Below are 115,343 nucleotides of genomic sequence, written 5' to 3' on the forward strand. Positions count from 1 at the left end.
CTATGCGGCGTGGCAGGCGGCCGGCGTCACCCGCGCCGACGGCCAGCCGTTCCCGCAGCCCAATGCGTCAGCGCAGCTCTGGATCCCGGTCGCAGGCGGCCCCGCCTTCCTGCTCGGCCCGAACTTCTACTCGGTGAAGTCCTACAATCCGGCCATGAGCTACGCGCTCGCGATCTGCCATCTCGGCGACCGCATCCTGGGGGCACCGCCGTTCCTGCAGCCCTTCCCCGGCTCCGAGCGCGCGCTGACCTTGGCCGAGGTGCAGGAGATGCAGAAGCGCCTGACCGCAGCCGGCTTCGACACCGGCGGCACCGACGGCCGCGTCGGCAACGACACCATGAAAGCGATCCGCGACTTCCAGGCCAAGGCCGGCCTCCAGCCGGCCGACGGCTATGGCGGGCTCAAGGTGCTGGCGAAGCTGCGGCAAGGCGGCTGACGGCCGTCCGCGCGGGTCGGATCGCGCATACGTGCTTACCGCTCGCCGCACGAATTCATCGGGATCAGGAACCTATCGACCGGAGTGAGCAATGACGATGATCGTGGCCGAGCGCACCTACCGGAATGTGGCGACAGGCAACGATGTCGCCGCGCGGGTGTTCGCGCCCGAACGGGTCGACGACTTCGAGTGGCGCTGCAGGATTGCCATCGAGGGGCTGGAGAGCCCCGTCGACAAGTGGATCAGCGGTGTCGACTCGTTTCAGTCGCTGTGTCTGGGGCTGAAACTCCTCTGCAGGCTGCTTACGGAGGACGAGGGGAGCCTCGCCTTCCTCAATGGAGACCCCGGTGACGTCGATGTCCCGCTGATCGCAGACTGCTGCTTTCCGCAAACGCGGACCGAGGCTTTGCGCTTCATCACCGAGCGCGACCGCGAGCTGCTCGACGCCCTGCCTGGTCCGATCCCGTCGGTGCCGCCGGAAAATGTACCCGAGACGAAATTGACCGAGGTCGTCGCCGAGCGTGTGCTGCGCGATGTGACGACGGACACCGCCGTCGTCGCCAGACTGTCCGCGCCCAGACGGGCCGGACCGAGATCCTGGTACTGTGACATTGAAATTCGCGGCTTGGGCAACCCGTTCGAAATGGCCATCTCCGGCGTGGATTCGTTCCAGGCCTTGTATCTGGGCCTTTACCGGACCTGCGTCCATCTGGAGAAGCACGAGCATCACCTGGCCGATGCCGTGGACGGCGCACCGGCGGGAGACGCCAATCTTCCCTTCATCTCGTTCTGTCCGCCCGAGGCGAAGCAAGAGGTCCATCGCTACATGCACGACAAGCTCACGACGGAGGCCCGGCCGTAGCGACGGCGCGGAGTACGACGACCACTGGTCATTGTTCGCGATGACGGAGGGCTGAGGGCCTCCTCGATTGCGGCCACGGTCACACCTTGGCCGCCCACACGCCGGCTAGACTTCAGTGCCCTAGCTCTGGGCGGCGAATACGAATTGCGGGGATTGTTTGTAGGTTCCCTGAACTACACCATGGGAACTCAAACTTCATAGGACAGTCGTATTGTCCAACTGGACACAATTTACCCATTCTTTTGATCTGATTTCGAGCATCTGACGGCATGTTTATCAGTATGCGTGTGTACATCAACTAACAACGGAGCGACGCCATGCGTGTCGCGTTGATCCTCATCGTCATGGCAACCATGACGTCTCCATCGCAAGCGTCTCCTTCGTGTATGAACAAGAGCGAGGCGCGTCATCACTTCGGTTCGGTGCATATTTACTGGCATGGCTCAAACCACTGTTGGGACGCCACACCAATGACGAGGCGCCGCCACATAGCGAGAGTTGAACGCCAAACTGCCGAGCGCAAGCTGCAGAAGGAGCAGCCGCCGCATTGGCGCGACGCGCGATCGGAAATGTTGGCCGCCGCCCGGCCGTTTGAGCCGAGCACTGAATCAGACGACCCGCCCGAGACGACGATGACCAGATCCAACTGGTCAGCGCGGTGGATCGATGTCGCGCAAGTTGGTCCAGTGTCTCTCCCCCAGAGCCTCCCCGCCTCCATACCCGCAGCGTCAAATTCCAAACATCAGGCCGAATCCGGCGCGGAGTCTTATGGCGTCGCCCTGATCGTTGTAGGCTCAATGTTGCTGCTTATCGTTGTCGTCGGATTCATGTTCCGACCTGGCGATACGCGCATAGGAGTGATGTTCGCGGCCGTGCACCGCCGAATGTACTCTTGAGTTCGTGGCCGCTCGCAAGTTCTCTCCGACCACGACACGCTGCCACCGCACCGACTGGATCACGATTTGGCCGTCGCCTCGCGGTGGCCGGACCTCGACGCCCGCGCCTTGGGCTGCGACGCGCTCGCCGCCTTCACGCGGATGCGCACCGAGCCGCCGCCCTTGGACTGTTCCTCGATCTCGAAACCGCCCGTCTTGCGCACGAGGTCGCTGAGCTTGCGGCAGCCATAGGTGCGTGGATCGAAGTCGGAGACCAGGTTGGAGAGCTGCTTGCCGACCTCGCCGAGCGCGACCCAGCCGTCCTCGCTCTCCATCTGCGTGATGACCTTCTTGATCATCGGCGTCGCCGCGCTGATCGGCAGCAGCGACTTCGGCGCCGCAGCGCTGTCCGCGTCCTTGCTGCTCGCCGCGTCGCTGCGCAAATTCTCCGTGTAGATGAACCTGCGGCAGGCCTGCCGAAAGCTCTCCGGCGTCTTCTGCTCGCCGAAGCCGAACACGTCGATGCCCTGCTCGCGGATGCGCGCCGCCAGCCGGGTGAAGTCGCTGTCGGACGACACCAGGCAGAAGCCGTCGAAGCGTCCGCTATGCAACAGGTCCATCGCATCGATCACCAGCGTGATGTCGGAGGCGTTCTTGCCGGTCGTGTAGGCGAACTGCTGCTGCGGCACGATCGCGTGGCGCGCCAGCGTATCGGCCCACGGCCTCGAGCGCGGGCTGGAGAAGTCGCCATAGATCCGGCGCACGCTCGCCTCGCCGATCTTGGCGATCTCCTCGAACAGCCCGTCGACGATCTTGGCGGAGGCATTGTCGGCGTCGATCAGGACGGCCAGACGCGGCGAGCGGGGTTCGGACGGCATCAGATGGTCCTTGAGTAGGCCTTGGTCTCATTCCTTATACGCGGGCCGACGTCCATTCGAATGATTTTCTTGAAGCGAATGACGAGACTCGCGATGCGCGACAGGGCGCGGCCACGCAAGGCGCGGCGTGCAGGCCACAGAGATATGCGCTGCTGCGCCCCCCACCATTCGTATACGAACAAATTCCGGGTTCCCGGCCCGTTCTGACGATCGTTTTCACCTTCTCTTAATTGGCGTCGCACAACGATGCTCGCGATCCAACAATGGGATCTGCGGCAAATGATCAAGGAAGGCACCTATTCGGCCTGGTTCAGGACCCCCAAGGGCCAGGGAACCGGGATCGTCGAGCTGGTGGGTGGCAAGGTGTGCGGCGGCGACACCGTGCTGAGCTATGCCGGAAGCTACGAGGCCCATGGCGATCGTTTCACCGCCATCATCAAGACGAAGCGCCATGCCCCGGGACAGCCGTCGTTGTTCGGCCCCGACGAGCTGACGCTCAGCCTCGAAGGATGCTGCAGAGGCACGCCCGTCACGTGCACCGGTTATGCCGCGGAAGCACCCGACGTGCCGTTCGAGGCGTTGCTGCTGTTCTCGGCGTCCGACGACGCCCCATCTCCGCCCGCGCCCCGGCCGACGGCAAAATTCAGTCCCGATCATCTGCCGAAGCCGTCCTGGCGCTAGCATCCGACGCGATTGACGTCATCCTTTCCCCTGGGAACCGAACGCCTACGCGGTCGCCAGCGGCAGCTTGCGTTCGGCCACGATCCGCACCGGCGGAAACACGACGCAATCAATCGCATCGAACACGACCTCAAAGCGGCCGACGAACGAGCGCGCAAACGCCATCGCATCGTCGCGCCGGTCATTCGAGATCCGCGTGCCCAGCGTGCAGTGAGGCACCCACGCGCCGGGACGATAGTGCGGCCGGCAAAGCAGCGGATCGATCGCTGCCGAGATCGATGCATGCCATCGCAACAGCGTCGCGTTCATCTCAGGCTCGGCCCACAGCACGCAACGAGGGTGCAAGAACCAGCGGACCCGATTGAAAGCGATCCGCAGCGCCGTGTCGCCTTGAACGGCCACGCGCATTACGCGCGAAGCCGTCTCGACGTCGATCTCAGGCGCGTCATAGATCGCGAAGGTGAAGTGCGGCCGGTAGCGCAGCTCGCGCATCGACGGCGCGTCCTCGAAAGCCGCGACCTGCTTCCACAGGTGCTCGATCTCGCATGAAGAGGCGTCGTCGGATCGGAGGTTGATCGCCAGGGCCATCGACGTCCTGCTCAAGGAACCGACGCGGTGATCTTGCCGACGAGATCGAGGAAGCGCTGCGTTCGGACGCCTGTCCGATTCACGGCCAGATCGACCAGCTCGACGACCACCAGGTGCTTCGAGGGAACGACCACGATCTGCTGTCCGCCGTAGCCGGAGGCAAAATAGCCGCTGATGCCGGATCGGACGCTGCTGAAGGTCCACCAGAGATAGCCGTAACCCCGTCCGGGCTGCTCGGTGTCCGAGAGACGGCTGGTCGATTCCGTCACCCATGTCGGCGGGATCAGTTGAGCCCCATTCCAGCGTCCGCCGTTCAGGAACAGCAGGCCAAACCTCGCCAGGTCTCGCGCGCTCATCCGAAACACATAGGCCGGATGCGACGAGGAGGCTTCCTTCACGTACACGCCGTCTGCGGCGGAGAAATCCTCCATCCCGATCGGCCGGCCGATCCGTCTGTCGAAGCTTGCGAACACGTCGTCGACGGACTGCCGATAGATCGTGCCGAGCGCGTTGAAATCCCAGTTGTTGTAGTACCAGAAACTGCCCGGCGGATGGCTCTCGCGCGCCGGCCGCCTCTGCTTCATCTGCCCCGTCTCATAGGACGCGAGATGATAGACCCCGGAGCGCGCCATCAGTAGCTGACGCACCGTCGCGGTCTGCTCGGCCGGCGAAAGCCCCGGCGGAACGTCGTCGATCTCGAGCGCGGCAAGCGTGCTGTCGAGGTTGATCCGGCCGGCTTCGACGGCGATGCCATACAACGCGCTGAGCAGACTCTTGCGCACGGACCGGACATTGACCTTCGCACCGAGATCGCCGAACGAGGCAACAATGTCGTCGTCCCTCACGACCATGATCGCTGTCGGCTTCTGTTCGACCGCAAACTCCTGCACCTCGCGTGCGATCGGTGCAGACCAGGGCGTCTCGTCCGGGCTTGCCGTCCGCCAATGCAGTCCCGGCTCGGCCTGAGCCCAGGACCAACCCATCGCAAGGATTGCCAGCACGGCAAGCGGACGTCGCATTGGCACGTTCATTCCCGTCTCGACAAAACCGATGTCGAGAATGCTAGAGCAAGACCGACGGACGGTACAGAGGTCACCGGCCATCGATGTCTCTGTCTGCATGGCCGCGGATCTCCACTGCTCGTGACGCAACATGCCCCGTTGCAATTTTTTTTATTTTCACCCGCAGCATCAGCCAGATGGCCGCCGCAGCCAGCCCCGCCCTCAAACTTTCCGCTTGCTTTTATTCCGAAAATCGGAAATAACATCCGCATCCCGTCCTCATGAGAGGGACGTTTCGCGATCGTCATGAACGTGGAGGGCGGGATGCGGTGGCCGCGATCGTGTTGCAGCGTGCTCGATGTACGCGGACGAACGGCAGGTTGCGGACGTGAAATCGCGTGGTCCTGGCGCCCCGATGCTGGCGCCAAGTCTTTGGGTGATGATGATCCCGGAGACGACGGTGGCTATCAAGCCGGACACCGGGGAGATCGCGTATAAGCGTTAAGACCTCCGCGCAGGGAATGCCGGTTGAAACGGCTTTGCCTGTGGTGACTGCCGCCTGCTTTTTGTTTGCAGGCGGGCCATGGGTGAGGCCTTCACCCGGCATTCCCTGCGCCCTCTCTTCTGTGATGAGGGTCTTGATCCAGCATCACTCGGGCGCAGATGCGCGGCGAGATTGCAAAGACTTGCCCTGCAATGAGACACGCGACGGCCACCCCACGCTCCGCTGTCGTCCCGGCCTCCGCGCCGGGACCCATACCCACAGGGAGCAGTTTGAGGCAAGATCGGAGTGGGCATCTCGTCCTCACAACATCTGCTGCTGCGTATGGGTCCCTGTGTCTGGAAAGTCTGCCATGATGATGGTGGGCGGGAAGCCGTTGGGTCCTTGGCGCTAGACGCCGTGAGCCGGCTCGGTCTCCCGCCCGTTCCATTTATCAACCTGAACAGTTGCACGAGGCTGCGCCAACAGACCTCGCATCACAGGGACAGGCACCGTGATCGTACCTTTTCGTTGCGTCGGAATCGACGTTTGCAAACCCTATCTCGATATTTTTGATGAAGCCGTGGGGGCGCCGGAGCGCATCGCCAACGGGCCACAGGCCATCACACAGCTGGTGGCGCGTTGGGGATGCGATGTTCTGGTGGTCTTTGAGGCCACGGGTGTCTACGACCTCGAACTGCGCGAGGCCCTGCGTCGGGCGGGCATCCGCTTTGCGCGGATCAACCCGGCTCGAGCTCGCGATTTCGCCCGCGCCAGCGGCCAACTCGCCAAGACCGATCCGATCGACGCGCGAACGCTGGCAGCCTTTGGGCGCGCCATGCAGCCAGCCACCGAGCAGGCCATGACGCCTGCCCAAAGCGCCCTCGCCAGGCTTGCAAAACGGCGGGATCAACTGGTTGCCATGCGCGCCCAGGAAAAGAACCGCCGCAGCGAGGCCGAGGACCGCGCCATGGCCGAACGCATCAGCCGCCTGATCGAGGTCCTCAATGACGAGATCGTCGAGATCGAGGCCGAGATCAACGCGCTCATCAAAGCCGAGCCGGTGCTTGCGGAGCAGGCACAGCTGATGCGCTCCGTGCCCGGTGTGGGACCCGTCGCCTGCATGCAACTCATCACCCAGATGCCGGAACTCGGCCATCTCGGGCCAAAGGAGGTAGCCGCTCTTGCGGGCCTGGCTCCCTTCAATCGCGATAGCGGGGCGTATCGTGGCAAGCGCAAGATCGGCGGCGGCCGGAAGCGTGTCCGCGACGCCCTCTACATGGCCGCCCTCAACGCCGTCCGCCGCGCCGATCGCTTCAAGATCTTTTACAACCGTCTGCGCCAAGCCGGTAAACCCGCCAAGCTCGCCCTCATCGCCGTCGCCAGGAAGCTTCTAACCATCCTGAATGCCATGATGCGCGACCGAAAACCTTATGCGATCACTCCATCAACATAACAGTTGCCGGATCGGCGCTTCGCCGACGCGAGCGTCGTCGAAGCTTGTCCGGGACGACAGCGGTGTTGGGGCTGCTACCTGATCATCGCCGGCCCATGGTCCGGCACGGCGACATCGAGCACGCGCAGCTGCACGCGTTCGACGCCCTGGTAGCGGTCGACGGTGAGCGTGCCGGCGACGTGCAGGATCTGGCCGCGATGCTGAACCAGGGCGTTGCCGAGCTTCTGGCCCACGCTGCGGAATGCGATCGCATTCACGGCGGCGCCGTCGCCGGACTTGAAGCGCAGCTTGAGATGCGCCTGCCCGACCTCGTCGGCGTAAACCAGCTGATGCGACGGCAGCGCCACGATGGGCTCGGGATTGCCGCTGCCGAAGGGACCGGCGCGATTGAGCGTCGCGACCAGCTCGGGTGTCGCGGCGCGCGCGCTGATGGCGCCGTCGATCAGGATCTCGTTGACGTGACGTGCGTCGGCGACGTCGGCGGCGAGCGCGCTTTCGAGAAAGGCGCGAAACTCGGCCAACCGCTCCTTGCGCAAGGTGACGCCGGCGGCCATCGCGTGCCCGCCGCCCTTCATCAGGATGCCCTGCTCCACGGCGTGGCGGACGGCCTTGCCAAGATCGACGCCGGGAATCGAGCGGCCCGACCCGGTGCCGATGCCGCCCGGCTCGAGCGCGATCGCAAACGCCGGCCGGGCAAACTTTTCCTTGAGCCTGGACGCGACCAGCCCGACCACGCCGGGATGCCAGCCTTCGGATGCGGTCACGATGACGGCGCCCTTGTCCTCCAGCCCGAGCGAGGCCAGCGCCTCCGCTTCGGCCTGCGCTTCGGCCTGCTGCTCAATGATCCGGCGCTCGCTGTTGAGCCGGTCGAGCTCGGCGGCGATGCGCGCGGCTTCGGAGATATCGCTTTCCAGGAGCAGGCGCACGCCGAGGTCGGCGCGGCCGATGCGCCCGCCGGCATTGATGCGCGGTCCCAGCATGAAGCCGAGATGCCAGGCTTCGGGCGGACCGTTGAGCCGGGCGACATCCATCAGCGCGGTGTGCCCGACATGGTCGCGCCGGCGCATCGCGATCAGGCCCTTGGCGACGAAGGCGCGGTTGAGCGCGATCAGCGGCGCGACGTCGGCGACGGTGCCGAGCGCGACGTGATGCAGCATGCTGAGCAGATCCGGCTCCGGGCGCGTGCTGCTCCAGAAGCCGCGGCCGCGCAGCTCGCGATTGACCGCAACCAGCGTGACCAGCGTCAGCCCGACCGCGGCGAGATAGCCGAGGCCGGAAAGATCATCCGGCCGGTTCGGATTGACCAGCGCCTCGACCTCCGGCAGCTCCTCGCCGCATTGATGGTGATCGATCACCACCACGGACATGCCGAGCCGCCGCGCCTCCGCCAGCGGCTCGAGGCTGGTGGTGCCGCAGTCGACCGTCACGAGCAGCGTCGCGCCTTTGCTTGCCAGCGCGCGGATCGCCTCGACGTTCGGGCCATAGCCTTCGAAGATGCGGTCGGGAATGTGGATCAGCGGATCGAGCCCGCAATGGCGCAGATGCCAGGCGAGCAGTGCCGCCGAGGTCGCGCCGTCGACATCGTAGTCGCCGAAGATCGCGACCGTCTCGCCCTTGACCGCGGCGTCGGCAATGCGCTGCGCCGCCGCCTCCATCTGCGTCACCGTGAACGGATCCGGCATCAGCTTGCGGATGGTCGGATCGAGGAAGTCGTTGACCGCGTCGATCTCGACGTCGCGCCCGGCGAGCACGCGCGCCAACATCTCGGGCAACTGATATCGCTGCACCATCGCAAGCGCGCGCGCCGCGCCGCGCGCATCCAGCCGGTCGCGCCACAATTTGTTGGTCAGCGACAGCCGCACGCCCAGGAACGCCTGCGGGGCGCTCAGGGGCAGTGCAAGGGCGGATGGTGCCATGATGCGCGGGGCCTCGCTTGCAGCGCAGCGATTCGAAATGGACGCAGTCGAATCTACAGCAACTGGCTTGCCTCAGCAGGTTCCATCCATGAAACCCACCAGAATCGCCCCAGAACTTGGCGGAACTCACAAGAAATCAGGGAAATGCCGCCATATACGGCTGGCTGCCTAAAATTAGAGCTGCGTTCGATGGAGTGCATTAAACAGCCATTAGGCGAACTCCGTAACATTTCAATCAATTATTACGTCCGATTTGTCCGCCCTCTTCGTGCCGACCAGGAGGCGCGGCAACATGGAGTTCATTGCCGATGCTGACCGCGCCCGAGTTGAAGACGCAGCCCTCCGCCGCTCCGGCACAAACGACTCCCAAGGATGACGAGACCGACGTCTCGGCGCTGATCGCGCGGCTCACCGGCGAGGTCAATCAGATCGCCTGCGAGAAGACCAAATCGATCCAGCAGATCACCAACCAGATGAAGATGCTGGCGCTGAACGCGCTGATCGAGAGCTCGCGGGTCGGCGCGCAAGGCGCAGGCTTCGCCGTGGTGGCCCAGGAGGTGCGCGCCGTCGGCCAACTCGTCGAGACCATCGCGCGCGAGCTGGAGGGCCAGCTCACGACGCGCACCGGCAATCTGAAGAGCTCGATCGAACGCATGACCGAGCGCGCCCGCGGCGAGCGCATGGTCGATCTGGCGCTGAATGCGATCGAGCTGATCGACCGCAATCTCTATGAGCGGACCTGCGACGTGCGCTGGTGGGCGACCGACTCCGCCGTGGTCGATTGCGCAGCCGCGCCCGATGCGGCCCGCGTCACGCATGTCTCCGAACGGCTCGCGGTGATTCTCTCGGCCTACACCGTCTATCTCGATCTGTGGCTGTGCGATCCGAGCGGCAACGTGATCGCCAACGGCCGGGCGGACCGCTTCAACGTCGTCGGTCAGAGCGTGGCTGATACCAAATGGTTTCGTGAGGCGCGCGGCCTGCGCTCGGGCGACGACTATGTCGCCGGTGATGTCGAATGCCAGCCGCTGCTCGGCAACGCCCAGGTCGCGACCTATTGCGCCTCGGTGCGCGAGGACGGCAAGGCCCATGGCAAGCCGCTCGGCGTGCTCGCGATCCATTTCGATTGGGAAGCGCAGGCGCGCGCCATCGTTCAGGGCGTGCGCGTCAGCGAGAGCGACAAGGCCCGCGTGCTGCTGGTGGATTCCAATCTGCGCGTGATCGCATCCTCGGACGGTCAGGGCATTCTCAGCGAGCGCGTTTCACTGAAGCTCGATGGCAAGCGCAGTGGCTTCTATCAGGACATCTCCGGGCGCATGGTCGCGTTCCACGCCACGCCCGGTTACGAGACCTACAAGGGGCTCGGCTGGTATGGCGTGATCGTGTCGGGCGCGTGAGGCAGGACGATCAGCAGCCGAGCCGGTCGGCGATGCCGTTGAAATCATCGGCGACGATGTCCCAGGCGCCGGTGGCGTCGAAGTCGCGGCTCTGCAGCGGGCCGTATTCGGTGGGGCGGGCGACGAAGGCGGTCTTCAGTCCGTAGCGTTGCGCCGCCTCGAGATCATTGTTGTGCGCGGCGACCATCATCACCTCGTCGGGCGCAAGACCAAGCAGACGCGCGGCGCCGAGATAGGTCTCGGGGTCGGGCTTGTAGTGCTGGAACAGCTCGGCGGAGAGCACGAGGTCCCACGGCAGACCCGCGAACTTCGCCATGTTGGTGAGCAGCGCAACGTTGCCGTTGGAGAGCGGCGCGATGATGTATTTGGACTTCAGCCGGGTCAGCCCGGCGACACTGTCGGCCCACGGATGCAGCCGGTGCCAGCCGCGGGTGAGATGATCGAGATCGGCCTCGGTCAAGCCGGTGATGCCGAGCTGGGCAACGAGCGTCTCCAGCGAGCGCCGGTGCAGCACGTCGAGGATGACGTAGCCGCGCTCCGGGTGCCTGCGGACCTCGTCCATCGAGCCGACATAGAGCCCGCGCCAGCCATCGACCAGCGCGGTCCAGTCGCCCTGGATGCCGCGGGTCTTCGACCACGCGGTGAAGTCGTTGATCAGGCTGGTGCGCCAGTCGACGACGGTGCCGAACACATCGAACACCAGCGCCTTGACCATGGACAGGTCGGACATGCTGAGCCGCTCTCCAATTTCGTCATTCCGGGATGCGCGCACGGCGCGCAGACCCGGAATCTCGCGCCACGATCTCGAGATTCCGGGGTCACGCCCCGCGTGCCCCGGAACGACTGTGCTGGATCAGTCGAGGTGGAACTTCGCCAACTGGCGGTGCTCCGCGCGGATGTAGCGCACCGTGCCGGTGACCGAGCGCATCACGACGGTCTCGGTCTCGATCACGCCGTCCTTGCGGAACTTGACGCCGGAGAGCAGCGAGCCGGTGGTGACGCCGGTGGCCGCGAACAGACAGTCGCCGCGGGCCATGTCCTCGATGCCGTAGATCATCTTGGGATCACCGACGCCCATCTTGTGGGCGCGCTCGCGCTTCTCCTCGGTGTCGAGGATCAGGCGGCACTGCATCTGGCCGCCAATGCAGCGCAGCGCCACCGCGGCCAGCACGCCTTCCGGCGCGCCGCCGGTGCCGAGATACATGTCGACGCCGGTGTTGTCGGGATCGGCGCAGTGGATCACGCCGGCGACGTCGCCGTCAGTGATCAGGCGCACCGCGGCGCCGGTCGAGCGGACGCCCTGAATGATGTCAGCGTGGCGCGGACGGTCGAGCACCAGCACCGTGATCGCGCCGGGCTCGACGCCCTTGGCCTTGGCGAGCCGTCGCACGTTGTCGGCCGGCGTCGCGTCGATGTCGACGACGCCCTTGGCGTAGCCGGGGCCGACCGCGATCTTCTGCATGTAGACGTCGGGGGCATGCAGCAGCGTGCCGCCATCGGCCATCGCCATGGTCGCGATCGCGCCCGGCATGTTCTTGGCGCACAGGGTCGTCCCCTCGAGCGGGTCGACCGCGATGTCGACCTTGGGCCCGGCATTGAGGCCGACCTTCTCGCCGATATAGAGCATGGGCGCCTCGTCACGCTCGCCCTCGCCGATCACGACCGTGCCCTCGATCGGCAGCTTGTTGAGCTCGCGGCGCATCGCATCCACGGCCGCCTGGTCGGCCGGCTTTTCCTGGCCGTGGCCGCGCAACCGCGCCGCCGACACCGCCGCCCGTTCGGTCACGCGCACCAGCTCCAGCGTCAGGATGCGCTCGAGCAGCAATTGTTGCGGGACAGAAATCTGCGTCGACATCGATCAACTCCTCAAGACGTCAAGGCGGACATCCGCCATCAAAATCTACCGCTCGCACGCCGCCCCCCTGGGCGGCATCCGGGTCAGGCGGTCGGCACGAACGGCCGCTCCCCGCCTGTCTATTCTCCCGGTTTGAGCATGAACCTATACCAAACGCCACGCGTTTGTTTGAGCAGGGACAAGTGGTTCCCTGGGCATCATGCGCTAGTTCTTCTCGATCCGGATCACCTGCGGCTTGCCGCTGATGACCTTGTCGCGCTGCACCGCCTGGAGCGCACGATGCACGGCGTCCTCGTGTGTCGCATAGGTGATCAGGATGACCGGCACCGGCGCAGACTTGCCGGCCGTCTTCGCCGGCTCGCTGCCATTGGGATGGCGCTGCACGATCGATTCGATCGAGATCTTCTGCTCGGCGAGCCGGGTGGCGATGGTCGCGGCCGTGCCGGCGTGGTCACGCGCCATCAGGCGGATGTAATAGCCACCCTCGTGCCGCTCCATGGGCGCCTTCTCGGTCGCCTGCAGCCTGTCGACCGGACGCCCGAACGGCGCGGCGCGGATGCCGCGCGCGACGTCGGCAATGTCGGCGACGACGGCGGACGCCGTCGCGGCGCCCCCTGCTCCCGGACCGACCAGCGTGATCGGCGGGATACCGTCGCCGTCGATCGTGACCGCGTTGGTGACGCCCATCACCTGGGCGATCGAGGAGGATTTCGGCACCATCGTCGGGTGCACCCGCTGCTCGATGCCCTTGGCGGTGCGCACGGCAACGCCAAGCAGCTTGACGCGGTAGCCGAGCTCCGCCGCCGCGCGCAGGTCCTCCGGCGCGATCGAGGAGATGCCTTCGACATAGACCGAGTTCTGCGCCACCTGGGTGCCGAAGGCGAGGCTCGCCAGGATCGCGAGCTTCTGCGCGGTGTCGTGGCCATGGATGTCGAACGACGGATCGGCCTCGGCATAGCCGAGACGCTGGGCGTCCTTCAGACATTCGTCGAACGACAGCCCCTCCTGCTCCATCCGAGTCAGGATGTAGTTGCAGGTGCCGTTGAGGATGCCATAGACGCGGCTGATGCCGGTGCCGGTGAGCCCTTCGCGCAGGGTCTTGACCACCGGAATGGCCGCGCCGACGGCGGCTTCGAAGTTCAGCGCACCGCCATGCTTCTCGGCCGCCTTGGCGAGCTTCAGGCCATGCTTGGCGATCAGCGCCTTGTTGGCCGTCACCACCGACTTGCCGGCCTTGAGAGCGGTGTCGATCGCCGACAGCGCGGGATCGCCGGCACCGCCCATCAGCTCGACCAGGCAGTCGATTTCGGGATCGCTCGCCAGCGCGATCGGATCCTTGGCCCATTTGATCCCGGACAGATCGATGCCGCGCTTCTTGGCCTTCGACCGCGCCGTCACGGCGACGACCTTCACCGGGCGCCCCGTGCGTTCGGTGAGCACGCGTCCCTCACGCTCGATGAGACGAACGACCTCGACACCCACGGTGCCGAGGCCCGCGATGCCCACTCTCAGGGGTGCGACCATGGAATCAAAGAACCTGTCGAAAGGAAAGTACGGGAGGGCTCAGCGCCGGTTGGCGATGGGAACGACGTTGTGCAACGTTTCGATCCCGCTTTCAAGGAAGCGGCGGACGCCGCGCGCGGCCTGCCGGATGCGCTGCTCGTTCTCGACCATCGCGATGCGGACATAGCCTTCGCCATGTTCGCCGAAGCCGACGCCCGGCGACACCGCGACGCCGGACTTCTCGACCATGAGCGTCGCGAACTGCATGCTGCCGAGGCTCTTGAACTTCTCCGGCAAAGGCGCCCAGGCGAACATCGACGCCTCCGGCGACGGGATCTCCCAGCCGGCCCGGCCGAACGCCTCGACCAGTGTGTCGCGGCGCTTGCGGTAGACGTCGCGCATCTCGCGAATGCAGTCGTCGGGACCGTTCAGAGCAGCCGTGGCCGCGACCTGCACCGGCGTGAACGCGCCGTAGTCGAGATAGGATTTCACGCGCGCGAGCGCCGCGATGATGCGCTCGTTGCCGACGGCAAAGCCCATGCGCCAACCGGCCATCGAATAGGTCTTCGACATCGAGGTGAACTCGACCGCGACATCCATCGCGCCAGGCACCTGCAGCACCGACGGCGGCGGGTTCTTGTCGTCGAAATACACCTCGGCATAAGCGAGGTCCGACAGGATCAGGATCTCGTGCTTCTTCGCGAATGCGACGAGGTCGCGATAGAAGTCGAGGCTCGCGACATAGGCGGTCGGGTTGCTCGGATAGCAGACGATCAGCGCAAGCGGCTTCGGGATGGAATGAATGATCGCGCGCTCGGCCGCCTCGAAGAACTGCGGCGTCGGCTCGGAAGGCACCGACCGGATCACGCCGCCCGCCATCAGGAAGCCGAAGGCGTGGATCGGATAGCTCGGATTCGGGCAGAGAATGACGTCGCCCGGCGCGGTGATCGCCTGCGCGACGTTGGCAAAGCCTTCCTTGGAGCCGAGCGTCGCCACGATCTGGGTGTCGGGATTGAGCTTCACCCCGAAACGGCGATCGTAATAGGCTGCTTGCGCCCGGCGCAGTCCGACGATGCCGCGCGAGGCCGAATAGCGGTCGGTCCGCGGCTTGCCCAGGGTCTCCCTGAGCTTCTCCAGCACGTGCGGCGGCGCCGGCAGATCCGGATTGCCCATGCCGAGATCGATGATGTCGGCCCCGGCGTTCCGCGCGGCCGCCTTGGCCCGGTTGACCTGCTCGAACACGTAAGGCGGCAGACGGCGGATGCGATAGAAATCTTCCATGGGTCTCTCGGCTCCGGCAACCGGGGGCGGATTCGCCAGCAGAGCTGGCGCTGCGGCGGCGCACGCCATGCCTTGAAACCGGTGCTGGATCAGGAGCTTAGCACGGGCTCGCGGCTTGGCTGGCAACGACACGCGGAGGTGTTGATTCCGGTTGTTTTATCATGGCCGCCGCGCCGCGCCAGACAATTACGCCGCTCCGGGCGGCCGATCGCCCAGCCCTTGTCCCTGGCCGATCATTTGGGCCTGGTGCTGGTGCCCGCCGAGGCTTGGCGGTCGCGCGCCGCGAGCAGCTCCTTTTCGATCTTGTCGCGCTCCTGCGGCGAGATGATCGGCGCATCGCGGTCGCGCGGCACGTCGTTGACGGGCAGATACCCGCCCGGCTCCTTGGGCCGGGCGATCGCATCCGCGTCGAGCGAAGGCATGTCCGCTATTGGACTGGAGCACCCGGCAAGCGCGAGCGCGCCGAACACAACGAGCCCCGCAACAGGGGCGCGCCGTCCCGAACTCCAGCCTCGCCCCTGCGTCCCCACGCGCACGTCCCTCAGCCCCCAACTTCCAGTCGACGGTCCCCGGCCCGACCGCAACGCGGCGCATTTTGCCGCAGCACAACCAATTGTCACTCGAAACGTGACCGGCTTGAACAGGAATTTCATCCAGCTACGTGATCATGATGTCGGAAGCGAGAGATTTTTTCGCAACGCAACAATCAGAAATCGAATTTGCCGCAAACTCGCGGATTATTGATCTCGCTCGGTGACGAAACGGTCCCGACGCGATAGTGTGATCCAGCCATGACCGACGTTCAGAACAGCAGCAATCCAGAAAAAACATTCGATGCGGAAGCGTTCGCGATGAACATCGCGAAAGCCATGGAAAGCAGCGGCAAGGCGCTCTCGGCCTACCTGAAGCCGCGCGAGACGGGCGAAGTTCAGGACCGGCCACCAACCGAATTGACCGAAGTCGTCAAATCCTTCACCGCCGTCGCCGACTACTGGCTGTCGGACAAGGATCGCGCCAGCGACATCCAGACCAAGATCGCCAAGGGCTATCTCGATTTGTGGGGCTCGGCCGCGCGCCGTCTCGCCGGCGAAGACGTACCCCCGGCCATTTCGCCCTCCCCGCGCGACAAGCGCTTCGCCGATCCGGAATGGAAGTCGAACCAGTTCTTCGATTTCGTGATGCAGGCCTATCTGCTGACGACGCAGTGGGCGCAGGACCTTGTCCACAATGCCGAGGGCCTCGATCCGCACACGCGCAAGAAGGCCGAGTTCTACGTCAACCAGATCACCAATGCGCTGGCGCCCTCGAATTTCGTCCTGACCAATCCGGAGGTGCTGCGGCAGACGGTAGCGTCGAGCGGCGATAATCTTGTGCGTGGCATGCAGATGCTCGCGGAGGACATCGAGGCCGGCAAGGGCTCGCTGAAGATCCGCCAGTCCGACCCGGCCAATCTCGAGGTCGGCGTCAACATGGCGACGACGCCGGGCAAGGTGATCTTCCAGAACGAGATGATGCAGCTGATCCAGTACGCGCCGTCGACGGAGAGCGTGCTGCGGACGCCGCTCCTGATCGTGCCGCCCTGGATCAACAAGTTCTACATCCTCGATCTGCGCCCGGAGAAATCCTTCATCAAATGGTGCGTCGATCAGGGCCTGACGGTGTTCGTGATCTCCTGGGTCAATCCCGACAAGTCGCTCGGGACCAAGACCTGGGAGGACTACATGAAGGAAGGCCCGCTCACCGCGATGGACGTCATCGAGAAGGTGACGGGCGAGATGAAGGTGCACACGCTCGGCTATTGCGTCGGCGGCACCATGCTGGCGACGACGCTCGCCTGGCTGGCCGACAAGCGCCGCCAGCGCGTGACCTCGGCGACCTTCCTCGCCGCACAGGTCGACTTCACCCATGCCGGTGATCTCCTGGTGTTCGTCGACGAGACCCAGATCTCGGCGCTGGAGCGCGACATGCAGGCCTCGGGCGTGCTCGAGGGCAGCAAGATGGCGATGGCCTTCAACATGCTGCGCTCGAACGACCTGATCTGGTCCTATGTCGTCAACAACTACCTGAAGGGCCAGCCGCCGCAGGCATTCGACCTGCTGCACTGGAACTCGGACGCCACGCGGATGTCGGCGGCGAACCATTCCTACTACCTGCGCAACTGCTATCTGGAGAACCGGCTGACGCAGGGCACGATGGTGCTGGACAACACGCTGCTGGATCTCTCCAAGGTGAAGGTGCCGGTCTACAACCTCGCCACCCGCGAGGACCACATCGCGCCGGCCGACTCCGTGCTGTACGGATCGCAATTTTTCGGCGGTCCGGTGAAGTACGTGCTTTCGGGCTCGGGCCACATCGCCGGCGTCGTCAATCCCCCCTCCTCCGGCAAGTATCAGTACTGGACCAATGACCAGATCCACGACATCTCGCTGAAGGACTGGATGAAGGGCGCACAGGAGCACAAGGGCTCGTGGTGGCCGGACTGGCGCGAATGGCTGAGCCAGCTCGATCCGGAAGAGGTGCCCGCGCGCGGCGTCGGCAGCGAGGCCTATCCACCGCTCGAGGATGCGCCGGGCTCCTATGTCCGCGTCCGCGCATAGCGCGATCCGCCGCGATTGACTATAAACGCTCCGTCCCGCCGGGACGGGACGGGAATCAGTTGAGGGGATCTCGATGACGCGCGAACTGTTCTGGCTGACGCTCACGGTCATTCTGACCGGCCTGCTGTGGGTTCCCTACATCCTGAACCGCTGCCAGGTCCGCGGCCTGACGGGCGCGATGGCCAACCCCTCCCGCAACGACAAGCCGCACGCGCCGTGGGCGACCCGGCTGATGTTCGCGCACGACAACGCGGTCGAGAACCTCGTGATCTTCGCGCCGCTGGTGCTGATCCTCAACGCGATCGACTATTCGACCAAATGGACCGTGCTCGCCTGCGCCGTCTATTTCTGGTCGCGCGTCGCCCACGTCATCGTCTACGCGATCGGCCTGCCCGTATTTCGCACCCTTGCGTTCGTCGTCGGCTTCATCGCCCAGGCCGTCCTGGCGCTCGCGATCTTCGGCTGGCTCTAGGCCTGTCGGCTAGGGAAGATTGTCCCGCAGGAAGATGTCGATGCGGATGCGCTCCTGATCGGGGCTGATCGGCTCGCCCGAGCAATGCGCGAGCAGGACGCGCGCAGCCGAGCGCGCCTCGTGGCCGGGATCCTGGTTGATGATGGCGTCGCACGTGCCGCGGACCAGGAACCGCCTGGTGTGCTGGGTCAGCTCATGAGTGATCCAGACCACCTCCCGGGCGCGGCCGGATGCCTCGAGCGCATCGGCGATGCCACGGTTGCCGGCGCCACAACAGTAGATGCCGCGCAGATCCGGATGGCGCGCGAGCAGCGCGGCGGTCAGCTCCCGCGTGCGCTCGCTCTCATCGCGGCCTTCGATGGCCGGAAGCGCGAGCAGGTTCGGGTACTCGCTGGACAGGATCTGGTGAAAGCCGAATTGCCGCTCGGCGTGATCGCGCAGCGACAATGATCCCGCGATCACGGCAACCGTCCCCTCGCGACCGCCGAGATAGCGCCCCATCAGCGTGGCCGCCGTCCGCCCCGCGGCAGGGTTGTCGATGCCGACGTAGTGCAGGCGGCGCGAGCTCGGGGCGTCCGAGACCAGGGTCACCACCGCGACGCCGCGCGCGGTGAGTTCGTCGATCGCGGCGCGCACTCTGGGGTGATCCAGCGCGATGACCGCAACGCCCTGATAGGCCGGCGACAGGTTCTCCAGCGCACCGGCCAGCACGTCAGGATCGAACACGTCGACGTGGAGGATATCGATGAAGCCGCGCTGACCGGCCAGCCACTCTGCCGTGCGCTGGACCTGCTCGGTCAGGATGGTCATGAAGCTGTTGCCACCGGTCGGCAGCACGAAGGCAAAGCGGAAGCTCTGGCCGCGCGCGAGCCGTGCCGCTGCGACGTCGGCGCGATAACCCAGCTTGGCAACAGCGGCCTCCACCCGGGCAACGGTCTTGGCACGCACGCCCTCGCGTCGGTTGATGACGCGGTCGACGGTGGCGAGCGACACGCCCGCCGTCCGCGCGACGTCCTCCAGCGTGGCCCGGACCGGTAACGGGTTCGCGTCAGCCGTCACTCGCGCGCCGCCCATAGCATGCCGCGGGTCATCAACGTCCGGATCTCCGGCACGTCGAGCTCGTAGGCACGGTGGCCGAGGGAGGAATAGAACACCCTGCCCGCGCCGTAACGCTTCTTCCAGACCACCGGCATCACCACCCCCTCGATCCATGGGGCGTGCTCTCCGGTGAAGGTCGTGGTCGCCAACACCTCGTTGGCCGGATCGACGTGCATGTAATACTGCTCGGAACGGTGCTCGAAACTTGTCAGGCCCTTCATGATGGGATCGTCCGGCCTGGTCAAGTCGACCCGGTAGTCGATGATGTTGCCGGGATGGGTGACCCATTGCCCGCCGCACAGGAACTGGTAGTCGACCGAATCGCGGAAGGCATCGCACATGCCGCCATGATGGCCGGCGAGCCCAACGCCGCTGCGCACCGCCGCGCAGAGGTTGAGCGCTTCCGCCTTCTCGATCTTGGACATCGTGTAGATCGGGATGATCAGCGACAGATCGTGGATCGCAGGATCTGCGAACGCGGCCGTCGTGGTCTCGATCCGCACCTCGAAGCCTTCCGCCTTGAGCCAGCCGCGGATCATCGAGGCACAGAGATCGGGGTCATGTCCTGGCCAGCCGCCCCATACAATCATTGCCTTGCGCATGTCTCTGTCCTCAGTCGATCTGTCCGGTGTCGCGTCCAACAGGCAAAATCGCCGGCCGCTCCACGCCGCTCTCGATCTTGACCCGCCGCCCTTCGCTTGCGGAGGTCTGGAACGCCTCCATGACCTCCAGCACGTGGAAGGCGAGCGCACCGCTGGCCCGATGCGGCCGGTCGTTCAGGATCGCGGTCGCCATATCGGCCACGCCGATGGAGCGGAACTCGCCGTCGACGTGACCATGCGTCAACGGCATCGTCTGCCAGTCGCCGCCGGTCTTGGCGACCTGCACCTCGCCGCCGAAGCGGTTGGGGTCCGGCACCAGCATGCTGCCCTCGGCGCCATAGATCTCGATGGGCGCGTGCCGGTGCTTCGGAACGTCGAAACTCATGGTGACCGAGACCACCGCCCCGCTCTCGAACTCGAGCGTGCCCGCGACGTGGGTCGCGACCTCGACCGGGATCAGCGTGCCGTTCATCGGCTGGCTGGTGACCAGGCGTTCGGATCTCGGGCGCGCGGTCGAGCCCATCACGCTCGCGACCGGGCCAAGCAACTGCACCAGATCGGTGATGTAGTATGGGCCCATGTCGAGCATCGGGCCGCCGCCGCGCAGGTAATAGAAGCCCGGCGCCGGATGCCAGCGCTCATGGCCGGGACAGCCGAAGAACGCGCTGCCCGCGACAGGCGTGCCGATCGCGCCGTCGTCGATCAGCTTGCGCGCGGTCTGGTGGCCGCCGCCGAGGAACGTGTCGGGCGCGCAGCCGACCCGCAGGTTCTTCTGCGCGGCAAGCTCGATCACCTTGCGGGCTTCCGCGACGTCGATTCCGAGCGGCTTCTCGGAATGAACGTGCTTGCCGGCATTTAGCACGGCGAGACTGACGTCGGTATGGGCGAGCGGCACGGTGAGATTGATGACGATCTCGACGTCATCGCGCTTCAGCAATTGATCGACCCGCATCGCCGGCAGGCCGAAGGCTGCGCCCTGTCGCTCGGCTGCGTCGCTGCGCATGTCGGCGAGCGCCTTGATGTCCAGAACGGGGAAGCGCTGGGCCGCCTTCAGATAGGCGGTGCTGATGTTGCCGCAGCCGATGATGCCGATGCCGACTTTTCTCATTGGGGTCTCCGTGAGGTCCGGTTCATCCCTTGACCGCGCCCGACGTCAGGCCGGCAACGATGTGCTTCTGCGCCAGGAGGAAGAGGATGATCGTTGGCAGGATGGTCAGGGTGATGAAGGCGAGGATCAGGTGCCACTCGGACGAATACTCGCCCTGATAGACCATGATGCCGAGCGGCCATGGATACAGCGCATCGGTGTTGAGCATCACCAGCGGCAGCAGATAGGCGTTCCAGCTGTTGACGAAGGTAATGGTGCCGACCGTCGCCAGGATCGGGCGCGACAATGGCAACGTCACGTAGCGGAAGAATTTGATATAGCTGCAGCCGTCGACCAGCGCGGCCTCGAGCAGCTCGTAGGGGATGTCCTTGAAGAAGCGGCGCAGCAACAGCACGCTCATGGCGAGGCTGAAGGCGACCTGCGGCAGCGCGACGCCGAAATAGGTGTCGAGCAGCCCGAGATCGCGCACCTTGATGAACAGCGGCAACACCGCGGTCGCCGCCGGAAACAGCAGGCCGAGCGTCAAATAGCTCAGCAGCATCGAGCTGCCGTAGAATCGGACATGGGCAAAGGTGAAGGCCGCCATCGACGCGACGATGAGAGTCAGAACGACCGTCAGCGTGGAGATGATCAGCGAATTGCGCAGGAGCTGCCAGTAGCGCCCGGAGAACAGGATATCGGCATAGTTCTGCCACGCCCAGTGCTGCGGCAGGCCGAACGGATTCACGCGCAATTCCCCGAGCGACTTGAAGCCACCGAGCAGCGTCGCAAGCAGCGGCACCAGCACGAAGATGGCGACGATCGCGAGGAACACCGTCTTGAACAGCACGGCGGGATCGAATGGTGCCCGGAACGTCTCCACCTTATTCATCGCGCATGAACCATCGCTTGTAGGTGAAGGCAAAGGTCACGCAGATCACGAACAGGATGACGCCGATGGCGCTGCCATAGCCGACCCGCATCCGGGAGATGCCGTTGTTGTAGAGAAAGCTCACCATTGTATTCGAGGAGTCGGCGGGCCCTCCGCGCGTCAGCGGCATCACCAGGTCGAACAGCTGCAGCGAGCCGACGATGGCGAAGAACACCGAGAGCCGAATCGTCGGGTAGAGCAAGGGAATGACGATGTGGCGCAGGCTCTGCGACCGCGTCGCACCGTCGATCCGGGCGGCCTCGATCAGGCTCTTGTCGATGCTCTGCAGCGCGGCGATGAACAGCATCATGTGGAAGCCGAAATACTTCCAGACGATCACGATCAGCACCGCCAGCATCGCCGTGTCGGTCGAGGCCAGCAGATGCGGCGGCTCGGCGCCGAAGCTGCGCCAGATCGACGCGACCAGGCCATAATCGCCGTCATAGACGAAGCTGAAGATCAGCCCGGTCGCGATCTCGGCGAGGATATAGGGCATGAAGAACAGCATCCGCAGCGCCACCGCGCCGCGGAACCGCTCCGCGAGCATCAGGGCCAGCGTCAGCGCCAGCGGCAACTGGACACACAGCGAGACCGCAATGATCAGGCCGTTGTTGCGCAGCGCGAGCCAGAACGCGCGCGTCTCCAGCACGAAACGATAGTTGTCAAAGCCGATCCAATGGGTCGGCCTGCCGAACCCATTCCAGTTGAAGCCCGAGTACCAGGCGGCCTCGCCGATCGGCAGCACCACGAAGAGCGTGAACAGCAGCAGCGCAGGCGGCAGGAACAGGATCAGGACGGTGAAGCGGCCGTCCCAGCTCGGGCCGCCCACCGCGCGCGTGGAGAGCGATGCCGGCGATACACCCATCGCCGGCGAACTCGCGATCGGACGTGCCACGTCAGTTGCCCTGCTTCCGCGCTGCCTCGATCGCCTTGGCAGCCTCCTGCGGACTCATGCTGCCGCCGGCTATCTCCGCGGAGACATCGTTGACGACGCGACCGACGGAGGGGCCGAGGCTCTGGTCATAGAAGTTCTGGTGATAGTTCGATTTGGCCAGATTGGACGCGATCAGCTTCATGAAGGAATTGTTGAGGCCGGCGTCCGCGCCCTGCACCACCGGGATGATGAAATTTCCCGCCGCCAACCGTGTCTGGACGTCCTTGGAGATGAAGTACTTCAGGAAATCGACGGCTTCCTTGGGCGAGCCCTTGGTGACCAACCAGCCGGTGATGCCGCCGAGCGTATCCGTCGGCGCGCCCTTGCCGCCTTGCACGACCGGAAAATCGAACCAGCAGATCTTGTCTTCGCTCAAGCCGACCTTGTCGGCGGCGAGCGCCCGCTGCAGATTGTAGACGGAGCTGATCGCGAGCGTCATCGCCGCCTTGCCATCGCCGAAATATCCGACGGCCTGCGGGTTCTTGAAGCCAAGAAAGCCATTCTGGAATGGCTGGAGATCGACGAGCTGCTTGAACAGCTCGCCTGATTTGACGAAGGTGTCGCCGGCAAAGCCGCCATTCTCGCCGCGCAGCGCCGCGTCGAATGCCGGCTTGCCGCCGATCCGCACCGCAAGATGCGTCCAGTAGAAATGCAGCGGCCATTTGTCGGCGCCGCCGACCACGATCGGGGTCACGCCGGCCGCCTTCAACGTCTTCACGGCGCTCAGCAGATCGTCCCAGCTCTTGATCGCCGTGGGATCGACCTTGGCCTTGGCCATCAGCTCCTTGTTGCAGACGAAGCCGACCTGCGACAGCGAGATCGGAAGGCCGTAGACGTGGCCGCCATCGGTGAATGCCGCGAGCGCCGCCGGAGTCACGCTGTCGCTGTAGCCTTTCACCTGCTCGGTGATGTCCTCGAGCACGCCAGCCTCGATCTGCGCCTTCAGGACACCGCCCGCCCAGCTGTAGATGATGTTCGGCCGGTCCTTGGACTGCAGGATGGTCGGCAGCTTGGCCTTGTAGGCCTCGTTCTCGAGGAACTGCATCTCGATCTTGACGCCCGGATGCGACGCCTCATAGGCGCGGGCCACCTCCTCCCAGATCTTCACCTGGGCTGGATTGACCTCGATATGCAGCCATTTCACGGTGGTATCGGCGCTCGCGACGGTGGCCCAGAGCAGGCATGCGGCAGCGGCGAGTCCCAGCTTCGCGAGCAGTCTCATCACAATCCTCCCAACCGTCTTCTTTGTTGCGGTAATCCTGTCCTCATTTTTTGAGGTGCGCAACTGAAATTCTGACAGAGCAAACCTCAAACGTGTTCGCATTTGCGAACAGCTTCACGAGTAGACAGAGAGATTGCTAATTGGGCTGAGCAAGACTCGGCGGGCAGCCGCACGCGCCTTTCGCCTGGAAAAGGCGGAGCGGGCGTCTGCCGCACCGCGAAGGATGTGCTGGAGATCGCCTGACGCTCAGGTGCAGCGCGCCTTGAAATTTGCGGCGACGAGCTTCGCCATCACGTCGTTGAGATGCGCCTGGTCGCGCGTCTCGATCACCAGCTCGAGCAGGGTCGCCTTGGCCGGCAGGTCCGAGAACGTTCGCTGATGCGACACCTCGATGATGTTGGCGCCGGCATCGGCGAGCAGCGTCGACACGGCAGCGAGTTGTCCGGGACGATCGACGATGTCGATCGACAGCTGCGTCAGCCGCCCCTCGCGAGCGAGCTCGCGGGTGAGCACCGAGGCGATCAGTCGGGTGTCGATGTTGCCGCCGCTCAGCACCAGGCCGACATTGCGGCCGGCAAACTGCGCGGGGTGCGCGAGCACTGCGGCGAGACCGACGGCGCCGGCGCCTTCGACCACCGTCTTCTCGATCGAGATCAGCGTGGCGAGCGCACGCTCGATCTGCGGCTCGTTGACCAGCAGGATATCGTCGACGAGATGGCGGATGATCTCGGTCGTGATCCGGCCCGGCGATTTCACCGCGATGCCCTCGGCGAGCGTGTCGCCGCGCATCGGCAGCTGACTGCTGCGGATGGCGTTGTACATCGACGGATAGAGTTCGGCCTGAACGCCGACGATGCGCAAGCCCGGCTTGATTGCGCGCGCCGCGACCGCCATGCCGGAGATCAGCCCGCCGCCGCCGATCGGCACCACGAGCGTATCGAGCTCGGGGACCACCGCGAGCATCTCCAGCGCCACCGTGCCCTGCCCTGCGATGATCAGTGGATCGTCGTAAGGATGGATCATGGTCATGCCGTGCGCCGCGCCGTGCTCCCTGGCGAACGCGCCCGCCTCCTCCAAGGTGGCGCCGGAAATCACGACCTCGGCGCCGTGCCGCTTGGTGTTCTCCACCTTCACCATCGGCGTGCCCACCGGCATCACGATGGTCGCGGGAATGCCGAGACGCCGCGCGTTATACGCGACGCCCTGCGCGTGGTTGCCGGCCGACATCGCGATCACGCCGCGTTCGCGCTGCTCGGCGGACAGCGCATTCAGCCGGTTCAGCGCGCCGCGCTCCTTGAACGACGACGTGAACTGCAGGTTCTCGAATTTCAGCCAGACGTTGCAGCCGCAGATCTCGCCGAGCGTCCGGCTCTGGTTGCAGGCCGTCGCGAGCACGGCGCCACCGATGGTCTCGGCGGCGGCCCGCACATCGTTGGCGGTGACGGGCAGCGCGTTCAGATCAGTGGCGGTCATGGGTCTGCCCATCCCTCAGCGTGCGTCATTGCACGCGATGCCGGCGGCGCGCCGACCTCGCATGATGTTGCCGATCGTGCCGGCGCGTCTGCGGCCGGACGATCCAGATCGGTCTCAGCTCCCGAGATCGGGCAGTCCGAGCATCAGCCGCATGTTCTGCACGGCCGCGCCCGAGGCGCCCTTGCCGAGATTGTCGAGCCGCGCCACCAGCACCGCCTGGTGATGCTGGTCGCTGGCGAAGACGTAGAGCTCGAGCTTGTTCGTCTCGTTCAGCGCCTCCGGCTCGAGCCGGCCGCTCTTGGCCGCCGCGCCATCGAGCGGCATCACCGAGACGTATTTGCTGCCGGCATAATGCTTCGTCAGGGCCGCCTGCAGGTCCGAGCCTGACGGCTTGCCCGGCAGTGTGTCGAGTTGCAGCGGCACGGAGACCAGCATGCCCTGCCGGTAGTTGCCGACGGAGGGAATGAAGATCGGCCGCCGGGTCAGCCGCGAATAGAGCTGCAGCTCAGGCAGATGCTTGTGCTCGAGGCCGAGACCGTACAGCTCGAAGTTCGGCGCGGTGCCATTCTCAAAGGCCGCGATCATCGTCTTGCCGCCGCCGGAATAGCCGCTCACCGCGTTCACCGTGACCGGATAGTCCTGCGGCATCAGTCGGGCATCGACCAGCGGCCGCAGCAGCGCGATGCCGCCGGTGGGATAGCAGCCGGGATTGGAGACCTTGCGCGCATTCCGGATCTTGTCGGCCTGGTCGGCGGCGAGCTCGGGAAAGCCATAGGCCCAGTCCGGCGCGACCCGGTATGCGGTCGACGCGTCCAGCACCTTCGGCGCAGAGCTGCCCATGCCGTCGATCAGCGCCACCGTCTCCTTGGCCGCATCGTCCGGCAGGCAAAGGATGACGAGATCGACCTCGGCCATCAGCGCCCGCTTGGCCGCCGGATCCTTGCGCTTGTCCTCGGCGATCGTCTTCACGACGATGTCCGGCTGGTGCCGGAGACGCTCGGCGATTCCCAGGCCGGTCGTTCCCGAGCCGCCGTCGACGAACACGGCGCGTGTCGCAGTCCCGGAGGCGGCGTGAGCTTTCGGCACGTTGCTGTCGATCACGGTCATGACACGCTCCTTAGGTCTGGGTTTCGCCGGCAAAGGCCTGGGGCCGCGCCTGCCGCATGAGAGAGGAAATCTGTTGCGAGCCAATGTCGGGCTGCTCGCCGAGCCTCGTCGCGATCGTCGCGTAGTCGGCCTCGGACTTGTGCTGGTTGAGCTTGAAGCTGCCTTCGACCTGATCGATCGTCATGACGATGCCCACAATCGCCTTGCGCATCGCCTCGAGGCGTCCCGCCGTCATCTTGTCCGAGGTCCAGGGCTTCTTCGGCAGCAGCCGCTGCTCGAACTTCGCACTGACCTCATAAGTCTGCCGCGCGAGCTCGGCCTCCGACAAGATCCGCGCCGTACCGGTCAGATGCACGGCCTGATAGAGCCAGGTCGGCACCTGGTCGGGCGACACATACCAATCGGCGGAGACGTAAGCATCGGCGCCGCTGACGGCCAACAGCCAGGGCGTCGTACCGTCGGCGATCCTTGCCAGCGGATTGCCGCGCGCGACATGGAAGAACGCCTGCGGCGTGCCATCGTTCAAGGCGCCCAGGTGAAACGGCACCGGTGACGCGATCGGCTTTGTGCCGTCCCACGCGCAGACCATGCCGAAGCCGCGCGCGTCAGCGAAGCCGAGGCTCGCGGCGCGATCGGGCTTGAAGGGCGGTGGCGTGTACATCGGAAACTCCTGCTGGACGAAGGAGCCGCCTGATCAATCGCGCTGCAAGGAGAAAGTCTGCCGCGGGATCGGATCCGGCGGCAGGGGCTGTGATCTAGACGCAGATCATCGCCCGTACCGCGGAGGTACGACGGCGCATTTCGGCGATCATGTGGGTCGCTGCGTTGATCATGGGGGCAGGCCTATAAGGCTGCCGGGTTCCTGCGTCAAGCTCGCAAGTCGGCCCGGCGCGTTCAGGGCTGGCGTCAGACCGCATGCCACAGCCATTCCATGATGCGCCCGATGATGTCGCCGAACAGCAGCAGCACCGCCGACCACACCAGCGCCGACACGAAGTTGGCGATCTGGAACACCATGTAGGGCATCTCGAAAATGCCCGCCGCCAGCGGCACCGATGCGCGCAACGGGCCAAAGAACCGGCCGATGAAGATGCTCGGCACGCCCCAATCGCGCACGAAGGCCTCGCCGCGCGGCAGCAGCTCCGGGTAGCGCGACAGCGGCCACATCTGGGCGACGCGGTCCTTGTAGCGGTAGCCGAACCAGTAGGAGACCCAGTCGCCGAGCGCGGCGCCGATGCCCCCGGCCAGCCATATCGGCCAGAAGCTGATCCCGGTGGCGCCGATCAGGGCGCCGATCGCGACCAGGGCGCCCCAGGCGGGAATCAGGAGCGAGACGAAGGCCAGGGACTCGCCAAAGGCAAGCAGCAGGACGATCGGAGCAGCCCAGGCCTGATGGTCGCGCACGAAGTCGGCAACCGCGCGGCCAAAATCTTCCATCTGCTCGACGCCTTTCTGCTCCGCGGCGCTTAAGTGCTTGAAGGCCTTCGCGGTTCCATGGCGCAGACTGGTACGCCACCGAACCCGCCCACTTCAAGTCACAACAACCGGCTGAACCGCGTGAACAGCGGCGATCCGGCGTTCGGAACCGGTCAAGACGTGGCGGGCCGGTGAACGTCGTTGTTTCCCGGGGTCATTGTTTTATGCCGGTCCATGGCATAGTCAGGCCCAACGATTCGTTCCATCTTGCGCACACGCAACATCAGATTCCATGGGTAAGCCGTTGAAATCAGCTGCAAAAGCCAAGGCCAAGGGCGTCACGGACCCGTTGGCGGCGTTCGCCGCCAAGGGCAAGGCTCCGGCCAAGCCAGCCGCCCGCTCGGCGAGTGCCGAGGGCGATTACACTGCCCGTGACATCGAGGTCCTCGAGGGCCTGGAGCCGGTGCGGCGCCGCCCCGGCATGTATATCGGCGGCACCGACGAAAAGGCGCTGCACCACCTGTTTGCCGAGGTCATCGACAACTCGATGGACGAGGCGCTGGCCGGCCACGCCACCTTCATCGAGGTCGAGCTCGACGCCGAAGGCTTCCTCACCGTGACCGACAACGGCCGCGGCATTCCTATCGATCCCCATCCCAAGTTTCCGAAGAAGTCGGCGCTCGAAATCATCATGTGCACGCTGCACGCGGGCGGCAAGTTCGACTCCAAGGTCTACGAGACCTCGGGCGGCCTGCACGGCGTCGGCATCTCCGTGGTGAACGCGCTGTCGACCCGGCTCGAGGTCGAGGTCGCTCGCAACCAGAAGCTCTACCGCATGGTGTTCGAACGCGGACATCCCAAGGGCAAGCTCGAGGAGGTCGGCAAGGTCGCCAACCGGCGCGGCACACGGGTGCGTTTCCAACCCGACCCGACCATCTTCGGCGCCAAGGCGACGTTCAAGCCGCAGCGCCTGTTCAAGATGGCGCGCTCGAAAGCCTATCTGTTCGGCGGCGTCGAGATCCGCTGGAAGTGCGATCCGTCGCTGCTGAAGGGCATCGAGGACGTCCAGGCCGAGGCGACGTTCCATTTCCCCGGCGGTCTGAAGGACTACCTGGCCGCAGCGATCCATGCCGACACGCTGGTCCATCCGGATATCTTCGCCGGCAAGTCGGGCCGCACCGGTGGCCATGGCGGCTGCGAATGGGCGGTCGCCTGGACCGCCGATGCCGACGGCTTCCTGTCCTCCTACTGCAACACGATTCCGACGCCGGACGGCGGCACGCACGAATCCGGCATCCGCAGCGCGCTTCTGCGCGGCCTGAAGGACCACGCCGAGCGCGTCGGCCAGGGCAAGCGATCGGCCAACATCACCTCCGAGGACATCATGGCGGGCGCCGCCATCATGCTCTCGGTGTTCGTGCGCGAGCCGGAATTCCAGGGCCAGACCAAGGACCGCCTCGCCACGGCAGAGGCCCAGCGCATCGTCGAGCAGGCCGTCAAGGACCCGTTCGACCACTGGCTGTCCGGCAATCCGGTGCAGGCCAACCGGCTGCTCGATTTCGTCATCGAGCGCGCCGAGGAACGCATCCGCCGCCGGCAGGAGAAGGAGACGGCGCGCAAGACCGCGACCAAGAAGCTGCGCCTGCCCGGCAAGCTAGCCGACTGCACCGACGCCGGCACCGAAGGCTCCGAGCTGTTCATCGTCGAGGGCGATTCGGCCGGCGGCAGCGCCAAGCAGGCGCGCGACCGCAAGAAGCAGGCGGTGCTGCCGCTGCGCGGCAAGATCCTCAACGTCGCCTCCGCCGGCAAGGACAAGCTGACCGCCAACGCCCAGCTCGCCGATCTCGTGATGGCGATCGGCGCCGGCACCGGCACGTCGTATCGCGAGGAGGATCTGCGCTACCAGCGCATCATCATCATGACCGATGCCGACGTCGACGGCGCCCACATCGCCTCGCTGCTGATTACCTTCTTCTACCGGCAGATGCGGCCGCTGATCGACGAGGGGCATCTCTACCTCGCCGTGCCGCCGCTCTACCGGCTCACCCATGGCAGCAAGACGTTCTACGCGCGCGACGATGCCCATCGGGACGAGCTCCTGAAGCGCGAGTTCAATGCCAACGCCAAGGTCGAGATCGGCCGCTTCAAAGGTCTCGGCGAGATGATGCCGGCCCAGCTCAAGGAAACCACCATGGATCCGGCCAAGCGCACCCTGCTGCGCGTGGTTCTGCTGGCCGAGGATCGCGACGGCACCGCCGACTCGGTCGAGCGGCTGATGGGGACCAAGGCAGAGGCCCGCTTCGCCTTCATTTCGGAAAAGGCCGAATTCGCCAGCGACGAGCTGCTCGACGTCTAGCTTTTGACCCGATTTCACTCCTCGATTGCAGGTTCCATTAGCTCGCGCGAGCCTGCAATCGACCTTTCCAATCAGAGGGTTACGAGAATCCCGAGCATCCCGCAGCGCACTTTCCCCTCCGGTGTGCTCAACCTGCAACAGCTTTTGGGCACCAATCGGCTATAGTTCGGGCACATCTGGCGAGGGAATCGCCGCCGCAACCCGGCACCTGCGACACGACGATCTTGGGGAATTGGATATGAAGAAGTTTTTGCTTGCTGCCACTGCGCTGGTTGCGATCACGGGTGCCGCCTCAGCTGCTGATCTGGCGGCTCGCCCCTACGTGAAGGCTCCGATGATGCCGGTGGCGCCGAGCTGGACCGGCTTCTACATCTTCGGTGGCGCCGGCGGCGGTATCTGGGATGCCGACTCGCACACCAACTTCAACGGCGTGCCGGTGACGATCGATCAGCGCGTCGGCGGCGACGGCTTCCTCGGCACGGTCGGTGCAGGCTATGACTGGCAGGTCAATCCGACCTGGGTCTTCGGCGTGTTCGCTGATGGCCAGTTCGGCAGCCTGCGTGGCACCTTGCAGGATCAGTTCGCTGCCCTGACCGGCCGCATCAAGATGGAAACCGCCTGGGCCGCTGGCGCCCGCGTCGGTTACCTGGTTGCGCCGAACGTGCTGTCATACGTCAACGCGGGCTACTCCGGTTCGCACTGGTCGGGCACCGGCCTGACCACCCTCACCGGCGCGGCCTCCGGTTTCCACACCGACTCGTTCAACCGCAATGGCTGGTTCGTCGGCGGCGGCGTCGAGAACAACCTGAACATCTTCGGCATCTCGGCGCCGGGCTGGTTCATGAAGACCGAATATCGCGCTGCCTATTACGACCGCAAGGACGTCGCGGTCCGCACCGACGTCGGCAACCTCGCAACGACCGACTCGGTCAGCTTCAAGCCGTGGGTGCAGACCATCAGCACCTCGCTGGTCTATCGCTTCAACTGGACCGGCCCGGCCGTCAAGTACTGAGCAGACCGCACTCGGTCTTCGATAAATCTGCGAAAAGCCCCGGTTGATCCGGGGCTTTTTGTTTTTGGCTCGGATATTGGCGGCTGGAGCCGCTGGTCATCTGCCGCGCCGGCCGCTAGCCTCCTCGTCACAAAACTTCACAAAAAAGACGGCAGCAGCGTTTCCGATGCTGTGACGCGGTCGACGAGGGAGGACATGGTCATGCGGAAATTCCTGATGATCGGCGGCCTGCTTCTGCTCGCCATCGGCCTGCTCTGGGTCGGTCAGGGCACCGGGGTGGTGGCATGGCCGCGGACGAGCTTCATGATCAACCAGCTGCAATGGGCCGGCTATGGCGTCGGCATGGGTGCACTCGGCCTGGTGATGATCTGGCAGGGCACCTGCTGACGTCTGACAACAACGACATGGAGACACGACATGGCGGGCCGTTTCGACCTGAGTGGCAAGGTTGCGATCGTGACGGGAGGCAACGGCGGAATCGGCTTGGGGATGGCGCGCGGGCTTGCCGATGCCGGCGCCGACATTGCCGTGGTCGGCCGCAACGAAACCAAGTCACGGGCGGCGGTGGCTGATCTCGCCGGTCGCGGCGGCCGTGCCATCGCCGTCACAGCCGACGTCAGCGACAAGGACGACGTCGCCGCCATGGTCGCGCGCGTGACCAGCGAGCTCGGTCGCATCGACATCCTCATCAACAATGCCGGCATGAGCATCCGCAAGCCGCCGCACGTGCTCGAGCTGGAGGAGTGGCAGCAGGTGATCGACACCAATCTCACCAGCGCGTTCCTGTGCTCGAAGGCCGCCTACCCGGCCCTCAAGGCGAACGGCGGCGGCAAGATCATCAACATCGGCTCGATGCTGTCGATCTTCGGCGCCAGCTTCGCGCCGGCCTATGCGGCCAGCAAGGGCGGCATCGTGCAGTACACGCGCGCCTGTGCCTGCGCCTGGGCGCCCGACAACATCCAGGTCAACGCGATCTTGCCGGGCTGGATCGACACCGACCTGACGCGCGCGGCGCGCAGCCAGATCGACGGCCTGCACGACCGCGTGCTGGCGCGCACGCCCGCGGCACGGTGGGGCGACATCGACGACTTCGCCGGCATCGCGACGTTCTTGAGCTCGCCGGCCTCGGACTTCGTCACCGGCACAGCCATTCCCGTCGATGGTGGCTATTCGATCATGGCCTAGCCGAGGTCTCAGCGTCGAAAGCTCTTGATTTCGGAGACGCTGCCGTCGCGATAGGTCAACTCCACCGAGACGAACTTCGTCGCTGGCGGCAGCTTCAAATAGGGCGTGGCGTTGGAGGGAATCGCAATGGGATCGCGCATGTCGCAGCCGGGCATGTTGAGGACCTTGTCCGGCACCGCCGTGTCGATGCCGATGCGGACCTCGCGGATGGCGCAGCGATACGACATCAGGTGCGTGTAGTAGACCAGGAGACCGTTGAACTCGCGGAACGACAGCCAGCTCGTCGCGGTCATGTCGAGGATCTTGCGCTGGTCATGCACCAGCGCGGCCTCCGGCTCGAAGCGGATCGGGAACGGTCCCTGCATCTCGCCCGATGCATCGACATAGCGGACCTGGATGGTGCCCGCGGGCGCATCCGACGGCAGCTGGATCGAGGGATTGGGCATGCGCTTGCGCGTGCGCGGATCGAGCACGTCCATGAAGCCGGTCTCGCGAAACTCTCCTGCCTCACCCATGCGCCAGGAAATGCCGAGCGTCGGATCGGCGATCGAGAAGGTGACGGTCCAGCCGCCATTGTGGCGCGAGAACATCGCAATCGGTGCGTTCAGGCTCTCGTTCGCCGGCGGAATGCGCGGCGCCGAGACGGGAGGCAGTGCCGCCAGCTTCTGCTGCGGCTCGGCCGGCTTGTCGGCTGCAGCCGGCCCCTTCGCCATGCCGTTGAGAAAGACATCGTCGACCATCTGGTCGAAATAGACCGGAATCTGCTTGTGCCGCACGGTCTCGGCGAGCTCGCTGACCAGCCGGCGGGTGCGTTGCGCCACCTGCACCAGATTGACGCCGGGCTGCGTCAGCTCCTTGGCGAAGGTGCGCGTGAACACCGAGTTTGGATTGACGTCATCGTTGGAGAGCCGGTCGAGCGCGGTCTGGCGCGGACCGGCCGAGAACACTGAGAATACGCCTTCCGGCAACTGCGTCATCGGCGCCAGGCCACCCCCGCCCGCCACCGCGCGCGTGCCCGAGCGTTCGAACGGATTGTTGCGGCAGGCGTCGAACACCAGGATCGAGGTGCGCGCCTTCTTGTTCTGCAGCCGCTCGATGACGCGGTCCGCGAGGATCGAGGCGTCGCGTACCAGCTCTTCCTGGCCTTCGGTGGCCGCGGGCACGTCGGTCGGCAACAGGAAGTTCTGACCGGCGATTTCGAAGCCGTGACCGGCATAGAAGAAGAACGCAGTGTCGCCCGGCTCGACGGCGTTGTCGAACGCCAGCAGTGTCTGGCTGAACTGCTGGCGATTGAGATTCTCCGCGACCATGACATTGAAGCCGAGTTGCTTCAGCGTGTCGCCCATCGTCCGCGCGTCGTTGACGGCCTTCTGCAGCTTCGGCACGAAGCGGTAGTCGTTGTTGCCGATCACGAGCGCAACGCGCTTCTCGGCACGCGCGGCGGCCGGCGCCAGAACCACTGCCAGCATCGCCAGCCCGCACGCCAGCCACGTCCGCATCGATCTCATCGTTCGTCCCTGCCCTCATCGCGTGGGCTGCCGCCCTCGGATAGTCGACGGCACCGCGCCACCGGTTCATGCCCGGCGGCACACGCGGCTGCTCCCCCTGCCGAACACACGCCGCAATTCCGTCGACAATTCGACCAGAGCGTTTTCCGCGACCGGCCGTAGGAAGCTTCGGAGCACCCGAATACGACAGCTCGACGACAGGTTGCCTGCAAATAATGCAAAAACATTAAGCTTTTTCGGTACTTCGCTCCCCTCTTCCATTGACTTTGCAGAATTCGCCCCTATCTTCCGGAGCAGCGCGGCCGGATCGCATCCGATTCCTGAGAGATTGACCGCGGGTCGGCGTTAGTCAGAAAACCCCCAGCTTCGTTAGAGCATGCCGTTTCGGGGTTGAGCGCGACCACAGCCTTTTACCCTCGATTCCTAACGGCGGCGTCGAATAGAGGCCCCGTCGCCTATCGGCGCGTGACATAGAGGCTCGATGTCTTTTTCCAATCTCGGCTTGTCCGACAAGGTGTTGGCTGCAGTTGCGGCCACTGGTTACACCACCCCGACCCCCATTCAGGAACAGGCGATTCCTCATGTGCTGGCGCGCCGCGACGTGCTCGGCATCGCCCAGACCGGCACCGGCAAGACCGCCGCTTTCGTCCTGCCGATGCTCACGATCCTTGAGAAGGGCCGCGCCCGCGCCCGAATGCCGCGCACCCTGATCCTGGAGCCGACCCGTGAGCTGGCCGCCCAGGTCAAAGAGAACTTCGATCGCTACGGCGCCGGACAGAAGCTCAACGTCGCCCTGTTGATCGGTGGCGTCTCCTTCGGCGACCAGGACGCCAAGCTGACCCGCGGGGTCGACGTGCTGATCGCCACGCCAGGCCGACTGCTCGATCATACGGAACGCGGCGGATTGCTGCTCACGGGCGTGGAGCTTCTGGTCATCGACGAAGCCGACCGCATGCTCGACATGGGCTTCATCCCCGACATCGAGCGCATCTGCAAGCTCGTCCCCTTCACCCGCCAGACCCTGTTCTTCACCGCGACCATGCCGCCGGAAATCCGGCGCATCACCGAAACCTTCCTGCACAACCCGCAGAAGGTCGAGGTCTCCAAGCCGGCCACGACCGCCGTCACCGTGACCCAGTTGCAGGTCCCGTCCGGACGCGAGGCGCATCAGAAGCGCGAGGTGCTGCGCAGGCTGTTGCGGAACGCCAAGGATCTCAACAACGCGATCATCTTCTGCAACCGCAAGCGCGACGTCGCCATCGTTCACAAGTCGCTGCAGAAGCACGGCTTCAGTGTTGGCGCCCTGCACGGCGACATGGACCAGTCGGCCCGCACCGCGGCGCTCGATCAATTCCGCAAGGGCGAACTGCCCTTGCTCGTCGCCTCCGACGTCGCCGCACGCGGCCTCGACATTCCCGAAGTCAGCCACGTCTTCAATTTCGACGTGCCGCATCATTCCGACGACTACGTTCACCGCATTGGCCGTACCGGCCGCGCCGGACGGACCGGCACGGCAATCTCGATCGTGGCCCCGGCCGACCAGAAGTCGATGGTCGCCATCGAGAAGCTGATCGGACAGGGCATTCCGACGATCGAGGGTGACTACGAAGTGCAGGAGTCCTCGGGCGACGAGGATACGCGTGAGCGACGTCCGCGTGACGCCGCGCGTCGCGGCAGCCGCGGCAAGGCCCGGGAGCGCGATGCGGCCCCGCGCGAGCGTGATCCAGCCCCGCGGGAGCGCGAGCCGCGCGCGGCAGCTCCGCGCGCCGCACAGGCAAATTCTCCGCGGCCTGCGCCGAGCGCTCGCAAGGAACAGCCTCGCAACGAACAGCCTCGCAATGAAGCGCGGCGGCCGCGGCGCGACCACGACAACGAGCCCGCCGATCACTCACATCTGCCCGCCTTCCTGCTTCGCCCGGTGCGGGCACCGCTTCCCTGAGCGCGGGCACAAGATTCCGGGCTGCCCCCCCATGTGGTCGCCCGGAACATCAGCCGCTGCATTCGTAGACCTGACTTAAGTCGACAGCGCTGAGCTCTCGGCGAGGCGTGCGTCGAGCGAACAGTTCCAGCCCGCGTCAGCAGTTTCTGGCAGCATCCTATGTAGCTCATTGAACATATGAGCTGCCGTTCCCGTATCCACGGCGCGGCGCATCCGGGACTCTACGGCCGTATTTACCCCTGGTTCACAAACGTCCTTTAGCTTGGCCGGCATTGTTTATTTCATTGCTGTGACGACGACGGCGACGCGGGCGATTGGGGGGAACCTGTGGTGGTCAATGCGCTTGACGAACACGAACGCACGATAGGCTTCGCCGAAGTCGCGCTCAGCCAGATCAGAACGCTCCGCCATTCGGCCAATCCGCGCAATTACGAGGTCTGGTACGTCTACGCGACGGGCTACAACGCACCGCTGAACGAGATCATCAACGAGACGCTTTCGCGCAACGGCAAGCTGTCGCAGTCCGATCTCGATCAGCTCTACGACTCCTACCTCGCGCAGCTCAAGACGTCGGATCGCATCGACAAGGTCGGCGCGCGCGTCGTCGGCGAGATCGACGACCTGGTGAACATGCTCACCGATGCTCTCGGCAGGACGGCGAGCTACGATGCGAGCCTCGCGGGCGCCGATCAACGACTCGCGTCGGCCACCAGCCGCGAGCAACTGGTCGACATCATCGAGGCGCTGGCCCATTCGACCAAGCAGATGCGCGAAACCAACCGGATCCTCGAAGAGCGGCTGACGCTGTCCAAGGACGAGATCAGCGGGCTGCAGCATAGCCTGGAGGTCATTCGGGCCGAGAGCCTGACCGATCCCCTCACCGGCCTCGGCAATCGCAAATATTTCGACCGAATGATCGAGACGACGGTGCAGTCGGGGCTCGCGACCGAGCAGCCGCTGTCGCTGTTGATGTTCGACATCGACCACTTCAAGTCCTTCAACGATTCCTACGGACATCTCACCGGAGACCAGGTGCTGCGCCTGGTCGGGATGACCCTGAAGCACGCCATCAAGGGCCAGGATATCGCAGCGCGCTACGGCGGCGAGGAGTTCGCCGTCGTGCTGCCCAACACCTCGCTACAGCACGCGCTGACGGTGGCCGATCACATCCGCCGCGCCGTCACGGCAAAGGAGCTCAAGAAGAAATCGACGGGAGAGATTCTCGGACGTGTGACCATCTCGGTCGGCGTATCCGTGCTGCGGGCCGGCGATGACACCGACGCCCTGATCGAGCGCGCGGACGCCTGCCTCTATGCCGCCAAGCGCAACGGCCGCAACAAGGTGGTATGCGAGAACGATCCCGAATACGCGACGACGACGCGAGGTCGGGTCGCCTGACGGCAAGGTCGCCAGCGACGCATATGGAGCATCAGCGTGTTCGCGATGATGCTGCGCGCGACGTCTGCCGGCCACGCGCCACTGTCGCGCTGCGTGTTTTGCGACCGGCGGGACCCTTGTCTGCGCTCTTGTCAACGCTCTTGGCCACATTTCCCGTCTTGGCCGGCTTGGTCTTTTTCACTGCCGGCCTGGTTGGTCCAGGCTTCGCCCCACCCCGGGTCGGGACCAGTCCGTTGCCCCGCGCCGCCCGCTTCTTGCTGGTCCGCTTGCTCAAGGCCGCCCTCTGGGCCGCTGCGAATGCATCTCTCGCCCAGACCGCGAACTCGTCGGTGTCATCGAACAGATGTGCCGGCACCTGCCAATACGACCGCACCGTCATGGTCCGCGCGCGGGTCTCGTAGGAAAACGGCTTGGATCCGGCCTCCTCGAATCTGGCAAAGCTGGTTTCGTCAGCACGGAGATAAAGGCCGCTGCGCAGCGCAAGCGCGAAGTTGATGCCGTCGGCGGAGATGCCGAAGCCGGAGAACATCCGCCGGATCGTGACCGGACCGAAGCCGGCGAACAGATCGATCAGGAATTCGCGGTCCATCGCTCCAGCTCCCGCCAATACCCCACGTGCTCGCCTGGAGTTTTCGGTCGGGAAGGTGGCGCGTGTCAATGTCCGGAACGCGACAGCACCGGAGCCGCACTGGCTGGAAGCGGACGATCAGACCTCGGCCGGCTTGAGCTGCACCGACTCGCCGCAGCCGCAGGCGCTGATCTGGTTCGGATTGTTGAAGACGAACTGGGCCTGCATCTTGTCAGCCTGATAGTCCATCTCGGTGCCGAGCAGAAACAGCACGGCCTTGGGATCGACCAGGATCTTGACGCCCTTGTCCTCGACGACCTCGTCGGTCGGCCGGATATCATGGGCATACTCGACCGTGTAGGACTGACCGGCGCAGCCGCCATTCTTGACACCGACACGCAATCCGATGATCTCGGACTCGGCGCGATCGGTGAGCTCACGGATGCGCTTGGCCGCCGCATCGGTGAGCCGCATCACCTGCGGGCGGGGCCGCGGCTTGGGCTTGGCAACAGGCGCTGTCGAATTCGTCGTGCTGGTCATGGCGTCATCCCGGCGGGGTATGTGATCCGCCCTTACTATTCAAACTTCGTGCCCGCTCGTCTCACCACATGTTCAGGACGAGCCGGGCCTCGTCGCTCATCCGGTCCGGCGTCCATTGCGGCTCCCAGACGATGCTGACGTTGACGACGCCGACACCCGGCACGCTCGCAATCGCGTTCTCCACCATGGTCGGCAGCTCGCCCGCCGCCGGACAGTTCGGCGTCGTCAGCGTCATCATGACGTCGACGCTGCGGTCGTCCTTGATGTCGACCTTGTAGATCAGGCCGAGCTCGTAGATGTCGGCCGGGATCTCCGGATCGAACACCGTCTTCAGCGCCGCGATGATCTCGCTGGAGAGCCGCTCGGTCTCCTCCGGCGGCAGCGCCGAATGCGTTTCGACGGACTGAGTTTTGACGTCGGCCGTGTCGGTCATGCAAACAATTCCCGCGCCTTGATCAATGCCTGTGCAAGCTGATCGACCTCTTCCCTCGTATTGTACATGCCAAACGAGGCCCTGCAGGTCGCCGTGACGTTGAATCTCTCCAAAAGCGGCATCACGCAGTGCGTGCCCGCACGCACCGCGACACCCTGCCGATCGATCACGGTCGCGATGTCATGGGCATGCGCCCCCTTCATCTCGAACGAGATCACAGGGCCCTTGCCCTTGGCGGTGCCGATCAGCCGCAGCGAGTTGATCTCGCGCAGCCGATCCTGGGCATAGGTGAGCAGGTCGTGCTCATGCGCGGCGATGCGCTCCTTGCCGACCGAGTTGACGTAATCGATCGCGGCGCCGAGCCCGACCGCCTCGACGATCATCGGGGTGCCCGCCTCGAACTTGTGCGGCGGATCGCCATAAGTGACCCAGTCGCGCGCAACCTCGCGGATCATCTCGCCGCCGCCATTGTAGGGGCGCATGGCAACGAGGTGGTCGTACTTGGCGTAGAGCACGCCGATGCCGGTCGGCCCGTACAGCTTGTGGCCGGTGAAGACGTAGAAGTCGCAGTCGATGTCCTGGACGTCGATGGCGAGATGCACGGCGGCCTGGCTGCCATCGACCAGCACCGGAATGCCGCGCGCATGCGCAATGCGCACGACCTCCTTCACCGGGACCAGCGTGCCGAGCATGTTCGACATCTGGGTGATAGCGACCAGCTTGGTTTTCGGCGTGAGCAGCTTCTCGAACTCGTCGATCAGGAAATTGCCGTCGTCGTCGACCGGAGCCCACTTGATCACCGCGCCCTGGCGCTCGCGCAAGAAGTGCCAGGGCACGATGTTGGAATGGTGCTCCATGATCGAGAGCACGATCTCGTCGCCCTCGCCGATGTTCGGTCCGCCCCACGACGACGCCACGAGATTGATCGCCTCGGTCGCGTTGCGGGTGAAGATGATCTCCTCGCTGCGCCGTGCATTGAGAAAGCGCGTGACCCGCTCGCGGCCGCCCTCATAGGCCTCGGTCGCGGCGTTGGCGAGATAGTGCAGGCCACGATGCACGTTGGCGTATTCGCTGGTGTAGGCCTGCGTCATGCGATCGAGCACCGCGCGCGGCTTCTGCGCCGACGCCGCGTTGTCGAGATAGACGAGCTTCTTGCCGTAGACCTGCAGCGCCAACGCAGGAAAATCCTCGCGGATGCGGGCGACGTCGTAGGATCCGTTGGAGACGGCGGGATGCGTGCTCATGCGCGCGCCTCCATCCAGTCCTGGGCGGCAGCAATGACGCGCTCGCGCAAGGAATCGTCCTCGATCGCTTCGATCGCCTCGCCGACGAAGGCCTGGATCAGCAGCGCCTGGGCCTGCTTCTCCGGCAGGCCGCGGGCCTGCAAATAGAACAACAGGCTGTCGTCGAGCGCGCCGGCGGTGGCGCCGTGGCCGCAGGAGACGTCGTCGGCGAAGATCTCGAGTTCCGGTTTCGAGTCGGCCTCGGCCTCGTCGGACAGCAGCAGCGCACGGGTCATCATCTTGCCGTCGGTCTTCTGCGCGTGGGGGCGGACGATGATGCGGCCCTGGAACACGGAATGAGCGCGATCGTCGAGCACCGCGCGGAAGTTTTCGCGGCTGGTGCAGCCCGGCACCGCATGGTCGACGACGAGCGTCAGATCGCCATGCTGCTTGTCACGCAGCAGGTTCACGCCGTTGATGATCAGCTCGCTGCCTTCGCCCTTGAGAGTAATGAAGCCCTGCAGACGACTGACGGCGCCGCCTGTCGTCATGTTGAAGAGATTGAGTTTCGACCTCGCACCGACCTCGTACCTGGCTGAGGTGATGTTCACAGCATCGCTGCCATCGCGCATCAGGCGAATGGTGGACAGCGCAGCGTCATCACCGAGGGAGACGACCACGGCGTCATTGGCCTGATAGCCTGAGGCACCATCGGCGGCGATCGCGCTTTCGATCAAGGTGGCCTGCGCGCCGTTCCCCACCGAAAGATGTGAGCGACTGGCGCGCGATGCTTGCGATGCTGTCGCGATGTGAATGATCTGCAGCGGATGCGAGAGCTTTGCACCGTCCGCCACGGAGATCAGGACTCCGTCGGTCGCAAGCGCCCCGTTCAACAGGACCATCGCATCGTTGACAGTCGTCTCCAGCAGCCGCTCGCTGCCGGCGCTCTGCAGCGCCTCGCGAAGCGTGCGAACCTTGACACCATCCTCGAAGGCCGAGATATCCGAGAGCTCCGCCACGAACACGCCGTCGACCAGCACCAGCTTCCGAGCACCGTCGACGGCAACAGAAGCCAGCACGGCCTTAGCCCGCGCCAGCGCCGCCGCATCCGGCGCGCCTGCCAGCGGCAGCACCTCGCGCATCAGCGCACGCAGATCGGTGTACTTCCATTCCTCGATACGACGGTGCGGCAGGCCTGTGCGCTCGAAAGCCGAGAAGGCTTCGCGCCGGATATCGGCCACCTTGCCGGTGCCGGGCAGACGGCCCCAAGCGGCAGAGAGCAAGCTGCTCGCCGCCGGACCGCTGTCGTTCTTGACCAAAGCTACGTTCATCACAGATCCATTCACGCGAGGCTCAGGCCGCGTCTTCGAACTGGGCGTAACCGGACGCCTCCAGCTCGAGCGCGAGCTCCTTGCCGCCGCTCTTCACGACGCGGCCCTTCGACATCACATGAACGACGTCGGGGACGATGTAGTTCAGCAGCCGCTGATAGTGGGTGATCACGATCATCGAGCGCTCCGGCGAGCGCAGCGCGTTGACGCCGTCGGCGGCGATGCGCAGCGCGTCGATGTCGAGGCCGGAATCCATCTCGTCGAGGATGCAGAGCGACGGCTGAAACAGGGCCATCTGCAGCACCTCGTTGCGCTTCTTCTCGCCGCCGGAAAAGCCGACATTGACGCCGCGCTTGAGCATGTCCTGCGGAATGCTGAGCGATTTCGAGATCTCGCGCACCTTCCTGAGGAAGTCCGGCGTCGAATACTCCTCCTCGCCGCGCGCCTTGCGCTGCGCATTCAGCGCGGTGCGCAGGAAAGTCATGGTGGCGACGCCGGGGATCTCGACCGGATACTGGAACGCGAGGAACACGCCCTTGGCGGCACGCTCGTCCGGCGCCATGGCGAGCAGATCCTCGCCCTTGAACAGGATCTCGCCGCCGGTCACCTCATAGCCCGGCTTGCCGGCGATGACGTGGGACAGCGTCGACTTGCCGGAGCCGTTCGGCCCCATGATCGCGTGCACCTTGCCGGCGTCGATCGACAGCGTCAGGCCGTGGAGAATCTCGCGCTCCTCGACGCGGACCTGCAGGTTGTTGATTTCGAGTAGTGCCATGATCTGTTTCCGCTCAACGCTTGCCCTGGCGCCACCGATTCCATCGGGTCCGAGGGCGTATGATATCGATGTCAGCACGAGCGGGCCGCGCCGCGGCCCCGCTGCATTGTGGCCTCAGCCGACCGAACCTTCGAGGCTGATCGAGATCAGCTTCTGCGCCTCGACCGCGAACTCCATCGGGAGCTGCTGCAGCACGTCCTTGACGAAGCCGTTGACGACGAGCCCGACCGCCTCCTCCTGCGAAAGACCGCGCTGGATGCAGTAGAACAGCACGTCCTCGGAGATCTTGGACGTGGTCGCCTCGTGCTCGAAGGTGGCCGAGGAATTCTTGGCCTCGATATACGGCACGGTATGCGCGCCGCATTTGTCGCCGATCAGCAGCGAATCGCAGGCGGTGAAGTTGCGCGCGCCGGTGGCTTTGCGATGCGCCGTGACGAGACCGCGATAGGTGTTCTGCGAGCGGCCTGCGGCGATGCCCTTGGAGATGATCCGGCTGGTCGTGTTCTTGCCGAGATGGATCATCTTGGTGCCGCTATCGACCTGCTGATAGCCGTTCGAGATCGCGATCGAATAGAACTCACCGCGCGAATTGTCGCCGCGCAGGATGCAGCTCGGATATTTCCAGGTGATCGCCGATCCCGTCTCGACCTGGGTCCAGGAGATCTTGGAATTGTCGCCGCGGCAGTCGCCACGCTTGGTGACGAAATTGTAGATGCCGCCCTTGCCTTCCGAATTGCCCGGATACCAGTTCTGCACCGTCGAGTACTTGATCTCGGCGTCGTCATGCGCGATCAGCTCGACCACGGCGGCATGCAGCTGGTTCTCGTCGCGCTGCGGCGCCGTGCAGCCTTCGAGGTAGCTTACGTAGGCGCCCTTGTCGGCGATGATCAGCGTGCGCTCGAACTGGCCGGTGTTGCGCTCGTTGATGCGGAAATAGGTCGACAGCTCCATCGGGCAGCGCACGCCCGGCGGCACGTAGACGAACGAACCGTCTGAGAACACCGCCGAGTTCAGCGTCGCGTAGAAATTGTCGGACGTCGGCACCACGCTGCCGAGATATTTCTGCACGAGCTCGGGATGCTCGCGGATCGCCTCCGAGATCGGCATGAAGATCACGCCGGCCTTCCTCAGCTCCTCCTTGAACGTGGTCGCCACCGACACCGAATCGAACACGGCGTCGACCGCGATCTTGCGCGTCTCGGGGCTGCCCGCGCCGGGCACGGGCTCGACGCCTTCGAGGATCGCGACCTCGCGCAAGGGAATGCCGAGCTTCTCATAGGTCTTCAGGATCTCCGGATCGATCTCGTCGATCGAGGAGAGCTGCTTCTTCGGCTTCGGCGCCGAGTAGTAGTAGAGATCCTGGAAATCGATTTTCGGATAGTCGACGCGCGCCCAGGTCGGCTCGGTCATGGTCAGCCACCGGCGATAGGCCTCAAGGCGCCATTCGAGCATCCAGGCGGGCTCGTTCTTCTTGCCCGAGATGAAGCGGACGGTGTCTTCGGAAAGCCCCTTCGGAGCCTTCTCGGATTCGATGACGGTCTCGAACCCATAGCGATATTGGTCGACGTCGATCCGCCTGACGCGGTCGACCGTCTCTTGTACGGCTGGCATTCAATCCTCCGCTCGCGGTTTCAAGGACCGCGGTGGACACGTTCTGGAACCGTCTTACGACGTTTCCTCGACGAAATCACGCCCTTAGAATCGCTCAAGCACGGTTTCGTCGCCACCTTTAAGTAGGGTCAATGACAGCTTTCGCCAAGCCTGCACGCCGCGATCGACGTCCGCCTCCGTCGTGGACCAGCCCAGACTGAGGCGCACCGCTCCCTGGGCCGCTGCGGAACTGGCGCCCATCGCTTCCAGGACATGGGAGGGCTGGACCTTGCCGGACGAGCAGGCCGAGCCGGAAGACACCGCGATTCCTTCGAGATCGAACCCGATCACGGCCGTCTCGGCCTTCAGCCCCGGCGCCGTGAACAGCGTCGTGTTCGGAAGCCGCGCCGCATCGGAGGAAAATACCGTCACGCCAGCGGTCTGACGAAGGCCCGTTTCCAGCCGGTCGCGCAGCGCCGTGATCCGAGGCAGGTCGACCTCGAGCTCAGCCAGGGCAGCACCGACCGCGGCGCCAAATCCGGCAATTCCGGCCACGTTTTCGGTTCCAGCCCGGCGACCGCGCTCCTGGCCGCCACCGCGGAGAACCGGAATCGGCTCCTCCACACCAGCGCCCAGAACCAGCGCGCCGACGCCCTTGGGTCCGCCGATCTTGTGCGCAGAGATGGTCATAAGGTCTGCGCCCATCTCTTTGATATCGAGGGGTATTTTCCCAAATGCCTGGACCGCGTCGACCTGCAGCAGGCCGCCCGCCTGGTGCACGATCTCAGCAACTTTCGAAGCCGGTTGAAGCACCCCGGTCTCGTTGTTGGCGGCCATGACGGATACCAGCGCCGGCGGTCCTCCGGCCAGCAGGGCTTTCAGGCGGCCGAGATCGACCACGCCGGAGGGGTCGACCGGGATCGTCTGCACTACTGATGGCGCGAACCGGCCGCCGGCCAGCACCGAGGCATGCTCGACCGCCGACACCAGCAGCCGCTCGACCGGGCCGGCCGGCGCGCGCAGGCCTGGGCTCAAGGCGAGCACATTGGCCTCGGTTCCGCCGGAAGTGAACACCACGCGGCGCGCGACGGTGCCGAGCCCCCGGGCGATCACCTCGCGGGCCTCCTCGGTCAGCCGCCGCGCCTTGCGGCCTTCGGCGTGAACCGACGAGGGATTGCCGACCAGATCCATGGCGGCGAGAATCGCCGCGCGCGCTTGCGGTCGCAGCGGGGTCGTCGCATTCCAGTCGAGATAGATCCTGTCGGCCATGGCTTGTTCTTATCAACTCGGGCCACGAACGACCATCGCTCGCCCGCGCCATGATGATGCGCGACGGCCAGCGTGATATTGTCGGGCGCGAGATTGAGATAGCGGGTCCGGTGCCATGAACAAGCTTGTCGGCTCGATGCTGCGTCCGAATGATCGGATCTTCTACGCGATCATGGCCGGGCTCTCGCTCGGCATCGGCGTCGTCAACGCCCTTTCCGCCGCCCACGATGCCGTCAGGCGGGGCGCGGCCTATGATCTGGAAAAACAGTTGCTATGGGAGATGACGAGCATTGTCGTCCTCATCCTGCTGGCGCCGCTGCTGGTCGCTACGGTTCGTTCCATCCGGCTGGGTCCGGCTGCCATGGCACGTCACATCGCGCTCGCAATTGCCGCCGTGGTCGCCTTCTCTGCGCTTCACATGATTGGCATGGTGACGCTCCGCAAGCTGCTGATGTGGACCGCGGGCGGCGCCTACGACTTCCAGCTCTCGCTGGCCACCATCGTGTACGAGTTCCGCAAGGACGTCATGACGGCGCTCCTCATCGGTGCCACGCTCTGGCTGTACGACGGCTATCGCGCGAGCGCTGTCCGAGAGCCGACACGGCGATCCGAGCCGCCTGCCCCTGCCACGCTCTGGCTGCGCGACGGCGCGAGCCGCATCCGCATCTCGCCGGCCGACATCCTGTGGGTCGCCGCGGCCGGCAACTACGTCGAATATGCCATGGCCGACGGCAGGCGACATCTGATCCGCGGCACCTTGTCGGCCGCCGAGGTCGAGCTCGCTCGCTTCGCGCTCGTCCGCATCCACCGCGGCCGGCTGGTCAACATGGCCCGGGTCGCGGCGCTTTCGGTCCTGCCAACGGGCGATTTCGGCCTGACCTTCGACAACGGACAATCCGCGCAGGGCAGCCGCCGCTATCGCAGCGCCGTTGCGCAACTGGAGCACACGGCGTCGCTGCGCTGAACGGCCGGGCCGCAGACGAAAACGCCAGTATTTTCATCGAATTGCAGGCGCATTCGGATCACGTTCCGCGACCGCTTCGCCCCGCCGCTGTATCGGCGGCCCGGTCTGCATCCCTGCCGCAGCCGCCTTGCCGGGCGTTGAAAATCCTTGCTTTTTGCCCCGCGCTCCATGCTAGAAGGCCAACTTCCAGTCACGCCAGCGCTGCTCCGTCCAAGCGAACGGATGGCGCTCGATCACCACTTTTCCTGCTGAACTCGTCGGCGAGGCGCCAGATGAAGCATGGACGAAGTCGGTCGACGCTCTGCCAAGGATTCTCTGATGCCTGAAGTCATCTTCAACGGTCCGGCCGGCCGCCTCGAAGGCCGTTACCATCCGGCGAAGCAGAAGAACGCGCCGATCGCGATGATCCTGCATCCGCATCCGCAGTTCCACGGCACGATGAACCATCAGATCGTGTACCAGTGCTACTATGCCTTCGCGCATCGCGGCTTCTCGGTGCTGCGCTTCAATTTCCGCGGCGTCGGCCGCAGCCAGGGTTCGTTCGATCACGGCACCGGCGAGCTGTCCGATGCGGCCTCCGCGCTCGATTGGGCGCAGACCATCAACCCCGAAGCTCGCGCCTGCTGGGTCGCCGGCTTCTCGTTCGGCGCCTGGATCGGCATGCAGCTCCTGATGCGCCGCCCGGAGGTCGAGGGCTTCATCTCGATCGCGCCGCCCGCCAACCTCTACGACTTCTCGTTCCTGGCGCCCTGCCCGTCCTCGGGCCTGATCGTGCACGGCGAGCGCGATGCGGTGGTACCGCCCAAGGACGTCAACACGCTGGTCGAGAAGCTGAAGACGCAGAAGGGCATCGTGATCGACCAGCAGGTCATCCCCGGCGCCAACCACTTCTTCGACGGCAAGCTCGAGCCGCTGATGGAAACCATCACCGCCTATCTCGACATGCGCCTCGCCAATGTGAGGTGAGGTTGCGTCATCACCCGCGAAAGAGAGCGGGTGATCCAGTACGCCGCGGCTTCTCGGCTGATCATCAGCGTCTCGGAATACTGGATCGCCCGGTCAAGCCGGGCGATGGCACTGTGAGCGGCGTGAACGCTCGGTACGACAACAACGTTCCTACGCCGCCTGCTTCAACAAATACGCATCGTGCCGCGCGAGGAACGCGCGCAGCAGCTGCGGATAGTCGGCGCTGACCGCCGTCCTCACGCTCGGCCGTTGTGCGAGCCGATCGCGCCACGCCCGAACCTTCGGCGTGGACGCAAAGATGCCGAGATCACCGTAGCCATCGAACACATCGAAGTAGCGGAAGATCGGCGCGAACACGGCGTCGACCAGGCTGAAGCGGACGCCATCGAAATACGGCCCCTCGCCCAGCGCGGCCTCGACGCGGACGAACTTCGCCGTCAGCGCCTCGCGCTTGGCCGCGAACACCGCGGCATCCTGCGTCGTCTCCAGGCCCCAGAGATCGCCGAGGATCGCTGAACCGAACTCCATCCAGGTGCGATGCTGCGCACGCGCGAGCGCGCCCTCGGGATGCAGCCGCGCGCCGGCTTGCGTGTCCTCGATGTACTCGCAGATCACGTTGCTCTCGAACAGCGCCACCTCGCCTTGCGCCGTCGGCACGACCAGCACCGGCACCTTGCCGAGCGGCGAGATCTTCAGGAACCAGTCGGGCTTGTTGGCGAGATCGATGTCGATCCGCTCGAATGCGACGCCCTTCTCGGTGAGCGCGATGACGGCGCGTTGCACATAGGGGCAGAGCTTGTGGCTGATCAGCTTCAGGGCAGGCGCCATGACATCCTCGGCAGTTTGATGCAGATGCATCAAACTAGATGCATGCGCATGGAACTGTCAAGGTCCATGCAGATGCATAGATCATGGCCGCGCGATCACTCCGCCGGTCATCGGAAACGGCACGCCGGTGGTGGTGGGATAGCTCAGCGGCAGGCCCTTCATGCCGCGGACCGCCAGGAAGCCGAACGCCTGGGCCTCGATGGCGTCCGCCGACCAGCCCAGCGCATCGGCCGATTCGACGCTCGCCGGCGCGACACGCTCCCGTAGCATCCGCATCATGGTATGGTTGCGGGCGCCGCCGCCGCAGACGATCCAGCTCGCCGGCGGCTTCGGCAGCAGCGGGACGATGCGGGCAATCGCTGCGGCCGTGAACGCCGTCAGGGTCGCGGCCCCGTCCGCCGGCTTCACATCGCCCAGCTTCAGCGCGGCAAAATCATTGCGGTCGAGAGATTTCGGCGGCGGCAGCGCGAAGAAGGGCATTTCCAGCGCACTGGTGATCCAGGCCTCGTCCGGGTTGCCCTGCTCCGCCACGCGGCCATCCTGATCGAATGCCTGTCCCGTGGTCCGGTGCATGAAATCGTCGAGCAGCGCATTACCGGGACCGGTGTCGCAGGCGATCAGCACGTCGTCGCCGTCGATATAGGTGATGTTGGAGACGCCGCCGATATTGACCACGGCGATCGGCCCCGCGCGCGACAGCGACTGCGCCAGGGCGCGGTGATAGACGGGTACGAACGGCGCGCCCTGCCCGCCGAAATCGACGTCGGCGGCGCGGAAATCGTGCATCACCGGGATGTGGACGGACTTGGCAAGCACGGCCGCGTCGCCGATCTGCACGGTCAGGCGGCGCTCGGGGCGGTGCAGCACAGTCTGGCCGTGGAAGCCGATGATATCGATGTCCTCGGGCTTGAGCCGGTGCTGCGCCAGGAACGCGGCGACCGCCTCGGCATGCGCCACCGTCACGACGCGCTCGGCGTCGCGCACCCGTCCGGGGCGCGCATCGCGCCGCTCGATCTGCACCGCATCGGCGAGCGCCTCGCGCAGCAGGCTGCGCTCCGCGGCGCTATAGGCCCGGTAGCCCGAGGGACCGAGGCTCTTGACCTGCCGCCCATCGGTCTCGATCAGGGCCACGTCCACCCCGTCGAGCGAGGTGCCACTCATGAGGCCAAGTGCGGTCAGAATCATTGCAGTCGAACCTGAAAACCCTGCCCTGCTTGCCAAGTACGGCCGATTTGAGGTCCCGCCCAGGCCGTGCACATGCTTGTACAAGCCCGGCGCATCTTATAATGCCACAACGCCCGTATCCGTGGCATGTGCCTCCCGCACGTCCCCGCGACAAGCGGTCAATACCGTAAACAAATGCTCAGAGTCGCCGACAATGACTGGCTTCAAGTCTGATTTCCTGAACGTGCTGCAGAGCCGCGGGTTCATTCATCAGTGCTCGGATTTCGAGGGGCTGGATGCCCTCGCCGCCAAGGGCCAGGCGACCGCCTATGTCGGCTACGACTGCACCGCACGCTCGCTGCACATCGGCAACTTCCTGACCATGATGATGCTGTATTGGCTGCAGCAGACCGGGAACAAGCCGATCACCCTGATGGGCGGCGGCACGACGATGGTCGGCGATCCCTCCGGCAAGGACGAGACCCGCGCGATGCGCACGGTCGAGGAGATCGAGGCCAACAAGGCGTCGATCCGCGGCGTGTTCGCCAAGGTGCTGCGCTACGGCAATGGCGCCACCGACGCCATCATGCTCGACAATGCCGAATGGCTGACGAAGCTGAACTGGATCGAGATGCTGCGCGACATCGGCCGGCATTTCTCGGTCAACCGCATGCTGACCATGGACTCGGTCAAGCTGCGGCTTGAGCGCGAGCAGGAGATGAGCTTCATCGAGTTCAACTACATGGTCTGCCAGGCCTACGACTTCGTCGAGCTGGCGCGGCGCACCGGCTGCCGGCTGCAGATGGGCGGCTCCGACCAGTGGGGCAACATCGTCAACGGCGTCGAGCTCGGACGCCGCATGGGCACCGAGCAGCTCTTCGCGCTGACCACGCCGCTCTTGACCACCGCATCCGGCGCCAAGATGGGCAAGACCGCGCAGGGCGCGATCTGGCTCAATGCCGACCAGTGCAGCCCGTATGATTTCTGGCAGTACTGGCGCAACACCGAGGACGCCGACGTCGTCAAGTTCCTCAAGCTGTTCACCACGCTGCCGCTGTCCGAGATCGAGAAGCTCGGTGCACTGCAGGGTGCCGAGATCAACGAGGCCAAGAAGGCACTGGCCGATGCGGCCACCACCTTGCTGCATGGCGAAGAGGCGGCACGCACCGCTGCCGAGACCGCCCGCCGCACCTTCGAGGAAGGCGCCATCGCCGAGAACCTGCCGACGGTCGAGGTGCCGCAGGCCGAGCTCGACGCTGGCCTTGGCGTGCTCAACGCCTTCGTCAAGGCCGGCCTCGTCGGCTCCAACGGCGAGGCGCGGCGGCAGATCAAGGGCGGTGGCCTGCGCGTCAACGACATTGCGGTCACCGACGAGAAGATGGCGCTGACGCCGGCTGCACTGACCAGCGAGGGCGTGATCAAGCTGTCGCTGGGCAAGAAGCGCCACGTGCTGGTCAGGCCTGCATAGCCGCATTCGTTTTTGCCTGCTTGTCAGGGAAGGCCGAAAGGCGCTCCCTCAGGGCATGACGATCAGCGCGCCGCAAGAGACTGCGCAAGCCGAGGAAACGCCGACAGCTCCACCACGCGCGCGCATGGCGTTCGTGGTGCTGGGTCTCTGCTTTGCGCTCTCGGTGGTCGGCCGCGGGCTGGGGGAAAGCTTCACCGTCTTTCTCAAGCCGATCTCCGACAGCTTCGGCTGGGACCGTTCCGAGGTCGTCTCGATCTATTCGCTGACGGCGCTCGCCGGCGGCCTCGCCGCACCGCTGATCGGGCGGCTGTTCGATCACTCCGGACCACGCGCCGTCTATGCGCTCGGCCTCCTGCTGCTTGGTTCCGCCTTCACGGCCGCGGCGCACGCGCGGGCGCTGTGGCAGTTCCAGATCAGCATCGGCCTGTGCGTCGGCATCGGCATCGCGCTGATCGGCAACGTCCCCAACTCGATCCTGCTGGGCCGCTGGTTCGGCAAGAAGCTGCCGACCGCGATGGCGGTGATCTATTCCGCCACCGGCGCCGGCGTGCTGATCCTGCTACCGGGCTCGCAACTGCTGATCGACGCGATCGGGTGGCGCAGCACATATCAGGCGTTCGGCGCCGCTACCTTCATCCTGCTGGTGCCGCTGGCGCTGCTGCCCTGGCGGCTGTTTGCCGCCGGCGCGCCCCACATCACCAGGCCCGTCGCCGACGAGTTCGCCGACGATGCCTGGACCTTGTCGCGAGCGCTGCGCCATCACGCCTTCTGGGCGTTGTTCTCGACCTTCTTCTTCACCGCCGTTGGCATGTATGCGATCGCGCCGCAGGTCGTCGCCTATCTGATCGATGCCGGCTTTGCGCCGCTGCAGGCCGCCACCGCCTGGGGCTTCTCGGGCGTGGTGCTGCTGTTTGGCATGCTCGGCGTCTCGGCCCTCGACGGGCTGATCGGCCGGCGGCCGTCGGTGCTGTTCTCCTACGCCGTATCGATCGCAGGAATCCTGATGCTGTGGGCGCTGCAATTCTCGCCGAACATCTTCCTGCTCACCGGCTTCGTCGTCTGCTTCGGCAGCATGATCGGCTCGCGCGGGCCGCTCCTGTCGGCGACCGCGATGAAGATCTTCCGCGGCAGGCGGCTTGGGACCATCTACGGCACGATCACGATCGGCAGCGGGCTCGGATCGGCACTGGGATCATGGAGCGGCGGCGTCATCCACGATCTCACCCACGGCTATGATGCCGTCATTCTGCTCGCGCTCGTGAGCGTCGTCATCGGCATGATCCCGTTCCTGGTCGTTCCGGCCCTTCGCACCTAGTCGGCCCGCGGTCCAAGTACGATGTGCTTGCGCGCTCCGATAGCCGCCCGTCCACATAGTGGACGGCGCACAACAACCACGCGTTCATGATTAGTAAGCAGCTTGATGATAGTTGTTTCGGCAAGGACGCGCCGTCGAAAGCGCGCGCCATACCGACGGGATCGTCCGCGCCCTGGCCGATGGCGCCAAGCAGATCGAGCACGTCGCCGAGCTGATCTCGAGCATCGCGGGCCAGACCAACCTGCTGGCGCTCAACGCCACGATCGAGGCCGCGCACGCCGGCGAAGCCGGGCGCGGCTTTGCCGTGGTCGCGGCGGAGGTGAAGAGTCTGGCCAGCCAGACCGGCACAGGCCACGCAGGAGATCGGCGACCGCATCGCCCGGATCCAGAACGCGACGCGGGAAGCGGTCGGCGCGCTCGACGCCATCACCCTGACCATCGAGGAGGTGTCCGCGATCGCGGCCACGATCGGATCGGCGATCGAGGAACAGGGAACGGCCACCGCGGAGATCGCGCGCAACGTCACCCAGACCGCGCAGGCCACCCGCGAGGTCACCGCCAACATCGGCGGCGTCTCGACGGCGGCCAATGAGACCGGGAGTGCCGGCCACGTGCTGATCGCGGGCGGCAACCTCTCCAAGCAGGCCGAGCAGCTCTCCCGCGAGGTCGACACCTTCCTTGCTGGCCTCAGAGCGGCCTGAACCGCATCGATCGGGTCTGTTGACGTCGCCGAACGCCGGCGGCCGGCAGCGTCAATTGTTCGGCGGCAGCTCCGCCGGCGGGTATGGCTGCTTGCCGGTGTTGAAGTCCATGATCTTGCGCGTCACGCCCGGCAGCATGGCCGAGATCGGGTTGATGCGCACCACAGGCTGGCTTGGCGTGCCCACAACCTCATAGGTCACGCCGAACAGACCTTCATTGCTGCCGCCGAGGAACAGCCCGACGATCGGGATCTGGTTGAACATGTTGTTCAGCCCGTACAGCGGCACGATCGTGCCCGAAGCCCGGACCTGGTTGACGTTGTAGTCGATGCTGCCCTCGATGGTCAGGCCGAGCGTCGGTCCCTTGACGACGCCGTCGCGGATCGAGAGCAGCCCGTTCTGCCGCGTGAACTCCGCGCGCAGCATGGTGAATGCGATGCCTTGCGAGGCGCCCTGTGCTGCGCCGGAGGCGGCGCGATCCAGCGCCTGCTCACCCCTGACGGTGAAGTTGCGAACGATCGCCAGGCCTTCCTTGGGGCTGGAGTCGGCCGTCGGCGGCTCCATCGCCAGTTCCAGCTCGCCGCCAGCCATCTTGGAATAGGTGTCGGCGAAGCGCAGCAGCGCGCCGGCATCGTTGGTTACCAGATAGATCACCTCGCGGCCCTGGCGACGCGCGCGAGGATCAGCGCTCGGCGCCTCGCGGCCGACGCGGATGTCGGCGGTGACGGGCGTGTCGCGGCCGACCTTGCCGGTCAAATTGAAGCTCTTGAAGGCGCCGCCGCGCCTGGAGAACTTGAGGTCGACGCTGCGCAGCGCCTCGCCGTTGAAGCCGGCGACGGCGCCCAACTTGACCTCGGCGTCGAAGTCGAGGTTGGAGCGTGCCTTGTTCTTGTCGGCGTCCTTGTTGGTGCCCGAGATCGCCGACTTCAGGAAGCCGCGGCCGTCGAACACGTCGCCGCGCATCGACAGCTTCAGCACGCCGTCCTGGCCGCGCTCTGCCTTGAGCTGCGTCTTGTCGCCTTCCGACGGCGAATAGGTCGGGAAGTTGGCGTTCATCAGGTCGCCGTTCTGGTCGACTTCCAGCGAGCCCTTGATGGAGACGCCGCCGCCTTCGATGTTGATGTCCTCGAAGCGCGTCGATTGCTGCTTGGCGACGACGTTGAAGGTGGCCTTGCCGGATTTGCCCGGGTTCTTCACCCAGCCCGGCAGCAGGTTGTCGAGCTTGAGCTGGGTCAGATCGGCCTCGACGCCGATGCGGCTGTCGCGATCGGCAGAGCCCGCGATCTTGCCATTGAGCTTGAGCGGCACGTTGCCGGTGATCGCGGTGCCCAGATCCATGCCGAGCCGGGCCCGGCTGGCATCGTCGAGGATCGCCTGCATCTTGATGTCGGCGTCGCCTTCCGTCGGCTTGCGATAGTCGAGCGTGGCCGGCTGGCCGTTGATCTTGACGTCGCCCTTCACCTGATAGCCGGCGGTGTTGGCCACGATCTTGAGCGTGTTGGCCTCGAGCTTCTGGTTCATCACCAGCTTGTCGGCGGCAAAGCCATTGAGATCGGCCGTGACCGCGTAGCTGGTGTCGGCCTTGGTCAGTTCGCCCTTGACCGGCATCGCGAGATTGACGCTGGCCTGGAACGTTCCCTTGGTCTGGTTGGGATCGATCGGCATCGACGACAGATCGTTGAGCCGGTCGGAGGCGAGGATCTCGGCGGCAGCGGCGACCTGCCCTTCGACGCGCATGCGTACCCGCGACGGCGACGGCTTCGGCGCCATGTCCGGTACTTCGAACACGACGTCGGAGAAGTTGAGCTTGCGCCCGGCCGGCGTATCCGCGACGCCCTGCCCGATCGTCACCGTCGCGGTGCGGCCGGTGACATGCGCCTTCACGTCGGCATCGCGCACCGACGGCAAGCCGTCGACCGGATGCACGGTGACATTGGTGGCGACGATGTTGACGTCGAGACCATCGTCGGGAATCGGCGGCCCCTTGCGCGGCAGGTTGCGCGTCGGCGAATTGACGGCGACGTCGATCCGCTGCACCGAGCCGCGCTCGATGCGCTCGATGATCCAGGCCCGCACCTCCGGCACGATCAGCGCCGGCCAGATCCGTTTCATCGCCAGCGCGGGCATCGGCGTCGCCGCGAAGCCGAGCTTCAGCCGCGGCTCGCCGGCATAGTCGACGCTGCCGGTGCCGGCGACGCCGATCTCGCCATTGGAGACCTCCGCCTGCGTCAGCAGCACGCGCTTGCCCTCGGTGTCGAAGCGGAAGTTGATCGAGATGCGGTTGAAGATCAGCGGTGGCTCGTTTTCGATGGCGCCGAGCAGAATGGTGCCGCCGTTGAGACCCAGCCGCCAGTCGTTTGCGGTGTCGTTCGGAGGCTCGAGATTGGCGTTGAGCGTGATGCGGTTGGCGCCCGAGATCACCTTCAACGGCGCGATCAGCACGCGGCGCCCGGCGTCCCATTCCATGCTGATCTCGGCGGAGTCGATCGCCATCGGATAGTCGGGCGTATCGGTGTCGATGATCTTGCCGGCGCCGATGTTGATCTTGCCGCGCAGATAGGTCGGCAGCCCGTCGCGCGCGAGCTCGCCCTTGATCTCGCCGGTCATGGGCAGGTCCGCCATGTAGGTGAGATCCTTGAGCCGCATCGCCAGCAGGATGTTGCTGGTGGAGACCTTGTCGGCCTTGATGTCCACCGTGCGCACGCCGTTGGCCTGGGGCCCGACCAGGATGCGCAGCTGCCACGGCTTGGCGCCCTCTTCGCCGAGGCTCAGCGCCACCCCGCCGCCGGACGGCCGGCGCAGGCTGAGGCTGATGTTCTCGAACGTCCATTTGTTGCCACGCTGCTGGTCGTCGACGATCAGCACGCCGTTCTTCAACCCGATCTCGTTCAGGTTCTGGCCATCGAGCCCGGTGAGGCTGAGGCTGTCGAGCCAGTCCAGGCCGGCAAGCAGGCCGTTCGGCGCAGCGGTCGCGGGCACAGTCGACATGGCCGGCGGTGCTGGCTGCGAGCCGGCCTGCGGTCCCGGTGCGTTGGGCGGTGGCGCGGCCTGTCCCGGTCGCGGGAATGTCGGCGGCAGGCCGGCATCGCGCTTGGAGGCGACGCCCGTTGCCAGCGGCTTGGTGGTCTCCCCCGTCGACACCGTGACGGTGCCGTCCGGGGTGATGCGAATCGCGAGCTCGGCGTCGACCAGCTTGAGGCTCTCGGCACGCAGCTGGCCCATCAGCAGCGCGGCGCCGGACAGCCGCACCTCGGCCTTGGGCGCGCTGGCGACGATGGCGTGATCCTGATCGCGCACGATGATGTCGCGGATCCGGACCGCGATCCTGATCCGGCCGGCACGCTCGATCTGGGTGCCGCCGACCTCGACGGTGTTGCCGTGGCCGATATTGTCCTCGATCGCCGCCGCGAGCCACGGCGTCGCCAGATCGAGGCTGATCGGGCCCGCACCGAGCCGCAGCCACAGGCCGGCGAAGCCGAGCCCGACGAGCAGCATGAGCGATGCCAGCGTGATGACGATCCGCTTGGCCACGCGGCCGCCCGGCAGACGCGGACGCGCCCAGCCGAATCGACCGGTGCTCCCGCCCGAATCGGGCCGCGACAACAGGCGCCGGGCGCGCTGCCCGACCGTCTCGTCGTGCTCGGCGGCAGCCTCATACTGGTCGGCCACATCCCAGTCGGCCTCATCCCACTGCTGGCCCTGGGTGTCCGCTTGCAGATGGGGCCGGTGGGGTGATGTCTGTCTTGCCATTGCCTCTCGGTGCCGGCCCCTCGTGTCCGAAACATTCGTGCCAACCTGGCCTCGGCCAGGTTGGTCGCCGGTGTGGCCCCGCCCGTTCACGCAGCGCGCGTGCTCACTGCCGGCAGGACTCGATGCCCCAAATGATCCCGTCACGCTTCGGCGGGTGCTGTCAACACGCCGCTGGCGCTTCGCCGGCGGCGCGGACGACGCGCGACATCCTCGTCACTATCCCCCGCCGCCGTCAGGTTTGCCCACCTGCTCGCGCCAGCGGACCGGCGCCTCTCCACCGCCGGACGAATTCTGTGGCGGGGACGTCTGATCCGGAGACGGTACGAGAGTCGTCATTGCACTGTGCTCAACTGCGCTGGTGCTCACGCCTGCTGGTAGCCATGATCTTCGCTTCATCGCAAGAGGCGCGATCCCCTGCGCGCCGCGAAGCACGGATTCCAGATCGATCCCGGGACACCGGACAAGAACCGAGATACTTTCATTTTTGAGCCGCCGAAAGCGACGAAAGGAAGGCGTATGTCAAAGGAATCACAAAAGAAATCCTCCAACCCGGCGTCCTACGGGGCGATTGACGGGAACCGGCTCGCCACCGCGGCCAAGAAGGCCACCAAGAAGACGGCCAAACCGGCAGTGGCGAAAGCCGCCAAGACGACCTCTACCAAGACGACCTCCGCAAAGACCGCGACGTCCAAAGCCGCGACCACCAAAACGGGAGCTGCGAAGGCCGGGCCCAGGACGCCAGCGACCACTGGAACGGGCCTCACCGAGGGCGTCAAGGCACCCGCGTTCAAGCTGCCGCGCGATGGCGGCGGAACCGTTTCGCTGGCCGACTACAGCGGCCAGAAGCTCGTGCTGTTCTTCTATCCCAAGGCCAATACGCCCGGTTGCACCAAGGAGGCGATCGACTTCACCCGCCTGTCGAAGGACTTCGCGGCCGCCGGCGCCGCAGTGCTCGGCGTCTCCGCCGATTCGGTCAAGGCGCAGGACAATTTCCGCGACAAGCACGATCTCGCCGTGCCCCTGATCTCGGACGAGACACATGAGATGCTGGGGGCCTACGGCGCCTGGGGCGAGAAGTCGCTCTATGGCCGCAAGTTTCTCGGCATCATCCGAAGCACCGTCTTGATCGGCGCCGACGGCCGCGTCGCCAAAGTGTGGCGCAACGTCAAGGTCGACGGCCATGCCGACGCGGTGCTCGCGGCGGCGCGCGCGCTCTGAGAATGCGCCTGACGGCGTTGGCGGAAAATTAACCATGCAGGGGTCAAATCGCTCCCGTAAATGACGCCGCTGGAACGACGATCTCCGGCCGGCGCGGGAGTGCCGATGTCGTATCGTTCCGGCCATCACGCCGAATATCCCCAGCACCATTCTCATGACCGTGGGCACGCCCATCACCATCGGCGCGCCCCCGTCAGCCATCCGGCGCCGGTCGCGGCCGCGTCGCAGAGCGACTACACGCTGGTGCATGCCGGCAAGCAGGTGCGCATCGGCCCGGTGGTATTCTGGATCGTGGTCGGCACCGTCAGCCTGCTCGGGCTGTGGTCGGCGGCGACCGCGACCTATTTCGCGTTTCGCGACGACGTGCTGACGCGGCTGATCGCGCGCCAGGCCGAGATGCAATACGCCTATGAGGACCGCATCGCCGAGCTACGCGCCAAGGTCGATCGCGCCACCAGCCGGCAATTGCTCGACCAGGAGCAGTTCGACCAGAAGCTCGACCAGATCCTGAAGCGCCAGAGCGCGCTTGAAGGCCGCGCCACCGCGCTCGGCAGCATGCCCGACATCACCGGCTCGATCCGCGCCCCGGCGCGCGCGCCTGTCGCGATCGAGCCGCCGTCGGCGCCAGCCACGCCCAAGCCGTCGCCGATCAGCGACACCGTGATCTTCACCGCGCCGCCGGACCGCGAGGCCCGGCTCGAATCGCGCAGCCCCGTGATGGCCAACGCGCAGCCGAACCCATCGACCAAGCTCGCCGGCGTCGACAACGTGCTGACGCGGTTGACGCGCTCGCTCGACCAGGTCGAGGCCCGGCAGATCGCGATGCTGTCCTCGGCCGAGGAGACGCTGGAATCGAAGCTCCGCCGGATGCGCGGCGTCATCACCGATCTCGGCCTCGACATGGGTCAGCTCGAAGCGGCGGCACCGAAGGGCGGCATGGGCGGCCCGTACGTGCCGGTCAAGCTCGGCGCCGAATCCGGTCCGTTCGAGCGCCAGCTCTACCGCATCAGCATCACCCGCGCCCAGGTCGAGAAGATGAATCGCACGCTGTCGCTGGTGCCCTATCGCAAGCCGGTGATCGGCGAGGTCGAGTTCACCTCCGGCTTCGGCGTGCGCTCCGATCCGTTTCTCGGCCGACCAGCCATGCACACCGGCCTCGACTTCCGCGCCGCCACCGGCGATCCGGTCCGCGTCACCGCCAACGGCAAGGTGGTCAACGCCGGCTGGGCCGGCGGCTACGGCCGCATGGTCGAGGTTGATCACGGCAACGGCCTCTCCACCCGCTACGGCCATCTCTCCGAGATCAACGTCAAGATCGGCCAGCATGTGAAGATCGGCGACATCATCGGCGAGGTCGGCTCGACCGGCCGCTCGACCGGCCCGCATCTGCACTACGAGACCCGCATCGACGGCGAAGCCGTCGACCCGCAGAAATTCCTGCGCGCCGGCGTCCGGCTGAGCGCGGGCTAGGTCAGTCAGCTCACATCAAGTTGGTGCGGTGCAGCGCCCCGCGGGTGCGCTCCGGAGCCGGACCTATCGCTTGGCCGGGAGCATGAAGACCTGCCCCGGATAGATCAGATCGGGACTTCGGATCTGCTCCCGGTTTGCCTTGTAGATGACCGCGTAGCGCGTGCCGCCCCCGAGCAGGCGGCGGCTGATGTGCCACAAGCTATCGCCGCGGGCGACCGTGACCGTCGTCATCTTCGGCTCGCCTCTGGCAGCGGGCACGATCGCCTCACGCGGGTTGCCTGCAGCCGCGACCAGCGTGGACTGAGCGGCCGCGCGTGCCTTGGCCGTCTCGGCCCCCGCAACAACCGAGGACAGCGATGCAGTCGTCGCGTCGTCGGGCAGGCTCAACGGGACCTCGGCGCGCGCCTGGACGGAGCCGGATGCCGGATCGACCTCGTCGAGCCTGATCCGGTCTTTGCCCGCCCGGCTGACGTCCTTGCCGATCGCGATGCTGAGACGTCCGTCGGCACCCGCCACCGTCGATGAGATCAGGCGATCGTTCAAATAAAGCCTCACCGTCGCGCCCGGACGCGCCCGGCCGTTGACGCGCAGGACGCCATTCGTCTCGTGATCCACCGCGTCCACCGCCAGCGCCTGCGGGATCGCGCCGGCCGGCTTCGACAGAACGCGCGTCGGCTCATCCGGCGACAGCAGAGCCACCGTGGCCTGCTGCCGCCCGGCCTCGACGTTCACCGCCACGCTCTGCTTCGACGTCACCTCGTGTCCGTCGGCGAGCTTCGATCGCAGGGTCAGATCGTAGGTTCCGGCAGGGAGACGGGGCGGCACCATGGCGAACTGTCCGGCCCGGTCGGCAACGACGCGGTCATGAACCTCGCCGTTGCGCAGCAGCTCCACGGTGGCGCCGGGCGCCGCGCGCCCGGCGACGACGGCGTCGCCCGAAGGAGCGACGTTGACGACATCGAACGCCGGACCATCGCTTTCGGCGCCCGACTGTGGAACCAGCGGGCCCAGCGCGTCGGCAAGACCACTCGCCTGCTGCTGCATCGTCGCAAGCGGGCTCGCGCCGCGACCATGGTCCGCGGCGGACGGCGCTTGCTCGGCGGTCGGAACCGATGCGGACTGGCCCGGCGCTTCGGCCGCCGGGATTGCCGCTCCGCTCGCGGCCGTTCTGTCCCGCCCGATGATCGGGACGTCACGGACCAGGGCGGGATCGAACACGACGACCAGCGCTGCCGCCGGGACAACGAGGGCCGCGACCCCAAGAATGATCCGGATCACCGGCTTGCCGCTCATGATCATGCCTCGGTCCGTTGCTGGTCGCGTCGATCGCGCGTGTGTCGAGCCATACCATCCGGTCCGGCGAAACACCAATTGCAGCCGGGCGGGCACGACACCGGACAATTCCGGGATACCGGCCGCCGAGGCCGCCCATGGCTGGCCCGGCCGCGCCCGGACCCGACCGGCTCACGCCGCGCCGAGCGCATCGACAAAGCGCGACAAATCTTCCCACAACTCGCCCGGCTCCTCGAGGCCGATGCTGAGCCGCACCAGCACATCCTTGAGCGCCTTGCGCAAGGCCAGATCCCTCACCGTGATCGCGCCGAGCAGCAGGTCGGAATGGTCGCCGACCGCGGGCACGAGACAACATCCGGTCATTTGCGCGACGCGCGTGCCCTGCTCCGGCCTTCGGACGCAATCTGCGCCGCGCATTCGGCGAACACCTGGCGCAGGAATTTGTGGCTGGAGTCCTGATCCCTGAACGAGGGCCAGATCATGGACTCGTTCAGGCGCGGAATCTCGAACGGGAAGCCGACGAACTTCACGGGATAATGCAGCGCCAGATCCTGCGCGAGCAGCCGATGCAGTGTCGCGATCCGGTCCGTCCCGCACAACATCCTGGGCAGCAGGCAGTAGGAATCGACCGTACAGGCAATCTTTCGCGGCCGGCCGGCGCGCGGGAAGAACAATTCCTCGAACGAGAAGGTGCCGGCTTCGCCGAGGCGGACGTTGACGTGATCGGCCGCGAAATAATCGTCCTCGGACAGCTTGCCACGCCGCAACGGCCGCTCCCGGCACATCATGCAGACATGATCGTCCGACAGCAGATGCGTCTGCGGATGCGCTATCCGTGATGCATACTGCTCGGGCAATATCAGCAGGTCGATGTCGCCGAGCCCGAACACCTGCTCGACATGCTTGGGCAGATGCGCGATCTCGAGCTGGAATCCGGTCGCGCGCTGCGCGAGCGCGATCGCCACTCGCGACACCAGCACATAGGTCGCGTAGTCGGATGCACAGATCCGGAACGTGCGGCTGATCGTCGAGGGATCGAAGTCCGGCCTCGTGCTGATCGCGGCGCGCGCACGAACGAGCGTGTCCTTGACCGGCTCGACCAGCGCCTGGGCGAGCGGCGTCAGCTCGAACTGCCGTCCGACCTGGGTCAACAACTCGTCCTCGAAGAACTCGCGCAGACGCGCCAGCGCGGCGCTGGTCGCGGATTGACCGAGCCGGAGGCGATCCGCAGCCCGCGTGACGTTGCGCTCGTCGAGCAGCGCGTCGAGCGCCACCAGCAGATTGAGATCGAACCTGTCCAGCCGCATCGCAGCGCGCTCCCTTCCCCTGGACTTGTCACTTGGTATCGATCGTATCGATGACGATGCGCAATTCAATCGATTTTGCCGGATCACGGGTTCGACCTAGCGTGTGCTCGGACCAGCGTCGGCAGAGGGCGCGAAAGCCCGGGCCAAGGGGCCCCCGCGACTGGTCCGTTCACGGGGAGGGAAACATGAGCCGATCGAGCTCGGGTGGAGTCGTGCTCGCCACGTGCCACGTGGCCGGCATGCTGGACCTGGTGGCGCTGCCGGTCTGGGTCGGAACGTTCATCGAATTCTACGGTCTGTCGCCGGCGCAGGCGGGTGCGACCGTCACCAGCTTCCTGGCGGGCATCGTGCTCGCGAGCCTGGTGACCGCGCGATCGTTCACGCGGCTCGACGCGCGCAGCATCGTGGTCGGCGGCTTCATCGTGGCCGCTGCGGCGTTCGGCTATCTCGCCGGCAGGCCGCCAGAGCTGGTGCCATTCTGGGTTCTGCCGATCATCCACGCCATCGCGGGCCTCGCAGCCGGTGCCGCCTTGTCGATGACGCACGGCACGATGGGCCGTACCGACAATCCGCACCGCCTGTTCGGCCTCGCCAATGTCGCGCTCGCCGTCTTCAGCGTCGCCTTCTTCGCCACCGTGCCGGCCCTGATCCATGCGATCAGCCCGCGCCTGCTGTTCGCGGTGTTCGCAGCCAGCATGGCGGTCGCGGCGCTCCTGGCCTCTCTCGGCTTCCCGCGCTCCGTCGCCGCCGCCGAGACCGGCGGTGAGATGCTGCACGCGATGCCCGGCCGAGCCTGGCTGATCATCGCCGTCGTGATCTGCCTCGCCTTCAACCAGTCGCTCGTTTTCTCCTTCCTGGAGCGCATCGGCCGTCACAAGGGGCTGTCGCAGGACGACGTCACCAAGGTGCTGATCGCCGTCGGCTTCATCAACCTGCTTCCCGGCGCGCTGGCGGCGGCCCTGCAACGACGCCTGTCGCCGATCGCGATCGGCATTGCCGGCCCGCTGCTGCAGGCCATGCTGGCTTTCGTGATCGTCAATGCCCAGGGCTTCTCGACCTACGCGGCCTTTGCGATCCCCTACGTCTCGATCGTGATCTTCACCCACACGTTCCTGTTCGGACTGCTGTCGCAGATCGACCCGAGCCGGCGCGCAGTCGCGGCGACACCGGCGATGATGATGATCGGATCGGCCGCGGGACCCGCCGTCGCCGGCGCGATCGTGGAGAGCCTGGGCTACGGCGGCCTGAGCTACGTGGCCGGAACGATATCCACGCTCGCCGTCGTCCTGATGCTGACCTTCAAGGCACGCACCGCCGCATCACCGGCCATGCTGCGCTCCGCCTGAGCCCCCTGCCCCCAAGGAGAGTCCCATGAACAAGCACGTCACGCAGCACAACGGCCTGGAGTTTCCGCAGGATATCGTGTTCTCCGGCTATGCCGCTCCGGTACGGATCGAGGGCGAGGTGCACGACCTCGAGGTGATCGGCCGCATTCCGGCGGGGCTGGAAGGCGTCTACTACCGCAACAGCGCCGACCACACCTACCCGCCCCTGCTGGGCAAGGACATCTTCCTCAACGGCGACGGCATGGTGCACATGGTCCGCATCCAGAACGGTCATGCCGATCTGGCGATGCGCTACGTCCGCACCCGCAAGTTCCTGATCGAGCGGCAGGCGCGCAAGGCGCTGTTCGGCGCCTATCGCAATCCGTTCACCGATTCACCCGAGGTGGCGGGCGAGGATGCCAACACCGCCAACACCTCGGTGATGTGGCACCATGGCAAGCTCTATGCCCTGAAGGAATCCGGCCGCCCCTACGAGCTCGATCCGGTCACGCTGGAGACCCGTGGCGAGACCGATTTCGGCGGCCAGCTCCGGAGCCGCACCTTCACCGCCCATCCCAAGATGGACCCGCTCACCGGCGAGTGCATCGCGTTCGCCTATAATTGCGAGGGCACGGCCAGCAATGACATCGAGCTCTACACCATCGCGCCGGACGGCGAGTTCACCCGCACCGAGCGCTTTACCGCGCCCTACTGCTCGATGGTCCACGACTTCCTGGTATCACGCAACTACATCGCCTTCGTGATCTGCCCGATGGTCTGCGACTGGGATCGCGTCAGGAAGGGCGAGCCCTATTGGCATTGGGACAGCCACAGGCAGACCCATGTCGCCGTGATCCCGCGCTGGCAGGGCGTGGCCGGCATCCGCTGGTTCACCGCGCCGAAGCTCGCGATGCAGACCCACACCTTCAACGCCTGGGAGCACGGCAGCCGCCTGGTGCTCGACCAGTTCGTCACGGAGTCCGGCTGGCTCAGCCAGTTCCCGGACATCCGCGATCCCGAGGCCAAGGAGCTGCCGCCCTTCGGCGAACGTTGGACGATCGATCTGTCGAGTGCATCTGGCGCCATCGACATCTCGCGCTTCATCGGACACATCGGCGAGATGCCGGTCATCGACCAGCGCTTCGCGATGGCCCGCGTCCGGCACTTCTGGTTCGGCACCAACAATCCCAAGCTCGGCCCGATGCTGCCCTTCGGCCCCAAGGGACCGCCCTTCACCTGCCTCGGACATTTCGACGAGGAGACAGGCAAGCTCGACTTCTACTACGCCGGCCCCGAGAGCTCGCCCGAGGAGCCATGCTTCGTTCCCCGCAGCGCGCACGCAGCCGAGGGCGACGGCTGGCTGCTCAGCATCGTCGGACGGCGGGCGGAGAACCGCACCGATCTCGTCATCCTCGACGCACGCAATCTGTCGGCCGGCCCCATTGCGACAATCCGCTTCCCGTGCCGGGTGCACGAGGGTTTCCACGGCATCTGGGTGCACGCCGACGTCCTTTAACGCATCCGGCCACCGGAGGCGCCAGCCGCGGATCCGCCAGCGCCTCGCGCTGAACGACAAACACTCCAATGACAAAGAGCCTCGCAGCAGGCCTGTCACAACCGGGGAAACACCATGATACGTCTGTACGGCTCGATGCACTCGCGCGCGCATCGCTGCGCCTGGATGCTGAAGGAGCTCGCGCTCGACTTCGAGCACGTTCCGACCGGCTTCACCGACGGCAGCACCCACACGCCGGACTTCCTGAAGATCAATCCCAACGGACGCGTGCCCGCGTTCGTCTCCGACGAGATCCGCCTGTTCGAGTCGCTCGCGATCAACCTTCATTTGGCGCGCCGCTACCGCAGCGACCTTTCTCCGGCCACCCTGGAAGAAGACGCGCTCGTCACCCAGTGGAGCTTCTGGGTCGTGACCGAGATCGAGAAGCCCCTGCTTCTCGCCGCAGCCAATCGCGTCCTGTTCGATGCCGACAAGCGCGATGCCGACGAGCTCGGGATCGCGCTCACCAAGCTCGGCCGTCCGCTGGCGGTCCTCGATCGGCATCTCACCGAGAGGCCCTATCTCGTCAGCGGCCGCTTCACCGTGGCCGACCTGAATGTCGCCGCCGTCATGACGCTGGCCCGGCTCGGCACGCTCGACATGTCACCATGGCCCCATGTCGACCGCTGGCTCGATCGCTGCCTGGAACGGCCGGCCGCTGCGGACTGGAAGACGATCAGTTTCCGCGTTCCGCGGCCCGAGAACCCTCTCGGCATCCTCGCGATGTTCGTCTGAGGCACTATCGCAGATTGAATGAGGAACCGCACATCATGCTGATGCTCGCCGACGCAGTGATCATCATCGACGCCGCGCTGCGCGAAGCGCGTGCGAAGAACCTCGCGCCGCTCGCGGTCGCCGTGCTCGATCCAGGCGGACACCTGATCGCCTATCAGCGCGAGGACGGCGCCGGCATCGTCCGCTTCGACATCGCCTTCGGCAAGGCCTTCGGCTCGCTCGGCATGGGCTTCGGATCACGCGAGCTGAGCCGTCGCGCCGGCAACATGCCGACATTCTTCACGATGCTATCAGCCACGACCGGCGGCCGCCTCGTCGCCTCGCCCGGCGGCGTCCTGGTGCTCGGACCGGACAGGCAGGTGCTCGGCGCCGTCGGCATCTCCGGCGATCTCGGCGACAATGACGAAGCCTGCGCGATCGCCGGCATCGCCGCGGCGGGCTTTCGAACGGAAGAGCCGCCCGGCGCGTGAACCGGTGAAGAACGGCCAAGCGGACCGCCGAAACGGTCCACGCGGCTGATCATCGCTTGGCCGGGAGCACGAAGACGTGGCCGGCCCCACCGCGGGCGGGTGCCCATCATTCGGCTGAAGGGGAGGACCACGCCCGGCAGCAACTCCCTCATCCGAATTCTCAAACGCGATTTTGTTATTTCTTTTTTCCAGAAATCATGTATGATCCCCCCATCCTGCCCTCTCTGCGAGGGGCGTACGCGTCGTCACGGACGTTGGGGCGGGATGCGGTGGACGCGGGCTGCGATGCACGACGGGCATGGCGGTCGCGGACGATGAAGTCGCGTGGTCCTGGCGCCCCGATGCTGGCGCCAAGTTCGTGCCGGTGCAGATGCGCTGGCGCGGATGACGGGGGCAAGAAAGCCGGTCCCCGGGGAGATCGCGTATAAGTTGTTAAAACCATCGCGCAGGGAATGCCGGTTACGGCTTTGCCTGTGGTACCTGCCGCCTGCATTCTTCTCGCAGGCGGGCCATGGGTGAGGCCTTCACCCGGCATTCCCTGCACCCTCGCGTCGAGGGGGCGCTGCCGAAAACCCCGGGTGCACCGCGCCGCGGGAGCTCTTTCTGCACGCTGAATCACATACTTGCGCGCGAGAGCGAGCATTCCATACAAATTGCAACCTTTATGAGCAGTGCGTAGTCGTACGGTGCCTAGGTTTTACGCAACTTTTAAGGAGTCGGCGCCTTCTAGGCGGTGATCTGAAACTCTGCATCCAGTGTCCGCATGCAGGTGGGACAATTTGGAGTCATACCGTGCGCAAAAATCTGCCTGTCACCCACAACGAATACCCGATCACCGACGAGACGCTGATCGTCTCGCGCACCGATCTGAAGGGCAAGCTGACCTACTTCAACGACCAGTTCGTCGATGCCGCCGGCTTCACCCCCGACGAGCTGATGGGCCAGCCGCACAACATCATCCGCCACCCCGACATGCCGGAGGCCGCATTCGCCAATCTCTGGGACACGCTGAAGCAAGGCAAGCCGTGGGCCGGCGCCGTCAAGAACCGCCGCAAGAACGGTGACTTCTACTGGGTACTGGCGAGCGCATCCCCCATCCGCGAGAACGGCCGGATCACGGGCTACACCTCCATCCGCACCAAGCTGCCGGCCGAGCAGCGCGCCGAGGCCGAGAAGGTCTACGGGCTGTTGAATCAGAACAAGGCGCAGGGCTACGCGATCAGCGCGGGCGTCATCCGCCGCCGCTCGGTGTTCGACCGCCTGTCGCTCTTCACGGGTACGCTCAGGGCGCGCCTGACGACCTTGGCCGCGGTGCTGGGCGTGTTCATGCTGATCATCGGCGCGGCCGGCCTGCTGTCGACCCGCTCCACCAACGTCGCCATGAAGTCGCTGTACGAGGATCGCACGATCCCGCTGGCGCAATTGCTCGAGATCAACGATCGCACCTTGCAGAACATGTCGTCGCAACAGTCTGCGGCGGCGAACGGCAAGGCCGGAAAACCGATCGACGGCATCAGGGCGCTGGTGGACGGAAACAGCGCCAGGATCACCAAGGTCTGGGCCGACTACATGGCGAGCTACCTGACGCCGGAGGAGAAGATCGTCGCCGATGCCTTCGCGATCAAGCGCAAGGCCTATCTGGAGGAAGGCATCAGGCCGGGATTGGCTCTGCTCGAGCAGGGCAAGTTCGACGAGGCGAGCCAGCATATCGCCACCAAGGGGCATGATCTGTTCGAGGCCGCCAAGCACGAGCTCGACAAGCTCGTTCAGATCCAGGTGAAGGAAGGCAAGGCGCTCTACGAGGAGGCCGAGAGACAATATCTGGTGGTGCTCGCGATCATTTCTGTGATGATCCTGGCCGGTATCGGAATCGGCGCTACGTTCAGCCTGCAGAGCATCCGCGCGGTGCTGCGGCCGCTCAAGGTGCTCAACGACGCCATGCAGAACATCACCGCCGGCAAGCTCGACAACCGCATTCCGGTGGAGCGCGACGACGAGCTCGGCGAGGCGCTGCGCAACCTGCAGACCGTGCAGGCGATCGTCCGTTTCAACAGCGAGGAAGTGAAGGCCGTGCAGCACTCGGCCGAGGTCAAGCGCAAGGCCGGAATGAACAAGCTCGCCAGCGAATTCGAAAGCGCGATCGGCGGCATCGTGCAGACGGTGTCCTCGGCCTCGTCGCAGCTCGAGACGTCCGCCGGCACGCTGACCTCGACCGCGACGCGCTCGCAGGAGCTCGCCACCACCGTGGCCGCCGCGTCCGAGCAGGCCGCGACGAACGTGCAGTCGGTCGCCTCGGCCACCGAGGAACTGACCTCGTCGGTGACCGAGATCAGCCGCCAGGTGCAGGAATCGGCGCGCATCGCCAACGGCGCCGTCGATCAGGCGCGCACCACCAACGACCGCGTCAACGAGCTCTCGAAGGCAGCCGCGAGGATCGGCGACGTGGTCGAGCTGATCAACACCATCGCCGGCCAGACCAACCTGCTGGCGCTGAACGCCACCATCGAGGCGGCGCGCGCCGGCGATGCCGGCCGCGGCTTCGCCGTGGTCGCGTCCGAGGTCAAGGCGCTCGCCGAGCAGACCTCGAAGGCCACCGGTGAGATCGCCCAGCAGATCTCGGGCATCCAGGCAGCGACACAGGAATCGGTGTCGGCGATCCGCGAGATCAGCACGACGATCGAGCGGCTGTCGGAAATCTCCTCGACCATCGCCGCCGCCGTCGAGCAGCAGGGCGCGGCGACGCAGGAGATCTCGCGCAACATCCAGGAAGCGTCGCGCGGCACCACCGAGGTCAACACCAACATCGTCGACGTCCAGCGCGGCGCCTCGCAGACCGGCTCTGCTTCGGGCAACGTGCTGTCGGCGGCGCAGTCGCTGTCGCGGGAGAGCGACCGGCTGCGGCAGGAGGTCGACCGATTCCTCGGCAACGTGCGGGCGGCCTGAGCCGCCCCGCGCTCACCGCCCGGTCAGCCGGATCGGGCGGCCCTGACTGATGAAGGCGTAATAGCCGGCGCCGATGCCGCCGACCATCAGCGCCTCGACGACGGGCTCGGCGATCTCACCGGTCGCGGCCCAGTCGATGACGAAATTGGCGCCGGTGCCGCCGCGGGTGTCCTTGATGGGCACGAAGACCTCGACGGTCGCGAACGGCCTCAAGGCGACGGGCTCGCGCAGATGCGCCTCCACCAGCGTGCCGGCCGTATCGTAATAGTTGATGCGCCGGACGATCAGCGGCCGCTGCTCGGAGGCGTTGTGGATGCTCAGCGTCACCGAGAAATCGGCCTGGACCCGGCCCGGGGTCATCGCAACGCTGGAATAGACGGGGACATAGACGGCGCCCGTGACCGTGACCGGCTCCGCCGGAACTGGCGTCAGCGAGCTCGCGAAAGCGGTGGTCACGTCGTCGGCGGCCTGCGCCGCGCCGGCCGCAACAGCTGCGATGAGCAGCAGCGCGAATGCGCCGGTCCGGATGTGACAGATTGCGGGTTTCCTTGCGCGGCGGCGCGACATAAATTGCCGCCTTGGGGGTTGCTTCATGCATGAACTGATCGGCGACATCACGCTCTGCATCCTGTTTGCGTGGGTGCTTGGACTGGCGGCACATAGATGGCGCCAGCCCTCGATTCTCGCTTATCTGGTCGCGGGCTTCGCCATTGGCCCCTTCGGCACCGGCTGGGTCAAGTCCCAGGAGTCGATTTCGGTGATCTCCGAGCTCGGCCTGATCTTCATGCTGTTCATGATCGGGCTCGAGATCGACCTCAAGAAGATCATCCGTGCCGGCCCGGTGATTCTGATCGCCGGTGGGGTCCAACTGCTCGGGGGTGCCGCGCTCGGCATCCTGTTCTTCGTCGCGATCGGCATGCGGATGGGCGCCGAGAGCTACGACGCACTCTATCTCTGCGTCGCCTGCGCGCTGTCCTCGACCGTCATCATCGTCAAGGTGCTGTACGAGAAGCGCGAGCTCGACACCCTGCCCGGCCGCATCACGCTCGGCGTGCTCGTGCTGCAGGACGTGTTCGCCATCCTGTTCCTGGCGGTGCAGCCGAGCCTCGACGACCTCCATGTCAGCGTGATCCTGCTGTCGTTCGCCCGCGCCGGCACACTGGTCGCGATCGCCCTGCTCCTCAGCCGCTACGTCTTGCCGCCGGTGTTCCATCGCATCGCGCGTACTCCGGAGCTGATCCTGCTCGGCGCGCTGGCCTGGTGCTTCCTGATCGGCGAGATCGCTGAAAGGCTGCACCTGTCGCGCGAGATGGGCTCGCTGGTCGCGGGCGTCTCGCTGTCGACCTTCCCCTACGCGCTCGACGTCACCGCCAAGGTCACGACGTTGCGCGATTTCTTCATCACGCTGTTCTTCGTCGCGCTCGGCATGACGATCCCGATCCCGACGATGTCCGTGGTGGGGCTGGCGCTCGTGATCGCGCTGTTCACGGTGGCGAGCCGGCTGCTCACGACGTTCACGCCGCTCTACATGATGCGGCAGGGCCTGCGTGCCAGCCTGCTGCCGGCGCTCAACCTCGCCCAGATCAGCGAATTCTCGCTGGTGGTGATCCAGACCGGCGCCGCCGCCGGGCACCTCAAGAACGGCACGTCGAGCGCAGCGTCCTTTGCTTTCGTGCTGCTCGCCGTGCTCTCGACCTTCGTCATCGTACGCTCCGATCCGATCGCGCGGCGAAGTATCCCGCTGCTCAAGCGGATCGGTCTGCGCGACCTCGATGCAAGCAAGGATGGCGAGGCCGGACATGAGGGCGGACACGGCGCCGGACGGCCGATCGTTCTCCTCGGATTCTTCCGCACGGCAAGCGCGCTGCTCAGCGAGATCGAGCGCAACGAGCCAGCGCTGCTGGAGCAGATCGGCGTGGTCGATTTCAACCCCGTCGTCTTCCGAACCTTGTCCGATCGCGGCATCCAGGTGACCTATGGCGACATCAGCAACGTCGACACGCTGATTCATGCGGGGGTGGGCCAGGCCGAGCTGATCATCCTGAGCATCCCGGATTCGCTGCTCAAGGGTGCCAATAACGAAAAGCTGGTGCGCCATGTCCGCAGCATCAATGCAACGGCCAAGATCATCGCGACCGCCGACCTGCTCGCCGACGTCAACGACCTCTACGCTGCCGGCGCCGACTACGTGACCGTGCCGCGGCTCAGCGATGCGCAGGTGCTGCTCAACCTGATCCAGGACGTCAGCGCCGGGCTCCTCTCCGAGCGCCGCAGCCAGGCGGAGACGATGCTCGCCGACCGCCGCGAGGTGCTGCCATGAGCCTGGCACGCATCCATCTCCCACAGAACCTGCGATCCTGCTGGACTTGAATCATGGCAAACACGAGCGTTCACGTCGTCGATCACCCGCTGGTCCAGCACAAGCTCTCCTTGATGCGCGAGCGTGACCGCTCGACCAAGGGCTTCCGTGAGCTGTTGAACGAGATCGGCATGCTGCTAGCCTACGAGGTCACGCGCGACCTGCCGCTCGAGCTGGTCGACATCGAAACGCCGATCGCGCCGATGAAGGCGCCGAAGATCGCCGGCAAGAAGCTGACGCTTGCGCCAATCCTGCGCGCCGGCGTCGGCTTCCTCGACGGCATGCTGGCGCTGATGCCGTCCGCGCGCATCGCCCATATCGGACTCTACCGCGATCCCAACACGCTGCAGGCCATCGAGTACTACTTCAAGGCGCCGCAGGACCTGAGCGACCGCACGGTGATCCTGATGGACCCGATGCTCGCGACCGGCAACTCCGCCTGCGCGGCTGCCGAGCTGCTCAAGACGCGCGGCGCCCGCGACATCCGTTTCGTCTGCCTGCTGGCGGCACCGGAAGGCATCGCCAAGTTCGAGAAGGAGCATCCGGACATCCCGATCTGGACCGCGGCGATCGACGAGAAGCTGAATGACCACGCCTACATCGTGCCCGGTCTGGGCGACGCCGGCGATCGGATGTTCGGCACGAAGTGATGGTGCGCGTGCAGTTCAGCAGGACGGTCGCGGTGAAGGGCGAATGACGCTGAAGATGCGACCGTCGATCACCAGCAGCGCACTCCCGATCACCAGCGCGCCGCTGATCTCTCCCAACGAGATGCTTTCGCCGAGCACCAGCGACCCGAGCAGGATTGTCGTCAACGGGATCAACAACGTCACCAGCATCACGTTGGTCGCCCCGGAGCGGCGCAGGATTTGGAAGAACACGATATAGGCGAACGCCGTCGACAGCGCCGCAAGGCTTATGACCGCGACCCAGGTCTGCAGTCCGGGAAGCGGGAGACGCCAGGGCTGGTCGACGAAAGCGGCGATGGCCAGCATCATCACGCTGGAAGCCGAGAGCTGGAAGGTGGCGGTTGCAAGCGGCGGCGAATGGGCGAGATGGCGGCGCACCAGCAGCGCGGCGATGCCGTAGCTGAGCGACGCGCCAAGACCGAACAGAATGCCGTAGCCGCCTGCCGAGCCGTCGAGCCCCGGTCCGCCCCGCAGCATCACGACCCCGACGAGGCCGACGACCAGACCCGCTGCCCGCCGGGCCGACAGCCTTTCCTCTCCCGCGGCGGCCATCACCACGATTGTGAACAGCGGCGTCGTCGCATTGAGGACGGCAGCAAGGCCGGAGGTGATGAACGTCTGGCCGATCACGATCAGGCAGAATGGCACGACATTGTTGAACAGCGCCACGGCGAGGAACGGCAGCCAGCCGACAACCCCCTTGGGAAAGCCGAGCCCGCGCAGTCGCGCCACCGGCAGCAGAATCGCCGCCGCCAGCACGATGCGCAGCAGCACCAGCGTCAGCGGGGGCAGTTCCTTCAAGGCGAGGCCGTTGAAGATGAACGATCCGCTCCACAGCAAAGAGAGCAGGCCGAGCAGCGACCAGTCCCGCGCGTCCATGCTATCGTTCTGGGATGTCATCGCCGCAAACCGCTGTTTCATCTGCGCGAGCCTTGCAGGCGAAGACTCGCGCCGTCCACCCGCTTTCCGGTGGTGTGCCTACGGCATGGATCTCGGCCGCGACACCAGCTCGATCATGCGGCCTTCGTCCTCATCCGGCATCGCCGCCTTCGCCCGCGCATAAGCATCGACGGCCGCCTGGGCCATGATGGGACGCTCTCCAAGCAGCTGCTCGGCGAGTTGCAGCGCATAGGCTGCATCCTTGTGACGGAGCGCCGCGGTGAAGCTTGCATCGGCGAAGTTGCGCGCGATCATGCGCGGCGCGTGGCGCAGAACCTGGGGGCTCGCCGCGACGCCGCTCTGGATCGCCTCCAGCACGAGCTTCATGTCGAGGCCGGCCTGCTCGGCGATTGCGAGCCCCTCCGCAAGACCTGCGATCTGCATCGCACCAAGCAGGTTGTTGATCAGCTTGTAGACTGTCCCGGCGCCCACGGGCCCGAAATGGCGAATGGTCGAGCCGATCGGCGCCAGATAAGGCCGGGCGCGGTCGAGATCGGCGACGTCGGCGCCGACCAGCAAGGTCAGTTTGCCGCTTGCGGCCGCGTCGGGCAGCCCGGTCACCGGACAGTCGAGATAGGTCACGCCGCGCGCGTCCAGCTCGCGCGACAGGCGCAGCGCATGGTCGCGCGATACGGTCGAGCATTCGATCGCGATCGTGCCGACCCGCATGGTGGCCGCGGCGCCATCCGGCCCGAGCCAAACCGCGCGCGAGGCGTCGTCATCAGCCACCATCGTAACGACCGCATCGGCATCGATTGCCGCATCAGCTGGCGAGGTCGACCAGCGCGCACCGCGCGCGATCAGATCCTTCGCCTTCGCCCGGCTGCGATTCCAGACCGCCACGGAATAGCCTGCGTCGAGATAACGGCCGGCCATACCATGGCCCATGCGCCCGAGCCCGATGAAGGCAACGCGCGCCACGCTCAATCGACGTCCTCGATCGCAGCGCCTGGCGTCGTGCCGAACGCGCGCTGCGCCAGCGTCGCCGCCATGAACTCGTCGAGATCGCCGTCGAGCACGCCGGCGGTGTCGGACGTCTGCACGCCCGTGCGCAGATCCTTCACCATCTGATACGGCTGCAGCACGTAGGAGCGGATCTGGTGGCCCCAACCGATCTCGGTCTTGGCCGCCTGGTCGGCCGCAGCTTTCTCCTCGCGCTTCTTCAGCTCGATCTCATAGAGGCGTGCGCGCAGCATGTCCCAGGCCTGGGCGCGATTCTTGTGCTGTGACCGGCCAGCCTGACAGACCACGGCAACGCCGGTTGGGATGTGCGTCAGCCGGACCGCCGATTCGGTCTTGTTGACGTGCTGGCCGCCGGCGCCACCGGACCGCATGGTGTCGACGCGGACATCGGACTCCTTGATGTCGATCTTGATGCTGTCGTCGATGACCGGGAAGATCTGCACCGAAGAGAACGAGGTGTGGCGGCGTGCATTCGAATCGAACGGAGAGATTCGGACCAAGCGATGCACGCCGGCTTCAGTCTTCAGCCAACCATAGGCATTATGCCCGGAGATCTGGATGGTCGCCGACTTGATGCCGGCCTCTTCGCCCAACGATTCTTCGAGATACTCGATCTTGAAACCGTGCTTCTCGGCCCATCGGGCGTACATGCGCAGCAGCATCTGCGCCCAGTCCTGGCTCTCGGTGCCGCCGGCACCGGCGTGGACCTCGAGATAGGTGTCGAACTTGTCGGCCTCGCCGGACAGGAGCGCCTCGAGCTCGCGCCGCGCGACCTCCTTCTTCAGCTCCTTCAGCGCATTCTCGGCTTCAGTGACGACACCGGGATCGTTCTCGGCCTCGCCAAGCTCGATCATCTCGATATTGTCGCTGAGCTCACGTTCGACCTTGCCAATGCCGGTGAGCGAATCCTCCAGCGAGGTCCGCTCCTGCATCAGCCGCTGAGCTTTTTGGGGGTCGTTCCAGAGATTGGGGTCTTCGGCGAGCTTGTTCAGCTCGGCCAGCCTTGCCGTCGATGTCTCGACGTCAAAGATGCCTCCTCAGCAGCCCGACCGACTGCTTGATCTCTTCTACGATTTTCTCGATTTCCGCGCGCATGTCGCTCTCTTCAGGCCACGGCTTGAAGCGCCGCAGCATCGTCTCTCACAGGGGATGTAACGGCGCTCGGCGCAAAGCGCAATCGCTCTGCACCGCACCGGCATCAGTTTCAGCCGGCCCAATGCCTAATAGAGGCTTCCCGTGCCTGGACGGATGATGAAGCTGCCAGCATCAGGTTGGCCGCCGCTCTGCGACGGCATCACGCGTCCATCGGCGTCGGCGACACCGATGACCGAGTAGTTGTCCGGCGGCGCCGTACCAGGTTTGAACGCTTCCATGATCGTGCGGCCGCCGTCGCCGGGGCTCGCGCGCATGCCAGTCTTGGCATCGACACGGACCAGCTTGATGCCGGCCGGGATCTTGAAGGGCGTGGCCGGCTTGTCGGCCAGCGCGAGCTTCATGAAGTCTTTTGCGATCGGCGCGGCCAGATGACCGCCGGTCGCAGCATTACCCCTACCGAGCGGCCGGGGCTTGTCGTAACCCATGTAGATGGCGACGGCGAGGTCCGGCGAGAAGCCGACGAACCAGGCGTCCTTGGCCTCGTTGGTGGTGCCGGTCTTGCCGGCGATCGGCTTGCCGACCTCCTTCAGCACGGTCGCCGTGCCCGCCTGCACCACGCCCTCGAGCATCGAGGTGATCTGGTAGGCCGTCATCGTATCCAGAACCTGCTCCCGGCGGTCGACCAGCTGCGGCTCGCTCTGGTTCTTCCAGCCGTCCGGTGCGTCGCAGCCGCGGCACTCGCGGGCATCATGCTTGAAGATGGTGTGGCCGTAGCGGTCCTGGATGCGGTCGATCAAGGTCGGCTTCACCCGACGGCCGCCATTGGCGATCATCGAATAGGCCGTGACCATGCGCATGGCCGTGGTTTCGCCGGCGCCGAGGGCGTAGGAGAGGTAATTCGGCAGCTCGTCATAGACTCCGAATCGCTTGGCGTATTCGGAAATCAGCGGCATGCCGACGTCCTGCGCGAGACGCACGGTCACCGTGTTCAGCGACAGACGCAGCGCGTTGCGCAAGGTCGTGGGCCCGAGATATTTGCCGTTGGAGAAGTTGTCGGGGCGCCAGACCTGCCCGCCCTGCCCCTGGTCGATCTCGATTGGTGCGTCGACGACCTGGGTCGACGGCGTATAGCCGTTGTCGAGCGCCGAAGAATAGACGATCGGCTTGAATGACGATCCGGGCTGCCGGTAGGCCTGCGTTGCGCGGTTGAACTGGCTCTGGTCGAAGGAGAAGCCGCCGACCATCGCGAGCACACGGCCGGTGTTCGGGTCCATGGCAACCATCGCGCCGGACACTTCGGGCAGTTGCTCGAGGCGATACTGGCCTTCGACCGGATTGCCTTCCTTGTACAGCGGATCGGCATAGATCACGTCGCCCGGCTGCAGCACCTGGGCGACCGACGTCGGCACCTTGCCACGGCCGTTGGCCGTCGCAGCCCGCGCCCATTTCACGCCGTCAAGCGTGATCAGGCCAGTCTGGCGTTCCTTGCTGACGGCGCCGCCGAGTTCGCGCGGCGGCTGGAAGCCGATGCGGGCGGACTGGTCACTGGTCTCGAGCACCACGGCCATCCGCCACGGTGAGATGTCCGAGAGCGATTTGATGTCGGCGAGCTTCACCCCCCAATCGCCCGAAGTATCGAGCTTGGAGACAGGCCCGCGATAGCCCTGCTCCTGGTCGTACCTCACGAGTCCGGCGACCATGGCCTTGCGCGCCATGACCTGAATCTTCGGATCGAGCGTCGTCCGGACGGACAGGCCGCCTTCGTAGAGTTTCTTCTCGCCATAACGTTCGAAGATGTCGCGGCGAACTTCCTCGGCGAAATATTCACCCGCAAAGATGTGGGCGCCGGTGTTGCGGCTCGCGATCGTCAGCGGATCCTTGCGCGCCTTGTCGGCGTCGGCCTGCTTGATCCAGCCGTTCTCAAGCAGACGATCGACGACGTAGTTGCGGCGCTCGATGGCGCGGTCGCGATTGCGGATCGGATGCAGGCTGCCCGGCATCTTCGGCAGCGCGGCGAGATAGGACGCCTCCGCCACGGTGAGCTCGTTCACCGACTTGTCGAAATAGACCAGCGACGCCGCGGCGATGCCATAGGCGCCCGAGCCGAGATAGATCTCGTTGAGATAGAGCTCGAGAATCTTGTCCTTCGAGTAGGTGCGCTCGATGCGCATCGCCAGCAGCGCTTCCTTGATCTTGCGGGCGAACGACACCTCGTTGGTCAACAGGAAGTTCTTGGCGACCTGCTGGGTGATGGTGGAGGCGCCCTGCGGACGGCGATTGGAGCCGAAGTTCTGGGCGTAGACCACGGCGGCGCGCGCCATGCCGGTGAAATCGATGCCGCCATGCTCGTAGAAGTTCTTGTCCTCGGCGGCGAGGAAGGCGTTGATCACGAGCTTGGGAACCGCCTGGATCGGCAGGTACAGCCGGCGCTCCCGGGCATATTCACCGACCAGCGAGCCGTCGACCGCGTGCACGCGCGTCATCACCGGCGGCTCATAATCCTGCAACTGGGAGTAGTCAGGCAGGTCCTTGGAAAAATGCCAGATCAGGCCGGCCGCTGCTGCCACACCGACCAGGAACAAGACGGTACCGGCCGCGAACAGGAAGCCCAAAAACCGCACCAGAAAGCGCATCGGCGAATATCCGTTCCAACTCTTGTTTCGTCTCTCGGCTCGGACGCGGCGCACCCACAGGCGCTACCGCCAAAAATCACACGGTCGGCTGCAATGCCGCGTGACCCATGCCAGAGAAACGCATGGTCAAGCCTATCAGCGGTCAAGCCTATCACAAGTCTGCCGAGAAGGAATCCTCACTGATTCCGGGTGCCTCGCAGCACGTTTATACGGATGTTGCTGTGGCCAAACTAGGGCTTTGCACGGACCGCCGCCGGCTTGTCCGGCCTCTCGGGGCCCGCGTTGGCGATGCGCTTGGCCAGAAAGGCATCGATCGCCCGCGCCATTGCGTCCGCCGTGCGCGACCGCCACGCGTCGGAGACCAGGTTCCCCATATCGCCCTTGTTGGAGACATAGCCGAGTTCGACCAGCACGGATGGCACGTCGGGCGCCTTGAGCACGCGGAAACCGGCCGATTTCAGCGGGCGCTTATGCATATGCACCGCCGTCTTCATGTCGTTCATCAGCACACGGGCGAACCTGTTGGAAAACGTGCGGGTTTCCCGGCGGGCCAGATCGATCAGGATGTCGGCGACGTCAGCCGGCTCCTCGGTCAGATTGACCCCGCCGATCTGGTCGGCCCGGTTCTCGGCCTCGGCCAGCCGTTCCGCCTCGACGTCGGACGCCTTGTCCGACAGCGTATAGATGGTCGCGCCCTGCGCAGTGCCCTCACCTCGCGGCAGCGCATCGGCGTGGATGGAGACGAACAGAGCCGCCGACTGCTTCTGGGCGATGCGGACCCGGTCTCCAAGCGGGATGAAGGTGTCGTCGTCGCGAGTCATGATCACGCGGAACTTGCCCGACCGTTCCAGCCGGTCGCGCAGCGCCTGGCCGAAGGCGAGCACCAGATTCTTCTCCGGCACCTCGCCGCCCTGGGTGCCGTAGTCGATACCACCATGACCGGGGTCGATCACGACCACGGGCCGGGTGTCCGGCGGACCATCCGTCGGAGGGGGGGCGATGGCGACCGTCGTCGGCGGCGGCCGAACTGCCGGCGCAGGGTTTCCTGCGACCGCGACCGACGCCGTCGCGGACCCCGAATCGGCAGGCCTGGGCGCAAGACGGCTGTCGCTGCCGATGGCGCGGGCGAAGGTCGCCTCGTCGACCTCCTCCAGTTCGAGCACCAGCCGCGGCGGCTGACCGTTGGCGGCATCCAGCACCGTGGAGTTGGCGATTCGAGCCGGGCCGGTGAGATCGAAGACGATGCGGGACCCACCGGGCATCACCATCCCATAGCGGAACGCCTTCACCAAACCACGGCCGCTGGTCCCGGCTCCAGTGGGCAGATGAAAGCTGACCTGGGGCAGGTCGACGACGACGCGATAGGGTTCGCTGAGCAGGAAGGTTCGAAACGGCACCGTCCGGTCGAGATCGAGCACGAATCGGGTCTGTCGGGAATCGCCGGCGACCCGTGCGTCGGTGGCGATGGGGAACCCGGGCCCGACCACGGCAGGCGGCACCTGGCCGACCGGCCCGCTCTGGGCGCGGGCCGGAATGACCGCCGCACATAACATTTGCGTGACGCACAGCGACGCGCATCCCAGCAAGGAAAGGTAATTCGCCCGGCCAATTGCCAAATCGATGCCTCCGCGGGATCGTCTTACCGCAACCAATCCCAGGGGTTAACCGCCAAATTTTGTCATTTTCGTTAAAGGCCACCGATTGTTGCGGTTCCGCGACGCTTCGCTTGCGCGACCTGACCATTCCTCGTATGTACGAAGGGCTGAAGGCTAATCCTTACTGCCGGTTGTGTCGCGTTCAACCTCCGGTGAAACGCCGGAAGCTTCGTGATCGGGGTGCTCGATATCGGGTCCTCGGTCGTTGCGAAGAGTCCAGCGCCTTTCCGACGCTCCACCAAAGCCTGCGCGATCCCGCGCGGCCGCAACGGAGAGCCGGTCACGAGCCGAGTGGCGCCTGTCAGGGCGCCTCCTCGCAGAGACCGCCCGGGCACCAGGTCAGACACGGTATAGCCTGATACCGCACCCGTGACAGGGTGGGTATTCGATCCAGGCAAGCGTTTCGGCGCAATCTGGCCTTCGGCAACAGAGAAGGCGGCACCCGCTGCCGCCCACATATTCCAGACGGGCCGACGCTTGATGCGCCAGACTGAGTTGCCAACCATGACCAGCGGACGATCCGCGCCGATGCGGGGCCAGACCCCCGTCCGGCCAATCGCCCCGCCGGCATCAGGGTTGGCGCGGCGCGACCAGCTGCGTTTAGGCCTTCCCCTCACCCCCGAATCAGGTGGACCGTCGCGTCATCCGACAGCGCGCCACGCGCTCGCGGCCAATCGCGCCCGTCGCCTCCAAGAGTTCCAATATGCCCAACAAGATGTTGATCGATGCTACCCACCCGGAAGAGACCCGGGTCGTTGTCGTCCGCGGCAACCGCGTCGAGGAATTTGATTTCGAAACGGCCCAACGCAAGCAGCTCCGCGGCAACATCTACCTGGCCAAGGTTACCCGGGTCGAGCCCTCGCTGCAGGCCGCCTTCGTCGAGTATGGCGGCAACCGCCACGGCTTCCTGGCCTTCAGCGAAATCCATCCGGACTACTATCAGATCCCGGTCGCCGACCGGCAGGCTCTGATCGAGGCCGAGGAGCGCGCGCACCGCGAAGCCGAAGAGGAAAGCGAGAACCGCTCCAACCGCCGCCGCAACCGGCACCGCAGTTCACGGCGCCGCGGCAGCGGCGAACGGGTCCAGAGCGAGATCGTCGAGGTCGCCGAGGCGGGCCTCCCTGCCCCGACCGAAGGGCACGAGGCCGACCACGAGGCGCAAGACCACCACGCCTATGCGCAGGACGATCAGCCGCACGCCGACGCGACCGCTCCCAGCGAGGCGCAGGGCTTCTCCGAAGGCCCGGTCGAGGCTCAAGGTCGGGACGCCTCGGGCGAAGCTCGGCAGGGCGCAGCCGACGAATCGCGCGAGCATGCCGACCGTCAGCCTGATGCCGTTGCCGCGCAGGACCATGACGCTGCTACCGAGCAGCCCTCCGGCGAAGCTGCGGAGGCCGCGAGCGCGCAGACCGGCGGCTCGCACGCTGCCGAGGCGGCCAGCCCGGCTGTCGCGGCAGACGAGCATGACCATGAGCACCACGGTCACGACGAGCATCATGACGGCGAGCACGAACATGATGAGCACGAACATCACGAATACCACCATCATGAGCATGATCACGATGAGCACGACGACGATGACGTCGCTGCCGTGGGCGAACATGCTGATCACGGCGTCACCATCGTGCCCGGCGACGAGAACGGCTCCGACACCGCGTCCGGCGACCATGAGGACGACGAGGACGACGGCGAGGAGATCGAGGAAGAGCTCGTCGAATCCGTCGGCGGCGATGACGTGCTGGAGGAAGTGCCGGAGCGCACCTTCCGTCCGCGCCGGCAGTACAAGATCCAGGAAGTCATCAAGCGCCGCCAGGTGATGCTGGTGCAGGTCGTGAAGGAGGAGCGCGGCAACAAGGGCGCGGCGCTGACGACCTATCTGTCGCTGGCCGGCCGCTATGCCGTGCTGATGCCCAACACGGCGCGCGGTGGCGGCATCAGCCGCAAGATCACCTCGGCGCAGGACCGCTCGCGCCTGAAGGAAGTGGTGCAGGACCTCGACGTGCCCGAGGGCATGGGCGTGATCCTGCGCACCGCCGGCGCCAACCGCACCAAGCCCGAGATCAAGCGCGACTTCGAATATCTGCTGCGTCTCTGGGAAACGGTCCGCGACATGACCCTGAAGTCGCAGGCCCCGACCCTCGTGTATGAGGAAGGCTCGCTGATCAAGCGCTCGCTGCGCGACCTCTACAACAAGGAGATCGACGAGATCCTCGTGGCCGGCGAAGACGGCTACCGCGAGGCGCACGATTTCATGAAGATGCTGATGCCGACCAATGTCCGGGCGGTGAAGCAGTATCGCGACGGCCAGCCGCTGTTCTCCCGGATGGGCGTCGAGAGCCAGCTCGACGCGATGTTCTCGCCGACCGTGCAGCTGCGCTCAGGCGGCTATATCGTGCTCAACCAGACCGAGGCGCTGGTCTCGATCGACGTGAACTCCGGCCGCGCCACGCGCGAGCATCACATCGAGGACACAGCGCTCAAGACCAATATGGAGGCGGCCGAGGAAGTGGCGCGGCAGCTCCGTTTGCGCGACCTAGCCGGGCTGATCGTCATCGACTTCATCGACATGGACGAGAAGCGCAACAACCGCTCCGTGGAACGCAAGCTGTCGGACTGCCTGCGGCAGGATCGCGCGCGCATCCAGGTCGGCCGGATCTCGCATTTCGGCCTTCTGGAGATGTCGCGGCAGCGCATCCGGGCCAGCGTGCTCGAAAGCTCGACCGAGCCGTGCGCGCATTGCGGCGGCACCGGTCACGTGCGCTCGGTGTCCTCGGTGGCGCTGCAGCTGCTGCGCAGCCTCGAAGAGACGCTGATGAAGGGCGCGACCCACAATCTCGTGGTCCGCACCCGCACCGAGGTGGCGCTCTACGTGCTCAATCACAAGCGCGGCCATCTGCGTGACCTCGAGAACAGCTTCAAGGTCTCGCTCGCCGTCATCGCCGATCCGAGCGTGAGCGGCCAGCAATCCTTCATCATCGATCGGGGCGAGCAGGTGCACACGCTCGAGGCCGCCAAGGCGCTGCTCGCCGCGCAGGCCTCTGCCCCGCCGCTGGCGGCCGAGGAAATCTACGACGAGGAAGAACCGTTCGACATCGAGACGGAATCCGAGGTCGAGACCGAGGAGACCGAAGGCCTGTCCGAGGACGCAGCCGACGGCAGCGCAGCCGAAGGCGAGCGGGACGGCGCGCGCCGCAAGCGGCGACGGCGCCGGCGTGGCCGCGGCAGCGAGGCCCGCGAGGGCGCGCTCCCAGAAGGCACGGCCGGACTGCAGCCCGCCGAGCCGGGCTCTGCCGCCGAGCAGTCAGCCGAGGACGCCGACGGCGAAGACGACGAGTCGGAGGAACAGCCTGCGTTCGCACAAGGCGAGCAGACGGATCAGCCTGGCGGCGAGCGGCGTCCGCGCCGGCGTGGACGCCGCGGCGGTCGTCGTCGGCGCGGTGGCGCGGAAGAAGGTCTCGCCGCGTCGATCGGCGACGAGCTCGCGCCGGCTTCGGCATCGGAGGCAGAAGCCGCCGTGGCCGATTTCGACGGCAATGGCGCTTCCCACCACGACGAGGAAGAGCCGGCAGAACCTGCGGCGCCGGTCCATGCGTCGGCCGCAACCGAGGCAGATGAGTCCGTCGCTGGCGCCTCCGTGCCCATGCCACAGGCTGCTCCGGGACAGCCCGAAGTGCAGCAGACCGAGGCTCCGAAGACGGAATCCGAGAAGACCCCACGCCGTTCGACGGTTCGCGAGAAGGTCAGCTTCCTTACCGAGCCGAGGCCGGAGGGCGCGGTTTCAGCCGTCAACGTCGCCGAGAGCAGCGCACCCACTCCGGCTGTCGACGTCGCGGCGTCCGGACCGGTTGCCTCCGAGCCGGCGGCCACCGATTCCTCGTCCCCTGCGGCGCCGCGCCGGGCCGGCTGGTGGTCCCGCCGTTTCGGTGGCGGGCAGTAAACCCCCACTCTCCGACGCTTCAATGCAAAACGCCCGGCCAGATTGGCCGGGCGTTTTTCATATGGCGTTCTTCGTATGGCGATCGTTCTTGACCGTGACGACCGGAGGCCGCTCAGCCGGTCGTCACGGCCGTCTCGACATCCGACGGATCGATCTGCTGATTGAGCCGTCGCTGCAGGAGATCATGGTCGAGTTCGTCTTCGCGCCACGAGACGAACACGGCGGCGATGCCGTTGCCGATGATGTTGGTCAGTGCACGCGGCTCGCGCGCCCTAGCCTAACCAGCGCGCGATCCGGGCCACCGCCTCACGCATGTCCTCGGCCGAACGCGCATAGGAAAAGCGCACGAAGCTGCGGCCGTGGATCGGATCGAAGTCGACGCCCGGCGTGGCCGCCACATGGGTCTCCTCCAGCATCCGCTTGGCGAAGTCGTAACTGTCGGAGGTGAAGTCGGACACGTCGGCATAGAGGTAGAAGGCGCCGTCGGCCGGCAGGAACCGGGTCAGGCCGGCCCTCGGGAAACCCTCGATCAGGATGTGCCGGTTCTCCTGGTAACCGTGCTTGATGGCCTCCATTTCGGTTCGGCCGTCGAACGCCGCTTCCGCCGCGATCTGCGACAGGGTCGGAACCGAGATCGCGAGGTTCTGTTGCAGACGCTCGATCGGCCGCACCAGCGCATCTGGCACCACCATCCAGCCGATGCGCCAGCCCGTCATGCAGAAGTACTTCGAGAACGAGTTGATGATCAGGGCCTCGCGCGACAGCTCCGCCGCCGTCACCGCCGGAAACGCGTAGTCCAGACCGTGATAGATCTCGTCGGAGATGAAGCGGATGCCGGCGTCGCGTGCGGCTGCGATGACACCGCCCAGCGCCTCACGCGACATCATGGTGCCGGTCGGATTGGCGGGACTTGCCACCAGCACACCCTTCAGCGGCGTCTTGCGGTGCGCGGCGAGCAGCGCTTCGCCGGTCAGGGCGTGACGGTTCTCCGCCGTGGTCTCGATCAGCACCGGCTCGCAGCCCAGCGCCGTCAGGATATGGCGATAGGGCGGATAGCCCGGCACGGTCACGGCCACGCGGTCGCCGGGCTCGAACATGGCCAGGAACGCCAGGATGAATCCGGCCGAGGATCCCGTCGTGATCACGATTCGCGCCGGATCGACCTCGCAAGCGTGCGTCTCACGATAGTGCCGCGCGATTCGCTGTCGCAGCGACAGCAGACCGAGCGCCGAGGTGTAGTCGATGCGGGCCTGATCGAGCGCGGCATGCGCGGCCGCAATGGCCGCTCGTGGCGCAGGCGCCGCCGGTTGGCCGACCTCCATGTGGATGACATGTCCACCGCCCGCCTCGATCCGCTCGGCCGCAGCCATCACGTCCATCACCATGAACGGCGGAACATTGCTGCGCGCGGACGGCGCCGTCAGGTCGGCGATCCGCTGTTCCAATGTCGGTATCACTGTCGCATCCACCATCGATATCTGCTATTGACCGCGGCTGTTCGGACCCGCTCCGTGAACCGGTCGGGGTCAGCCCATGGGCCTCGTTCGCCGCAGATGAGCCGCATTCCGCCGTTTGGTGGGCAATAGCCCGTCTCGCGCCTCGCGCCAATTGCAAAGATCGCCTGATGTCGCTCCGTATCGTGCTTCGCAAGAAACTGTCCGGCGGGCTTGCCGCGGTCGTCGCGGCGGCCGTGACGCTGGCGCCGGTCGCGCCTGCGTCGGCGCAGCAAGGCAAGGGACCGCCGATCCTGCGCGACACCGAGACCGAGGTGCTGCTGCGTGAATATACCCGGCCGATCCTGCGCGTCGCCGGGCTCGAAAAGCAGAACATCCAGATGGTCATCATCAACGATGCGTCCTTCAACGCGTTCGTTGCCGACGGCCGCCGCATCTTCGTCAATTACGGCGCCATCCTGCAGTCGGAAAATCCGAACCAACTGATCGGCGTTCTCGCGCACGAGACCGGCCATCTCGCCGGCGGCCATCTCGCCAAGCTGCGCCAACAGCTCGCCACCGCCCAGACCCAGATGATCATCGCCACCATTCTCGGCGCCGGCGCCCTCGCGGTCGGCGCGCGCGGCGGCGGCAGCGGCCTTGCCAATGCCGGCGCCGCGACGCTGTCGGCCCCGGGCGAGGTCATCCGCCGATCGCTGTTGTCGTATCAGCGTCAGCAGGAGGAGAACGCCGACCGCGCGGGGGTGAAATTCCTCACTGCGACAGCGCAATCGCCGAAGGGCATGTACGAGACGTTCAAGCGCTTCACCAATGAGAGCCTGTTCGCCGCGCGCGGCGCCGACCCCTATCTGCAATCACATCCGATGCCGGCCGATCGCGTCGAGGCGCTCGAGGGCCTCGCGCGTCAAAGCCCCTATTGGGACAAGAAGGACGACCCCGCATTGCAGCTCCGCCACGACATGGTCCGTGCCAAGATCTCGGCCTTCATGGAACGGCCGGACACGGTGGCGCGGCGCTATCCATTGTCGGACACCGGCCTGCCCGCCCGCTACGCCAGGGCAATCTCCACCTACCTGCATGGCGACCTGCGCAGCGCCCTGAGCCAGATCGATGCCCTGATCCAGGTGCAACCCAACAACGCCTATTTCTACGAGGTCCGCGGCCAGGCCCTGCTGGAGGGCGGCCGCCCCACTGAGGCGATCGCCCCGCTGCGCAAGGCGGTGCACCTGTCCAATAACGCCCCGCTCATCGAGATGTTACTTGGTCAGGCCTTGGTGGCATCCGAGAACAAAGCCTACACTGAGGAGGCGATCTCGATCTTGCGCGCGGCGGTCGCGCGCGAATCCGAGGCGCCGCTCGGCTATTCCCAGCTCGCGATGGCCTACGGTCGCAAGGGCGATTATGCGGAGGCGGATCTCGCCTCGGCGCAGGCCGCCTTCCTGCGTGGCGACAACAAGACGGCGCGCGAGCTTGCCTCGCGTGCAAAAACCCGCTTCGCGGTCGGCTCGCCAGGCTGGGTCAGGGCCGACGATATCGTCACGGCAAAGCCGCTTTCCGGCCAGTAGGCTGTCGGACAGCGGGATTGGCGCCCGCTGAAGTTTTGAACTACTGCTATCATCCGATCCAGAATATCAAAATACCGTCACGACCATCGACAAGGACCCGATCATTTGACCCAGAGGACCTCCTTCATGCCGTCAGTCCGCACGCTCATTCCCGCGATGTTGCTCGCGCTTTCGCTCTGCGGCGTGCCTCAGCTCGCGTCGGCGGAGAGCTTCTCCGACAGCCAGCGGGGCGAGATCGAGACCATCGTCCGAAACTACCTGATCGCGCATCCCGAGGTGCTCGAAGAGGCGATGGCCGAGCTGCAGAAGCGCCAGACGGCAGCCGAGGCGGCCAAGCACGAGGCCAGCGTCAGCAAGAACGCCGAGACCATCTTCAACTCGCCGCGCGGCGTCGTGCTCGGCAACAAGGATGGCGACGTCACCTTCGTCGAGTTCTTCGACTACAATTGCGGCTACTGCAAGCGCGCGATGGCCGACATGATGGAGCTGATGAAGAGCGACCCGAAGCTGAAGGTCGTGCTCAAGGAATTTCCCGTGCTGAGCCAGGGCTCCGTCGAGGCCGCGCAGGTCGCCGTTGCCGTTCGCATGCAGGCCCCGCAGAAATATCTCGACTTCCACCAGAAGCTGCTGGGCGGCCGCGGCCAGGCCGACAAGGCCCATGCGCTCGCGGTCGCCAAGGATCTCGGGCTCGACATGGCGCGCGTCGAGAAGGACATGGCGAGCCCCGAGGCCAAGGCGACGATCGAGGAAAACTTCAAGCTCGCCGAGGAGATGGGCATGAACGGGACGCCGAGCTACGTGATCGGCAAGCAGGTCGTGATCGGCGCCGTCGGCGTCGAGGGCCTGCGCGAGAAGATCAGCGCGGCCCGCTGCGGCAAGGCGAGCTGCTGAGCATCTCTGCCAAAGCGTCTGGCCATCACGGGATCAATCGAAGGCCGGCTGTCTCAGCCGGCCTTCTGCTTTTGCCGTGAGCCGGTGGCGAAGCGACAGACCGGTGGCGGCGGCGCCCTCGCCTATCCCTTCAGCTTCATGCCGAGCCGGGTTCGAAGTGCCTCGCGGATGTGCCCGCGTGCAATCGCCTCGGCCCGATCGGGATCGCGGATCGCGATCGCTTCGATCAGCTCACCATGCTCGGCCGCGGCTGTTGCCGCACGTCCTTCGGCCGCAAACGTCGTGGTTCCCAGCAGCGCTGTCGCGACATGCATGTCCTCAAGGGCGGCATCGAGGTAGCGGTTGCGCGCCGCGCGCTGGATCGCACCGTGCATCAGCCGGTTCAGCCGCGCTAGCTCGGCGGCGTCGTCCCCCCCGCTGACAAAGCGTGCATGAATGTCGCGGAGCGCCGCGATCTCGGCCGACACGGCATACTGCGCGGCGAGCCGGGCGGCGGCGCCTTCGAGAATTTCCCGCATCGCGTACAGCTCGAGGACTTCATTCTCGTCGAGACTGCGCACGATCAGGCCGCGTCCACCAGCCGGCTGCACCCACCCCTTGGCCACCAGCTTGCCGAAGGCCTCACGGACCGGCGTCCGGCTGACGTTCAGCTTCTGGGCGACCTCGTCCTCACGCAGCCGATCGCCGGAGCGATAGAAGCCGTTCTCCAGCGCATGGCACAGCGCACGAAATACCGCTTCGCCGAGAGAGACGTTGTCACGATCGATGGTGAGCGATGGCGCTTCCGAGGACATGGGGTCACCATTTCACAATCTCGTTGCGAACAACAGCCTATCTGCATATTTTTGTATACAATAGCATACTAATTCTATGCCCACTGTAGCCTTTACTTCCGTACCATCCATCATCGCTTGGCCGACGGCTGACATGCCGATGGCGTTGCTGTGCGGACCAAAGCCGATCCAGGCCCCGCCGCCTTGCGTCCGCGAGGGCCTGCAATGACTGATCAGAGCGATCTCGCCGACCATCCCCTGACCTACGACGTCGTCGTGGTCGGCGGCGGCAACGCAGCCCTCTGCGCCGCCATTGCGGCACGGCGCGCCGGGGCCTCGGTCATCGTGCTGGAGGCCGCCTCCAAGTTCTATCGCGGTGGCAATACGCGCCACACCCGCAACATGCGCTGCGCCCATGACGCGGCGACCGCGACGTTGAGCGGCCCCTACACCGAGGACGAGTTCTGGGACGATCTCCTGCGCGTCACCGAAGGCCAGACCAACGAACAACTGGCCCGCCTGATGATCCGCGAGTCCAAGGACATGCTCGACTGGATCGTCGCACAGGGCGTGCGTTTCCAGCCGTCGCTCGGCGGGACGCTGAGCTTAGGGCGGACCAACTCGTTCTTCCTGGGCGGCGGCCGGGCCATGCTCAATGCGTTGTATCTCACCGCCGAGCGGCTCGGCGTCGACGTGCTGTATGAGGCGGAGGTCGTCGGGCTCGACATCGATGAGACCCGTTTCGACGCTGCGATCATCCGACAGCGTGACGCCAGGACGCGAATCTGCGGCAAGGCGCTGGTTGCGGCAGCGGGCGGCTTCGAAGCCAACATCGACAGGCTGGTCGAGGGCTGGGGCGAGATCGCGCGCAACTTCCTGATCCGCGGCACGCCCAACAATCGCGGTACGGTGCTCGACATGCTGCTCGGCGCCGGCGTCGACAGCATTGGCGATCCGACCCAGTGCCACGCGGTGGCGATCGATGCGCGCGCCCCCAAATATGACGGCGGCATCATCACGCGGCTCGACTGCGTCGTGTTCGGCATCGTCGTCAACAACAACGCTGAGCGATTCTACGACGAAGGCGAGGACGTCTGGCCGAAGCGCTACGCGATCTGGGGACGCTTGGTTGCCGCTCAGCCGGACCAGATCGCCTACATCATCTTCGACGCGAAATCGGCGAACCTGTTCATGCCGTCGCTCTACCCCGCGATCGAGGCGGCCAGCATCACCGAGCTCGCCGGCAGGCTCGGCCTCGATCCGGACAAGCTGACCGCCACCGTCGCGCATTTCAACGCATCGGTGCGCGACGGACAATTCAATCCCGACATCCTCGACGATTGCCGCACCGAGAACCTGACGCCGCCGAAATCGCATTGGGCGCGCCGCATCGATAGCGGCCCCTACTACGCCTATCCGGTTCGGCCCGGCATTACCTTCACCTATCTCGGCGTGCGGGTCGATCACGCCGCAAAGATGATGATGAAGTCCGGCGGTCCCGCCGACAACATGTACGCCGCAGGCGAGATCATGGCCGGCAACGTGCTCGGCCGCGGCTATGCCGCAGGAATCGGCATGACGATCGGCAGCGTGTTCGGGCGTATCGCCGGCCAGGGAGCAGCGACACATGCAGCGCAGTGAAGCGTTGACCGAGGCGGATCGGCTGATGACGATCTGCAATTCCTGCCGCTATTGCGAGGGACTCTGCGCCGTGTTTCCGGCAATGGAGATGCGCCGCGCCTTCACCGGCGGCGACCTCAACTATCTCGCCAATCTCTGCCATGCCTGCGGGGCCTGCTACGTCGACTGCCAGTTCTCCCCCCCGCACGAGTTCGACGTTCGCGTCCCCTCCGTTCTGGCCCGGGTGCGGCACGAGAGCTATGCCGACTATGCCTGGCCGCACGCGCTGGCGCCGCTGTTCAGGCGCAATGGTCTCGCGGTGTCGCTCATCGCGGTGGTCAGCATGGCCGCGTTCATCGTCGGCATCGTGGCCTTCAACGATCCCGCCGCGGTGTTTGCAAGCCGGCACGGCCCCGGCTCGTTCTACGCGCTCATGCCCCACAACGCGATGGTGCTGTTGTTCGGCGCCGCCTTCCTGTGGGCCATCATCGCCTTCATCATGGGCGCTCGGGCGTTCTGGAATGATATCGGCGAGCCGAGCTCGACCTTGACGCGCCCACGTCCACTGCTGCGCGCCGTTCGCGACGCAGCCAGCCTGCGCTATCTCGATGGCGGCGGCGTCGGCTGCTACAACGAGGACGAGCGGCCACGCGACACCCGGCGGTTCTATCACCATCTGACGTTCTGGGGCTTCATGCTCTGCGTCGCATCGACCAGCGTCGCGACGCTCTATCACTATCTTCTGCACCGTGAGGCGCCCTATCCGTTGTGGGACCTGCCGGTCGTGCTCGGCACGCTGGGCGGATTGGGCATCGTGGTCGGTCCGCTCGGACTCCACACCGCCAAGCGCAGGCGTGAGCCTGCGATGATGGATGCGGGCAGTCGCGCCATGGACGTCGCGTTCCTGGCGATGCTCGTCCTTACCGGCGCAACCGGGCTCGCCCTCCTCTTGCTACGCGAGACCAGCACGATGGGCCTGCTGCTCGCGCTCCATCTCGGTGCGGTGTTCGCGCTCTTCATCACGATGCCCTACGGCAAGTTCGTGCACGGCCTCTATCGATTCTTGGCGCTCGTCCGCTACGCGCGCGAACGTCACGGCGCGTAGCTCATGCGAAGTCGCCGGCGACACGCAACGGATCACTGTTGTCGTCATGCAGCATTCATGACCCTGAGCATCCGTTCATAAAGTTGCGATCTGCGACATTTTTCCGGAACGATCGGCGACGCACGGAACGACTCCTACCTCCTGCCGTTGTCGGCGCGGGCAGTGCAAATACGAGGAGGATAGAGGATGACCAATCGCTTGATGGTATCAGTTGCTGCAATCGCGCTCCTGGCGGGTGCAGGTTTTGCTCATGCGCAAGGTACCGGCGGTGCGGGCGGCGCAGCTGGACAGTCCGGCGGCGCAGCCATGCAGGGCGGTGCGACCGGTGGTGCTGCCGGCGGAGCATCGAGCGGTGGCATGAACGCGCCCGGCGGCGCGATGCATCGCGACAGCGGCTCGCCTGCGTCCGACATGCGCTCCAGTCAGTCCGAGCAGAAGCCCGGTGCGACCAAGGGCCAGCGCGCCGAGGAAGGCATGAAGGGTCCGAATGCCAAGGGCGCGACCTCCGAGACCGACAAGGCCGGCTCCAAGAACATGAAGGCCGAGGGTCGCGACAGCAAGAGCGGCACCAGCACGAACGCCGAAACCAAGACCGGCAGCGACCGGTCGCAGACCACCACCGGACAGGCCGGCGCCGGCGCCAAGCTCTCGACCGAGCAGCGCACCAAGATCACCAGCGTGATCCGCAGCCAGCGCGTCGAGCCGGTGACCAACGTGAACTTCAACATCTCGGTCGGCACCCGGGTGCCGCGCGACGTTCACTTCCACCGGCTCCCTGCGGAAGTCGTGACGATCTATCCGGAATGGCGCGGATACGACTTCATCCTGGTTCGTGAGCAGATCATCGTGATCGATCCCCGCACCTACGAGATCGTCGCAGTTCTCGACGCCTGATCCCGACCAGGCAGGCGATGAGGACATGGGGCGGGCAGCAATGCCCGCCCCATTCTATTGCGCAAAGAGCACGTAAGGGCGATCACACGCAGCCCGTGCAGCCCCGTGGACAAACCTGGTTAACCAGCAATTTCGTACACTTAAGACGGTTTTTTCGTCTGACGGACCAAGCCTCGGGCAGCCGGCCCGGCTGCCGAAAGGCTTCCCCTTGGCGGCTTTGTTACCTATAACGCCGCCCACTGCCGCCACACCGCCGGGATGGGAATGGCCGACGCCGCGCACAACACGATCTATGTCCTCAACGGACCCAACCTCAACCTGCTGGGCACCCGCGAGCCGGAGACCTATGGCCATGCCACCCTGGCAGACGTCGAACGGCTCTGCGTCGAGACGGCCGCGCGCTTCGGCCTGACGGTGGAGTGCCGGCAGTCGAACCATGAGGGTGTGCTCGTGGATTGCATCCATGAGGCCCGCAGCCGCGGTGCGGTCGGAATCATCCTCAATGCCGGCGCCTACTCGCATACCTCCATTGCCTTGCACGACGCGCTGATGGGGGTGAAGATCCCCACCGTCGAAGTGCACATCAGCAACATTCACGCCCGCGAGAGCTTCCGGCACCATTCTTTCACCGCGAAGGCCGCGTTTGCCTCGATCTGCGGCTTCGGCATCGACGGCTACCGGCTGGCGATCACCGGCCTCGCCGCCAAGATCGGCGCCAAAGCCGTCACGCAGACCGACATCTAGCGCAAGCCTGACGTCACAGTCCTCACGCACCCAACGTTCCGGATCAGATCATGGCGCCCCAGCCCGACGACAAGACCATCGCGAAATCCGAAGACAGCCAGCTCATTCGCGAGCTCGCAGCGCTGCTGGATGAGACCAGCCTGACCGAGATCGAGCTGGAGCGTGCCGGCCTTCGCATCCGCGTTGCCCGCAACGTGACCGTTGCGGCGGCCGTCCATTCGGCCATCGGAACGGCCGCCGCTGGCGTTCCCGTGGTCGCAGCCGCCACCGCGGCAGCCGCCGGCGCAGACTTGTCCAAACATCCCGGCGTGGTGCCCTCGCCCATGGTCGGCACCGCCTACTGGGCGCCCGAGCCCGGCGCCAAACCGTTCGTCGAGGTCGGCTCCAAGGTGTCCGTCGGTCAGACTCTGATGATCATCGAGGCGATGAAGACGATGAACCAGATTCCGTCACCGCGCGCCGGGACGGTGACGCAGATCCTGGTCGAGGACGGCCAGCCCGTGGAGTACGGCGAGCCGCTCGTCATCATCGAATAAGCGCGACTAGCGGACGGCGAAAGCGAATGGTCCACCATTCCATGTTCGCCGCTCACTACTCGCCACTCGCGCCCGAGGCACCATGTTCGACAAGATCCTCATCGCCAATCGCGGCGAAATCGCCCTTCGCATCCTCAGGGCCTGCAAGGAGCTCGGTATCTCCACCGTCGCGGTGCATTCCACCGCCGACGCCGATGCGATGCATGTCCGCCTCGCCGACGAAAGTGTCTGCATCGGGCCGCCGCCGTCGAAGGACAGCTATCTCAACATTCCCGCCCTGCTCGCCGCCTGCGAGATCACCGGCGCGGACGCCGTGCATCCCGGCTACGGCTTCCTGTCGGAGAACGCGCGCTTCGCCGAGATTCTCGCGGACCACAATCTGCATTTCATCGGGCCGAAGGCGGAGCACATCCGCCTGATGGGCGACAAGATCGAGGCCAAGAAGACGGCCAAGCGGCTGGGCATTCCCGTCGTTCCAGGCTCGGATGGCGCTGTCACTCCGGACCACGACGCGATGGCGATCGCCAAGGAGATCGGCTTCCCGGTGCTGGTCAAGGCAGCCGCCGGCGGCGGCGGCCGCGGCATGAAGGTCGCCCACACCGAGGCCGACCTACAGCTGGCGCTGACCACAGCGGCCAACGAGGCGAGATCGGCGTTCGGCGACGCCTCGGTCTATCTGGAGAAGTATCTGCAGAAGCCGCGTCACATCGAGATCCAGGTGCTCGGCGACGGCCGCGGCGGCGCCATCCATCTCGGCGAGCGCGACTGCTCGTTGCAGCGGCGCCATCAGAAGGTCTGGGAGGAAGGCCCCTCCCCGGTGCTTGACGCAGCGGCCCGGGCCAAGATCGGCAACACCGTCGCCAAGGCGATGCAGGAGCTGAAATATATCGGCGTCGGCACCATCGAATTCCTCTACGAGGACGGCGAATTCTATTTCATCGAGATGAATACCCGCATCCAGGTCGAGCATCCCGTCACGGAGATGATCACCGGGATCGACCTCGTGCTGGAGCAGATCCGCATCGCCGCCGGCGGCGACCTGCCGATGACCCAGGACCAGGTTGTCATCAACGGCCACTCCATCGAGTGCCGCGTCAATGCGGAAAACCCTGTCACCTTCCGGCCCTCGCCGGGCAAGATCCTGCAGTACCACCCGCCTGGCGGCCTCGGCGTCCGCATCGATTCCGCCGTGTATCAGGGCTACGTGATTCCGCCCTATTACGACTCGCTGGTCGGCAAGCTGATCGTCCACGGCAAGACGCGGGTCGAGTGCCTGATGCGGCTGCGGCGCGCGCTGGACGAGATGGTCGTCGACGGCATCGAGACCACCCTGCCGCTGTTCAGGGCCCTTGTCCGCGAGCCGGCCATCATCGATGGCGACTATCACATCCACTGGCTCGAACAGTACCTCGCTGGCCAGAAGGCGGAGTGAGCGGCTAACCGCAAAATTCCACTGACGCGCCGGAACCCTTCAGCCCGCACTGCGTTCTGCTCTTTCGGCGGTTCCGCTGAGGGGGCAGGTATTTCAATTGGCATGCGAGTGAGCGGTGGCGCCTGAGATTGGACAAAGGCGCACGCTGGGACAAATCCTGCTGCTGTCGGCGGGATTCCTGGTGCTGGTCGTCGTCAGCACGGCCTCGGTGCTGCTCGTCAACAAGGCCCGCAAAGACAACGCCTGGGTGGTGCATACCATCGAGGCGGAGAACCAGATCAACGCGCTGCTGCTCGAGGTCCGCCGGGCCGAGAGCGGCGCCCGCGCCTACCTGCTGACCCAGGACAATACGTTTCTGACCGATCACGACGCCGCCGTCACCGCGATCGCGCCGGTGCTCGACAAGCTCGGAACACTCGTGGCCGACAATCCTGCCCAGGTCGAGCTGCTCCGCCAGGTCCGCGCCGAAATCGACACCCGCCTCGGCCAGTTCAGGCGCGAGAAGGAGCTGGCCGCGCAGGGTGACCTCGCCGCCGCCGCCGCGCTCGTACGGAGCGCCGCTTCCGGCAACACCAGCATCAACATCCGCGATCTCGCCAATCGCATGCGGCTGGAGGAAGAGCGGCTGTTCGTGCTGCGCACCGCCAATGCCGACCGCAGCCAGCAGCTGGCGACCGTCGTGACGGTGACTGGCTCGGCCCTGGTCGTCCTGCTCGCGATCATCTCGGTGCTCCTTGTGCGCCGCTCGGCCAGCGCGCGCGACGAGGCCGAGGCCAGGCTGCGCGAGAGCAACCTCAACCTCGAAGCCACCGTCGACGAGCGCACCGCGGACCTGCGCGAGGCCAATGAGGAGATCCAGCGCTTCGCCTATATCGTGAGCCACGACCTGCGCTCGCCGCTCGTCAACATCATGGGCTTCACCAGCGAGCTCGACGAGCTCCGCAACGACATCTTCCGGCGGATCGCGACGCTGGCGCGGGCGGCCTCCGACGCGCCGCCGCCGGCGGAAGGCGCTGAGCCCGAGCTCGAAGGCGCCGACCAGCAGCTGTCGGAGGATTTCAGCGAGGCGCTCGGCTTCATCAAATCCTCGATCGCCAAGATGGACCGGCTGATCACGGCCATCCTCAACCTGACCCGCGAGGGCCGCCGCGAGTTCGTGCCGGTGCGGATCGATACCCGCGAGCTGATCGAGGGCATCGTCTCGACGCTGGCGCATCAGGCTGCGGAAACCGACACCACCATCCGCGTGGAACCGTTGCCGGCCATCGTCAGCGACCGCCTGGCGCTGGAGCAGATCTTCTCCAACCTGATCGACAACGCCATCAAATATCTCAAGCCGGGCGTTCCCGGCGACATCGCCATTCGCGCCCGTACCAAGCTCGGTTTTGCCATCTTCGAGGTTACGGACAACGGCCGGGGGATTGATCCCAGGGATCATCAACGTATCTTTGATCTGTTCCGTCGCGCCGGGACCCAGGACCGTCCGGGTCAGGGGATTGGATTGGCGCATGTCCGCGCGCTGGTGCGTCGGCTCGGCGGAACCATGTCGGTCGCGTCGGAGCTCGACCAGGGCAGCACGTTCACCATCACGCTCCCGATCAACTGGAACGCCTCAAACCGGAACTCAGACCGATGACCATGCCCGTGACGATCATCATGATCGAGGACGACGAAGGCCACGCCCGCCTGATCGAGCGCAATATCCGCCGGTCCGGCGTCAACAACGAGATCAAGCCGTTCACCAATGGTACAGATGCCGTGAAGTATCTGCTGGGTGCTGACGGCACCGGCCTCGATCACAAGGGGCACGCATTGCTGATCCTGCTCGACCTGAACCTGCCGGACATGACCGGCATCGACATCCTCAAGATGGTCAAGCAGAACAGTTTCCTGAAGAGCGCGCCGGTGGTCATCCTCACCACGACGGATGACTCGCAGGAGATCAAGCGCTGCTACGAACTCGGCTGCAACGTCTACATCACCAAGCCGGTCAACTACGAAAGCTTCGCCAACGCCATTCGCCAACTCGGCCTGTTCTTCTCCGTCATCCAGGTTCCGCCCGCCGCATGAGCTCCGCCGCCCCCACGCTGCTCTATATCGACGACGACGCAGCGCTGGCGCGGCTGGTCGAGCGCGGGCTCAAGCGATTGGGCTTCACGGTGGAACACGCCGCCGACGGCAGCGCGGGCTTGCAGCGGCTGGAGCGCGGCGGCATCGACGTCGTGGCGCTCGACCAGTACATGCCAGGCTTCGACGGACTCGAGACGCTGGAGCGCATCATGGCGCTGCCCGAACCGCCGCCGGTGGTGTTCGTCACCGCCTCACAGGATTCCAAGATCGCGGTCACGGCCCTGAAGGCCGGCGCGGCCGACTACCTCGTCAAGGACGTGCAGGGCGAGTTCATTCCCCTGCTGCAGGTCGCGGCCGAAGGCGCGGTGCGCCAGGCCCGGCTGCAGAAGGCCCGCGACGAGGCGGAGGCGGAAGTGCGGGCGTCACGCGACCGCTACGCGGCGCTGGCGGCCGAGCGCGAGGTCCTGCTGCGCGAGGTCAATCACCGCGTCGGCAATTCGCTGCAGATCATCGCCTCGCTGCTACATCTTCAGGCCAACTCCAGCACCCAGGACGACGTCAAGGCCGCGCTCACCAATGCAATGGGCCGCGTCGCCGCCGTGGCGCAGGTGCATCGCCGCCTCTACACGTCTCAGGATCTCAAGAGCGTGCTGCTCAACCAGTATCTGGATTCGCTGCTCGACGACCTGCGCCGCTCGGCGGAGGGCAACCGGATGTCGCGGCTGACCCTGAAGGCGGAACCGGTCGAGATCGACCCGGATCGCGCGGTCGCGATCGGCATCGTCGTCAACGAGCTGGTCATGAACGCGGTCAAATACGCCTACCCCGATGGGCCGGGCCCAATCCATGTCGAGCTGAAGCTTGCAGGTGAGGACATCGTGCTGTCGATCGCCGACAACGGCGTCGGCCTCAACGCAACCAGCGATCCGCGCTCGACCGGCATGGGCCAGCGCATCGTCAGCGCCATGGCGACCAAGCTCGACGCCACCGTCGGCCCCGATCCGAGCCATGCCGGCACCAGGATCGTGGTCCGCTTCCGCCTCGAAAAAGATGCTCCCAAGCCCGCGGCTGCCGCGGTCGGCTGAGCCGACGCAGCCGGCACGCAACCATCGCGCGCCCGGCATCGGCCTGCTATGCTGATCCCATGAATACGCGCGACTCTGCAGCGTCCGAGATTACGCCCGAGGTCCTGCTGCGTGCCTATGCCTGCGGCATCTTCCCGATGGCCGAAAGTGCCGACGACCCGACCTTGTTCTGGGTCGAGCCGGAGCTGCGCGGCGTCATTCCGCTCGACGGCTTTCGCGTCGCCTCGCGCCTTGCGCGCACGGTCCGGTCGGACGCCTTCGCCGTGACCGTGAACCAGGCGTTCAAGGCGGTGATGGATGGCTGCGCCGAGCCGCAGCCTGGCCGCGAGGACACCTGGATCAACAAGCGTATCCGCGAACTCTACACCGGCCTCCACGCGCTTGGCCATTGCCACAGCGTCGAATGCTGGCAGGATGGCGAGCTGGTGGGCGGCCTCTACGGCGTCAGCCTGGGCCGCGCCTTCTTCGGCGAGAGCATGTTTCACCGCACCCGCGACGCCTCGAAGGTCGCGCTCGTGCATCTCGTCGCGCGGCTGATCGCCGGGGGCTTCGAGCTGCTCGACACCCAATACGTCACCGAGCACCTCAAGACCTTCGGCGCCGTCGAGATCCCGCGCCGGCGCTACACCGTGCTGCTCGAAAAGGCCCTGAGGGGGCCGGCCGCCAATTTCGCCAGGCTGGCGGTTGATCGGCCGATCTCGGGCACCGAGGCACTCGCGATCATCGCAGCGCGCGGCTGAGCGAGGTTATCTGAACACTCCGCCGAACGGTCCACCCGCCTGGGGCGGCGGCGGTGGTGGCGGCACCTGCTGGGTCTGATTCTGCTGCGGCGGCGATGGCGGCCTGGGCGCCGCCTGCCGCTGCTGCGGCGGACGCTTTTGCGCAGGCTGCGGCGCCGCGGCCGGCTTCTGATCCGGCGCGGCGGCGCTGATGACCGTGGTCTGCGGCTCTTTGCAGTCAACCAGCCAGATGTCGTAGATCGGGTGCTCGACGCCGTGCAGACCGGGGCTGGCCGCGAACATCCAGCCCGAGAAGATGCGCTTCACCTCGCCCTGCAAGGTGATCTCGTCGACCTGCACGAACGCGTCGGTGTTGGCGGCCTCGGTGGCTGGCCTCGTGTAGCAGGCGTCGGTCTTTACCCGGAGCGCCCCGAACTGCACGGTCTCGCCGATATCCTCGTCGAAATTGATGATGCGGCCGGTGATCTTGTCGAGCCCGGAGAAGCTCGCCTTCTTGTTGACGATCTTCTGCGCCGGCGGTTCGGTCACGACCTCGTCGCCCGGCTGGATGGTGGCCGGGGTCTGCGGTACCGCGCCGTTCGGCGGGATCGCTGCATTCTGGGGTGCGCCGCGTGGCGGTGCCTGCCGCTGACCAGGCGCAGCCCCCGGCTGGCCGGGTGGCGGCACGGCCGCAACCGGAGGATTGTTCTGTGGCAGGATCGTCGTTCCCGGCGGCGGCGCCAGCGGCTGGGATTGGACCGGACCCGGCAGGGCGGCGCCCTGCCCTGGCGGCGGACGGGTTGGCGCCGGCAGCACCCGGCCCTGCGGCAGCTCCGGGATCTCCTCCTCTTCCTCAGGAGGCGGAATCGGCTCGCCACGGCGCGGAATGTTGCCCGGCGGGCGCGGAACGGGATCGGAGAAAATGGTACCGATCTGCGCGCGCGCCGGCACGGACAGCGTGAGGGATGTGGCGGCCAGCAATGCCGCGATACCGGTCAGGACGATTGTTCGGTGCATCTCGCGCGGCTTTATCAGGCGAATCGGGGTTCGGGACAATCAAATCGCGTCATGACCCATCCGCCGCTCTCGATCAGCCCTCCCGTTAACATGTCGAATACGGCGGGGGAAGGGCGAGCTGCCAGCACTCCGCGTGCTGGTCAGCCGGTTCTTCCAATGAGATAGTCGTGATCAAGAGCCGGATCGGAACCGGCGCCAAAGGGAAGGAAATCGATGTCTGATTCGATCCGTCTCGACGGCCGAGTGGCCGTCGTTACCGGCGCGGCCGGCGTCATCGGCGCCGCGACCATGCGGCTGCTGGCCGCGCGCGGGGCCCGCATCGTCGCCGTGGACCGGCGCGAGGCCGATCTCGCCGCCGCGACGGCCGCCCTGCCGGCGAGCGCCGAGGCGCTCGCCGTGGCCGCCGACGTCACCAACGAGGACCAGGTCGCGGCTTATGTGCGACAAGCGTGCGATCGGTTCGGCACCATCGACGTGTTCTTCAACAATGCCGGCATCGAAGGCGAGATCAAGCCGATCACCGCATATCCGCTGGAGGCGTTCCGTCGCGTGCTCGACGTCAACGTCGTCGGCGTCTTCCTCGGCCTCAAGCACGTGCTGCCGGTGATGCTGAAGCAGAACCGCGGCTCGATCATCAACACCGCCTCGATCGCAGGCCTGATCGGCTCGCCGCAGATCGCCGTCTACAGCGCCAGCAAGCACGCGGTCATCGGCCTGACCAAGAGCGCGTCCTGGGAGTGCACCGGCACCAATGTCCGTGTGAACTGCATCTGCCCCGGGCTGATCGAGAGCCGCATGCTGAGCGCGATCATCGAAGGGCGCAGCGGCGCCGCGGTTCCGGCCGACAAGGTGGTCGATCGCGTCCCCGCGCGCCGGCTCGGCCAGGGCGCGGAGGTCGCCTCGATCGTCGCCTTCCTCGCCTCCGACGATGCCAGCTACGTCTCCGGCGCGGCCTACACCGTCGATGGCGGCCGCACCGCCGCCTGACGTCCCTTCAACTTGACCGTCTTTCAACCCGACAGGTTTTTGCAATGCCCGTGCAACTCGATGCCGATGCCGCTGCCGTCTACAAAGCATTTCAGGAGGCCGGTCGGCCGGCCTATGAGACGCTGACACCACAGGAGGCGCGGGACTACTACCTGGCCGCGCGCGTCGTGAGCAATCCCGAGCCGCCCGAGCTTGCGGACGTCAAGGACCTCGCCATCCCTGCCCCGCATGGCACAATCCCGGCACGGCTCTATCGGCCAAGGACGGTGCGGCAGAACAACGGTCTTGCACCAGGATTGGTGTTCTATCACGGCGGCGGCTGGGTGATCGGCAATCTGGAGTCGCATGACGTGGTCTGCCGCGCGCTGGCGCACGAAGGCGAACTGATCGTGATCTCGGTCGACTACCGCCTCGCGCCCGAGCACAAGTTTCCGGCCGCGGTCGACGACGCCGCCGCGGCCATACGATGGATCGCCGACAATGCCGCCGCGCTCGGCATCGATGCCGCCAGGCTCAGCGTCGGCGGCGATTCCGCCGGCGGCAATCTCGCCGCCGTCGTCGCGCTCTTGGCGCGTGACGGCAAGGGCCCGAAGCTCTCAGGCCAGGTGCTGATCTATCCGGCCACCGACTTTTCGATGAGCCATCCCTCGCACAGCGAGCCCGAGACCAGCGTGCTGCTGACGCATTCGGTGATCCGCTGGTTTCGCGACCATTATCTCAACAGTGCCGCCGACATCCACGATTGGCGGGCCTCCCCGGCGAAGGCGGAAACCCTAGCCGGGCTACCGCCCGCCTATGTGCTCACGGCCGGCGCCGATCCGCTGCGCGACGAGGGCGACGACTACGCGCGCCGCTTGCGCGAGGCCGGCGTGCCGGTGACGCATCGCAACCATCCCGGCCAATTCCACGGCTTCTTCACGATGGGCAAGCTGCTCGACCAGGCCAATGTCGCCGCACGCGACATCGGCGCCTGGCTGAAGCAGCTCGACCGGCCCGGTGGCATCTGAGCGTTACCGCGCTGAGCTCAGAACGCACCGACCCGCGAGTTCGCGGGTCGTGCTCACATGCGGCCGAAGTCGTCGCGTGTGAGATCGGCTTGCTCGCGCTCGAGCAGCAGCTACATCCCGCGCAAGCCGGCCGGGACGACTGGACAGCTCACATTTCATTCCTCGCAGCAGGAGACTCCCACATGAAGACCGTGAACCTCGCCGACAAGCTGAGCCAATTCTCAGGCCATTGGGACCCGCACGTGGTCGCGGACTACAACGACAATGACGTGATGGTCGTGAAGTTCATGGGAGAATTCCCGTTCCACAAGCATGACACGACGGATGACTTCTTCCTGGTCCTGGAAGGCGAGATGGAGATGGACATTCAGGGGCAGCCGTCGCGGACGGTGAAGGCCGGCGAGTTGTTCGTCGTCCCCAAAGGGGTCGTCCACCGGCCGCGCGCGGCCAAGGAGGTCAAGGTGCTCCTGATCGAACCCAAGGGCGAACCGAACTCCGGCGACTCCGACCGGGTGCCCGCGCCCAAGCCGCGCATCTGACTCGCCGGAAGGCGTCAGACCTTCGGGCCTCCGCGAGCTTGAGATATCATTCAGAGCGGACAGGTGAGCAGGATAAACATGGAGCCAACTCTGGAGATTGCGCTGGCTTGGTTCAAGCCCGAAGAGTGGGAGGACATCAGGCGGATCTGCCCGGATCTGCACGACACTTATGAAGAATGGCTGGCCAGCGCTCAGGAGGTCATCGACACGATCGGCAGTCGCCCGGACGAGCGGATCGTGAAAGTGATCCTGACCGCGGCCGAGCTTCGGAAATGGCAACGTGCGACAGGCCGCAAAGTCGATGGCAGGGTTCGCTCACAGCTTGCCGCCAGGCGCGCGCGCAAGATCCGCAACGAGTCCCCACAGCCGGCTCCCGAGCCCCGTTCTGGCTCAGAAGGCAGTCGCTGACGCTTGTCGCTCAGTTCGCTCAGGCGGGCCACGGCAAGTTCTGAGGGCGCAACGGCCGCCCATGCAGCGAACGAAGCGGAGCATCGCCGAAATGTCCGCTGTTCTTGCGCTGCAACCGAGATAGTGTCCCGTCGCCCGCAAGGACGGCTTATGGCCGTCTGGCAGGCCCCTCCTCCAATAGGATCGCCCCGATGTTCGACCGCTTGACCCGCCAGCCCGAGGATCCCCTGCTCGCTCTGATCGGCATCTTCAAGGCTGACCCGAGAGCCGACAAGGTCGATCTCGGCGTCGGCGTGTATCGCGACGAGGCCGGCCATTCGCCGATCTTCCGCGCTGTGAAAGCTGCGGAGCGCATCATCTGGGAGAGCCAGGACAGCAAGAGCTATGTGGCGCCGGAAGGCGACCAGCTCTTCCTCGACCTGTTGTGGTCGCTCGTCGGCGGCCCCGCGCCCTCGGTCCATGCCGCAGGCGTGCAGACCCCGGGCGGCTCGGGTGCGCTCCGCCTCGCCGCCGATTTGATCCGCCAGGCCGGCACCGGCAAGATCTGGCTCGGACTGCCGAGCTGGCCCAACCACGCCGGCATCTTCGCCGCGGCGGGGCTCGAGGTCGAGACCTATCCCTACTTCGACGTTCCGTCGCAGACGCTGCAGCTCGACCGCATGCTGGAGGCGCTGCAGCGCGCCGCGCCCGGCGACGCCGTCCTGATCCACGCCTCCTGCCACAACCCGACCGGCGCCCCGCTCAGCACCGAGGACTTTGCGCGCATCACCGCCGTGATGGCCGCGCGTGGCCTCGTGCCGCTGATCGACTCCGCTTATCAGGGTTTTGGCGCCGGTCTCGAGGGCGATGCCGCCGGCCTGCGGGCAATGGTCGCGGCCGTGCCCGAGGCGCTGCTGGCGGTGTCCTGCTCGAAGTCCTTCGGACTCTACCGCGAGCGGACCGGCGCGCTCTACGCCGTCGCCTCGGCACAGGCCGCAGCCGAGACCGCGCGCTCCAATCTCGTCTCCATCGCCCGCACCAGCTATTCGATGCCGCCCGACCATGGCTCGGCGATCGTCAAGACGATTCTCGACACGCCGGACCTCTATGCCGACTGGAGCAGCGAGCTCGAGACGATGCGCCAGCGCCTCGCCGCGCTGCGCCGCTCTTTTGCCGAGGCGCTCGGCGGGCGCTGGTCCAACACGATCGCGATCGGCGTCCAGGAAGGCATGTTCTCGCTGCTGCCGGTGACGCCGGCCGAGGTCATGACTTTGCGCGAAAAGCACGGCGTGTACATGCCGACCTCGGGCCGCATCAACATTGCAGGCCTGAAGCTCGCCGACGTCGCGCGCGTTGCCGGCCTGTTCAAGTCGCTTTGAAACATCGCCTGCAAGGATCAAGGCCGTGACAGAGATCGTCGCTCAGGAGCGGCACAAGCTCTACGAGGACGCGATGGCGCTGACGCTGGGCACGCTGTTCGTGTCGCTCGGCATGCTGATCTACAGCAAGACGGTGCTGCTGGTCGGCAGCACCGCCGGTCTGTCGCTGCTGTTGAGCTACATCAGCGGCTATGGTTTCGGCGTCAGCTTCTTCCTGATCAATCTGCCGTTCTATGCGTTGGCCGTCCGGCGCATGGGCTGGCCGTTCACGATCCGCACCTTTGTCGCGGTCGGGCTCGTCGCCCTGTTCTCACGGCTGACGACGTCATGGATCGACATCAGCCATATCGATCCGATCTATGCCACTGTAATCGGCGCCGGCCTGACCGGGACCGGCCTGTTGATGCTGTTCCGGCATCGCACCGGGCTTGGCGGGATCAACATTCTGGCGCTGTATCTGCAGGAGCACTGGAAGATCCGCGCCGGCTATTTCCAGCTCGCCGTCGATTTCCTCATCATGATCGCCGCGTTCTTCGTCATCCCCGTGAACCGGCTGGCGCTGTCGATCCTCGGCATCGTGATCGTCAACGTCATCATCGCGATCAACCACAAGCCGGGGCGCTATATGGCGCTGAGCTGAACGGCCGAGCTCCAAGCGCAAGGTCGATCTGCGCTCGGATAGCCCCACCGTGACACGCGCCGGATGCCGCACGAGTGCGCTGCACCTTGCCAGACGGCGCATTCCGTGGGATGAAAGCTCTGGTATGCCAGCAACCGAGGCAATGGGTTACCGCATCCGTCCGCTCCTGCCGGACGCCTGACGGACTCGTCGGTACGGCTGGATCGCCAACAAGAAACGCGAACGCAAAATCTCGAACCGATCTCTGGGGACGACCAAGGTATGGCACGCAACATTCTGATTCTCGGGGCCTCCTACGGCTCCCTCCTCGGCACCAAGCTGCTGATGGCCGGCCACAACGTGACGCTGGTCTGCCGCAAGAAGACAGCCGAGCTGATCAACCGCGACGGCACGGAAGTCCGCATCAAGCTGCGCGACGATCCGGCGCATCGCTCGATCTTCTCGCGCGACCTGCCGGGCAAGCTCGACGCGGCCACGCCCGATAGCGTCGACCTGTCGCGCTACGACCTGGTCGGTCTTGCGATGCAGGAGCCGCAGTACACCAACCACACCATTCGCGTGCTGATGGTGAAGATCGCCGAGGCCAAGCTGCCGTGCCTCTCGATCATGAACATGCCGCCGCTGCCCTATCTCAAGCGCATCCCGGCGCTCGCCAACGTCGACCTCGACGAGGCCTACACCAATCCCGCGGTGTGGGAACGCTTCACGCCCGGGCTGGTCACGCTGTGCTCGCCGGATCCGCAGGCCTTCCGTCCGCCGGAGGAAGCCGCCAACGTGCTGCATGTCGGCCTGCCGACCAACTTCAAGGCCGCCGCGTTCGAGGACGAGACGCACAACGCGTTGCTCCGCGAGCTGGAGCGCGACATCGACGCGGTCAGGCTCGACGGCCAGGACGTGCCCGTGAAGCTGAAGGTGTTCGACTCGCTGTTCGTGCCGCTGGCGAAGTGGTCGATGCTGCTCACCGGCAACTACCGCTGCATCACCCGCGGTGAACCGCAGGCGATCCGCGATGCCGTGCATAGCAATCTCGCCCAGTCGAAATCGATCTACGAGCATGTCGATGCCATCGCCCGCAAGCTCGGCGCCGATCCGAGCGACCAGGTGCCGTTCGAGAAATACGCCAAGGCGGCCGAGAGCCTGCTCAAGCCGTCGTCGGCCGCGCGCGCCGTCGCCGCGGGCGCGCCGTTCATCGAACGCGTCGACCTTCTGGTGAAGCTGATCTCGCAGCAGCTCGGCATGCCCAACCCCGACATCGAGCAGACGGTGCAGACGGTCGACTTCAAGCTCAACGAGAAGATCGTGGTCGGCGGCTCCAGCGCGCAGTGATGCGCAGGCGCCGACATCGTCCGTAACCAGATGTGACTTTGCATGAACGCGCGGCCGACGCATGGTTCGCGCGTTCATTGATTCCCATCGTTCGGAATGAAGATGCCGTCCTTCGGGCCTCTCGCTTTTCCTCTGCAGGCCCTGAGCTGGCTCGGCAATCAGGGCACCCGCGCCATCGTCGCGGTTCTGCTGGCGGCAATCGCCGTGCCGCCGCTGGGCGAGCTGGCGCGGCCCTACGTCACACAGGCGATCTTCCTGCTGCTCTGCATCTCCTTCATGCGCGTCGACGTCGCGATGCTAACAGCGCATCTGCGCCGCCCGCTGCTGGTGGTGGCCGCGACCGCATGGACCACGATCGCCGTGCCGACGCTGGTCGGCACGATTGGACGCATCGCCGGCGTCGATGCCACCGCGCCCGACCTGTATCTCGCGCTGATGCTGCAGGGGACGGCCTCGCCGATGATGGCCTCGCCCGCACTCGCCGCGCTGATGGGGCTCGACGCGACGCTGGTTCTCATCACGCTGGTGACCTCGACCGCGCTGGTGCCGCTGACGGCGCCGCTGTTCGCCTATGTGTTTTTGGGTGAGACATTGTCACTGTCTCCGGCCGCGCTCGGGCTGAAGCTCGCCGCCATCCTTGCGGGCGCCCTGGCGGCGGCCGCCGCGATCCGCCTTGCCCTCGGCATCGCGACGATCCGCCGCCACCGCGCGCCGATCGACGGCGTCAACGTCCTCATCCTGTTCGTGTTCGCGTCCGCCATCATGGCCCATTTCCTGGCCGACCTGGCCGCCAGCCCGTTCCGCATGCTGGGACTGGCGCTGCTCGCCTTCACCGTGTTCTTCCTGTTGCTTGGTACCACGATGCTGCTGTTTCGCGGCGCGGGGCGCGAACGCGCGATGGCGCTCGGCATGATGGTGTCGCTACGCAACATGGGGCTGATGCTCGCGGCGACCGAGGGCGCGATCCCCGGCACCACCTGGCTGTATTTCGCGATGAGCCAGTTCCCGATCCACCTTGCGCCGCAACTGTTGCGCCCGCTCGCCGAGCGCCTGCGTCCAAGGCCGCTTCCATCGGGCGGGACCGATCACGGCTTGATCAATCCTGCATCGGAATGAGGCAGAGCAGCAACGGCATGCGGCCGTTCCGGCATGACACGACGGCGAGCCGCTTACTATCAAGGCCGACATGGTTGTTGCTGGCGTGCAAGGCCGGCGCTACGCTCCGTGCCTGTTGGTGCAGGAGGATTATGTGACCACGTCAGACGATCAGAAAATTTCCGAAGACCGCCGCGATGCGCTGCGCTACGCGCTCGCCATCGGCTCCGGTGCCGCGCTTGCGTCCGCCATGACGACGACGCCCGCCTCGGCGCAAGCGGCCGACAACACGCTCGACCGCGTCCGCGCCAACAAGGTGCTGCGCATCGCCGTGCTGCCGGGCGAGCTGCCCTATTTCAACAAGGATCTTGCCACCGGCACCTGGTCGGGCTTCTCGATCGAGATGGCCAACGACATCGCCAAGCTGCTCGACGTGAAGCTCGAATATGTCGAGTCGACCTACGGCAATTCGGTGCTCGACCTGCAGGCCGGCAAGATCGATCTCGGCTTCGCCCTCAACCCGACGCCGCAGCGCGCGCTGGTCATCGACTTCTGCGGCACGGTGTTCCCGCATCCGTTCGGCGCCATGCTGAAGAAGGGCATGGAAGCGAAGACCTGGGCCGACATCAACAAGCCGGAAGTGAAGATCGCCGTCGACGTCGGCTCGGCCAACGAGGCGGTGGCGCGGCGCTTTGCTCCCAACGCCACGATCAAGTCGCTCAAGTCGCGCGACGAAGTGATGCTGGAGATGGCCTCGGGCCGCGTCGACGTCGTCGTCAACGCCCTGATCCTGGGCCTCACCGCAATCGCCAAGAACCCCAATCTCGGCTCCTACAAGATCCTGCAGTCGCCCTCGGTCGCGATCCCCTCCAGCATGGGCGTGCGCCGCGAGGCCGACAAGCGCTGGCGCGACTTCCTCGCGGTGTGGATCGACTACAACCGCGGCATCGGCCAGATGCGCGAATGGTTCGTCAAGGGCCTGGGGCTGGCCGGCGTCAAGGCCGAGGACGTGCCGGTCGAGGTGAATATCTAAGCGAAGCCACGCTCTCTCCCAGCGTCATTGCGAGGAGCGCAGCGACGAAGCAATCCAGGACCGTTCGTGCCGCCCTGGATTGCTTCGCGTCGCTCGCAATGACGGAGGCATTCGATGATGTATCGCCTCACGCCTTGTCGTACGTCATGCCGCGCTCGAAGCGGCGGCCCAGGAGCGTCGCCGGAAACAGGATCGCGAAATAGATCAGCGCGATGATGGTGTAGACCTCGAGCGGCCGATAGGTGTCGGCGTTGATCAGCGTCGCGTTGTAGACGAGATCGGGCACTGCGATCACCGACACCAGCGAGGTGTTCTTCAACTGCGTCACCGACTGGTTGACGTAGGGCGCCAGCATCGGCTTCAAGGCCTGTGGCAGGATCACGAGCCGCATCATCCGCCACGGACGCAGGCCGAGCGCGCGCGCCGCATCCCATTGCCCGCGTGGCACGCTCTCGATGCTGCCGCGCACGATCTCGGCATAGAACGCCCCGGCGTAGAGCGACAGCACGGTGACCGCGGCGACATGCGCCGGAATGTTGACGCCGATCACCACCGGGAACGCGTAATAGAACCAGATGATCTGCACCAGCAGCGGGGTGCAGCGGAACAGCTCGATATAGCCGATCAACAGCCAGTCGATCACGACCGGACGGCGCAGCCTGACGATGCCGACGACGAGCCCGATCACCGAGCCGAGCAGGATGGTGCCGAGCGTGTACGCCATGGTCCAGCCGAGCCCCAGCCAGAACAGATGGCTGTACTTGGCGAGGATGGCGAAATCCCAGGTATAGTTCATCGCAGCTCCGGCGTGACGCGGTCGCGGCCCCTCACAGATACCGGCTCGGAGCAAAGGCGGAGACGTCGAACGACGGCGCCTCGCCCGTGATCATCGCGGCGATCGCCGCGCCCGTGGCCGGCCCCGTGGTGAAGCCGATATGCTGATTGCCGAATGCAAGCCACAGGCCGGAATGGCGCGGCGCCGGCCCGATCATCGGCAGCGAATCCGGCAAGGTCGGCCGCGCGCCGCGCCATGGCTGGGCCACGGCCTCGCCGAACTCGACCACGCCGCGCGCCAGCGGGACCACCTGCTCGAGCTGGGCGAAATTCGACGGCGCATCGCGATCGGTCAGCTCGACGCCGGAGGTGACGCGCACGCCGTTCTCCATCGGCGTCATCAGGAAGCTGCCCTCGGCGTCGTGGATCGGACGGTACAGCATGCGCTCCGGATTGGGCGTGAACTCCTGGTGATAGCCGCGCTCGAACGCCATCGGCACCCGGTAGCCGAGCGACCTGAGAATGTCCGGCGACCAGGGACCGAGCGCAACCACGACATGACGGGCGCGAATCTCGCCGTCGCCGAGCACGACACGCCAGCCGTCCCCGTCGGACAGCACCGCCCTGATCTCGGACTGCCGCAGCACGCCGCCCGCGCCCTCGAACATCCGCGCGTAGGCTTTCGTCACATTGCCGGGCGAGTCGACCGACGCGGTCTGGCTATGCAGCAGTCCCACTTTGTAGACCGGCAGCATATTAGGCTCGAGCGCGGAAATGCCCTGGCGGTCGAGCAGCTCGCTCTTGATGCCGTATTCGGCCAGGAGAGCCTGCTCCGCCTTGGCCGCTCCGACAGCGTCGCTGCGCCACGCCTTGAGCCAGCCGGTCTCGCGGATCCGCTGCGGCTCGCCGGCGCGAACGATCCAGTCGCGATGCAGTTTCAGCGACGCGCCGATCAGGCCATGCAGCGCGGTGGCGCGCGGCTTGACGCGGGACTCCACGGCATTGGCGAGAAAGCGCAGCACCCATTCGACATTGCGCAGCGTCCATGCCGGATCCCAGCGCAGCGCCGCGCTCTTGTTGCCGAGATAGGACGGCAGGGCCTTGAACAGCGAGGGCTTGTTGAGCGGAAGGATCGAACCGGAGGAGAGAATGCCGGCATTGCCGTACGATGTCTCCTCGCCCGGCGCCTTGCGGTCGACCAGCACCACCGAGAGCCCGCGCTCCCGGATGGCGTAGGCGGAGGAGACGCCGACGATCCCCGCTCCCAGCACGACCACGTCGGCTGTCTGCTGCATACGCTCCATCGTCTCTCGATCCATCTGCTGCTTACATCAGGGTCAGGCCGCCATCGACCGGCAGCACCGCGCCGGTGACGTGGCCGGCGTCTTTCGACAGCAGGAAGGTCACGGCCGCGGCGATGTCGTCGGGCTCGGCGAGGCGCTGTTGCGGATTGGCCGCCGCCGCCGTCTGCCACGCGGCCGGATCGAGCGAGCCGAGCCGTCCCGCATCCTTGCGCGTATAGCCGGGCACGACGACATTCGCGGTGCCGCCGCACGCAGCCAGCTCGATGGCGAGGCATTTCACCAGCGCCTCCAGCGCCGCCTTGGCGGCGGCCGAGGCCGGGAAGGTGCCGCCCGGCACGAAGCGGTGCGCGACGAAGCTGGAGATCGCGACCACGCGCGCATGGGTGCTCTGCACGAGGTCAGGGAGCGCGGCGCTGGCGAGCTCATGAAATGCCGCGGGCATCACTGCGAGTGAGCGGTCGAGCCCGTCGCGCGGCAGATCGCGAAAGCTGCGGCGGTCGGCAAAGCCGGCAGCATGCACCACCGCGTCGATCCGGCCGAACCGCGTTCGTGCCGCAGCCGCCAGCTCGGTGGCAACGCCCTGCCTGACCAGATCGCCGCAATGAAACTCGGCTTCGGCGCCGGCCTCCCGGCACGCCGCGGCGACGTCCCGCAGACGCGCGAGACCTGCTTCGTCAGCCCCCTGCCCGTGCAGCATCAAGGCCTGCCCCGGTGCGGCCACGCGGCGCGCCACCGCAGCGCCGATGCCGGCCCCGCTGCCGGTGATGATGGTGACACGCATCGCGCCTCGTCTACCCCTCGGTTTCGCGGGGCGGACTATAGGTCTCACACCTGCCGATGCCAACACGCGGACGGACATGCGCCGATGTCCGTCGCGCGGGACTTCTTGCGCCTCAGACGTTCAGAACGTCCAGGTCGAACGGCTGAGTTCGCCGCTCAGCACTTGGCGCCGACTTTGCACTTGTTGGTCGACTGTGAAATCGTGCCGCCCTTGCCGCTGCAGGTGGCGGCATAGGCATTCACGCAGGCGACCTTCGCGGATGTGCAGCCCGCATGATCGTTCTTCACGCAGATCGTCTCGCTATAGGTCTCGATCGTGCTGCCGCCTTTCTTGCAGACGCACATTCCGGTGACTTCGGCTTTTGCCGCAAAAGCGCTGTCGACACTGCCGACCGCGGCAGCAGCAAACAAAATCAGGGACAGAAATACGCGCATCGTATCCTCCATGGACAAAGTGGCAATGCGCGTACTATGCGCGCTTCGCGCATGTCACACAACTTTAAATTGTCTCAACTGCCATCGAGGATCGTCGCCCGCGGCTGCTCGTCCACTGATCCAGGTCAGGCGGTGAGGCGTGCCGCGCGCCGCAGGGCCTGCGGCGGCTGGCCGAAGGCGCGAATGAAGGCGCGGCGCATCCGCTCAGGATCGCGAAAGCCGGTCGCCTCGGCCACCAGCTCGATCGGCTGATGCGAAGCCTGCACGCGATCGCGCGCCACCTCCAGCCTGAGACGCTCGATCGCCTTCGACGGCGTCGTGCCGGTCTCGGCCACGAAGGCGCGGGTGAAATGCCGCGTGCTCATGCCGGCACGCTCGGCAAGGTCGTCGACCGTCAGCGGCGCATCGAGATGCTCCCGCGCCCAGGTCAGGAGCTCGGCGAAGCGGCCGCTCGGCGCCTTCAGCTCCAGCAGCGAGGAGAACTGCGACTGCCCGCCGCTGCGGCGATGATACAGCACGAGCTGACGTGCGGTCTTCTGCGCGATCTCCTCGCCGTGATCGTCGGCGACCATGGCGAGTGCGAGATCGATGCCGGCAGTGATCCCAGCCGAGCTCCAGACATTGCCGTCGCGGACGTAGATGCTGTCAGGCTCGAGCTTCACTTGGGGGTAGGCTCGCAGGAACTGCCGCGTGCGCTGCCAATGCGTGGTCGCGCGCCGCCCGTCCAGCAGGCCCGCTTCGGCCAGCACGAAGGCGCCGGAACAGATGCTGGCAAGCCGGGTGCCCCGCTGCGCGACCTTACGAACGAAGTTCAGCGTGCATGCGTTGCGGCTCGCAGCTTCCACGCCCTCGCCGCCGGCGATCAGCAGCGTGGTCAGCGCCGACACCGGACCGAATTTCCGCGCCAGCATTTCGGCCCCTGACGACGACCGCACGGGTCCGGGCGTGGCGGCGACGACCCTGATCGATGGCGCGGCGCGCGCATAACGCGAAGCGATCTCGAACACCGAGATCGGTCCGGCGGCGTCGAGCAACTGAAAATCGGGGTAGATGAGCACGCCGATCATGGTGGATGACTCCGTGAGCCCAAGTCCGTGAGCCCAAGTGCGAAATCCCAAGCCCGTCCGGAAACGAGGGAACTTTGGCATATGCGCCATCCAGCGGACCATGCAGAATGCCCGCCGTCAAGCACCACACCTGCGAGCACCGCCATGGCCCAACCGCTCTCGATCGCTCTCGTCCTGTTTCCACATCTGACCCAGCTCGATCTCACCGGTCCGGTGCAGGTGTTCTCCAGCGTGCCGGGGGCGACACTGCATCTGGCGTGGAAGAGGATCGAGCCGATTCCGACCGACTCGGTCCTCACACTGATGCCGACCACCACCTTCGCTGACTGTCCGCAGGCGGACGTGATCTGCATTCCCGGCGGCTTCGGCGTCGACGCCATCCTCGATGACGCCGAGGTCATCGGCTTCATCCGCCGCCAAGCCGAACGAGCCAGGTACGTCACCTCGGTGTGCACGGGCTCGCTCGCGCTCGGCGCCGCCGGCCTGCTGGATGGCTATCGCGCAGCGACCCATTGGAGCGCGCGCGAGTGCCTGCCGCTGTTCGGGGCCACCGTCAGCACCGAGCGCGTCTGCATCGACCGCAACCGGATCACCGGCGGCGGCGTCACGGCCGGCATCGACTTCGCGCTGACCCTGGTGGCGCAGTTGGTCGATCGTCAGACGGCGGAGGCAATCCAGCTCAGACTCGAATACAATCCGGCGCCCCCTTTCACCGCTGGATCCCCCGACACGGCGCCGCCCGAGGTGGTGTCACGCATGCTGGAGCGGATCGCACCGTTCCGGAAGCGGCGAATCGAGGCGGCGGAGCATGCGGCGGCCGCCCTCAGGAGCAACCCGGCGTAGCGCAGGCTTGGCAGGCTCCCGACAGTAAAGAGGCCGCCCAGAGCTCGGGGCGGCCTTTTCCGATCGGGTCATCTCGAGCGAAATCGAATCAGCCGCCAGGAGTCCAGGGCTGATAATCACCGGTGGCCTTTGGCCTGCGACCGCTGCCCAAGGTCGAGCCGGCCGGGCGATACGCCAGCGCAGTCCCCGTCAGGTTCGGCTCATGCGGCTTTTCCCACTCGCGGGGCTTGTAGCCCTCCTGAGTCGGCGGCACATCGACCATATGATGCATCCAGCCGTGCCATTCGGGCGGAATACGGCTGGCTTCGGCCAGTCCGTTATAGATCACCCAGCGCCGCTCGAAATGCAGCACCGGGTCGATCTTGCCGCCGGCAGTCCGATAATAGCGGTTGCCCTGTGCGTCCTGCCCCACGAGCTCGCCGAAGCGCCAGGTCCACAATTGCGTGCCGAAAGTCTGGCCGTTCCACCACGTGAAGAGCTTGAGAAAGAACTGTTTCATGGGCTTGGGGCCGGTTCTGTGAAGGTCCCGGTTCTGATGCCACCCCGCCCGCATCTTGTCCAGTGTTGCACCGCTCCGCCCGCGACGATGTATCGGTTCGCGGCGGGGAACGACATCCGCGGCCTGCGGTTAGGTCACTTTCCCCCCCTGATGGAGCGATAGCGATGACCAGACTGAAGAGATGGAGCACTGCGGCGGCAGTGGCGCTGATTCTGCCGCTGGCGGCAGCGACGACGAGCTTTGCCCAGGGTCCCGGCGGCGGTCGTGGTCCGGGCGGCGGTGGTGGTGCCGCCATCGGCGGGGGCGGTGGCGCGGCCATCGGTGGTGGCGGCGGCGGAGCGATCGGCGGCGGCGGACGCGGCGGCTTTGCGGCCGGCCCGGGTGGCGCCGGGATGAGCGGCGGCAGCTTCGCCGGACGCGCAGCCGTTGGCGGCGCAGCGCTGGCGGGTCGCGGTCCGGCGGCCGGCGCCAACGTCGCCGTCAACACGGGTGGCGGCCGCGGCAACTGGAGCGGCGGCAATTGGAGTGGCGGCGGCTGGCAGGGCGGTCACCGTGGCGGCTGGCATCACCGCGGCGGCGGCTTCTGGCCGGGTGTCGGCGTTGGCGTCGGGATCGGATTGGGCAGCAGCTATGCCTACTACAACGATCCGTATTATTACGGGCCCGACTATTACTCCGACTACTCGTACTATGACGACTCCGCGCCTGTCGCCATCGTTGGAACCGAAGGCGTCGACCCGAGCTACTGCGCACGCAGGTACCGCTCGTATGATCCGGCTTCGGGAACCTATCTCGGCTATGATGGCTTTCGCCATCCATGTCCGTAAGAGTCTGACATAGTAGCTGCGACAACAGAGGGCGGCGAGCCTATGCTCGCCGCCTTTTTCGTGCCGTATTGTTGTTTGTTCTGTGTCTAATGCGCCACGTTGCAGGCTGATTTTCGCCCATATTTCAAAATGTGCCTCGCGACGTGCAGATGATCGGCCCGTTTCGGTCCAATATCGTTTGAGCATGTGATTCTGCCCGTTTGGCCGCTTCGCAGGCTTGGTTGATATCAGTTGATGGACACATGGATTTTCGCGGAACTCGCGCAATGCAAACGCCGCGGGTGAGTGGCTTGGGCCTGCCGCCCGCGAACGCGCCAAGAACTTCGAACAAGGAGGCGCGCCTTGCCGACATATCTTCACTGCTTGGACGCAGCTGCATCGAAACTCGGATGCATATGGCTGGCCGCGCTGATCCCCGGCCCCGCTGGCGGACGTGTCGATGATTGAGAAACGCAGATGACCTATCAGCGTCTCGCATTGGGGCTCGGTCTCGGAACGCTGCTGGCGATCGGCGCCGCGTCCACGGCGCTCGACATCAAGTCGCGCCACGACGCGGCCTGGGTGAATTCATCGCTCGACATCCTGCAGAAGACCTCCGATCTGCGTCTGCTGCTACGCGAAGCGGAAGCGACCTCTCGCGGCTACGCACTCGTCGGTGACGATCAATTCAGGACGGAGTTTGCCGATGTCAGCACGAGAATTCCGGTCGCCATGGCCGAGCTGCGGCGCGCCGTGGCCGACAATCCCGAACCGCTGAAGCTTCTGACCGAGACCGAAGCCCTGATTGTCCGCAGGGTCGAGCTCGCTGCGGAGTTGATCCGGTTGCACGCCGCCTCGGATCGTGCGGGGCTCGAAGCCCTCAGAAGCCGCGCCGAAGGGCCGGCAACCATGAGCGAGATCACGGCCCATCTCGACCGTTTCGTTGCCGATCAGCGCAAGCTGCTGACGCAGCGTTCGATGACGTCGAAATCCACCGGATCGCTGCTGCTCACGATCGACCTGTGCGGTCTCGCGCTGCTGCTGATCATCGCCTTCTACCTCATCCGGCGGACGTATCTCCACGATCGTGCGCTGCGCGCGTCGCTGGTCCGCTCCGAAGCCGAGGCCAACTCGCTGGCGGAAAAGGCCGAGCAGCAGCATCTCGACCTGATCGCCGCCCATGAGAAGCTGCGCCATTCCGCCGAGATCCTGCAGAACACGTTCAACAGCATGGCAGAGGGCGTGCTCGTCATCGATGCCACGGACACGGTGGTCTTCTCGAACCCCGCGGTCGAACATCTGCTCGGCTACAGCCCGGAAAAGAATCTGGCCGACGTCCGCGCGCGCCTCCGCGTCTACGAAAGCGACGGCGTGACGCCTGTTGCAGCGCACGACCTGCCGACGCCGCGAGCGTTGCGGGGCGAGAGCTTCGACCGCCGCGAGCTGATCGTCTACCGGCCCGACCAGGACGAGACGCTGCGGCTGATGATCTCCGGCCGCCCGCTGCGCGACGCCGCGG

General features: G+C 65.7%; 100 protein-coding genes and 3 pseudogenes (2 of these 103 cut by a window edge). 53 read left to right on the forward strand and 50 right to left on the reverse strand.

Annotation, left to right across the window (positions count from 1 at the left end; translation table 11 throughout):
- The 3 genes from QX094_RS27260 to QX094_RS27270 all read left to right on the forward strand — a co-directional run.
- Positions 1-436 carry the end of a lytic murein transglycosylase gene (locus QX094_RS27260; protein WP_316185014.1) on the forward strand. The gene continues 785 nt to the left of window position 1, outside the view, so 436 of the gene's 1,221 nt are visible here — the last part of the coding sequence; its start codon lies beyond the left edge, outside the window; its stop codon occupies positions 434-436.
- A 91-nt stretch (positions 437-527) separates the two neighbouring features.
- Complete coding sequence (locus QX094_RS27265) at positions 528-1,298, forward strand: DUF6968 family protein (RefSeq protein ID WP_316173701.1); 771 nt, start codon at positions 528-530, stop codon at positions 1,296-1,298.
- Between the two features lie 317 nt (positions 1,299-1,615).
- Positions 1,616-2,194, forward strand: a complete 579-nt coding sequence (locus QX094_RS27270) for a hypothetical protein (RefSeq protein ID WP_315751653.1) — start codon at positions 1,616-1,618, stop codon at positions 2,192-2,194.
- 59 nt (positions 2,195-2,253) lie between these two features.
- On the opposite strand, the gene QX094_RS27275 is transcribed toward QX094_RS27270, so the two are convergent.
- Complete coding sequence (locus QX094_RS27275) at positions 2,254-3,051, reverse strand: NYN domain-containing protein (protein ID WP_315751654.1); 798 nt, start codon at positions 3,049-3,051, stop codon at positions 2,254-2,256.
- 279 nt (positions 3,052-3,330) lie between these two features.
- Here QX094_RS27275 and QX094_RS27280 point away from each other — a divergent pair, with 279 nt between their 5' ends.
- Positions 3,331-3,732, forward strand: a complete 402-nt coding sequence (locus QX094_RS27280; protein WP_315751655.1) for a hypothetical protein — start codon at positions 3,331-3,333, stop codon at positions 3,730-3,732.
- A 45-nt stretch (positions 3,733-3,777) separates the two neighbouring features.
- Here QX094_RS27280 and QX094_RS27285 read toward each other — a convergent pair whose 3' ends face one another.
- Positions 3,778-4,320: a 2'-5' RNA ligase family protein gene (locus tag QX094_RS27285; protein WP_316185012.1), complete on the reverse strand. Its 543-nt coding sequence runs from the start codon at positions 4,318-4,320 to the stop codon at positions 3,778-3,780.
- An 11-nt stretch (positions 4,321-4,331) separates the two neighbouring features.
- Positions 4,332-5,339 carry a serine hydrolase gene (locus QX094_RS27290; protein ID WP_316185011.1) on the reverse strand — a complete coding sequence of 336 codons (1,008 nt, stop codon included), beginning with the start codon at positions 5,337-5,339 and terminating at the stop codon, positions 4,332-4,334.
- 977 nt (positions 5,340-6,316) lie between these two features.
- Here QX094_RS27290 and QX094_RS27295 point away from each other — a divergent pair.
- Positions 6,317-7,258: a transposase gene (locus tag QX094_RS27295; RefSeq protein ID WP_315751903.1), complete on the forward strand. Its 942-nt coding sequence runs from the start codon at positions 6,317-6,319 to the stop codon at positions 7,256-7,258.
- 74 nt (positions 7,259-7,332) lie between these two features.
- Here QX094_RS27295 and recJ read toward each other — a convergent pair whose 3' ends face one another.
- A complete protein-coding gene (recJ, locus tag QX094_RS27300) occupies positions 7,333-9,174 on the reverse strand; it encodes a single-stranded-DNA-specific exonuclease RecJ (RefSeq protein ID WP_316185009.1) in 1,842 nt (613 codons plus the stop codon).
- Between the two features lie 308 nt (positions 9,175-9,482).
- Here recJ and QX094_RS27305 point away from each other — a divergent pair, with 308 nt between their 5' ends.
- A complete protein-coding gene (locus QX094_RS27305) occupies positions 9,483-10,571 on the forward strand; it encodes a methyl-accepting chemotaxis protein (protein WP_316185007.1) in 1,089 nt (362 codons plus the stop codon).
- A gap of 10 nt (positions 10,572-10,581) precedes the next feature.
- Here QX094_RS27305 and QX094_RS27310 read toward each other — a convergent pair whose 3' ends face one another.
- From QX094_RS27310 to QX094_RS27330, 5 genes are all read right to left on the reverse strand, one after another.
- The gene (locus tag QX094_RS27310) at positions 10,582-11,301 is read right to left on the reverse strand and encodes a haloacid dehalogenase type II (protein ID WP_316185005.1); all 720 of its coding nucleotides are present in this window, start codon (positions 11,299-11,301) and stop codon (positions 10,582-10,584) included.
- A 123-nt stretch (positions 11,302-11,424) separates the two neighbouring features.
- Positions 11,425-12,426, reverse strand: a complete 1,002-nt coding sequence (glpX, locus tag QX094_RS27315; RefSeq protein WP_315712118.1) for a class II fructose-bisphosphatase — start codon at positions 12,424-12,426, stop codon at positions 11,425-11,427.
- Positions 12,427-12,630: 204 nt separating this feature from the next.
- Positions 12,631-13,950, reverse strand: a complete 1,320-nt coding sequence (locus QX094_RS27320) for a homoserine dehydrogenase (RefSeq protein ID WP_315712119.1) — start codon at positions 13,948-13,950, stop codon at positions 12,631-12,633.
- A gap of 39 nt (positions 13,951-13,989) precedes the next feature.
- Positions 13,990-15,210: an LL-diaminopimelate aminotransferase gene (locus tag QX094_RS27325; protein WP_315712121.1), complete on the reverse strand. Its 1,221-nt coding sequence runs from the start codon at positions 15,208-15,210 to the stop codon at positions 13,990-13,992.
- A gap of 233 nt (positions 15,211-15,443) precedes the next feature.
- Positions 15,444-15,632, reverse strand: coding sequence for a hypothetical protein (locus tag QX094_RS27330; RefSeq protein WP_315712122.1), 189 nt, complete (start codon positions 15,630-15,632; stop codon positions 15,444-15,446).
- 369 nt (positions 15,633-16,001) lie between these two features.
- Between QX094_RS27330 and QX094_RS27335 the strand changes: the two genes are divergently transcribed.
- Both QX094_RS27335 and QX094_RS27340 read left to right on the forward strand, forming a co-directional pair.
- Positions 16,002-17,807, forward strand: a complete 1,806-nt coding sequence (locus tag QX094_RS27335; protein WP_316164782.1) for a class I poly(R)-hydroxyalkanoic acid synthase — start codon at positions 16,002-16,004, stop codon at positions 17,805-17,807.
- A 73-nt stretch (positions 17,808-17,880) separates the two neighbouring features.
- A complete protein-coding gene (locus QX094_RS27340; protein ID WP_315751659.1) occupies positions 17,881-18,279 on the forward strand; it encodes an MAPEG family protein in 399 nt (132 codons plus the stop codon).
- Between the two features lie 9 nt (positions 18,280-18,288).
- Here the strand turns inward: QX094_RS27340 and QX094_RS27345 are convergent, their stop codons facing one another.
- The 10 genes from QX094_RS27345 to QX094_RS27390 form a co-directional block, all read right to left on the reverse strand.
- Positions 18,289-19,338, reverse strand: a complete 1,050-nt coding sequence (locus QX094_RS27345) for a LacI family DNA-binding transcriptional regulator (RefSeq protein ID WP_315712126.1) — start codon at positions 19,336-19,338, stop codon at positions 18,289-18,291.
- Positions 19,335-19,979 carry a ThuA domain-containing protein gene (locus QX094_RS27350; protein WP_316173709.1) on the reverse strand — a complete coding sequence of 215 codons (645 nt, stop codon included), beginning with the start codon at positions 19,977-19,979 and terminating at the stop codon, positions 19,335-19,337. Before QX094_RS27350 ends, QX094_RS27345 begins: the two co-directional genes overlap by 4 nt.
- A 10-nt stretch (positions 19,980-19,989) precedes the next feature.
- A complete protein-coding gene (locus QX094_RS27355) occupies positions 19,990-21,087 on the reverse strand; it encodes a Gfo/Idh/MocA family oxidoreductase (protein WP_316188372.1) in 1,098 nt (365 codons plus the stop codon).
- 22 nt (positions 21,088-21,109) lie between these two features.
- A complete protein-coding gene (locus QX094_RS27360; protein ID WP_315826885.1) occupies positions 21,110-21,958 on the reverse strand; it encodes a carbohydrate ABC transporter permease in 849 nt (282 codons plus the stop codon).
- Positions 21,951-22,892 carry a sugar ABC transporter permease gene (locus tag QX094_RS27365; protein WP_315712132.1) on the reverse strand — a complete coding sequence of 314 codons (942 nt, stop codon included), beginning with the start codon at positions 22,890-22,892 and terminating at the stop codon, positions 21,951-21,953. Before QX094_RS27365 ends, QX094_RS27360 begins: the two co-directional genes overlap by 8 nt.
- 1 nt (position 22,893) lies before the next feature.
- Positions 22,894-24,153, reverse strand: coding sequence for an extracellular solute-binding protein (locus QX094_RS27370; protein WP_315751661.1), 1,260 nt, complete (start codon positions 24,151-24,153; stop codon positions 22,894-22,896).
- Between the two features lie 246 nt (positions 24,154-24,399).
- Entirely contained in the window at positions 24,400-25,626 is a 1,227-nt protein-coding gene (locus tag QX094_RS27375) for a threonine ammonia-lyase (RefSeq protein WP_315712136.1), read from the reverse strand.
- 114 nt (positions 25,627-25,740) lie between these two features.
- On the reverse strand, positions 25,741-26,733 hold the full coding sequence (gene argC / locus QX094_RS27380) for an N-acetyl-gamma-glutamyl-phosphate reductase (protein WP_315712138.1): 993 nt from the start codon (positions 26,731-26,733) through the stop codon (positions 25,741-25,743).
- A gap of 10 nt (positions 26,734-26,743) precedes the next feature.
- Complete coding sequence (locus tag QX094_RS27385) at positions 26,744-27,394, reverse strand: FMN-binding negative transcriptional regulator (protein ID WP_316185000.1); 651 nt, start codon at positions 27,392-27,394, stop codon at positions 26,744-26,746.
- 245 nt (positions 27,395-27,639) lie between these two features.
- Entirely contained in the window at positions 27,640-28,170 is a 531-nt protein-coding gene (locus tag QX094_RS27390) for a DedA family protein (RefSeq protein WP_315712141.1), read from the reverse strand.
- 271 nt (positions 28,171-28,441) lie between these two features.
- Here QX094_RS27390 and parE point away from each other — a divergent pair, with 271 nt between their 5' ends.
- The 4 genes from parE to QX094_RS27410 all read left to right on the forward strand — a co-directional run bounded on the left by parE (position 28,442) and on the right by QX094_RS27410 (position 32,702).
- Positions 28,442-30,505 carry a DNA topoisomerase IV subunit B gene (gene parE / locus QX094_RS27395; RefSeq protein WP_315712143.1) on the forward strand — a complete coding sequence of 688 codons (2,064 nt, stop codon included), beginning with the start codon at positions 28,442-28,444 and terminating at the stop codon, positions 30,503-30,505.
- A gap of 238 nt (positions 30,506-30,743) precedes the next feature.
- Positions 30,744-31,517, forward strand: coding sequence for a porin family protein (locus QX094_RS27400; protein ID WP_316184998.1), 774 nt, complete (start codon positions 30,744-30,746; stop codon positions 31,515-31,517).
- Positions 31,518-31,718: 201 nt separating this feature from the next.
- The gene (locus QX094_RS27405) at positions 31,719-31,904 is read left to right on the forward strand and encodes a hypothetical protein (protein ID WP_315712631.1); all 186 of its coding nucleotides are present in this window, start codon (positions 31,719-31,721) and stop codon (positions 31,902-31,904) included.
- Between the two features lie 30 nt (positions 31,905-31,934).
- Entirely contained in the window at positions 31,935-32,702 is a 768-nt protein-coding gene (locus QX094_RS27410) for a glucose 1-dehydrogenase (RefSeq protein WP_316184996.1), read from the forward strand.
- 8 nt (positions 32,703-32,710) lie between these two features.
- Here QX094_RS27410 and QX094_RS27415 read toward each other — a convergent pair whose 3' ends face one another.
- Positions 32,711-34,210, reverse strand: a complete 1,500-nt coding sequence (locus QX094_RS27415) for a caspase domain-containing protein (RefSeq protein ID WP_410052922.1) — start codon at positions 34,208-34,210, stop codon at positions 32,711-32,713.
- Positions 34,211-34,691: 481 nt separating this feature from the next.
- On the opposite strand from QX094_RS27415, the gene QX094_RS27420 reads away from it, so the two are divergent.
- Positions 34,692-36,149, forward strand: a complete 1,458-nt coding sequence (locus QX094_RS27420) for a DEAD/DEAH box helicase (protein ID WP_315712146.1) — start codon at positions 34,692-34,694, stop codon at positions 36,147-36,149.
- A gap of 330 nt (positions 36,150-36,479) precedes the next feature.
- A complete protein-coding gene (locus QX094_RS27425; protein WP_315712147.1) occupies positions 36,480-37,547 on the forward strand; it encodes a GGDEF domain-containing protein in 1,068 nt (355 codons plus the stop codon).
- A 31-nt stretch (positions 37,548-37,578) separates the two neighbouring features.
- Here the strand turns inward: QX094_RS27425 and QX094_RS27430 are convergent, their stop codons facing one another.
- The 8 genes from QX094_RS27430 to QX094_RS27465 all read right to left on the reverse strand — a co-directional run bounded on the left by QX094_RS27430 (position 37,579) and on the right by QX094_RS27465 (position 45,276).
- Positions 37,579-38,136 (reverse strand): TfoX/Sxy family protein, encoded by a 558-nt coding sequence (locus tag QX094_RS27430; protein WP_315712148.1) that lies wholly within the window; start codon positions 38,134-38,136, stop codon positions 37,579-37,581.
- Between the two features lie 117 nt (positions 38,137-38,253).
- Complete coding sequence (locus QX094_RS27435; protein WP_315712149.1) at positions 38,254-38,655, reverse strand: iron-sulfur cluster assembly accessory protein; 402 nt, start codon at positions 38,653-38,655, stop codon at positions 38,254-38,256.
- Positions 38,656-38,716: 61 nt separating this feature from the next.
- Complete coding sequence (locus QX094_RS27440; protein WP_315712150.1) at positions 38,717-39,088, reverse strand: SUF system Fe-S cluster assembly protein; 372 nt, start codon at positions 39,086-39,088, stop codon at positions 38,717-38,719.
- Complete coding sequence (locus QX094_RS27445; RefSeq protein WP_315712152.1) at positions 39,085-40,332, reverse strand: cysteine desulfurase; 1,248 nt, start codon at positions 40,330-40,332, stop codon at positions 39,085-39,087. The genes QX094_RS27440 and QX094_RS27445 overlap by 4 nt, the downstream gene beginning before the upstream one ends.
- Entirely contained in the window at positions 40,329-41,642 is a 1,314-nt protein-coding gene (sufD, locus tag QX094_RS27450) for a Fe-S cluster assembly protein SufD (RefSeq protein WP_315712153.1), read from the reverse strand. Before sufD ends, QX094_RS27445 begins: the two co-directional genes overlap by 4 nt.
- Before the next feature lie 22 nt (positions 41,643-41,664).
- Positions 41,665-42,417: a Fe-S cluster assembly ATPase SufC gene (sufC, locus tag QX094_RS27455; RefSeq protein ID WP_315712154.1), complete on the reverse strand. Its 753-nt coding sequence runs from the start codon at positions 42,415-42,417 to the stop codon at positions 41,665-41,667.
- A 114-nt stretch (positions 42,418-42,531) separates the two neighbouring features.
- Positions 42,532-44,028: a Fe-S cluster assembly protein SufB gene (gene sufB, locus QX094_RS27460; protein ID WP_315712155.1), complete on the reverse strand. Its 1,497-nt coding sequence runs from the start codon at positions 44,026-44,028 to the stop codon at positions 42,532-42,534.
- Between the two features lie 84 nt (positions 44,029-44,112).
- Complete coding sequence (locus QX094_RS27465) at positions 44,113-45,276, reverse strand: cysteine desulfurase family protein (RefSeq protein ID WP_315712156.1); 1,164 nt, start codon at positions 45,274-45,276, stop codon at positions 44,113-44,115.
- A 115-nt stretch (positions 45,277-45,391) separates the two neighbouring features.
- Between QX094_RS27465 and QX094_RS27470 the strand changes: the two genes are divergently transcribed.
- Together QX094_RS27470 and QX094_RS27475 are read left to right on the forward strand one after the other, a co-directional pair.
- Positions 45,392-46,240, forward strand: coding sequence for a LytTR family DNA-binding domain-containing protein (locus tag QX094_RS27470; protein ID WP_315712157.1), 849 nt, complete (start codon positions 45,392-45,394; stop codon positions 46,238-46,240).
- A gap of 318 nt (positions 46,241-46,558) precedes the next feature.
- Positions 46,559-47,206, forward strand: a complete 648-nt coding sequence (locus QX094_RS27475; RefSeq protein ID WP_008971476.1) for an alpha/beta hydrolase — start codon at positions 46,559-46,561, stop codon at positions 47,204-47,206.
- Positions 47,207-47,356: 150 nt separating this feature from the next.
- Here QX094_RS27475 and QX094_RS27480 read toward each other — a convergent pair whose 3' ends face one another.
- Positions 47,357-48,034, reverse strand: coding sequence for a glutathione S-transferase family protein (locus QX094_RS27480; RefSeq protein WP_316188373.1), 678 nt, complete (start codon positions 48,032-48,034; stop codon positions 47,357-47,359).
- A gap of 81 nt (positions 48,035-48,115) precedes the next feature.
- Complete coding sequence (locus tag QX094_RS27485; protein ID WP_315751675.1) at positions 48,116-49,219, reverse strand: anhydro-N-acetylmuramic acid kinase; 1,104 nt, start codon at positions 49,217-49,219, stop codon at positions 48,116-48,118.
- A gap of 193 nt (positions 49,220-49,412) precedes the next feature.
- On the opposite strand from QX094_RS27485, the gene tyrS reads away from it, so the two are divergent.
- The 3 genes and pseudogenes from tyrS to QX094_RS27500 form a co-directional block, all read left to right on the forward strand.
- Positions 49,413-50,666 carry a tyrosine--tRNA ligase gene (tyrS, locus tag QX094_RS27490; RefSeq protein ID WP_315712161.1) on the forward strand — a complete coding sequence of 418 codons (1,254 nt, stop codon included), beginning with the start codon at positions 49,413-49,415 and terminating at the stop codon, positions 50,664-50,666.
- Between the two features lie 55 nt (positions 50,667-50,721).
- Positions 50,722-51,981, forward strand: a complete 1,260-nt coding sequence (locus QX094_RS27495; protein WP_315712162.1) for an MFS transporter — start codon at positions 50,722-50,724, stop codon at positions 51,979-51,981.
- A 124-nt stretch (positions 51,982-52,105) separates the two neighbouring features.
- Positions 52,106-52,682 (forward strand): annotated as a pseudogene (locus QX094_RS27500) (methyl-accepting chemotaxis protein); the annotation flags it as partial.
- 51 nt (positions 52,683-52,733) lie between these two features.
- On the opposite strand, the gene QX094_RS27505 reads toward QX094_RS27500, so the two are convergent.
- Positions 52,734-56,432: a DUF3971 domain-containing protein gene (locus QX094_RS27505; protein ID WP_316188374.1), complete on the reverse strand. Its 3,699-nt coding sequence runs from the start codon at positions 56,430-56,432 to the stop codon at positions 52,734-52,736.
- 516 nt (positions 56,433-56,948) lie between these two features.
- Between QX094_RS27505 and QX094_RS27510 the strand changes: the two genes are divergently transcribed.
- Together QX094_RS27510 and QX094_RS27515 are read left to right on the forward strand one after the other, a co-directional pair.
- Positions 56,949-57,650 (forward strand): peroxiredoxin, encoded by a 702-nt coding sequence (locus QX094_RS27510; protein ID WP_316184988.1) that lies wholly within the window; start codon positions 56,949-56,951, stop codon positions 57,648-57,650.
- Positions 57,651-57,755: 105 nt separating this feature from the next.
- A complete protein-coding gene (locus tag QX094_RS27515) occupies positions 57,756-59,120 on the forward strand; it encodes a M23 family metallopeptidase (RefSeq protein ID WP_316184987.1) in 1,365 nt (454 codons plus the stop codon).
- A 63-nt stretch (positions 59,121-59,183) separates the two neighbouring features.
- On the opposite strand, the gene QX094_RS27520 is transcribed toward QX094_RS27515, so the two are convergent.
- From QX094_RS27520 to QX094_RS27530, 3 genes are all read right to left on the reverse strand, one after another.
- Positions 59,184-60,419 carry a LysM peptidoglycan-binding domain-containing protein gene (locus QX094_RS27520; protein ID WP_316184985.1) on the reverse strand — a complete coding sequence of 412 codons (1,236 nt, stop codon included), beginning with the start codon at positions 60,417-60,419 and terminating at the stop codon, positions 59,184-59,186.
- Positions 60,420-60,584: 165 nt separating this feature from the next.
- A complete protein-coding gene (locus QX094_RS27525; protein WP_316184983.1) occupies positions 60,585-60,758 on the reverse strand; it encodes a hypothetical protein in 174 nt (57 codons plus the stop codon).
- 14 nt (positions 60,759-60,772) lie between these two features.
- Entirely contained in the window at positions 60,773-61,720 is a 948-nt protein-coding gene (locus tag QX094_RS27530) for a LysR family transcriptional regulator (protein ID WP_316184981.1), read from the reverse strand.
- Between the two features lie 185 nt (positions 61,721-61,905).
- Between QX094_RS27530 and QX094_RS27535 the strand changes: the two genes are divergently transcribed.
- The 5 genes from QX094_RS27535 (at position 61,906) to QX094_RS27555 (ending at position 68,748) form a co-directional block, all read left to right on the forward strand.
- Positions 61,906-63,066 carry an MFS transporter gene (locus tag QX094_RS27535; RefSeq protein WP_316184979.1) on the forward strand — a complete coding sequence of 387 codons (1,161 nt, stop codon included), beginning with the start codon at positions 61,906-61,908 and terminating at the stop codon, positions 63,064-63,066.
- 25 nt (positions 63,067-63,091) lie between these two features.
- Positions 63,092-64,561 carry a carotenoid oxygenase family protein gene (locus tag QX094_RS27540; RefSeq protein ID WP_315712171.1) on the forward strand — a complete coding sequence of 490 codons (1,470 nt, stop codon included), beginning with the start codon at positions 63,092-63,094 and terminating at the stop codon, positions 64,559-64,561.
- A 114-nt stretch (positions 64,562-64,675) separates the two neighbouring features.
- Positions 64,676-65,335 (forward strand): glutathione S-transferase family protein, encoded by a 660-nt coding sequence (locus QX094_RS27545; RefSeq protein ID WP_315751685.1) that lies wholly within the window; start codon positions 64,676-64,678, stop codon positions 65,333-65,335.
- 35 nt (positions 65,336-65,370) lie between these two features.
- Positions 65,371-65,805, forward strand: a complete 435-nt coding sequence (locus QX094_RS27550) for a GlcG/HbpS family heme-binding protein (protein WP_315826871.1) — start codon at positions 65,371-65,373, stop codon at positions 65,803-65,805.
- A 792-nt stretch (positions 65,806-66,597) separates the two neighbouring features.
- Complete coding sequence (locus QX094_RS27555; protein ID WP_315826870.1) at positions 66,598-68,748, forward strand: methyl-accepting chemotaxis protein; 2,151 nt, start codon at positions 66,598-66,600, stop codon at positions 68,746-68,748.
- A 12-nt stretch (positions 68,749-68,760) separates the two neighbouring features.
- Here QX094_RS27555 and QX094_RS27560 read toward each other — a convergent pair whose 3' ends face one another.
- Positions 68,761-69,315 (reverse strand): DUF3124 domain-containing protein, encoded by a 555-nt coding sequence (locus tag QX094_RS27560; RefSeq protein WP_316184977.1) that lies wholly within the window; start codon positions 69,313-69,315, stop codon positions 68,761-68,763.
- Between the two features lie 25 nt (positions 69,316-69,340).
- On the opposite strand from QX094_RS27560, the gene QX094_RS27565 reads away from it, so the two are divergent.
- Both QX094_RS27565 and upp read left to right on the forward strand, forming a co-directional pair.
- Positions 69,341-71,068: a cation:proton antiporter gene (locus tag QX094_RS27565; RefSeq protein ID WP_315712180.1), complete on the forward strand. Its 1,728-nt coding sequence runs from the start codon at positions 69,341-69,343 to the stop codon at positions 71,066-71,068.
- Between the two features lie 53 nt (positions 71,069-71,121).
- A complete protein-coding gene (gene upp, locus QX094_RS27570; RefSeq protein ID WP_315751689.1) occupies positions 71,122-71,757 on the forward strand; it encodes a uracil phosphoribosyltransferase in 636 nt (211 codons plus the stop codon).
- A 15-nt stretch (positions 71,758-71,772) separates the two neighbouring features.
- Here the strand turns inward: upp and QX094_RS27575 are convergent, their stop codons facing one another.
- The 5 genes and pseudogenes from QX094_RS27575 to QX094_RS27595 all read right to left on the reverse strand — a co-directional run bounded on the left by QX094_RS27575 (position 71,773) and on the right by QX094_RS27595 (position 78,979).
- Positions 71,773-72,717: a DMT family transporter gene (locus QX094_RS27575; protein WP_410052207.1), complete on the reverse strand. Its 945-nt coding sequence runs from the start codon at positions 72,715-72,717 to the stop codon at positions 71,773-71,775.
- 57 nt (positions 72,718-72,774) lie between these two features.
- Positions 72,775-73,680 (reverse strand): annotated as a pseudogene (locus tag QX094_RS27580) (NAD(P)-dependent oxidoreductase); the annotation flags it as partial.
- Positions 73,659-74,793, reverse strand: a protein-coding gene (gene prfB, locus QX094_RS27585; RefSeq protein ID WP_315712184.1) for a peptide chain release factor 2 whose coding sequence is annotated in 2 segments (ribosomal slippage) — positions 73,659-74,723 and positions 74,725-74,793 — 1,134 coding nt in all. Because the reading frame shifts where the segments join, the coding sequence is not laid out codon by codon here. The pseudogene QX094_RS27580 and the gene prfB, both read right to left, overlap by 22 nt.
- Before the next feature lie 125 nt (positions 74,794-74,918).
- The gene (locus tag QX094_RS27590) at positions 74,919-77,426 is read right to left on the reverse strand and encodes a penicillin-binding protein 1A (protein WP_315712186.1); all 2,508 of its coding nucleotides are present in this window, start codon (positions 77,424-77,426) and stop codon (positions 74,919-74,921) included.
- A gap of 230 nt (positions 77,427-77,656) precedes the next feature.
- On the reverse strand, positions 77,657-78,979 hold the full coding sequence (locus QX094_RS27595) for an N-acetylmuramoyl-L-alanine amidase (protein ID WP_315751757.1): 1,323 nt from the start codon (positions 78,977-78,979) through the stop codon (positions 77,657-77,659).
- Positions 78,980-79,784: 805 nt separating this feature from the next.
- On the opposite strand from QX094_RS27595, the gene QX094_RS27610 reads away from it, so the two are divergent.
- Positions 79,785-83,018, forward strand: a complete 3,234-nt coding sequence (locus QX094_RS27610) for an Rne/Rng family ribonuclease (protein WP_409998649.1) — start codon at positions 79,785-79,787, stop codon at positions 83,016-83,018.
- A 112-nt stretch (positions 83,019-83,130) separates the two neighbouring features.
- Here QX094_RS27610 and QX094_RS27615 read toward each other — a convergent pair.
- Positions 83,131-83,283: pseudogene (locus QX094_RS27615) on the reverse strand (dicarboxylate/amino acid:cation symporter); the annotation flags it as partial.
- A gap of 7 nt (positions 83,284-83,290) precedes the next feature.
- On the reverse strand, positions 83,291-84,490 hold the full coding sequence (locus QX094_RS27620) for a pyridoxal phosphate-dependent aminotransferase (protein WP_315751693.1): 1,200 nt from the start codon (positions 84,488-84,490) through the stop codon (positions 83,291-83,293).
- Between the two features lie 152 nt (positions 84,491-84,642).
- Between QX094_RS27620 and QX094_RS27625 the strand changes: the two genes are divergently transcribed.
- Both QX094_RS27625 and QX094_RS27630 read left to right on the forward strand, forming a co-directional pair.
- Positions 84,643-86,037 (forward strand): M48 family metalloprotease, encoded by a 1,395-nt coding sequence (locus QX094_RS27625; protein WP_316188376.1) that lies wholly within the window; start codon positions 84,643-84,645, stop codon positions 86,035-86,037.
- A 126-nt stretch (positions 86,038-86,163) separates the two neighbouring features.
- The gene (locus QX094_RS27630; protein ID WP_315712195.1) at positions 86,164-86,928 is read left to right on the forward strand and encodes a DsbA family protein; all 765 of its coding nucleotides are present in this window, start codon (positions 86,164-86,166) and stop codon (positions 86,926-86,928) included.
- Between the two features lie 122 nt (positions 86,929-87,050).
- On the opposite strand, the gene QX094_RS27635 is transcribed toward QX094_RS27630, so the two are convergent.
- Positions 87,051-87,722 (reverse strand): GntR family transcriptional regulator, encoded by a 672-nt coding sequence (locus QX094_RS27635; RefSeq protein WP_315712636.1) that lies wholly within the window; start codon positions 87,720-87,722, stop codon positions 87,051-87,053.
- A gap of 204 nt (positions 87,723-87,926) precedes the next feature.
- Between QX094_RS27635 and tcuA the strand changes: the two genes are divergently transcribed.
- The 10 genes from tcuA to aat all read left to right on the forward strand — a co-directional run bounded on the left by tcuA (position 87,927) and on the right by aat (position 97,927).
- Complete coding sequence (gene tcuA, locus QX094_RS27640; RefSeq protein WP_316173741.1) at positions 87,927-89,342, forward strand: FAD-dependent tricarballylate dehydrogenase TcuA; 1,416 nt, start codon at positions 87,927-87,929, stop codon at positions 89,340-89,342.
- Positions 89,329-90,426 carry a tricarballylate utilization 4Fe-4S protein TcuB gene (tcuB, locus tag QX094_RS27645; RefSeq protein ID WP_316188377.1) on the forward strand — a complete coding sequence of 366 codons (1,098 nt, stop codon included), beginning with the start codon at positions 89,329-89,331 and terminating at the stop codon, positions 90,424-90,426. Before tcuA ends, tcuB begins: the two co-directional genes overlap by 14 nt.
- Before the next feature lie 186 nt (positions 90,427-90,612).
- On the forward strand, positions 90,613-91,320 hold the full coding sequence (locus QX094_RS27650) for a DUF1236 domain-containing protein (protein ID WP_315826861.1): 708 nt from the start codon (positions 90,613-90,615) through the stop codon (positions 91,318-91,320).
- A gap of 264 nt (positions 91,321-91,584) precedes the next feature.
- A complete protein-coding gene (gene aroQ / locus QX094_RS27655; protein WP_316184969.1) occupies positions 91,585-92,064 on the forward strand; it encodes a type II 3-dehydroquinate dehydratase in 480 nt (159 codons plus the stop codon).
- A 50-nt stretch (positions 92,065-92,114) separates the two neighbouring features.
- Positions 92,115-92,600: an acetyl-CoA carboxylase biotin carboxyl carrier protein gene (gene accB / locus QX094_RS27660; RefSeq protein ID WP_316164755.1), complete on the forward strand. Its 486-nt coding sequence runs from the start codon at positions 92,115-92,117 to the stop codon at positions 92,598-92,600.
- An 82-nt stretch (positions 92,601-92,682) separates the two neighbouring features.
- Positions 92,683-94,032, forward strand: a complete 1,350-nt coding sequence (accC, locus tag QX094_RS27665; protein WP_315712202.1) for an acetyl-CoA carboxylase biotin carboxylase subunit — start codon at positions 92,683-92,685, stop codon at positions 94,030-94,032.
- Between the two features lie 115 nt (positions 94,033-94,147).
- Positions 94,148-95,668 carry a sensor histidine kinase gene (locus QX094_RS27670; protein WP_316184967.1) on the forward strand — a complete coding sequence of 507 codons (1,521 nt, stop codon included), beginning with the start codon at positions 94,148-94,150 and terminating at the stop codon, positions 95,666-95,668.
- A complete protein-coding gene (locus QX094_RS27675; RefSeq protein WP_172109443.1) occupies positions 95,665-96,102 on the forward strand; it encodes a response regulator in 438 nt (145 codons plus the stop codon). The genes QX094_RS27670 and QX094_RS27675 overlap by 4 nt, the downstream gene beginning before the upstream one ends.
- Positions 96,099-97,187 carry a sensor histidine kinase gene (locus tag QX094_RS27680; protein ID WP_315712206.1) on the forward strand — a complete coding sequence of 363 codons (1,089 nt, stop codon included), beginning with the start codon at positions 96,099-96,101 and terminating at the stop codon, positions 97,185-97,187. Before QX094_RS27675 ends, QX094_RS27680 begins: the two co-directional genes overlap by 4 nt.
- A gap of 59 nt (positions 97,188-97,246) precedes the next feature.
- On the forward strand, positions 97,247-97,927 hold the full coding sequence (gene aat, locus QX094_RS27685) for a leucyl/phenylalanyl-tRNA--protein transferase (RefSeq protein WP_316164754.1): 681 nt from the start codon (positions 97,247-97,249) through the stop codon (positions 97,925-97,927).
- Between the two features lie 6 nt (positions 97,928-97,933).
- Here aat and QX094_RS27690 read toward each other — a convergent pair whose 3' ends face one another.
- Positions 97,934-98,923, reverse strand: coding sequence for a DUF2155 domain-containing protein (locus QX094_RS27690; RefSeq protein ID WP_316184965.1), 990 nt, complete (start codon positions 98,921-98,923; stop codon positions 97,934-97,936).
- A gap of 213 nt (positions 98,924-99,136) precedes the next feature.
- Between QX094_RS27690 and QX094_RS27695 the strand changes: the two genes are divergently transcribed.
- The 9 genes from QX094_RS27695 (at position 99,137) to QX094_RS27735 (ending at position 107,316) form a co-directional block, all read left to right on the forward strand.
- On the forward strand, positions 99,137-99,910 hold the full coding sequence (locus tag QX094_RS27695) for an SDR family oxidoreductase (RefSeq protein WP_315751703.1): 774 nt from the start codon (positions 99,137-99,139) through the stop codon (positions 99,908-99,910).
- Between the two features lie 44 nt (positions 99,911-99,954).
- A complete protein-coding gene (locus QX094_RS27700; protein WP_315751704.1) occupies positions 99,955-100,917 on the forward strand; it encodes an alpha/beta hydrolase in 963 nt (320 codons plus the stop codon).
- A gap of 182 nt (positions 100,918-101,099) precedes the next feature.
- Complete coding sequence (locus tag QX094_RS27705; RefSeq protein ID WP_315712213.1) at positions 101,100-101,456, forward strand: cupin domain-containing protein; 357 nt, start codon at positions 101,100-101,102, stop codon at positions 101,454-101,456.
- Positions 101,457-101,534: 78 nt separating this feature from the next.
- Positions 101,535-101,864, forward strand: coding sequence for a hypothetical protein (locus QX094_RS27710; protein ID WP_315712215.1), 330 nt, complete (start codon positions 101,535-101,537; stop codon positions 101,862-101,864).
- A gap of 191 nt (positions 101,865-102,055) precedes the next feature.
- Positions 102,056-103,222, forward strand: coding sequence for an amino acid aminotransferase (locus tag QX094_RS27715; RefSeq protein WP_315751705.1), 1,167 nt, complete (start codon positions 102,056-102,058; stop codon positions 103,220-103,222).
- A 25-nt stretch (positions 103,223-103,247) separates the two neighbouring features.
- Complete coding sequence (locus QX094_RS27720) at positions 103,248-103,862, forward strand: YitT family protein (RefSeq protein WP_315712219.1); 615 nt, start codon at positions 103,248-103,250, stop codon at positions 103,860-103,862.
- 261 nt (positions 103,863-104,123) lie between these two features.
- A complete protein-coding gene (locus QX094_RS27725) occupies positions 104,124-105,188 on the forward strand; it encodes a ketopantoate reductase family protein (RefSeq protein WP_316188378.1) in 1,065 nt (354 codons plus the stop codon).
- Between the two features lie 102 nt (positions 105,189-105,290).
- A complete protein-coding gene (locus tag QX094_RS27730) occupies positions 105,291-106,304 on the forward strand; it encodes a Na+-dependent transporter (protein WP_315712223.1) in 1,014 nt (337 codons plus the stop codon).
- 133 nt (positions 106,305-106,437) lie between these two features.
- Entirely contained in the window at positions 106,438-107,316 is an 879-nt protein-coding gene (locus QX094_RS27735; protein WP_315712225.1) for a transporter substrate-binding domain-containing protein, read from the forward strand.
- A 127-nt stretch (positions 107,317-107,443) separates the two neighbouring features.
- Here the strand turns inward: QX094_RS27735 and QX094_RS27740 are convergent, their stop codons facing one another.
- The 5 genes from QX094_RS27740 to QX094_RS27760 all read right to left on the reverse strand — a co-directional run bounded on the left by QX094_RS27740 (position 107,444) and on the right by QX094_RS27760 (position 111,676).
- The gene (locus tag QX094_RS27740; RefSeq protein ID WP_315712227.1) at positions 107,444-108,112 is read right to left on the reverse strand and encodes an amino acid ABC transporter permease; all 669 of its coding nucleotides are present in this window, start codon (positions 108,110-108,112) and stop codon (positions 107,444-107,446) included.
- A 31-nt stretch (positions 108,113-108,143) separates the two neighbouring features.
- Positions 108,144-109,394 carry an FAD-binding oxidoreductase gene (locus QX094_RS27745; protein WP_315712229.1) on the reverse strand — a complete coding sequence of 417 codons (1,251 nt, stop codon included), beginning with the start codon at positions 109,392-109,394 and terminating at the stop codon, positions 108,144-108,146.
- A 22-nt stretch (positions 109,395-109,416) separates the two neighbouring features.
- Positions 109,417-110,175 carry an SDR family NAD(P)-dependent oxidoreductase gene (locus tag QX094_RS27750; protein ID WP_315712231.1) on the reverse strand — a complete coding sequence of 253 codons (759 nt, stop codon included), beginning with the start codon at positions 110,173-110,175 and terminating at the stop codon, positions 109,417-109,419.
- A gap of 155 nt (positions 110,176-110,330) precedes the next feature.
- A complete protein-coding gene (locus tag QX094_RS27755) occupies positions 110,331-110,609 on the reverse strand; it encodes a hypothetical protein (RefSeq protein ID WP_315712234.1) in 279 nt (92 codons plus the stop codon).
- 125 nt (positions 110,610-110,734) lie between these two features.
- On the reverse strand, positions 110,735-111,676 hold the full coding sequence (locus tag QX094_RS27760) for a GlxA family transcriptional regulator (RefSeq protein ID WP_315712236.1): 942 nt from the start codon (positions 111,674-111,676) through the stop codon (positions 110,735-110,737).
- Between the two features lie 144 nt (positions 111,677-111,820).
- On the opposite strand from QX094_RS27760, the gene QX094_RS27765 reads away from it, so the two are divergent.
- A complete protein-coding gene (locus tag QX094_RS27765) occupies positions 111,821-112,519 on the forward strand; it encodes a DJ-1/PfpI family protein (protein ID WP_315712238.1) in 699 nt (232 codons plus the stop codon).
- An 88-nt stretch (positions 112,520-112,607) separates the two neighbouring features.
- Here QX094_RS27765 and QX094_RS27770 read toward each other — a convergent pair whose 3' ends face one another.
- Positions 112,608-113,018 carry an NADH:ubiquinone oxidoreductase subunit NDUFA12 gene (locus tag QX094_RS27770; protein ID WP_315712239.1) on the reverse strand — a complete coding sequence of 137 codons (411 nt, stop codon included), beginning with the start codon at positions 113,016-113,018 and terminating at the stop codon, positions 112,608-112,610.
- 164 nt (positions 113,019-113,182) lie between these two features.
- On the opposite strand from QX094_RS27770, the gene QX094_RS27775 reads away from it, so the two are divergent.
- Complete coding sequence (locus QX094_RS27775; RefSeq protein ID WP_315712240.1) at positions 113,183-113,845, forward strand: BA14K family protein; 663 nt, start codon at positions 113,183-113,185, stop codon at positions 113,843-113,845.
- A gap of 456 nt (positions 113,846-114,301) precedes the next feature.
- A protein-coding gene (locus tag QX094_RS27780) for a CHASE3 domain-containing protein (protein WP_315712241.1) crosses the window boundary here: on the forward strand, positions 114,302-115,343 show its 5' end (the start). Its footprint extends 1,277 nt past the window's final position; only the first 1,042 of its 2,319 coding nucleotides appear in the window; it begins with the start codon at positions 114,302-114,304; its stop codon lies off the right edge, out of view.

The sequence above is a fragment of the Bradyrhizobium sp. SZCCHNS1050 genome, from assembly GCF_032484785.1.
Lineage (GTDB): Bacteria > Pseudomonadota > Alphaproteobacteria > Rhizobiales > Xanthobacteraceae > Bradyrhizobium.

Coding starts and splice junctions, on each gene's coding strand:
- QX094_RS27265 (WP_316173701.1), top strand. CDS start 528: ATGACGATGATCGTGGCCGAGCGCACCTACCGGAATGTGGCGACAGGC.
- QX094_RS27270 (WP_315751653.1), top strand. CDS start 1,616: ATGCGTGTCGCGTTGATCCTCATCGTCATGGCAACCATGACGTCTCCA.
- QX094_RS27275 (WP_315751654.1), bottom strand. CDS start 3,051: ATGCCGTCCGAACCCCGCTCGCCGCGTCTGGCCGTCCTGATCGACGCC.
- QX094_RS27280 (WP_315751655.1), top strand. CDS start 3,331: ATGATCAAGGAAGGCACCTATTCGGCCTGGTTCAGGACCCCCAAGGGC.
- QX094_RS27285 (WP_316185012.1), bottom strand. CDS start 4,320: ATGGCCCTGGCGATCAACCTCCGATCCGACGACGCCTCTTCATGCGAG.
- QX094_RS27290 (WP_316185011.1), bottom strand. CDS start 5,339: ATGCGACGTCCGCTTGCCGTGCTGGCAATCCTTGCGATGGGTTGGTCC.
- recJ (WP_316185009.1), bottom strand. CDS start 9,174: ATGGCACCATCCGCCCTTGCACTGCCCCTGAGCGCCCCGCAGGCGTTC.
- QX094_RS27305 (WP_316185007.1), top strand. CDS start 9,483: ATGCTGACCGCGCCCGAGTTGAAGACGCAGCCCTCCGCCGCTCCGGCA.
- QX094_RS27310 (WP_316185005.1), bottom strand. CDS start 11,301: ATGTCCGACCTGTCCATGGTCAAGGCGCTGGTGTTCGATGTGTTCGGC.
- glpX (WP_315712118.1), bottom strand. CDS start 12,426: ATGTCGACGCAGATTTCTGTCCCGCAACAATTGCTGCTCGAGCGCATC.
- QX094_RS27320 (WP_315712119.1), bottom strand. CDS start 13,950: ATGGTCGCACCCCTGAGAGTGGGCATCGCGGGCCTCGGCACCGTGGGT.
- QX094_RS27325 (WP_315712121.1), bottom strand. CDS start 15,210: ATGGAAGATTTCTATCGCATCCGCCGTCTGCCGCCTTACGTGTTCGAG.
- QX094_RS27330 (WP_315712122.1), bottom strand. CDS start 15,632: ATGCCTTCGCTCGACGCGGATGCGATCGCCCGGCCCAAGGAGCCGGGC.
- QX094_RS27335 (WP_316164782.1), top strand. CDS start 16,002: ATGACCGACGTTCAGAACAGCAGCAATCCAGAAAAAACATTCGATGCG.
- QX094_RS27340 (WP_315751659.1), top strand. CDS start 17,881: ATGACGCGCGAACTGTTCTGGCTGACGCTCACGGTCATTCTGACCGGC.
- QX094_RS27350 (WP_316173709.1), bottom strand. CDS start 19,979: ATGCGCAAGGCAATGATTGTATGGGGCGGCTGGCCAGGACATGACCCC.
- QX094_RS27355 (WP_316188372.1), bottom strand. CDS start 21,087: ATGAGAAAAGTCGGCATCGGCATCATCGGCTGCGGCAACATCAGCACC.
- QX094_RS27360 (WP_315826885.1), bottom strand. CDS start 21,958: ATGAATAAGGTGGAGACGTTCCGGGCACCATTCGATCCCGCCGTGCTG.
- QX094_RS27370 (WP_315751661.1), bottom strand. CDS start 24,153: ATGAGACTGCTCGCGAAGCTGGGACTCGCCGCTGCCGCATGCCTGCTC.
- QX094_RS27375 (WP_315712136.1), bottom strand. CDS start 25,626: ATGACCGCCACTGATCTGAACGCGCTGCCCGTCACCGCCAACGATGTG.
- argC (WP_315712138.1), bottom strand. CDS start 26,733: ATGACCGTGATCGACAGCAACGTGCCGAAAGCTCACGCCGCCTCCGGG.
- QX094_RS27385 (WP_316185000.1), bottom strand. CDS start 27,394: ATGTACACGCCACCGCCCTTCAAGCCCGATCGCGCCGCGAGCCTCGGC.
- QX094_RS27390 (WP_315712141.1), bottom strand. CDS start 28,170: ATGGAAGATTTTGGCCGCGCGGTTGCCGACTTCGTGCGCGACCATCAG.
- parE (WP_315712143.1), top strand. CDS start 28,442: ATGGGTAAGCCGTTGAAATCAGCTGCAAAAGCCAAGGCCAAGGGCGTC.
- QX094_RS27400 (WP_316184998.1), top strand. CDS start 30,744: ATGAAGAAGTTTTTGCTTGCTGCCACTGCGCTGGTTGCGATCACGGGT.
- QX094_RS27405 (WP_315712631.1), top strand. CDS start 31,719: ATGCGGAAATTCCTGATGATCGGCGGCCTGCTTCTGCTCGCCATCGGC.
- QX094_RS27410 (WP_316184996.1), top strand. CDS start 31,935: ATGGCGGGCCGTTTCGACCTGAGTGGCAAGGTTGCGATCGTGACGGGA.
- QX094_RS27415 (WP_410052922.1), bottom strand. CDS start 34,210: ATGAGATCGATGCGGACGTGGCTGGCGTGCGGGCTGGCGATGCTGGCA.
- QX094_RS27420 (WP_315712146.1), top strand. CDS start 34,692: ATGTCTTTTTCCAATCTCGGCTTGTCCGACAAGGTGTTGGCTGCAGTT.
- QX094_RS27430 (WP_315712148.1), bottom strand. CDS start 38,136: ATGGACCGCGAATTCCTGATCGATCTGTTCGCCGGCTTCGGTCCGGTC.
- QX094_RS27435 (WP_315712149.1), bottom strand. CDS start 38,655: ATGACCAGCACGACGAATTCGACAGCGCCTGTTGCCAAGCCCAAGCCG.
- QX094_RS27440 (WP_315712150.1), bottom strand. CDS start 39,088: ATGACCGACACGGCCGACGTCAAAACTCAGTCCGTCGAAACGCATTCG.
- QX094_RS27445 (WP_315712152.1), bottom strand. CDS start 40,332: ATGAGCACGCATCCCGCCGTCTCCAACGGATCCTACGACGTCGCCCGC.
- sufD (WP_315712153.1), bottom strand. CDS start 41,642: ATGAACGTAGCTTTGGTCAAGAACGACAGCGGTCCGGCGGCGAGCAGC.
- sufC (WP_315712154.1), bottom strand. CDS start 42,417: ATGGCACTACTCGAAATCAACAACCTGCAGGTCCGCGTCGAGGAGCGC.
- sufB (WP_315712155.1), bottom strand. CDS start 44,028: ATGCCAGCCGTACAAGAGACGGTCGACCGCGTCAGGCGGATCGACGTC.
- QX094_RS27465 (WP_315712156.1), bottom strand. CDS start 45,276: ATGGCCGACAGGATCTATCTCGACTGGAATGCGACGACCCCGCTGCGA.
- QX094_RS27470 (WP_315712157.1), top strand. CDS start 45,392: ATGAACAAGCTTGTCGGCTCGATGCTGCGTCCGAATGATCGGATCTTC.
- QX094_RS27475 (WP_008971476.1), top strand. CDS start 46,559: ATGCCTGAAGTCATCTTCAACGGTCCGGCCGGCCGCCTCGAAGGCCGT.
- QX094_RS27480 (WP_316188373.1), bottom strand. CDS start 48,034: ATGGCGCCTGCCCTGAAGCTGATCAGCCACAAGCTCTGCCCCTATGTG.
- QX094_RS27485 (WP_315751675.1), bottom strand. CDS start 49,219: ATGATTCTGACCGCACTTGGCCTCATGAGTGGCACCTCGCTCGACGGG.
- tyrS (WP_315712161.1), top strand. CDS start 49,413: ATGACTGGCTTCAAGTCTGATTTCCTGAACGTGCTGCAGAGCCGCGGG.
- QX094_RS27495 (WP_315712162.1), top strand. CDS start 50,722: ATGACGATCAGCGCGCCGCAAGAGACTGCGCAAGCCGAGGAAACGCCG.
- QX094_RS27505 (WP_316188374.1), bottom strand. CDS start 56,432: ATGGCAAGACAGACATCACCCCACCGGCCCCATCTGCAAGCGGACACC.
- QX094_RS27510 (WP_316184988.1), top strand. CDS start 56,949: ATGTCAAAGGAATCACAAAAGAAATCCTCCAACCCGGCGTCCTACGGG.
- QX094_RS27515 (WP_316184987.1), top strand. CDS start 57,756: ATGTCGTATCGTTCCGGCCATCACGCCGAATATCCCCAGCACCATTCT.
- QX094_RS27520 (WP_316184985.1), bottom strand. CDS start 60,419: ATGATCATGAGCGGCAAGCCGGTGATCCGGATCATTCTTGGGGTCGCG.
- QX094_RS27530 (WP_316184981.1), bottom strand. CDS start 61,720: ATGCGGCTGGACAGGTTCGATCTCAATCTGCTGGTGGCGCTCGACGCG.
- QX094_RS27535 (WP_316184979.1), top strand. CDS start 61,906: ATGAGCCGATCGAGCTCGGGTGGAGTCGTGCTCGCCACGTGCCACGTG.
- QX094_RS27540 (WP_315712171.1), top strand. CDS start 63,092: ATGAACAAGCACGTCACGCAGCACAACGGCCTGGAGTTTCCGCAGGAT.
- QX094_RS27545 (WP_315751685.1), top strand. CDS start 64,676: ATGATACGTCTGTACGGCTCGATGCACTCGCGCGCGCATCGCTGCGCC.
- QX094_RS27550 (WP_315826871.1), top strand. CDS start 65,371: ATGCTGATGCTCGCCGACGCAGTGATCATCATCGACGCCGCGCTGCGC.
- QX094_RS27560 (WP_316184977.1), bottom strand. CDS start 69,315: ATGTCGCGCCGCCGCGCAAGGAAACCCGCAATCTGTCACATCCGGACC.
- QX094_RS27565 (WP_315712180.1), top strand. CDS start 69,341: ATGCATGAACTGATCGGCGACATCACGCTCTGCATCCTGTTTGCGTGG.
- upp (WP_315751689.1), top strand. CDS start 71,122: ATGGCAAACACGAGCGTTCACGTCGTCGATCACCCGCTGGTCCAGCAC.
- QX094_RS27575 (WP_410052207.1), bottom strand. CDS start 72,717: ATGAAACAGCGGTTTGCGGCGATGACATCCCAGAACGATAGCATGGAC.
- QX094_RS27590 (WP_315712186.1), bottom strand. CDS start 77,426: ATGCGCTTTCTGGTGCGGTTTTTGGGCTTCCTGTTCGCGGCCGGTACC.
- QX094_RS27595 (WP_315751757.1), bottom strand. CDS start 78,979: ATGTTATGTGCGGCGGTCATTCCGGCCCGCGCCCAGAGCGGGCCGGTC.
- QX094_RS27610 (WP_409998649.1), top strand. CDS start 79,785: ATGCCCAACAAGATGTTGATCGATGCTACCCACCCGGAAGAGACCCGG.
- QX094_RS27620 (WP_315751693.1), bottom strand. CDS start 84,490: ATGGTGGATGCGACAGTGATACCGACATTGGAACAGCGGATCGCCGAC.
- QX094_RS27625 (WP_316188376.1), top strand. CDS start 84,643: ATGTCGCTCCGTATCGTGCTTCGCAAGAAACTGTCCGGCGGGCTTGCC.
- QX094_RS27630 (WP_315712195.1), top strand. CDS start 86,164: ATGCCGTCAGTCCGCACGCTCATTCCCGCGATGTTGCTCGCGCTTTCG.
- QX094_RS27635 (WP_315712636.1), bottom strand. CDS start 87,722: ATGTCCTCGGAAGCGCCATCGCTCACCATCGATCGTGACAACGTCTCT.
- tcuA (WP_316173741.1), top strand. CDS start 87,927: ATGACTGATCAGAGCGATCTCGCCGACCATCCCCTGACCTACGACGTC.
- tcuB (WP_316188377.1), top strand. CDS start 89,329: ATGCAGCGCAGTGAAGCGTTGACCGAGGCGGATCGGCTGATGACGATC.
- QX094_RS27650 (WP_315826861.1), top strand. CDS start 90,613: ATGACCAATCGCTTGATGGTATCAGTTGCTGCAATCGCGCTCCTGGCG.
- aroQ (WP_316184969.1), top strand. CDS start 91,585: ATGGCCGACGCCGCGCACAACACGATCTATGTCCTCAACGGACCCAAC.
- accB (WP_316164755.1), top strand. CDS start 92,115: ATGGCGCCCCAGCCCGACGACAAGACCATCGCGAAATCCGAAGACAGC.
- accC (WP_315712202.1), top strand. CDS start 92,683: ATGTTCGACAAGATCCTCATCGCCAATCGCGGCGAAATCGCCCTTCGC.
- QX094_RS27675 (WP_172109443.1), top strand. CDS start 95,665: ATGACCATGCCCGTGACGATCATCATGATCGAGGACGACGAAGGCCAC.
- QX094_RS27680 (WP_315712206.1), top strand. CDS start 96,099: ATGAGCTCCGCCGCCCCCACGCTGCTCTATATCGACGACGACGCAGCG.
- aat (WP_316164754.1), top strand. CDS start 97,247: ATGAATACGCGCGACTCTGCAGCGTCCGAGATTACGCCCGAGGTCCTG.
- QX094_RS27690 (WP_316184965.1), bottom strand. CDS start 98,923: ATGCACCGAACAATCGTCCTGACCGGTATCGCGGCATTGCTGGCCGCC.
- QX094_RS27695 (WP_315751703.1), top strand. CDS start 99,137: ATGTCTGATTCGATCCGTCTCGACGGCCGAGTGGCCGTCGTTACCGGC.
- QX094_RS27700 (WP_315751704.1), top strand. CDS start 99,955: ATGCCCGTGCAACTCGATGCCGATGCCGCTGCCGTCTACAAAGCATTT.
- QX094_RS27705 (WP_315712213.1), top strand. CDS start 101,100: ATGAAGACCGTGAACCTCGCCGACAAGCTGAGCCAATTCTCAGGCCAT.
- QX094_RS27710 (WP_315712215.1), top strand. CDS start 101,535: ATGGAGCCAACTCTGGAGATTGCGCTGGCTTGGTTCAAGCCCGAAGAG.
- QX094_RS27715 (WP_315751705.1), top strand. CDS start 102,056: ATGTTCGACCGCTTGACCCGCCAGCCCGAGGATCCCCTGCTCGCTCTG.
- QX094_RS27725 (WP_316188378.1), top strand. CDS start 104,124: ATGGCACGCAACATTCTGATTCTCGGGGCCTCCTACGGCTCCCTCCTC.
- QX094_RS27730 (WP_315712223.1), top strand. CDS start 105,291: ATGCCGTCCTTCGGGCCTCTCGCTTTTCCTCTGCAGGCCCTGAGCTGG.
- QX094_RS27740 (WP_315712227.1), bottom strand. CDS start 108,112: ATGAACTATACCTGGGATTTCGCCATCCTCGCCAAGTACAGCCATCTG.
- QX094_RS27745 (WP_315712229.1), bottom strand. CDS start 109,394: ATGGAGCGTATGCAGCAGACAGCCGACGTGGTCGTGCTGGGAGCGGGG.
- QX094_RS27750 (WP_315712231.1), bottom strand. CDS start 110,175: ATGCGTGTCACCATCATCACCGGCAGCGGGGCCGGCATCGGCGCTGCG.
- QX094_RS27755 (WP_315712234.1), bottom strand. CDS start 110,609: ATGCGCGTATTTCTGTCCCTGATTTTGTTTGCTGCTGCCGCGGTCGGC.
- QX094_RS27760 (WP_315712236.1), bottom strand. CDS start 111,676: ATGATCGGCGTGCTCATCTACCCCGATTTTCAGTTGCTCGACGCCGCC.
- QX094_RS27765 (WP_315712238.1), top strand. CDS start 111,821: ATGGCCCAACCGCTCTCGATCGCTCTCGTCCTGTTTCCACATCTGACC.
- QX094_RS27770 (WP_315712239.1), bottom strand. CDS start 113,018: ATGAAACAGTTCTTTCTCAAGCTCTTCACGTGGTGGAACGGCCAGACT.
- QX094_RS27775 (WP_315712240.1), top strand. CDS start 113,183: ATGACCAGACTGAAGAGATGGAGCACTGCGGCGGCAGTGGCGCTGATT.